The organism is Chitinophagales bacterium (assembly GCA_017303415.1).
Classification (GTDB): Bacteria; Bacteroidota; Bacteroidia; order Chitinophagales; family Chitinophagaceae; genus SpSt-398.
This window is the reverse complement of the sequence record JAFLBJ010000002.1, coordinates 230,687-317,500: the sequence shown is the minus strand read 5'-3', so window position 1 is coordinate 317,500 and position 86,814 is coordinate 230,687. Positions and strand designations below refer to the sequence as shown.

The following is an 86,814-nucleotide window of genomic DNA, read 5'->3' as shown; positions in this document are numbered from 1 at the left end:
TGATCGTAGGCTTGGTGGGCCGTTACCCCGCCAACTACCTAATCAGACGCACGCCCATCTTCAAGTGAAATTCTTTAACAATCAATTCATGCGAACCAATTGTCTTATGGGGTATTAATCCAAGTTTCCCTGGGCTATTCCCCGCTTGAAGGAAGGTTGCGTACGTGTTCCGCACCCGTTTGCCGGTCGCCGCCCATGTATTGCTACACTGCGCTGCCCCTCGACTTGCATGTATTAAGCCTGCCGCTAGCGTTCATCCTGAGCCAGGATCAAACTCTCCATTGTAAATGTTGTTTGATGCTGACTGCTAATTCAAAGTAGAATTAACGTGTCAAATCGAATATTTCGCTTGACTTACCTAAGTGCATAAATAGAGTCTATTTATGTGCTATTGTTTCCCAACTTTCAAAGATCTTTCAGCTTTTACGCCTACCCGTTTTTTGAACGGGAGTGCAAAGGTAAGAGCCATTTTATTCCTAGCCAAATTATTTTTCAAAAATTCGAAAAAAATCGGCGTGAAAATCAGATGATTATTTGAGTAGAACTAACCCGTTTTTTTGAAGCGGACGGCAAAGATACAGCAACCATCTTTCACCACAAAAAAAATCCTCTTCTTTTATTCACATCCCCCTTACTCCTGAATCACTTATGTCTTAGAACTACCCCGCTTTTCATTTGCGGGTCGCAAAGATAGGATGCCAGCGTTCTCCAACAAATCTTTTTTGAAAAAAATTGAAGAAAGTCTGGAGCGGGAGGGGCGGGAGACGGGAGGCGTGAGGCGTGAGTTTCGTGAGACGTGAGGCGTGAGGCGGGAGAGGTGAATGGTGAATGGTGAATAGTGAATAGTGAATGGCGAATAGTGAATTAAAAATATAATAATCAATAATTTACAATGATCCAGGTTCATTCTTTGGTATTGGCTGATCGGGGAAATAACCCTGGGGAAAGCCTACCTCTACTAAATACAACCCCAACCCGGGGGCCGCAAAACTCGCACGGGTGCAATCCCTGGCTTCAATGACCTGGCGAAACTCCGCTATGCTCATCTTCCCCCTGGCTACCAATAACATAGTAGCCACCAAAGCCCTCACCATCCCCCGTAGAAACCGATTGGCCCTGACCTGATATATAAGACAATCACCCTCCTCCACCCATCGACTGACTTCCAACCGACACAGGGCGGTCTTTGCCTGGGTATTACGCTTGGAAAACGAGGTGAAATCCTGATACTCCATTAATACTGAAGCCGCCTGGCCCAATAAACCCCGGTCAATCGTATAGGGATAATACCAGCTCCTGTCCTGTAAAAACGGGTCGCGCTCCCTGGCTAAATAATAGCGGTATTCCCGGTAAATGGCGTCAAACCGACTGTGCGCTTCCTCTCCTACCTGAAATACACGCTTGATCGCTATGTCCCGGGAAAGAATGGCATTGAGTTTATATACCAGGGTAGGTAACAGATCGCCTTCATAATCAAAATGGAAATAATTCTGCAAGGCATGCACACCGGCGTCTGTGCGGGAGGACCCCGTGAGACGTATTTCTTCTCTTTGTAAAATCTTTAAAGCCTGTTCAATCTCCCCTTGTACCGTATGGGCATTCTCCTGTACCTGGAAGCCTTTGTAATGTGTCCCCTTATACGACAACTCCATGAAGTACCGGCTCATCTTATTGGGGCGATTTTGTGGATTGTGCCTCCCACCAGACACGAAAACGATCCGCCACTACAGGATCCTTTAACTCCTCCTGTAGCTTGCCAAAACTTTCGGGATCAGAGACATGGGGAAATGCCATTTGATAAAAACCCAATTTCCCCGCATCACCCAGAAACAGGTTCCCGAGATTACGTATCTGGAGAGTGGTATAACATTTTTGAGAAAGGGGTTTTTTAGCCTTCTCTGCCATCGCAGCATCACTTACTTCTCCTGCCATTTCCCGTCTAACCTGGAAGAAATCTTCTTCTGTGGCCAAAACCGGGCAACGCTGTGGCTTTGCTTCCTGCTTTACACTATCGGGGAGTATTTCTAAAAACTTCAGCTCGGTCTTCTTTTCCTCCACCGGTTTATCCTGCACGATCGGAGCTGACTTGGCTGGAGGTATCAAAATCCGAACGGTATCGATCCTGCCATCGGGGAACTGATCAAGGAAAACAATACCAAATCCACCGGTGGTCGAACTCTCCGAGCGTCTTATCACTTTTGACAATTGATAGGCTGGCTCTTCCGGGGTCTGAGATATAACCCGTACAGGCTCCTCTTTGACCGGCACTGCTTCTTTGGGATCCTCCTTTGGTATTTCAGTTTGTTTAACCGGCTCAGCTACCTTGGGTTCCTCCTTAGGTACTTCCGCTTGTCTGACCGGTTCGTCTGCCTGTTTCCTGACTGTATCTACCGCAGGTTCGCTAGGCTTTACTGCCAAGGATATACCGGGGGTGTCGGTAACGGGTTTTGAAAAAACAATTGTGTCCTTCGTTACTATTTCCTTTTTCTCTTCCACCTTAACTACCGGAGAATCCAGGATTACTTTTTGAACGGTATCAACCGCAACGGTCGCTACAGGTTCCTCGAGGATGACCCTCTCCTTCAGGGTGGTGTCATTGGATGCTTTTACAAGGAGATCCGTAAATTCATTGGGTTCCTTTTTCTCTGTTCGGATCACTGATTCTCCGGGAGCGGAACCCATCCGGGAAGCCATTTGCACACCCAATGTTTGCAGGTCAAATAGCGCCCACCCCTTCTCGGGAAAATGTTTAAGGAGAAAGCCATGATCCTTATGGTTCATGGTATAATAAAAGTTCTCCTGCGCTTCCCGGCCGGGAAAACCAATAGAGAAAAAATGCGTCGTGTCCTTTAATTTCGGCAGGATCAGGTAACCACTGGCCGTGGAGCTATATAGCTTCTCCCCCATTTTCAAAAAAAAGGGTTGTTGGTTTTCAGTTTGAAAATAGAGAAAATAGTTACGCTGGGCCGAAGCCGCTAACACCGTCAGAATCAATATTGCGAGAAAAAAAGACCTTCTGATCATAAATCGCCGGTTACACGGTTTTGAACTTAAAATGATGATAACGAAGATACGTATTGTCCCGTCTCTCTGACCTGTTAAAATTATTACCGCCTGTCAAAAACCCCCAGCGCATTAGGCAATTGCGGCTATTTTTGTCACTTACAAAATCAAGATATGAAAAGATCACTGTTAAGCTCTCTGTTGCTTGCCATTACCCTCATCGGATTTGCGCAAAAAACCGAACCTACTGTCGAAGAAGCCTGGAAGAAAGAGTACCGGGAAACCGCCACCCGGATCAACGACCTGGTACATACCAAACTGGAGGTTAAACCGGATTTTAGCAAATCCTACCTCTACGGAAAGGCCTGGATCACCCTGACCCCGCATTTTTACGCGACGGATTCGCTGACCCTGGATGCAAAAGGTATGGAATTCAAATCCGTGTCACTGGTTAAAGGAACCCAGAAACTGCCGTTAAAATACACGTATAACGACTGGCAGCTGAAGATAGCCCTTGATAAAACCTATAAAGCCAATGAGAAATACACGGTCTATATTGATTATACCGCCAAACCAGATGAGTTTGAAGCGCGCTACGCAGAGCAGGCTATGCTGGGAATAAAAGGGATGTATTTTATCAACCCCAAAGGGGAAACAAAAAATAAACCCACACAGATCTGGACACAGGGAGAAACAGAATCCAGTTCAGCCTGGTTCCCCACCATTGATAAAACAAATCAGAAAACCACCCAGGAGCTGACCGTAACTGTGGACAATAAATATGTCACCCTTTCCAACGGTAAACTCATTTCACAAAAGAAGAATACCGATGGTACACGTACGGACTATTGGAAAATGGACCTGCCTCACGCTCCCTATCTCTTTTTCCTGGGGGTTGGTGATTATGCCGTAATAAAAGACAAGTACAAAGGCAAGGAAGTGAATTATTATGTGGAACCTGAATATGCCTCAGTCGCCCAGAAAATATTTGGCAACACCCCGGAGATGATGGGCTATTTTTCCAGGATCACCGGAGTAGAGTATCCCTGGATCAAATATTCGCAGATCACGGGTCGCGATTATGTGGCCGGTGCCATGGAAAATACCACAGCCACCATCCACCAGGATCAGGCACAACAGGATGCACGCGAACTGATCGATGGAAATATCTGGGAAAGCACCATTGCACACGAACTGTTTCACCAATGGTTTGGTGACTATGTAACCGCCGAAAGCTGGAGCAACCTGACCGTCAACGAATCCTTTGCCGACTATAGCCAAACCCTGTGGGATGAATACAAATATGGCAAAGACGCCGGCGACGCGGAGAATTTCTCCGGTTTGAATTCCTATCTCTCCGGCTCCAGCGAAAATGTAGCTATGCAAGGCGGAGACCCTGAATCTGCCAGCGATAAAAAAGACCTGGTCCGTTTCTATTATGAGAACCGCGAAGATATGTTCGACCTTGTAAGCTATCAGAAAGGCGGACGGATTCTCCACATGCTTCGCCATCTGGTAGGTGACAGCGCCTTCTTCAAATCACTTAACGTTTACCTGACCACGAATAAATTCAAATCGGCTGAAGCCCATCAATTGCGACTGGCCTTTGAAGAAGTGACCGGGCGCGACCTGAACTGGTTCTTCAATCAATGGTATTTTAATAATGGACACCCCAGTGTAACCATTGACTATAAATATGATGATGCCGCCGGAATAGTACAGGTCATCGTCAAGCAAACCCAGAAAAGCGGCAAGCTATTCCGCCTCCCCATTGCCGTGGATATTTATAATGGCAGTGCGAAAAAACGCTATTCGGTTTGGGCGGAAAATGCGGTAGATACCTTTAGTTTTTCCTATACCCAACACCCGGATCTGGTAAATGTGGATGCAGACAAAGTATTGCTGTGGCAGAAAAAAGATAACAAGACCCTGGATAATTTCATCCATCAATACAAATATGCGGGTAACTATGTGGACCGCCGCGAAGCCATCCTTTTTGCCGGGAAAAATCAGAAAAATGCGAAAGCGCTTGATCTGATAAAAACAGCTATGCAGGATCGCTATCATGGTCTTCGCCGCCTGGCGATCAGCCAACTGAACCTGAAAGATGAAAAAACCAAAGCGGAAGTCGAGCCTATTCTGCTCGGCCTGGCAAAAAATGATAAAAAATCCCTGGTCAGGGCGGATGCCATTGAGGCCCTGGGTGAATACGGGAAAAAAGACTACCAGTCTCTGTTTGAATCAGCCGTAAATGATTCTTCCTATACCGTATCAGGCAATGCCCTTCGTGCGCTCGATGAATTGGATCCGGAAAAGGCTTTATCCATTGCCAAAAAACTGTATGGCACAAAGATCAAAGGTTCATTGAAAGATGCCGTACAAACCTCCTTACTCAATTCAGGTGATGAAAACGTGGGTGCTTCGATACTGGATGAATTTATCGGCATGCCCCTGAGCAATGCTAAATTCGGCTTATTGAATGGACTCTCTGTATACCTGATGGCCTCCGATAATGTGGACCAGGTAAAGAAAGGAACGGATGCGATCGCTGAATTCCGGGATGCTATTCCTGAATCATTTAAAAATCAAACAGATCCTTTCCTGAACAGCACGCTGAAAAACATCATGGAAGCGAAATTGAAGAAGATCAAAGAAAAGGGAGAAGATGCCGGTTTACGCACCATGGTAGATTATATCAAGGCCAAATTACCGGAGAAAGGCTTCTAACCAGGATTTAAGGAAATTGCTTATTACAACGATTAAATATTTCTCGCAGCGCTTGCAAAGATATTTTGTGAGCGCTGCGAGAAACTTATAATCCAAAAATGCTGTGTATTCTGTGTAAATAGTATTACCAGCTGCTTCCGGCTCCACCACCACCAAAACTTCCTCCACCAAATCCGCCGAATCCACCGCCGCCACCGCCGCCGGACCAACCTCCGCCTCCGCCGCCCGACCAGCCACCGGTGCCGATCCATGGACCTACCCAGCCTCTGTAACCACGGCGTGACATCATACCACCTCCTTTGCCACCCCCTTTTATAAAGGCGATAAGCAACCAGAAACCAACGATGAGTGCAAAAATGAGAAGCGGATGTAAACCGTCTTTGTCTTTACGATTGGCATATCCTTTTGGTGCCACATACTCACCTGCGGCGGCTTTTATCAGGGCATCTACGGTATTATCAAGCCCGCGGTAATAACTACCCTTTCCTTCCTTTAGGTAGGGTACTAATTCATTATCAACGATTCGTTTTGCTGTGATATCGGGTATCGCCCCTTCGAGGCCATATCCGGTAGCGATATAGGCATCGCGGCGGGTATCATCTTCGCCGGTGGAGATCAACACCACGATCCCGTTATTAAAATCCTTGCTTCCCACTTTCCATTTTCTTCCAAGGGCTGTCGCGAATTCATTGGCCTCATAGCCTTTCAGATTTCCCATGATCACAATCGCGATCTGGTTGGAAGTGCTGTCATCGAAGGCCACCAATTTCTGCTCCAATTCCTCCGCCTGATGGGTCGTCAGAAAATCCCGGGTACTGGTAAAGTCATTGTACAACCGGGCGGGGTTGGGAGGATCTGGTATTGCTTTGTCCACCTGTGCGGTCAGGCAAAACGTAGTGAACAATAATATGGTAGTAAAAAGTAGGCGCATGTTCATTTACCAAAGACGATATCGTCCGGTAATTCATTTTTATCCGTATCGTTGTTATAGGGAAAATGTTGATGAAGTACCTGCCCGATATCGATCACACATTGGCGAAGGCCTTCAGCGTAGTTTTCTTTTATGAAACTTCCAGTCATTCGTTTCACCTCCTTGATCCAGAACTCCTGTCCCACCCGTTTGTGGATCCCTTCATCACCAAAAATGGCCAATTGATGGTCTTTTACGGCGATATACACCAACACACCATTCCGGTCATCGGTCTTATCCATTTTTAACTGAAAGAAAATTTCCCCGGCCCGGTCTACAGGATCCATAAACCGGCATTTGCTTTCCACAAATACACGCACTTCCCCACTCGTCATGCGCTCCGCGTCACGGATAGCCTGCACGATCGATAATCTCTCCTCTTCCGAAAAGAGAGCGGGTTTTTTGCGCCAGGGGAAGAAGGTCATTTTGTCTCCATCATGTTTTCAGGAATCTTCGGCGCATTCTGACTGCCTTCATCGGCTTTAAAGCCTTCTTTGGGATTAAAGCCAAACATACCGGCAAGAAGATTCATCGGGAATGACCTTACCTTGGTATTATACGTATTGATGGCTCCGTTAAAGTCATTTCTGGCCGTATTGATCCGGTTCTCCGTTCCTTCCAGTTGTGCCTGCAGGTTGCGGAACCCTTCGTTAGCCTTCAGGTTAGGATAGTTCTCTACCACTACCATCAGTCGTTGAAGGGCACTGCTTAACTCTCCTTGTGCCTGTTGGAATTTTTGAATATTCTCGGGAGTCAGCTGATTCGGATCGACCTTGATACCACCCAGGTTCTTATACCGGGCTTCAATGGTTTGAATTAACGTTTGCTGTTCGAAGGTAGCTTCACTGCGAACTGTATTGACCAGGTTCGGGATCAGGTCTGCCCGACGTTGGTAAGAGCTTTGTACGTTGCTCCACATGTTCTTTACGTTCTCATCCTGCTTTACAACACCGTTGTATCCGTTACAACCCCAAAAGAGGAAGATCACAAGAATACCAACAATAACAATCAATCCAATATTACGTGTTCCTTTCATGGTTGAAAAGTTTTTAGAATATAAAGGTAGGAGTTAGTTGAATTGAATATCAACATTGGCTATTAATTATTAGGAAAGGCGAAAAAACCCGAAGAGAGGATATTCCCACCTACTAATAATTAATAATCAGTAAATAATAAATTGATTGCCTCTATTTCACAGCAGCAATACCCGGCAGTTCCTTGCCTTCAAAGTACTCCAGCATGGCTCCGCCACCCGTGGAAACATAGCTTACTTTATCCGTATAACCGAACTGGTTTACCGCGGAAACACTGTCACCTCCACCTACCAGGGAAAACGCACCTGTTCCCGTGGCTTCCGCTACGGCTGTGGCGATGGCCTTTGTTCCTGCCTGGAATTTCTCCATTTCAAATACACCCATGGGTCCGTTCCAGAGGATGGTCCTGCTGCTTTTGATGACCCGGGCAAATTCCACCCTGGCGTCGGGACCAATATCCAACCCCATCCAGCCATCGGGGATCTGATTGCTCGGGGTAATGGAGGTTTCGGCATCTGCGGCAAACTTATCGGCAATCACGCTATCGGAGGGCAGGTGCAGGTTCACCCCTTTTGCTTTGGCTTTCACCAATAGTTCTTTGGCTGTGTCCAGCCTGTCCTCTTCACAAAGGGATTTACCGATTTGTCCACCCTGGGCTTTCATAAACGTATAAGCCATGCCACCTCCGATAATGATGTCGGTGGCTCTTTCCAGGAGGTTTTCGATGATGAGTATCTTATCAGACACTTTAGCGCCACCGATAATGGCGGTAAATGGTTTTTCGGATTGGTGTAATACTTTTTCAGCACTGGATACTTCGCCTTCCATTAAAAGCCCAAACATCCGCTTGTCTTTCGGGAAAAACTGCGCGATCACGGCTGTGGAGGCATGGGCCCGGTGGGCGGTACCAAAAGCGTCATTGACATATACATCTCCCAGTTGGGCGAGTTTTTTGGCAAATTCCTCATTTCCTTTTTCCTCTTCCTTATAAAAACGCAGGTTCTCCAGTAACAGCACTTCGCCCGGACGCATCATGGAAGCGGTAAGGCCAGCCTGTTCGCCAATACAGTCGTTGGCAAAAAGTACAGTGGTGCCTCCGAGCAGCTCGCTGAGGTGGCTGACCAGGTGTTTTAGAGAATACTTATCGGTGGGGCCGTCTTTGGGGCGACCCAGGTGACTCATCAGGATAACCGATCCACCATCGGCCAGTATTTTTTTGATAGTAGGTACGGCGGCCCGCATACGGGTATCATCGGTAATTTCAAATTTCTCATTCAGGGGCACATTGAAATCTACGCGGATCAAGGCCTTTTGATTCTTGAAGGAGTGGGTAGTAAAGGTTGACATGATTGTTCTTTTTAAACCGAAAGGGATAAATGAAAAATGCCCCGCCTGGGCGGGGCAATTCGTTGTGAAAATTTATTTGCTGATCAGTGTAGCAAAGTGGTGAACAGTGCGCACCAATTGGCTTACATAACTCATTTCATTATCATACCAGCTTACAACGCGCACCAGTTGGGTGTCACCGGCTACCTGAACACGGGTTTGGGTAGCATCGAAAAGTGATCCGTAGCTGCTGCCGATGATATCGCTGCTCACGATCTCATCTTCGGTATAACCAAAACTTTCGTTCGAACCGGCTTTCATGGCCGCGTTGATCTCTTCTTTGGTAGCTGTTTTTGCAATGATACAGGTCAACTCAGTAAGGGAACCGGTGAGGGTGGGCACCCGCTGGGCGGAACCATCCAGTTTTCCTTTCAGGCTGGGAAGTACCAGTCCGATGGCTTTGGCAGCCCCGGTGCTGTTGGGAACGATATTCTGAGCTGCTGCACGGGCCCGGCGAAGGTCGCCTTTGGCGTGCGGGGCATCCTGGGTATTCTGATCGTTCGTATAGGCATGAACGGTAGTCATTAAACCGTTGACAATGCCAAATTTTTCTTCAAGCACTTGCGCCATAGGAGCAAGACAGTTGGTGGTACAAGAGGCGCAACTGATCACAGTTTCGCTGCCATCCAGAATTTTGTGGTTCACATTGTAAACGATGGTCTTCAGGTCACCAGTAGCGGGAGCGGAGATCACTACGCGTTTGGCACCTGCGGTCAGGTGAGCAGCGGCTTTGTCTTTATCGGCAAAGAAACCGGTACATTCCAATACGACATCTACATCATGATCTTTCCAGGGAATTTCAGCCGGATTTTTCTGTGCATATACTCTTACGGTATCACCGTTCACCACGATCGCGTTTTCAGTGGCTTGAACATCTTCATTGAAACGACCCTGGGCGCTATCGTATTTCAGCAGGTGTGCCAAAACTTTAGGGCTGGTCAGGTCATTGATGGCTACCACATCGATTCCTTTCATGTTATATATCTGGCGATAAACAAGGCGTCCGATCCTTCCGAAACCGTTGATGGCAACTTTAACTGTGCTCATGGCGAATAATTAAAAAGATTAGGTAAATGAATTGAGAGGCAAATGTAGGGATGAATCGGGAATTTTTTACCAGAAACATGACTGATACTGGTCATCCATACACATGAGCGGGGACAAATCCAATTACCAAAAACAAACAACTGTTCAGTATTCGCCTACCTGCACATTTCCTGATAGTTCAGGGCTCTGCTGTTGGAAGGGTCGATCTCCAGTGCCTGTTGGAAAAAGGATCCGGCGGTTTCCCGGTTTCCTTCGGCTAAGTAAATCACACCCAGGTCAATCAGCACCTTGGTATTTGTTGGCTGAAGCGACAGTATATGATGCATTTGATCACGAGCATCTGCTAATTCATTCAAGGCGAGCAGCACGAGGGCCAGATGGTACCTTGTATTGGTATCCTCCGGGTCCAATGCCAGAGAGTTCAATAATGCGGTCCTGGCGATGCCATAGTTTTGCCTGATCCACTCCACAATCCCCAGTTGTTGCCAGGCAAAGGACTGTTTGGCATCCAAAGCGAGGCTTTTGTGAAAACAAGCCACCGCCTCTTCATATTTATTAAGGCCAGCTTTAGTGATACCCCATTGCAGCCAGTATTTGACGGTCTGCGGTTGCAGGAGGGTTGTTTTTTCCCAACAAGATTCTGCGGCATTAAAATCCTGTTGCATCATGGAAAGGGTAGCAAGGCTTTCCCAGGCCAGCACATTTCGGGTATCTTTTTCAATTGCTTTCACCAGCATTCTGGCCCCTTCCTCTCCATCTCCTTTCTGAATGAGAACATTTCCCAGGTTCAACCAGGCGGATGAACTGTCCGGGTTTATTTTAAGAGACTTGCGCAGGTATTTTTCGGCTTCTGCCCATTCCCCTTTTTGTTGCAATAAAAAAGCCAGGTTATTGCAGGCCGAGGAATGACGTGAATTTTCGCGAATGGCTTCACGGAATCCTGCTTCCGCAGCATCCAGGTCACCCTGAATTAGAAACTCTACACTTTGATTATTGATCTCGGAGGAGTGATTTGCACGTATCATGGTATTTCTTTTTTTTATTAACCTAATAATTTGTCACCGATGCCTTTGGCGATATCGCCTACACTGATATCGGGTTTTTCAAACTGAACATCATCGAGTGAAATATTGAATTCTTTTCCTTCTTCATAATGAACCGGGAACTTGACCCCGAACTTAAAGGCAGGTCCCCATTCAAATGAATAAAGGTTCCATTTCCACTCTTTAGATAATTCTGTCACCCAGAGGTCCAGGACCGCCTCGATGTAGGCATTTACATCAAACTTGAATTTGGGCTGTACAGAAAGAGAGGCCTGTGCATCCAGTTTGAATCCCTCGGTGGGGGTCCAATTCACAGTTACCCCTGCTTCGGCAGCACCTTCAATACCCAGCGCGCCACCAATTTCAATACCGCCTGCTACACGGGCAATACCTACACTTAAACCAATACCAGCCCTTATATAAAGTCGAAGTCCGGCCTCTGCAGGCACCCTGAATTTGGCCGTTCCGGTTACTTTGGTATTTTCTTCATGGGAAGGATTGTAGGTTACCTCCACCGCTGCTTCGGTTAATTGTCCAGGCCCTATGCTGGCATAGCCTTCCAATCCACCTCCGATGGTAGCCACCAATCCGATACTCCGGCTACCAATGGGAATCGCAAAAATGGGTATCTCGATCGTTGGGGCTTTGAAAATCTCTTTCTTGATCTCCTTTTTTTCGAAGATGTCGACGGTGGCTGGGATTCCAATTTTGCCCGTTACCTCCAGACTTCCATCGGGCAGGAGTTTTACACCGGCTGTTCCCTGCAACCAATCCGTGATCCTTAGCGTAAGTGAACCACCACCAAAAGGTGTGAGTGATTCGGAAGGACCACCAGCCGGTTTTCCATCTGCCCCTACGCTCCGGTTTGTTACCCCAACGGTAACAGACCCGGATAAGCGCCCTTTGGCATATCCCACCGTTCCCATCACCGTGATCACACCATCCACATATTCCACACTCAGATCCGTACTGATTCCAGGGATATTGGGTTGCACATTTCCCGACAAGGCCACTTTATATTCTTCACCTGTTTTATTTACGCTGGCCTTGATCTTACCACTTTTGATCAATTGATGCTTGAGATCCACTTCTCCATTGATCTGAAGCTGATCCTGCCCATACACCACATCCAGTTTACCCGACTTAATACCCGGAATATCAAATTCTGCTGTACCTGAAGCGGAAAGCGTGGTTCCATCGTACCCCACCGTGATCTCAGCCTTTTTTACACCTTTTATCTTTCCTTTGGGTATTTGAATATTTCCTTTTATTTCCCATTTATCACTTCCATCTGCCCCATGCACATAAGACACATCAACTGAAGCCTTATCAAATATTTTTTTATCAAATTCAAAGTTCCCTTTGATTGCAAAAACACCCGATGATTTGCCTTCTCCACTGATAGTGCCCTTTCCTACATTAACGATCTCAAAATTTACATCACCTCTAACTCCGATACCTGCTGTTCCGGCAAAAATGGTCAGACTGGCATCGTTGATCTTAAACGGTGGCGGCACCGTTATATCGCCTGCATAAAATGTTTTGGAGATCTCTACATCCTGTCCAATGATCGAGATATCAAGTCCATCCTTACCTAATATTCCTACCGTAGGTATGATCTTGCCTTTAGCGACAATACCCTTACCAGGAACCAATTCTGCCGATTCGATCTCAATCGGACTCATCCCTTTTAATTTCAGGTTGGATAAGACTGTCTCCAAGTCATCTCCCCGGGTCCTTCTTTTCATATGCCCCCCAAAGTCTACGCCCGGCATCTGAAAAAGATTGATCTTAATATTATCGAGCGGTTCAAATAACTTTTTATTCAGTTCGAATTTTCCCTGAATATAGCCTACACGATCTCCACTCTTATCCAACACAATGGATCCGGAGAATCCAGGCATACGATTCAGACTTTGATTATCCATTCGGGCACCACCGGCTGGAGAGGTGTAGGCCACGGGATTTTTATCCGTTCCCGAAAGCTGTTCAATTTCTTTCTCCGACATTTTGGTGAAATTCTCCAGATGCTCCCCACCTTCAATCTGATCCCTGGACCAGAAACCATCCTTACCTCCTCCTTTTGTGCTTTTCTCTGTCTTACCCGTAAATGAGATATTCTCAAAACTGATCTGATAATTGGTAAATGCATGATCCAGGCTGAAGGACTGATTGGTATCAGTAATGAATTCCTGCACCCCTTTTTCGATATTGCCTGCAATAAGTGAACCCGAACTTCGGTTACCTGAAAAGTTCACCAATTCCATATTATCAATCGTATTCTCTCCACCCACCAACTGAAGCTCCACAATATGGTCCACATCAAAAGCCGACACGGCACCTGAAGCATTCCATAGGGGTCGCTTGCTGTTTTCAATCAGTGTTTGTTCCGTTCCAAAAAGTTTTATTTCCTTCCACTTCAGGAAATACACATCCGGACTGTCATTCTTTTTTCCCGCTTTCTTCTTAAGGCTTTCCACCCCCTTCTTTACTCCCTCGCTGATCTTGGGGTCACTCGTCCAGATGGCTGTTTGCCCCTTGGATCCTTCAGCCGCTTTTCTGCTATATGGAAACTTTCGCTTAATACTGGACCCGTACTTCCCTTTGTTTCGTGCTTTGAATTGAGGCACTTCGAGTGAAGGCAGAATGATCTCCTTCCCTTCTATTCTGCCTTTGCTACCACTACCGCCCTTTTTCCCAGGAGGGTCCTTCCGCTGAACCTTGGCCCGCTGCACCTGATCTCTCTGTTGCACTACGTGGGTCAGTTCATGGGCGAGCAGTTCTTTTCCACTATCACTATCCGGATCATATTTTCCTTCATTGAAGAAAACATCATTCCCTATTGCAAAAGCCTGCGCATTGAGCGAGGCGCAGAGTTCTGCCGCCTCTTTATCAGCATGTATCTTAACCTCCGAAAAATCATACCCAAATGAATCATTCATCTGACTCATGAGATGGGGTTCCAACGGCCGGCCTGAGCCCCTTTTGGCATTGATCTTTTGTTCAATGGCATTTAACTTAGCCTCGTCCGCCATTTCATCGCCACCGGCCTCTGGCCCCTGCCCCTTGTCATTTTCTGCCCTTTGCGCATTGGAGAAATTTGGTTTTTGCTGGACCTGGCTGGGTTCCTTTTTCCCATCCTCTTTTTTGTTCAATGAACGGGGCTTGACACTGGTATCTTTCTCTTTATCTACCGGCTTTTTCTCCTTGTTATTCTCATCCTTTTTTGCTACCGCGTCTTTTTTATCTTCTCCACCGGCCCCTTTTTTGGCAACTTTAGGCTTCTCCTTTTCCTCTCCCTTTTTCTTTACTTCCTTTTCTTCCCCTTTCTTCTTCACTTCTTTCTCCTCTCCCTTTTTCTTCACTTCCTTTTCCTCACCCTGCCCTTTCTTTTTCACTTCTTTCTCCTCCCCTTTTTTCCTGACTTCTTTTTCCTCTCCTCCTTTCTTCTTTACTTCCTTCTCTTCACCCTTCTTCTTCATTTCTTTTTCTTCTCCCTTCTTCTTCATTTCTTTTTCTTCTCCCTTCTTCTTTACCTCCTTTTCTTCCCCCTTCTTCTTCATTTCCTTCTCATCGCCTTTTTTCTTTACATCTTCTTTTTTGTCTTCTGCTTTATTAACCTGATCTTTCTCATTATCCTTTTTGGTCTTCACTCCTTCCTTCTTTGGCTCTGTATTCGGTTCGGTCATTGGCTCAGGAGCCTTGGCCACTTCTTTTTTGTCATCTTTCTTTGCGGCAGACTTTTTATCCTTTTGATCGTCGACCACTTTTTTGGCAACGGTATCCGCTTCCTTCTCTGCGGGATCAGAAGCTTTACTAACACTCAACTTGGTTTGAACAGGCAGGCCGCCGCCCTGATTAAACGGGCTTGTCTTGGAAGCCGAGCCTGATTTGGATTGTCCTATAAACCCCATACACTCATTTTTAATTAGTTTGCCATCTCAGAAGCCATGGCTTGTTCCTTTGCCAGCTCCCTGCGAATACCATCCATGATATATCCTTGCGTAATGATATTCCCTCCATTCTTCAATGCCATGATCGATGCGTACCGAACGACATTCATGATATTTGCGCCATTGAGCGAAAAGTCACGGGCGATGTTTTCCAGTAACACAGATTTGTCTCTGATCGTTTGTGCTGAAAAGCTTTGCTTCCAAAGGCGCAACCGTTCTTCTGTGCCGGGGGCAAGGAAGGGTACAACGCTATTGAAGCGGCGCAGGAAGGCATTATCAATATTTCTTTTAAAATTGGTGGCGAGTATGGCCAGTCCATTGTATTCCTCCATGCGCATCAACAGGTAGGATACTTCCTGGTTGGCAAACCTGTCCTGTGCGGTTTGTGTTACCGATCGCTTGCCAAACAAGGCATCGGCTTCATCAAAAAACAGGATCCAGTTTTTATTTTGGGCCAGGTCGAAAATATGGGAGATGTTTTTCTCCGTCTCCCCAATGTATTTGGAAATTACCATGGAGAGATCGATCCGGTAAACCGGTAGTCCTTGTTCCTTGCCCAATAAGGCAGCCGCCAATGACTTACCTGTTCCTGGCGGGCCATAGAAAAGACATTTATGCCCTTCATTGATCTTGGTATCAAAATGCCATTTCTTCAATAAATGATCCTTATGTTTCAACCAAAGTCTGACCTCGTCAAGACCTTCAGCCGTTTCGCGATGGATCACCAATTGGCCCGGTTGATACGGCGTTGTGATCAGTCTGGCTGGGAAACTGCTGTTGAAGGGAGGATAATAGTGTGTGCCTGAGGTAAGATTTGTCATCACATCCCGGGACAGGTGAATCGCACCGCTCCATTCAGGTTCCAGGGGAGACACTTCATCCAGTTTCAATATTCCATGTACATGAAAAGCATGTTTGGGTGAGAACAGCAGGCTTACTTGTATCCTTCGCTCCAGGTTATTTCCGGCGAGCAGGAACAATGCGGTCTCTCCTGTAGGTATCAATCCTCCATGATGGGTTCCTCTCACTCCCCCCACCTCCGGGATCTGTGTGTTGGTTAATTGGAATTGTTGCAATGTCCTTTCAATCAGGAAAGGGTGTATAGCTGGCAGCAACCCCAGCAACAAAACAACCCTTTCGGCGGCATCCAGTTTATACCCGTTTACATACGCTGCATAAACAGACCTGGATCCACGTAAAGATGGGGGCGTGAGTTTCCAATCACCTTTCTTTTTTTCCAGGTGCCAGCGAAGACGTTTCTCCAGCAACTCTTCGAGCCACTGGAGTTCACGTCCAAGGTCTTCGGCATTACGTTTTAAATTCGGGTTTGCCATTGTGTAAAAAGGGGGTTTTTCATCCATGGAAGCTTGATGATGGAAAAGCTCCAGGGAATCTGTTCGATCAATATATCATACGCTTTCGCTGCCACATGTAATTGCCAACTACCGCCTTCCTTGGTGAGCCTGCCGGAACGCTGAACAAAACTTTCCCGCAGGGACTCCACCTTTGTACTTTTTAAAGCCGACCAATGAGAAAGGATCTCTTTCAGGAAAGTATTTGCCAATTGTTTTTCTCTTTTGGTCAAAAGACCCGGGCCATGTTCCAAAAGTTCAGCAGGATCAAGTCCGCACATTATTTTATTCAGTGCGAGGTGGTATTCTTCTCTTTTCTGTTCCCCAAAAACCAGGTACTCCATCCACCATATCGCTTTCTCTCTCGCCCTTTCATTGATAAATTCAGAATCCCTCACCCATCCGTTCTTCACCAAATACTTTTTGATCAAACCGGCATTTAACAGCACAATACCGGCATTGGAAATAAACAGGGTTTCTTTCCCCAACACCTCCTCTTGTGCTGTCAATACGTCCCGCTGACTTTTTTTAGCATCCGGCAAATCCTTAACAGAATGAGCGTGTTGCCCTGGAATCAAATTTTCGTTTGACCAACGCTCCAGAAACCTTTCCTGCCAGTCAAGTATAAAAGAAAAAGCAGGTGGAATCTTCGCTGAAAATTCACTATTGAGTCGTCCCGGTGAGGGTGGATTTTCCAATCGGTTGGAATAAGTTATTTCGGACACCCAGTCCAGAAGTTTGGTCCACCGTTCTTCTTTACTGAGAGGGTACATTAACAATGTCTTCCATACCTGTGTAAAGAAATCCAAACGGAAAGCCGATTGTCTCCATATTGGATTTACTAGAATGATCCATTGAAAAAACTGTCGGTACAGCGATCTTTCCAGTGGATCCTTCGTAAGTAATGATTCCTGTTTTTCGGGATCGGTCTGGCGGATCCAACTTAACAACCGGGCAAGCGCTTGCGGATTTTTGGCAACGACCTCCTGCAACCGAGCCAGGGTGTCCAACCTGTTCTCCTTCCATTCCTTCCACAGCCACTCCGTCAACGGAAGGCTGATATCACCTTGCCAGGGCAATACCCCTGTTATCAGACATTCCCGGATCAGGTCCCAATAAATCGCCCGGTCCAGTTTCTGATCCAACTTTCCATTTTCCCGGGCACTTTTAATAAGATCATCATGCCGTGAATAATTAGCCAGGGGTTGGCTGACCTGTTGCTGATTTAATTCTTCCTGAATGGATTCCTTTAATCGGTCTATCCAATCTGTCTGCTCAATATCGATCCATCCCAGGTCGATCTCCAATCTGTCGATCACCCAACGCTGCCCATTTTCCTGAAAGGGTTTAAGGGTCTTGTCCATAAACCTGTCTATATCCAAATTCCTGACAACACTTGTCCATTGCCCGGCCGTTTCCTCGTCTGGCACCTGTGCATCAAAAAGCACCGTTCTTATTTTATGTGCGTATTCATTCATGGGTTGAACACCTTAATCAATGCAGAGATATCCACTTTGCTGATCCATTCTTTTAATAAGGGCGCCGAATCCAGGAGGGAATTCTCGGCTGATTCGGTTTTCTCCTTCTCCAGTTGGATCTGTCCTTCCATCTTGCTATTGGCCTGTACGCGTTTGGTCTTGTACCCATCCATCTCTACTTCAATGGCTGTGCCTGCCTTTGCGCCCTTTATGGAGTAATTTCCCTTCTCGTCCGTATATACTTCTTTTTCACCCAGCCGTACGGTTGCTTCTGAAACCGGTTTACCTTTTTCATCGAGTATGGTTCCCTTGACCGTGGTATCTGCCGGAGCGTCATCTTTGTCATAGACATTCAATATCAATGTCCCGGGTATGGAATTCCCCTTGGCTGTCATGAGGTAGGGTATCTCGGTGAGTTCGGGTGTGCGGGCTCTATTGACATAGAACACCATCTGCTTTTTCTTATCCGTCAGTAATGCCACCTGATTGCCCAGTGGAGTTGTATACACCTGTGCCTGTTGACCCTGTACTGTTCTAATGGTATAATCCTCCGTGAAGGAAAGTTTCACTTCCTCGCCTTTATAGTCAGCTGTTGCATATGGGTAATATACTTTTGCCTTGGTACCAACAGCAATGTTGATATTATACGATCCGTTGGCGGATATTTTTCCTTTAATGACCAGGAGAAGGATGCCTTTTACAAAATTCGAAGCAAAATTTCCTTTGAGAAAATAATAGAACAGATAAACCCCTGGTTTGACATTTGGGTCTTTGGGATTCAAATCAACCTGAAAATAATGGCCTTCAGCAAGATTACTTACCCATGCCCCTTTTAAATAAGGCACTGGATTCTGTCCCTGGGAATCAAAACTTATTAAAAAATCCTGATCAATCATGGAATCTCCCTTATAGAATCCCATACTATCCAGTTCCATGCGAAAGACCGCCTTATTTTGTACCCAATACGCCAGGTCGCGACCTGAGGTATTGGTATTCGCCAGGTCGACAACCATGATGACTGGTTTTTCCAAAGGCGGAACCAGTGATCGGGTTTTATTGTCGCAGGGATTTGTCTTACAGCCACAGGAGCAATGGTCAAGATCAGGCAAGTTGAAATCGGCGATGATCTGTTTGTTTTGATTGGCATCGTACACCATCAGGAATGTTTCCCCTCTTCGAACCCCGGCCAGGTGCTCCCAACCTGTTACTTTCTTGGCTAATTCCTGTACTCCTTCCAACTCGGTTTCTGTCAGAATACCGGTGCGGTAGAGATAGGAATACCAGATGCGGTATATTGGGCAAAAGAAAATGATGTTCAGCAGGTTCTGGGTTTGATTAAAACCCTGATTGGCGTCACCCGGGTTATTCTGCCATTCGTTACCCAAGGCTTTAACCCATTCCATGTAGATCTGTGCATAAAGCAATTTGTATTTATCGTAGTCAAAATCCTTCAGGCATCTTACTTCCAATAATAAAGACATCATGTCCTTGATATGGGAAATAATGTTTTGAAATAAAGGAATGGCGAAGGGTTCCAGGATGATAAGGTATTCCCGCATGTATCCGAGTACACGGTCACGGTAATAATTAAAGTCTTCATCCAGATCAGGGAAGTGGCAACTGACCACTTTGGTATTCGATCCGGTCTGTACCGATGCGGAAGCAATATTGAAAGGAAGATTGAGCTGATTTCTCAGGTTATCCAGAAATAAGGTAGCCGCATCCACATTGGTATTCATGTGGCCTTCGATCCGGTAGAAATCAGTTGCCCGTCCATCCAGTGCCAGCAATTCATCCTGACCTGCCGCATTATCTGACACCAACTGATATCCTTTGTGTTGAAGTATCTTGTTACGGCGGGTGGAACCATAATTCCATACCGCCCGTACGCCTGCCGCATCTGCCTTTCGATAATAATAAGGCAGGGCCCTTACCTCGATCGGGTTTTCATAATCCTTACTGGGACTGACTTTGATAAATGTTTCCTGCGGGTTGACCGTAAACGTATCGATCATTCTGGTCAGGCGCAGTAAGAGTTGCTGTACCTCTTCATACAACATGAACTGGGTATCCATAACCGGTGAGGGAACAAAATAATGACGGTACCTGAATCCCTGCGGAGCCGGGTTCAGGTATTTATTTTCACTATACCATTTCTTGCTATCGTCATTGTTCTGCGCTTTTCCGAGCATGATATGAAATGGATGCTGATATTCATTTCCGCCACACTCGCCAATGAGATCGGTCGTTTTTTGATAAAGATCGTTATAGGCATCTGCCACATCTCGGGAATAATCGTAGAGGTATTGAATATAATTGTCAAAAGCCGCATTGTTCCGAAAGGCTTTGGCCAGCGTAGCAAACCGGTTGCCGATATTCGAGGCCGGAGGGGCGGTTAACCAGGGATGGTCAGTCGTCATACTCGCCATCTGGGTACTGAATACCCAGGGGAAGGCATTCACCAGCGCATCGATCGTTTGGCCTACACCGTCCAAATACGCATTGGTGATCTTGTTTGTCACCAGTTGTTTCATTTGCGCAGCCGTCGTAATGGTCTGCAGAAATCCGTTGCTAAACAGATTTGGTACCGTGAGCAGATTGGCAGGAGGGCCCTGCAATTTGCTATTGATTCCTTTCCAGCCCCTGCCCGCTTCTGTGTGAAATGTTTTTGTTGAATTGGCATCCAGGATACTATTGATTACACTGATCGGGACCAGCAAAGGTCTGGGTGTAAAAATGTAGGTCTTCCCTTTGTCGTCACAATTTTCATCCAGGCATTTTGCCGTATCCTTCGGATCGATCTCATACAATAATATCAGGACGCGGTTGACCCGATCGGCTTCGAGCAGCTGGCTTTTGGGAGCAACAGCTTCTGCATTGAACTGTCCCAATGTGATCAACTCATAGATGGTCTCATTGGTAAGTACTGAGGGGTCATTAAAAGGGATATACTGGTCAAGTCCGGTATAGTTTCGACGGTGTGTATAGGTGACAACGGCATTATTCTCTACGGGACGGGTATAAACCATTAAATACCCGGCGGAGGTGATGGCACAGCCTTCCTGAATAACGACCTCGGCATTTACCCCAAGTGTATTCCAGTCAAAACTGAGACCACACACGATACCGGTGCCTATTAGTTTATTCCGGGTATACCGCTCCTGCTGAAACAGGAAATCAGCCATATCATTCAGGTGTTGATAGGTCAATACCTGGTTGGGCTGGAAGAAAGGCATTGTCGTGTGTACGGGGTTCAGGAGTTTGAATGCCATATCATGTTATTTAAAATGTTCCTAAAATGGTTTGCCCCAGGATCACCGGGTTATCGGTACTTGGGTTATCACAATCATGTAAATGCCCTTGCGGGTACACATTGGTCATTGTATTCAGTGTCTTGATCAATTCCACCAACGCCGTATGGAGGTTATTCAACTCCAATACCGTTGGTTTATAAATTTTATTCAATAAAAACCAATTGTTATATGCTGTCTCCAGTCTGTGCAAATCATACATGCTTACCCAACAAAATTTGGGAAGGATATGCGCGGGTGTTTCCCGATGAATGGTATCCTCGGCAAATTGCCGGAAGTCCATGTTCCGGAAGCGTTGTGTCCAATAAGGTAAAATCACACTGATGCGGAATGAATAGTAATCCGGGTCCGGGCATTCACAATCAGGATTCAGGGAATTACAAAGCGGGAAAAATCCACTATCCAGATCAGCCGCCGGAATATTCTTCGCTACAGGAAGGGGACGAAGCAGGATATGTTCGATGATGTGCATGCCTTCCGCCAATAAGGAGGCTTTTAAAACCGGAAACGCGTTTTTAGCCGCCTGTACACTTGGGTAAACCGGGGCCGAAACCGCAAATACGGGTGAAGCAGTAGTTGGACGCACCGCAAATCGAAATCCACCGCCAAAGGGGAGTATCTGAAAATAAATCCAGTTTACCGGATCCATATCCTCTTTGGTAATAATCTCTACCAATGTCTCCATCGCCGCAAAAGCCTCCTGCTCGGTAGCATAAAGTACCGTTGAGCTAAGTGTATGACCCGGGTCGTACTGAAAGACGAATTTGAACTGTCCGGCCTGGGGTACCACCATAAATTTGTTTAGTACCATCCAGGAGTTATCGGTGATGCTCATTCCCAACATGAGCGAGGCCCGTTTGTGCAACCCAGTGGGATTGCCCGGCAACGGGATCGAATACTTGTCATACTCCAGAAAATCGTCGGGCACCGGATTGGCAGGAAACGGTATGGGTACATTGCAATTACCCGTAGGACAACATTTGACATACTGTCCTTTTCCCCGGTTATAACTTAGTACATGATAATTGGACAAGAAGGCCTGTTTATCATTGGCAATCTCTTCCGCCGTTTTTTTCTCGGCACTTTCGAATTGGTTGCCCGTGAATTTGTACATCATCACGGCATAGTCGGCAAAGGATTCCGAGAAGCGCCCCAGTAAATGATCCAGAAACCGGTTCCGGCGTTCAAAGGGTTCTTCCTCTGGTGGATGAATCAATTCATTCATCTTGTTTCGGTAACCATTGGCAAGATTGGCCACGAATGCTGTCCAGGCTACTTTGTATGATTCAGGGTCATCGATATCGGCATTGGGGGGCATGTTGAAATCAACCAGTATGGGGCCTGTATCCGGAAAGTTCAGGTCTTCGGGATCACTTCCTGGGGCATCGTAGACCGGTTGATAGAAATAGGTTTCGTTGGAAAGATTACCCACCGCAAACAGGTTCTTGCATTCACGGAGCTGAACCAGGTAATTCGCCAGCAACTGATCAAAGAAAAGCAGATAGGCCTTAAATTGTTTTATTCTAGAGCGATGTTCCTGATCTGCTTCTGCCGGAATCCCATCCTTGTTCACGCCATAAACGGCTGGAAAATCATTTTGAATCGAATAGTATTCATCCAGTTGGTAATATTGTCCTACGGGTGCGGCCAGGTCATTGGGAATCTTCAATCCCAGATCAATTCTTGGTTTACTCAGTGTCGATTTAAGGTCCTGGTAGATCCGTTCGGCTACCTGCTTATCGGCCGTGATCGGCATCTTCCCTTTAAAAAAAGTGATTTTGGAACGTAACCTGTCCAGGTTTAAATGAAAAGAACCATTGAGAACGATCTTCCAGTATTCTCCTTCGGTCAACGGAATCCCGTTCAGGTAATTGGTCACCTGGAGGTAACGGATGGCCTTTACGCCTTCGATCGACATGATCAGGTTGTACAGGTCAGATACATGCACTTCGGTAAACAATACCGATTTCAACAGGTCCTCCTCCCGAAGGAATCCATGACGGAGCAAGGGACCTTCAAATATCTTCTCAACACTATACCCTTTATCCAGCAATTCCCCCAACAGATAGAACCGCATCGGTGGGGTAAAAAAAGTATCGATCAAAAAGTAAACGCGGCCGAGAATATCTTCGAGGTCAGCGCCGGGTTCTGTCTCGATATCAGTACAGATTGCAATTTCCTGTGAAGCCACTACACCGATCTTAAACACATCTTCGCTCAGGTTGCGAATTCGCTGATACATGCAATAGACCTCGTTGATGATGCCATTGGCTTTTATGACCTTTTGCTGAAGCCGTGAAAATATACGGGCTATGATCTCTTGTTTAGTAGCGGGCAGCAAAGAGCTGATATACCCTTCCAGCGTAGTCTCCAGATCACTCATGGATTGGGTGGTGTGGTAAGGCCTGATCTGGTAGGCCACCTGCGGGATAACCACATTCCCGGTATTCAGATGCAGGGTGAGATCGAATACATTGTTCAACGCATCAAAAACAGGAACGGTAAAATCGTTGATATTGCCGTTGACCAGTTTATCAATGTCCGTATCTCCGGGTAATACCGGATAGGTCTTAACCAGATCAAGTGGGAATATGAACCGCACCAATGCAATTCTGACACCGGTAACCGGGTCACGCATTTCCCAGTCCACCGACAGGATATTCAGGTCACCCAGCACAGGGTCCTCTTCCAACAGTAACTGGAATTCATACAGGCCATCAATATTTCTGGCTTCAAAGCCATTGGCGATATCCGGCCGCAGGTCTATGCTCCTGGGATTGTTATTGCACCGGATAAAAAACGCCGGATGTGCCTTCGGGTCGGCGCAGGGAGGATCAGAATAGGGAGCAACCCAGGCATTCTCGACTCCTTTGATATCGATGATTTTTTTCCGGAGATCATCAAAGGTGACCGCATTGCAGGGTAATATTTCCCGGGCGGTGAAAAAATCTTTTGTTGTATCTCCGGTCACACGCGCCAAAAGGTCTTCCATCGGGAGTGCTGTGCGATAAGACAGATCGGTCAGGGCATAACAAAGGATCTCCTCGGCAGTGATTCCCGGGTCATGATAATTGTAGTCTGACCATACGGAATGTGAGAACTGCTCAATATACTGTACCCCCAATCTGCGCAGGGCCTCATAGTCCTGGGTCAGCGGCCGGGGTTTTCCTTTCAGTATGGTCACTTCATTACTCATGCATTGATCAATTGAATATCGTGTGTACCAAATGAGGTTAAGATCGAATGAGAAGTGGTGGTGATGGCTTCCCTTACTTCGGACCCTTCGTGGAATATTTTCAGGTCCTCGAGGTAATCAACATAGGGCAATTGCTCAATAAAATAAACCACCACTGAATCGTGCAGGCTTCCTCCAAACCGGATCTCCGTTTCTTCCCCTCCGATCCACGGTGATAGGAATGCGTTGAGATCCTCGATCAGAACGGACTTGTAATAATGGGCATCATAACAATCACGTATTTGCACCTTGCAGGAAACTTTGACGGTTTCATATAAAGGGTTTCTTACTTCGAGGTGACTTAGTTGAGGATGCAAGGCCGGCCAGGATCCCTGACACGGCCCGTTGCTGATCCAACCCGTCAAAAACCGAAGTATGTCCGTGAGCTTACTGGCACTAAAGGCGGGTTTATAAATATTCCCGGTCTTTAAATCAGATACATAAGGCACCGGGACCACCAATACATGCCCGGCATAATTCTCCCTGTAAACCTGAGGCTGGTTTCCACAGCCATGCGTAAAGCCGGTATGATTGAGGCATTTGGCCATATACACTTCGGGAAATTGGTTTAGCACCAAATGCTCATAATCCCAAATCGTGATCGCACGTTGCTTATGTCGCAATCTTTCGCTTACCCGCTGGTAATAAACAGATCCGGATTCGGTCACCTTACCTCCAAAGGAGGCATAGGGTTGAAGCACTTTTTTCACCTGGCCATCTGCTTCAAACAAGCGGGAAACAGCACCGGCGGGCAAGGCACTGGCAAGGTGCTGTGGATCATTTCCATTATCCTTAAAAAAAGCCTTTACGGCATGGAGATGAACATCCACCATTTTTGGCAACCCGGCAGAGCCGCTGCTTATCCCGGCCCGGATCCAGAAAATACCAGTGGGTAATTGTGTAATGGCATCGGGCAGGTCAACAGGCACTTGAATGGACAAAACACCTGAACGAATCAACCCATTTGTATCATCCCCTATTATAGATTTGTCAAGATGTTTCCACCCTGATTCAGATAAGTAATTCCAGCTGACAGGTGAATGATCCACAGAGATATCCTCCGAGCCTTCGTTGAGTTGTATCAAAAAGGAAATGGTCTGTCTGGCCAGTGCCCCGGATATCCCGATATACATGGCCGATTCAATATACTCCGTGGATACAGTGCCATTCGCGCCCAATACACTCATTTGAAAGTCGGGTAATAAAAGAGCGCCAGAACGAACATGATCCTGACCAAAGGGAAGCAAATGAAAAAATTGCCCGTCCCTCTCATTATAAAGCGAATCAAACCCGATTGTTTGGGTGGCGACATATTTCAGTTTCAGTCCCGACAGTGTAGGTGTATAAGGAGCTTCCGGTATGGAGTTGTTGGTACTGTTTGCATTAAAAAGTACTGTTTGCTCGGCAAAAAGTTTTGGCCATTTTGCATGACCAAATGCTTCATCAGGGCTATCCAATTTTAATCGCAAATAGCCATTCCTAACATCCGGCTCATACGACAGTTTCGATTTTTGATAGGTATCCGGCCGAACCTGAGCTTGTGGCAGGGAAGCGATGGCATAGTTCAACACTTTAGAGGCGGAATCGATAAAAGCCGCGTGTGGACTTGCCGAAACAGGAACCCAGGCTTTGTTGCGTAAAAATTCTATCTGGGCTTTGAAATTAGAATTGTTTGCCAACCCGGTAATGTAAGGGCTGGTTACACTGTTTTTCTTATAATCATAAACCGAAGCTTTCAGGTCGTTGATGTATTGCTGCCAGGTTAATGTTAATTCAAGATTTGTAATGCGTTTATGTTCCAGTTCTGTGTGGCCGATATAAAATACGGATCCCTTTTTGGGGGTTGATCCAAACAAGGGAATGGGTTTGGCCGGGTCAAGTATCCCTCCCTCATTTTGAATGGAAAGGTCAGTGACCTCTGAGACAGTGGTGGTGATCTGAATACTGTTGATTGCGATTCCTCTGAATTTTTGGTAAGCACCGGAAGCATCCTGATTCAAAACAAATTTCAGGGCCGGAAAATGAGTGGCAAGCCCATCCTGATGCACCGTTTCAACATATCCGCTCACCATAGGGAATTGCTCCTGAAGCGTAAGTTTCAACAGTTTTGAAACCGCATTATAGGTGATGGTACTATTATCCACCGTTAACTGCTCCCACCCTTTTTCACCTGTTGTATATATAGTGAACAGCCCGGTCCAATCTCCTGTGATCAATGCATCCAGGATCAGGTTACCTGCCGCGTCACTGGTCCAAACGATATCAATGACCCGGTTACCTTCGGTCAGATGTAATACAGGAGAAGCCACAAAAAAACCAATACTGGCTTTATTGATCACGGTGGAGTTTACCGGATCCAATCGCAGGTCACCAAAAGCTGTCCAGGAAAGATCATCCGTTGTAAATGGGGCGCCATGTCCGTCCTCGCTTTTTGCCACAGGCGAAGCATAGATATTCTCTGTTTTGGGAAGGCTGGCATGTGGCTCCAGGTACAAGGTTTTTATACCCGCGAGACTGGCCTGGGTAATGACCAATTCCTGGCTTGTTTCGTAAAGCAATGTCTTTCCCAATGCATCCTTCCCACCTAATAAAGCTGTCCCTTTTTCAATGAGATGTGACTCGGTAGTTTTTGCCGGAACAAAAACAGCATGGACCGCATCCGGCGTGGCTGGTGCAGGGGTTAACTGAAGAACACGCTGATAATAATATTCCAGGTGCTTGCGGGTAAATTTGTTCATCTCCTCCTGTACGAGTCCAAAAAGACGAAGAAAGGCAAGTAATAATCCGTGATGTGCATAGTGTGAACTGGAATTCTCCAGACTTGCTGTCAGCATATCCCCTGCCAGGGAAATGATCCGGGCATAAGACTCAAAGGCTCTGCGAAAAAGTTGTTTTAGGGAGATGGTAGAATAGTCAATCCGGTCAAACTCGGCAGGGATTGAATTGGTATGAAAGAATTGGTCAGACAGGGCAATTGACGTATTGAGAAAAGCCAGGTAGGCCGGCCAGGTCGTAACAGGCGACAGGTTTTTGTCGATCCATATCGGGTCAAACCCCGATTGCAGAATGGACTGGGCAAACCCAAATTTATACACGGCATCTGCCGACGATGTGGCTACAAACAGGTTGAAGGCCGGAGTGGGAAGTGCCGTATTTCCTGATCCATTAACTTTTTTGGCATTCAGGTAGGCTCCTGCCACCTGCCCCATATCCGGCGCCAGTTGATTGAGTATTTCCCGTGCGATCAGGTTTCGAAGAGGCATGTGTACGGGAACATTTTTATAAAATGTATTGATATCCCTGTACACTGATATCAGAATATCCCACCATACACGATAGGCCTCGAACCGAAGTTGTTGGGTACTTCCTGCTTCGTATTGGTCAACATATTCATAGAAGGTAATATTGGGTAAACCGGAACGAATGACGGAAATCCCGGAATAAGTAAATGCTTCATCGGATCGGATCAACGATTCCCAATTCCCATCAACTTTATAGGCCGACTGTCCCTCCTGGGCCACATAAAACTTCAATAGTTTGGCATACCGGGTGATAAAAACCATCCAATCATCGATCTCCCTTTCTTCCGGCAACACAAAAAGAGGGTCGAGCGCGACGGGTAATCGCTCCGACTGCCGGGTGCCCGGTATGACTAATTCATTCTTTTTGAAACAATCACTCATATATTGGTCCCCTCTTTGATATAATAGGGATATACATAATTCGCTCTTGAATTGGTGGCATCGATCATATAATCGATGGTGATCAGCAACAATCCTTCTGTATCACGAAATTCCACACCCAGCTTCTCGAGGGTGATACGTGGTTCGTAATAAATAATGGCATCCTCTACCAATTTGCGGATATAGGCTTCCATCGAAGTATTAAGTGGACTGAATACATAGTCACGGAGGTTACAACCATAATCGGGTCGCATGACCCGTTCACCAAGGGTGGTGGACAAAAGGATATGAAGGCTTCCACCAATATCTTCATAACCCGTGCTCATCACGGTACCACCTGTGGCCTGGTCAAAGGCGGGCGGAAAAGCCCATCCTGTCCCTATGAATTGTGATTTGTCACTCATGATTAAAATTTTATCCGATCATCACGGTAGGACAACCCACCACTGCTGCAGCACCGCATCCACAAGAATCACCCACACGTATTGCCGGTCGTCCGGCGATCATGACCTTACTGCTTCCGGATGGAAAGGGACTGGCTGTTGGCTGATGTCCGGTAGGTGGCAGGGAACAGACATGCATATCCCCTGCTACAGCCGCGGGCATCCCACCGATCATGACCGTGGTAGCTCCAGGGCCTGTCACTGTTCCACCATGCGTGGTGGTATCTGTTACTCGTACTGCTGCTGGCATATTTCGTTTTTTAATTGATCTGTACCATTGAACCCTTTATAGAGGTGGTCCCGCCGGATGACATTTCCGCTGACCCATTCCCCGATAGTTTTAATTTGGAATTGGCAGAGGATTCAATCTCATTGCCACTGGCCCCGATCTTACCTGAGGCGGCATCGAGCTTGATATCCTTAATGCTTTTTATAACGATTCCGTCCTTGCTCATGGTAATCTCATTTCCATGCTGGTCCTTCAGCGCGATCTTTTTATCTTTTTCATCCAAACGGATGCTGTTTCCCGCATCCGTGGAAATCTCAAGCGTTTTGTTCTCATCATCAAACCAGATCTTCATTTTCGCCCGGGTTACAAAACCTTTAAAGTGATTGGTATCCTTGGCCTGTGTAACGGCCGGAAGTTTGGAACTATTTAACATCCCCAGGATCACCGGGTGGCGGGGGTCATCATTCAGAAAACCGAGTATCACTTCATCCCCTATCTCAGGGCGAAAAAAACTACCCCGTTCTTTTCCGGCATCCAGCAGCGCCTGGCGCGCCCAAACCCCATCGGCATCTTTATCCGTCATCGGAATCTTAACCATTACCCTGTCTTCACCCAGCGGATCTTTTTCAAGTTGTGATACGATCCCAATCTGTAAGCCATTGACTCCGGGCAATAGACCGGAAGCCGGATTATCATTTACATCGTGTTCACGGATGAATGATTTTGGTGATAGCCCAAAGGCTACATCCGTATGCCAGTTACCCTGATTGATCTCATGACGCACCCCGGAGAGAAAGGCTTTTCCATTGAAACGGTCTCCCATTCCGGCCAGCGTCACCAGCTTACCAGGTTTTAAGGTGGATGCCCCTTTGCATTTGGCGCGTCCCCGTATCCGGGATAAGGCAAACTTCAATTGTTGTGCATCTGCCCAGACCCGTAATTCCGAATCATTGATCGCTCCGCCATGCGTGATAGTACACGCTTTATCGCCTGTTTTTCCGGCGAGATCGCCAGAAGAGGCATTACCCTGTCCCAGTGTATCTGAAAAACTACTTTCGGACTCCAGCGGTTCATGTGTTGATGGGTCCCAACCGTATGCCTTGACCGATTCAAACTGCCAACGGCCATCCAGATCAGAATCAAACTCAAGCAGGTTGACACCAAACTTGAGTTCCATCACGCCCTCGCCGGAGAGTGATGGTTTTTTGATCATTAGTTTTTCCCCTTCTCCCCACACAAGAAATCCGTTTGCTTCTGCCCGGCTTATCAGAAAATCCCAATCACTGCAATGAAACTGTACCATTTCGGGATATTCTACGGTAGTATCATCATTCTCCAAGGTCACCTGATGCGGACCGGCAAGGGTGCTGAAAATGTCACTGTCCTTTTGTTCCAGAAAGATCTTGCTCTTTCTGACCTTGGTCATCGTCACAGCCTTGTGGCGACATTCGACTATTAAAAAGCTCGACTTGTTGTTATTCAACTTCACACTCTGGCGAATAACGATCCCCTGAAAAACATCTTCATTCTCGCCATTATAGCCAGCTTCGATCTTTACTGTTGCGCCTGGTAAAAAATCCGGTTTATTACTTAATGGGAAATCATTCTTCGAAGCCTCCCCATCCAGGAAGATCAACCTTGCTGTTGAAAGCCGGTTCACCTCATGCAGGATCATCATCGAAACCAGGTTGTACTCCTGGGGAATGGCATTGCCATTGACGATGACCTTAAATGTCGGTGATGACTGGGAGGCGGTATTTTGTTCGCTTGCGGTCATTTTATTCATTCACCAGGGGCGGGAAATAAAGCGCTTGTCCGGTTTTGAGTTTACGAAAATTGACCAGTTTGTTACACCTGGCCACATCGAGATAATATTGATTACTGGAATAAATACCCTGCGACAGCAACGGGAGTTTCTCTTTTTCCTTTACTTCCCGGTAATGGGTGATATCCGGTGATTGGGCCTTATCCGACAATACTCTTTTCTGATCACTGACAAAACCGAGAAATTTGGCGTTTATCCTAGCCCGTAACGGACGCCCGTCACTCCGAAACAAAACAAAGGAGATATCGGCTTCTTTTAACACGGAATCAAAGACCAGGTATGACCAGGTAACGCGGAGGTAATTGTTCTTGTGCTTACTCCCTTCGTATTTATAGGCCACTTTTAAAAATTCATCCACTTTTTGGTCCACAAAAATGCCTTCGGCATTCTCCACACCGGTACAATCCAGAAAGAACTCCAATGACAACTCCTGTTGCTTCATGTTGGAGAACTTGGGTGCACTTGGAGAGGAGCCGGACGCACCCTTCTTATCGTATTCGATCTCGTACTTCAGGTTGTACTTATTGGGATTGAACATCGCTTCGAAACGATCGCTCCGTTTGTTCTGGAACTTTTCGTCATCAAAGGCCTCGATGTACATCTTGACCAGTTCACCTGATTTTGCGCCTTGTGACATCAGCGTTCAGATTTGTCTTTAACAATGTCCATGACCTGCTGTAAACATTCTTTTACGATCTCTTCTTTGGGAACAGCTTCCGTATCATTACCGGTGGCATTATTGCTACCGCCCTGGTTGGGATTGCCTACATTGGCACGTATGATCAGTTCCCGGATTTCAACAGGCATGGTCAGGGTTTTTTCTGGTTGTAGTAATTAAAACTTAACTCCAGTGTTTCGATGGCGATCGCATTCTCCTGGGCTTTCAGGTCATTGGTGGCCCATTTCACCGGCCAGCACTTCACAAATTCCCATACCACCAATGGATCATGATCCGGGTTGAGCAAGGTGACGGTCAGGTCTACCGGTTTGAAATCGAAGGAATCGATGGAGTTCTTTACCCACTCAATGATCTTTGAGTCAGGCCGCATCCCTCTTTTAAGGATCAGGTTGGAATACTTGGCTCCTTTAGGGAAGCGGTATATGAACCGGTTCTCTCCTCCTTCAATCAATTCCTCGGTGGTCATTTCTTTATTCAGGCCACTGACTTCCTGGAATTGGATCTCGGAGTTACCCCCTTGGAATTGGGTATCCTGAAACTTGAATTCCACCCGAAAATGAAAACCCACCGGCGGATAGTCAAACTTGCTTTCTTCCATGTTTAATTGGCTTCAATGGTGAAACCTTCATGGGCCAGTTCAACCGATTCGATCGCCACCTCATTGCCACTGGCTTTCATGCTGGGGCCTTCCAGTTTTACCGGAAATGCCTGTTTTACTTTCCAGCTCATCACCGGCTCGTGGTTCTCATTGAGCAGTTTGATCGTGATATCCCTTCTTTCAATGGTATTCATCTTCACCGTATTCACCCATTGAAAGAACTCATTGTCTTTTTGAAACACCCCGCGTTTCATCGTGATGTTATTGTATTTCTGGATGCCCGGCATCTTGGTCACATGAAATTCAGGATTAGAACCATCGCGGTATTCGATGGCCTGTATTTCGTAGGTTAACCCGGTGATCTCGGTGAACCCGACATTGGAGCCACCCCAATCGACCACAAAATGAAAAGCGGGCAGTGGATAATTAGCCATAAATTTTTATATTAATTGATGATTGAAATGGGTTGTATCAGGAGGTTTGTACCTTATGGGTGAACTCCAGGATGATGAATTCGGCTGGTCGAACGGCAGCCATTTCGATGCGGATGATCATCCTTCCTTCGAGAATATCCACAAAGGTCATGGTCTGGTTAAGGCCAACATATACGCGGAAGGCCTCCTCTGGTTTAGCCCCGGCCAAAGCACCCTGGCGCCATAAAAGCGTGAGGTAATTTTCGATCATACTCTTCACCTTCACCCAGGTATTGGCATCATTGGGTTCAAAGACAACCCAGGAGGTTGCTTTCTTAACAGACTCTTCAACCATGTTGAAAAAACGACGTACACTCACATAGCGCCACTCATTGTCATTCCCGGCCAGGGTACGTGCACCCCATACCATCACCCCTTTGCCACTGAATACCCGGATGGCGTTGACAGATTTTCCTGAATCCACATCCACATTCATTGATTCCTGTGTCAGATCAGTGATGTTTACCGTCAGGCCCTTGGTACGCAGCAGAGAGACATTGGCAGGTGCTTTCCAAACGCCGCGCTCATTATCCACTCTTGCATAAACACCCGCCATAGCACCTGAAGGTGGTAAGATGGTTAGGTTGTTGGAAACGCTTACCAGAATGTTTTTAAGCAAAGGCCACATTTTTATCACGCCGTCTTCAATCGCTCTTTCATAGGCATTTCCAAATTCCAGGATACTTTCCAGAATACCTCTGAAGTAAGTGAACAGGCCCCTTATTTTTGGCAGGGCGGCACGCATATTGGCGATCCTGTTTGTATTATCGACAACCGCATTTCCGGCTATGACATTAGTTGGAAATAAGGTAAGGTCAACAGCAGCAGCCAGTATCTGCGTATCGAATGTCAGGACCTCATAATTCAAGCCGGTATAAGGAGCATTAGCCCCAACTGCATTGGCAGAAGTGAATGTAAAGGAGGTGGCCAGTTGAACGCCACCTGCGTTGGATACAGTAGAGAGGTCATAATTTACTAACTCCACTGTTTTGAGGTTAAACTGGCTTCCTCCGATCGGCACATTATTGGCGGAATACTTGATCTGGTCAAAACCAAATGTTTGGAGAGCTGTCGATTTAATTCCCAACAGATTGTCGAGGAAACAAAAATCATCGATCATCGTAACGATCTGGTAAGACTGCCGAACTAGTTTTAAAAATTCGGTGGCCGCCGCACTCGTTTTTGTGGATTTGGTTCCGGCATTTGTATCTGCATCCGCCTCTGCCAGTTTGGCCAGTACAGATTCCTCTGTTGCGTCATAGCCCGATTCGATGGAAGAAAATGAACCAACCCAACCAGTTGGCCCCGCTACAGCAGGAAAAACATTCAGGTAATTTTCCACCGATCGCGGCGCGGTTTCATACATGAACTTGTTGTCGGCAACTATATTATCCAACTTGGTCAGCTCCGTCTGAATAGCTGCCTGGTCGGCCGGAGGCAAATTCACGAGATAGTTGCTCAAAACCGCCGGAATATTGGTGCCGGCCTTTACAAGCTTACCAACAATATCCTTGTAACGAACCTCTTTGCGAATATCGGTTTTAAGCCACGGAGCATATACAGCCCCATACTTCAGATTACTCATTCCTATCTGATTCCTAAACTCATCGACCTTGGCACTTAGTTGTGATTTGGTTTCTGTATATAACAGATCAAAAACACCTACCCGGTCCATCAACTTACCACACTGGCTCAATGCTGCTTGTTGAAAAGAATAGAGCCCCATGCCTGACAGAGAAACCGCATCCGGGGAAACGATCATCGTTGGTTCATCTACTTCCGTTAATGTTTCCAATCCGCCCAACAAACCGGTAGCCGGGGAAACAGTTCCCAATTGAACCGAACCACCGGTATAGTCCCCCACTGAAATGATATAACATTCCCCTCCGCCGTTGGCAAAGAACATTTGCAGCGAATCACTGAGGTAGAAGCTCTGTGTGCTTTCTACCTTCACTACCTGACCGGAGGCATCCAATTCGATCTTGGAAAAATCTACAGGAGGTGCCCCACCAAATAGTAGCTGGAATTCAACAAACGAACTGATTTTCTTTGGCTTCATATGGAGCGACTCGCCATTTTCATCAACGCGTCTTTCCGTATACCCGATAAACGCTGGTATGGCCGTTGGTACCTGGGCCACCGAAGGCGGGAATATCGAGATCTCGTTTACATAAACTCCCGGGGTTTTTAATGCGGTATAATTCATACTGGTAGTGTTTTGAAATGAGGAATGTTTTAAATATTCACGATAATGTTGGTAAACAAATTGATGGCATCCCATTGTACTTCATGCGGGCCTGGGAGAGGCAGTACATCTACATAGGTCTTTGTTCCGGCTCCATTGGTCAGTCTGAACTGAAAAGGCCTTTTCCAATGGTTCACCTGGGCGGCCGATTGAAAACGCACGTAATCATTGGTAGGCGGAATAGAGGCAGGAATGGCATTGAATACAACGGGTGGTTCTCCGGCTGGTAAATGCTGAATGGCCAGGTCATTGGCCAGTAATCCAAGGGTGGTATTGTCACGGATATGAATATCATAGAACCAATTTGATTGTCGGTGACCGATTCGGATCAGGTATTGTTGATCCGGATTGGCCCCGGTCCAGGCGCCGGTCTGATAATTCATTTGCAACACGGCCAGGTTATCGGAGCTATGATTGGGTGAGCAGAAAACATTTTCATTCGTAGTACCCCCGCTATTCACATACCGAACCTGGTACACACCTTCTTTGAACCCTGTGAGGTCAACCGGTACTTCCATACTGGTCCCTGCCGGTTCAGCCGGATCAAGGGGCCGGACGAGGTAAGTGCGAACTAATAGCCCTGCAGAATTTCTTACCTCCACCAGACCGGATACAGCTTGTAAAGTGACTTGATACCTGAAATTCATCGGAAAGGCGGCAATGGGGTTGATCAGCGGAGCAGCAGGTATCAATACCTGATTGGCAACTGAATTGAAGGAAGGATTGGTCAACAGGAAGACGCTATCCTTTTTCCATCCCCTTACATCGGCATACATCCAAAAGGAGGGATTGCTGACCCGGAGGAAAAAATTAAAGGTCTCTGCTACCGGAATCGGGTAAATAGGCACCACACTTCCCGGCCCGTCATTTTCATACAAAACAATCACCCCGTTGTCAACCAACTTGTGCAATAAGCGGTATTTATCCATTACGCGCCGGGTCTCATCGGTTGGAATGATATCCAGCTCCGCAAAAGGCTCCTGTCCAAAATAGTAACTGGCTTCGAGCTTAATATTGAATAATATGGTAAACCCCCGGCGGATCATATGGCAGAATCTTGTGCCACCACCTCCCGGATAAGAGGTTGTTCCGGCGTGATTCCGGTTTCGCGGAATGTTAATGTCCTGATCTTATATAAAACAGAGGGAAGGTATTTTGCCCCCAGGGTGGCCCATAAATGGTTGAGCTGTTCGAAAGTGAGACTGATCGGTTCAACAATGATCTTGTCCATACCGGCTGCTGCCAGCACCGGATAATGGCTTGCATTAAAAACGTTTCTGAATTGAAAGAAAAGAATGACCTGATCAAGCAATTTCAGTGCACGGGAATATGGGTTTTGCCCTCCTGTAGACAAATCAGAAAAAGCGGAAAACTGAACATACAGGTTCAGTTTGATGTCTGGGTTCTGTACATTCAGTTTATCATCCGCCGTCCTTAAATAGGGTAACTGGGATTTGCCCACCGTTTCTTCTTCAATATTGACCAGGTTCATGAAAACAAAATCGCCCCCGGTATGCAAGGGCTCATTTTTCTGGTTCACAATGGAGTCCAATACCACTGGCGAATTCAGGGCACCCGCAGAATTAAGCGGGTCTTTAAGAAAAATAAAATTGTTAAGCTGCGCGCTTAAAAAGCTCAATGTTGTTTCCGTCATGCCTTGGTATTACTTTTCAAGAGTTTAAGCATTTCGTTTACCTGATCCAGTAAGTGTGCATTTCGTTCCTGATTCGATCGCAATTCTTCTTTATGCCGGGAGACCTGTTCCAATAATTTTTTATTCTGAATGCGCAACCGGCGAATAACTTCTTTGTCGATCACAGATCGAATGGCATTCTCCTTATCCCTGGATATGGCTTCCACCACGGCTACCGGAACCTTGCCTTTTTGACCTTCCATTATTCCTTTTATCGATGGCATATTGCTGATTCCAAATGTATTCGACAAAACAGGGTAAAGACAATCCCCATTTATCATGAAATAATTGTAAACAATGGGTAGAATTACATACCCTGTAAGTAGTATTTTCCGGTATACATCTCCTCATTAATGAGGATTTTATCCACAGGAAGAAGGAGGGAAATATAAATTCCTCTAATTTAGAAGAAGCAAGTCTCACTCCTCACCACAGGCAGTTCATTCTATGAAATCCATTTAAGGCCCGGGATTAGAAATTTGATTAATCATTGAAACAAAACCTGGAGTATGATTCCTGGGAATACGGTCATTCTCGACCAAATTAAACTTGCCATTAAAGAGACCTGGGACAGGGACTTCCAGGATCTTCTTGGTCATCGTTCAGAAAGGGTGACCCTGCCATCCTCCATGTTGGATGAACCTCCTTTTAATGCGGGTGCCGCTCCTTCCATTTCGCTTACGCGTATCCGTCAGCGGGTAAATGAACTGGAAGAACAAAATGAGCAATTGTATAACTGCCTGTTTTACCTGATTGAAAAATTACCTGAATTGGTGATCCGGACCGTCCGGGATGAATCTGTCCCCCATCAAAAAAACGGGGCATCTAAACAAACCGAAACCGGCTATACAAATTGGAGTGAAAAAGATCCGGGAAATCCCACCCGCCGGGAAAAAGACGTACTCACCCTGCTCTCAAAGGGATACTGTGCCAAGGAGATCGCGGCCAAACTCTATATCAGCGAAACCACGGTGATCACACATAAAAAAAACCTGAAGCGGAAATTCAAGGCTAAAAACACGGCAGAACTTATTTCTAAAATGAGGGATGCCAGTTCCGGACCTGCCTGAAAAGCAAAAACCTCAGTTGCCTGAGGTTTTGTAGCCCGTACGGGATTCGAACCCGTATCACCACCGTGAAAGGGTGGTGTCCTAGCCCTTAGACGAACGGGCCGTTTTTGGGACGGCAAAGATAGGGGTTTGTTTCTGTTTTTTCAAAATGTTTTTGGGAATTTGTTGCCCCCTAATTTCCTGTAACAGAAGGAGTAAAGCAGGCAGGGGGTATCCAAAGGTTCAATCATAAAAATCCCCCCGCCTTGGCGGGGGGATGGTGGATCTTCCAAACCGTCCTATACAGTATATCTTGTTTTCCAGCTAAAAACATCCCGGGGGATGGGTAACACTATTTTTTAGCCAGGTCGAATTTTTTGAAAATACTCCGCACCGCGGCATTGATCTCCTTACTGGTCAGGTTCCGGCTGTTTACCTCATCGGTTGTCCATCCCTGCCAAACAACTTTATCGCTTTCCGCATCGATCATACTGATCGTCACGGTTCCTTCACGTATAGTCTGTTCGCGACGGTCATATCCCATGAACCGGGAAGGATAATACACTGCCACTACCCTTCTTGTATAGGGATTATAGAGATAACGTGTGGTTGGTGTGGAATAAAGGGGATCGCTGGACTCGCGGGTATTTCTCTCCACTACCACATCATAGTTGAGGTACACATCTGGCCGGCGTTCATTCTGTTTCCAGCCGGCTTTAATTAATTCTGCTGTAACCGCCTCTCTGATCCTTTTCTCCGTCAAACTGTTCTTTTTGTCCTTGGAGGACTCTAACCATCCAAATGAGCGGTATTCGTTGAAGTTGACGGTATCGTCTTTTTCAATATGAGCGGGTGCGGCGCATCCTGTCATCACCAATGCAGCGATCATCAACCCACCGGCCCAATTCCAATATATGTTTTTCATGATCTTCCGTTTTTGGTACACCTCTTAAACGGAAATTAACAGGCCGGGTTTACTAAGGAAATGTGAAAGCGCTGTTAGGGAAAGACTAAACCACAAATACACGGAGTTACAAGGAGTTAAAATAATTCTCTGTGCCTCTGTGGTTTAAGAGAATCAGCCAAGCCCAACCTCATAATGCAACTCCGGTATCTCCACATCGGCAAAGCCCTTCTTCGATAGCCTCTTTTTGAAATCCTGCTGTACATCAAACTCGCCATGCACCAGAAACAATCGCTTAACCAACCGTGGATCCTGACAGGCCAGCCACTGGCTTAGATCCTCATAATCGCCATGGGCACTCATGCTGCGGATGGCGCCCACATCGGCATGTACCTCATGAGTAACCCCAAATATCCGAACCTCCTTATTCCCGGATTGCAAACGGGCACCCAGTGAATGGGGTTCGCAATATCCGGTCATCAAAATGGAATTACGGCTGTTCTCAACATTATTACTAATATGATGTTTGACACGCCCGGCCTCGGCCATTCCACTCGCCGATATGATCACACAAGGCTCATTCCGAAAATTGAGCATCTTGCTTTGCTCTACGGACTTCACATATCTTAACCCTTTGAAATGAAAAGGATCCTGATCATTCTTTAAAACGTTTTGAATGGTCCGGTTAAAGTAATCCGGATATTTTTTTACGATCTCGGTTGCTTCAATACTTAGTGGACTGTCTACAAAATAGTCCAGGTCGGGCAGCCGGTTCTCCAATTCCAATTGATTAAGGGCATACAGGATCTCCTGGGTACGACCCACGCTAAAAGCGGGTATGATGAGTTTACCCTTCTTTTTTACACAGGTATTCTCCACCCATTGTAATAACTGATCCGGGGTGGTGATATGCATGTCATGCAGCTTATTGCCATAGGTGGATTCCAGAATGATATAGTCCGCCTGCGGAAATTCATCGGGTGATTTAAGAATGACATCTCTGTACCTGCCCACATCCCCACTAAAGGTCAGCGTGCGAATATTTCCATTTTCTTTTAACCTTAAATGGACACAGGCGCTCCCGATGATATGCCCCGCATCTGTAAATAATAACTCTACATCGGGGTCAATGGTTGTCCATTTATCATAGGCAATCGGAATAAGGTGGTCTGCCGCTTTTTTGGCATCCTCTACGGTATAAAGAGGCCGGATGTAAGGCAAACCCTCACTGGCCCTTTTCTTGTTCACATACCGCACATCGCCTTCCTGGATCTCGGCAGAATCTTCGAGCAGTACGGTAGCCAGGTCCTTGGTAGCAGGTGTACAATAAATTTTTCCTTTATATCCCTCTTTGACCAATTTGGGAATAAGCCCACTGTGATCAATATGCGCATGTGAAAGCACCATCACATCCACCTCGGAAGGTTCGAAACCGAAATGACTGTTTAAGCCAATGGTATCTTTTCCCATTCCCTGAAACATACCACAATCCAGGAGTATCTTCTTCCCATTCTTTAGGGTCACCAGGTGTTTGGATCCGGTAACACTTCTTGCCGCACCGTGAAATGCTATTTTCATATTTTTTGTTTTGCCTTAAAAGACCAGGTGATATAAAATTCTGCCACTAAATCCCCAAGATCATTCTTCCCAACCGTTTTTGCCTTCACCGAGCGGGCTTCGCCGGTCAAAATGGCTTCTTCGATGACCGCTTTTATTTTATCTCCATCTTCACAGGTAAAAGCTGTAAGCCCGGTGGCTTTTTTAAAAAAATCCCCTTCCAATTTAACTACCAGCATGGAAACCGACGGTTTTCGCTGGTAGGTATGTCCCATCGCCAATAACCCTGTGCTCATTTCAGCCGCCATACTCAGACAGGCAAAATAGGTGGACCGAAAGGGGTTTTGGGAAAGCCATTTATAAGGCACGGTCACCTCGGCTTTCGCCGGCTCCAAATGTTTTACACGCACACCCGCTAACCAGGCGGCAGGAAGTTTGGAGAATAGAAAGAACCCAAACTTCCATCGGTTCCGTACCAATTTGATGAATGCCTCCATGAATCTCTCTTTTACTGCTTGTCAAAGGCGACGATCGCAACAGCCACTTTATTATCATTGGCATCGGCGCGGAAATGGATCGAACCTTCGGGTGTGCTGTTGAACCTCACCGATCGGATCTGAAGGGATTGAAGGGCCTCGTTCACCTTTCCTGAAAAATCAGACCTCGTACTGGCGCTGATCGCCTGGTTGACATTATTATAATCAAGTTCCGTTGTACTCACTACAATCGCAATTTGGTCACGTGTACCGATCGAGTCCGCTTCAAAGGATTGTGCCCGGGGAAAAAGCCGATATCCCGTGATCCCGCAATAGGGGGAATGTTTGGAAAGTGTTTCGTTGGGTTTAATATAGGGAAAAAGCACAAAGCTGGTACCGTTCACTTCCTGGCCAAAAATATAGATGTAACATTCAGTCTGGTTCTCAATCTCCATTTTGAACCGGGTCCCAACGCGGATGGGACGAATGGTCTGAAAATAATTTGTCCCACTGTTTTGCAGCTCGATATGTTGTTTGTCATCATTCTTAACTAAACCGATAGTGCACTCCAGCGGAATATTGGAAACAGCCGTGCGTTTGGGCAAAGGGTCAATGCCATAGGCTTCGCGAACATAATTTTTGAAATCACCATAACGCACCCAGCCTACTCCGTTCTTTCCCCACTCAGAGCCCCAGGAGTTCATGATCTGGAAGGCACCACCATATTTACTGTCATCATATCCTATCACACACATGGCATGGCCGCCCATTCCGTTTTGCGAAGCATCCATACCCTGTGGCTGCCAAAGTTCCTGTCCAATCATGGGTTGCATAAAACTTTGACCTACCATCATGCCGATGACAACAGGTGCATCTTTGGCCAAATGTTCTTTGATGGCGCGCACACTGATCTGGTTGATATTATCCCCACTTGTCAATCGGGTAAATCCATGGATCTTATTCTCGCGCCCGGCTTGAATATCGGCCGTACCGGGCATGCGTTCGCAATCATTTTCATTATAGGGATACTGGCTAAGGGGTACCCCTCCATTGCGTGACATGGCTTCCATGGCCCTTTGCAAATAGGAACCCTGGCACCCATCCAACCGGATCTGATTGTACAGATAGGATGGGCTGAATCGAATGGAATTGGGATCTGTCCCTGTTGCAGCAGCGGTGAGAATGGTCTGGGCCGCATAGGCAGAACTCCAGGCCACGCAACTTCCCTGCTGCCCCTGGTTGAGACGTTGGGGAGCAAATTTCAACAGCGAAACCGCTTCGGGTAATGCGTTCTTAGGATTGGTTTCATCCAATTCCTCGTATACGGAGGCTTTGTTGAATTCGTCGGGATTGAAACTGTATCCGCTTTGGGAAAAAAGACTGGCGATCTGGGCGACATTACAGCCTCCGGATTTATTCATCAAAAAATAAGCACCGGCTGCGACCACCAGGAGAAGGATAATTCCTTTTCCTTTAAATAACCCTAACAAAAGAGGCAATAGATTAAAGAGTCCCCCACCTCCCCCACCGGGGAAATTGGAACGACCTCCACCACCACTATTATCGTTAAAATCGTTCTGGGGCTGGTTGGGGTCGTCTGTCATTCGGATAGGCATGGCAAATAGATTTTGTTCAAACTAAATGTACGCCTAAATCTTAATTTGTAAAGATTAAATGACCTTGATCTGCTTACGTATTAGGTCCTGAAAATGGTCGCCTTCGCGGATCAGGAAAAACTGTCCGTCTTTGACCAAAACCTCTGGCGGTCTGAACCGTGAATTGTAGTTGGAGGCCATTTCAAATCCATAAGCCCCGGCATTGTACATTACAAGCAGGTCGCCTTCCCGGATGGTAGGGAGGTCACGGTCCGTGGCAAAATTATCTGTCTCACAGATATAACCTGTCACCATATAGGTCTTCTTCTCCCCATCTGGATTGGAGATATTCTCAATGTGATGGTATGCATCATACATCATCGGGCGGATCAGATGGTTAAGCCCGCTGTTAACCGCAGCAAAAAGCTGGTCACCATTATCCTTGACCACATTGACCCGGGTTATAAAATATCCACATTCACTGACCAGGAACTTTCCGGGTTCAAACCATATTTCAAGGGCTTTTTCACCGGGTTTACGGTGTTCGTCAAACGAAGATTTGATTTTTTGCGCCAGCCTGTCCAGGTCCACCGACTTCTCCCCTGGCTTATACGGCACTTTGAATCCTCCGCCCAGATCGATCACTTCGAGTTCAGGGAAGGAGGGGATCAGGTCAAATAAAACTTCAAAACCTTTGACAAAGATTTCTGCATCGGCGATATCGCTTCCGGTATGCAGGTGAAGTGTCCGAATGAAGATATCCTGTTGTTTAACGGCATCAAGTATTTTATCAAGCTGGGAAACAGGAATGCCGAATTTACTCCGGTCATGCCCTGTTGAAATTTTAATATTTCCTCCCGCCATGATATTGGGTCGTACGCGAATACCCACCGGATAACCGATACCATTTTTGCGGCCATATTTCTTGCCAAATTTTTCCAGGTTGGACAGGCTGTCAATATTGATATGTACACCGGCGTCAACGGCTTCCTTGATCTCTGAAAAATCGATCCCGTTGGAAGTGTACAGGATATTGGCAGGTTTTACACCCGCATGCAGAGCAAGTTTTACCTCGTTGATACTGCTGCAATCAATAGAACAGCCAATGGAATCGAGATAGCGGATGATATTGATATTGGTGAGTGCCTTGCACGCAAAAAAGAAGCGGGCATTACAACCCTGAAAAGCGTGATCGAGTTTTTGAAATTGTTCCTTTATTTTTTCGGCATGATAAACATAGACCGGTGTGCCAAAACGTTGGGCGATGGCGTTCAGTTGGTCATGGTTCAGGCTATAAAGCATAGAGTGAATATACGGTAAATAAATGCCATCCCTTTGGAGGATGGCAGACAAATAATAGAATTAAAAAGATCAGGATTCCGTTTCGTCTCCTCCGGGTTCGGTGTTGTTATCTTCCGGACTGCTTAACAATTCGCCGGTTTCATTCACTATCATCGCCGGACTTACCTCTTCAAGGGGTTTTTCCATGATAGATTCCATTTCCTGCGCATCCGCATGACGGATCAGGGTTGGCTCCACCAGTTGTTCGGCAAGTACTTCCTTGATCTTTGGCAGGTCCTCGGCACTATTGATCCCGAAATAATCCATGAAATTTTTGGAAGTGGCGTACACAAGCGGATGACCGGGCATCTTCTCATTCCGGCCAGAGATGATGATCAGTTCTTTTTCCAATAACTTCTGAACTGTATAATCACTGTTCACTCCACGTATCGATTCGATCTCGCCTTTGGTAATAGGTTGCTTGTAGGCAATGATCGCCAGGGTTTCCATGGCGGCACCTGACAATTTTTTCAAAAACTTATCGCCATTCAGTTGGGCTACGGTTTTGTGGAACTCCCTTTTGGTCAGGAATTGCCATCCACCCCCGCTCATTCGCACTTCAAAGGGATAGAATTCGGCATTGTATTTTTCCACGATTCCATCGAGGGCTGATTCTACCTGGTCGAGTGTGACCTTTTCCTCCATAAAGCCAAAGGCGTTATTGAGGAGTTCCGTCAGGTCGAGGGTTGTCAGTGGTTTATCACTGGCGAAAATAAGGGCCTCTATATGGGGTATGAGATGGGTAATTTCCATATTATTCTAATGATTTCAGGTCGCTCACCGGGGTGATCGCCTTATTGTTGCAGGGCGGCAGCGCCACTAACGATCTCGGTAAGTTCGGTGGTGATCGCAGCCTGACGGGCCCGGTTATACGATATTTTCAGCGACCGCAACATTTCATTGGCGTTTTCGCTGGCTTTGTCCATGGCGGTCATACGGGCGCCATGCTCGGATGCATTGGAATCCAGTACGGCTTTGTACAGTTGGGTGTTGAGGATCTTGGGCATGAGTTCCGCGATCAACTGGTCCTTTTGAGGATCAAAGATGAAATCAGCTTTAGGGCCTCCTGCCTTTCCTTCTGTTTTTGGAATGGGGAGGAACTGCTCGGCCACAAAACGCTGGGATGCTGCATTTTTGAATTCGGAATAAACGATCTCGACGCGGTCAAATTCTTTTTCTTCAAAGGCTTTTACTGCCGCCTGTGCACATACCTGAACGGATTCAAAACTGAGGTGGTGAAAAATATCCTTGAACGTATCGTCGGCCTTGTATTTATTCTTTACAAAATGCTCATACCCTTTCTTCCCAATGGCCCAGATCGTAACCTGGCCTTTCTTATGTTGCTCACTGTATTTTTCAGCGATGGTGGATTTGGCCAATTTGATCAGGTTGGCATTGAAGGCACCACAAAGGCCACGGTCACTGGTAATGACGATCATGAGCACTTTTTCCACCGGACGTTCAACGGCCAGGTTTCCACCTGCAGCAGCATCCGACCCACTCACGATATTGCTCAACAGATCCTGCAATTTTCGGGCATAGGGACGCATTTGGATGATGGCATCCTGTGCGCGACGCAGCTTGGCGGCGCTTACCATCTTCATCGCTTTGGTGATCTGCTGGGTACTTTGTACCGATTTGATTCGGTTCCTTACCTCTTTAAGTTGTCCGGCCATGGTGTATCGTTATAATGGGGTTTACCCCTTTTAACTGCCTATTTTTCAGGCCGCAAAACTAAGGTGTTCCGGGCTAAATTCCATAACAAGGGCATGGGACTTATCCCCGAAAAAAAAGTCCCGCGCAATGCGGGACCTTATTCGTTAATTATGAGGCGTTTATTGTCGCATAATGGATACGGCCCGGCGTTCGGTATCGCTCAGCAGAAGCACGGTATAAAGCCCTTGGGGCAGTTCGGCCATTTCCAGGCTATTCAGCCCAATATTCAACCGGGTCTGTTTGAGCATCCTTCCACTGGCATCAAAGATCTGCACAGTTATTTTCTTCATTAACCCTGTGCCCGGGTCGGCCTGGAGGTACAGTTTATTGGTCACCGGGTTGGGATAAATATTGACCTTATATCCTGCAATGTTGAATTCATTGACCGCCGTGCTCAGGAAATTAAACCCGTCAGAGGTCTTCTGACAACCATTGGCCGCGGTTCCCCTCATTTTATAGGTTCCCGGCGCAACGATGGTATGGGTGGCCCCGGTTGCTCCGGGTATGGCCACATCATTCAGCAACCACTGATAATTTGAATAAGTTGTTTGTACACTTAAAATGGTTCCATTAGCCGAAATGACGGGTTGGGTAGCCGCCGGTTTGGTAAGAACCAAAATTTCAGGAGAGAATCCGGAATTACAGGTTCCTTCCTGCGCCCGAACCTTATAGTTACCCAACACTTTTGCATAATACTGGTTACCTGTAACCCCCGATACAGCGACATCATTGACAAACCATTGGTTGACCCCATTCCAAGAGGATTGAAGCAAGAGGCTATCGCCTTCACAGATCGTTTGCCCTGATGTTTGGTTAATGGTGGGTGTGGCAGGGTTTGGTATCGCCGTGAGTGTTACGGTATCACTGGGATCGGAGATACAACCTGTGGAGGCAAACGTATAACGCACATAATATTCGCCTGACTGTCCCGCTATGTACGTTTGCCCATTGGCCCCGGCAATGGAAACCCCGTTCCTGTACCATTGGTTGCCATTCACATTATTTGCTTCCAGCACATAGCCTGTTGCCTGGCAAAATGATGCTGTTTGAGGGCCAAAGATCACAGCAGGGGGCGGTGCCGGATTGGCGGTTACATTCAATGTATCGGAATAATTAAAACACCCGTTGGTTGGATGCGTCACCCGGAGATAATACTGACCCGATACCGTTGCAATATAGGAATCACCCGTAGCGCCTGAAATGGCGGTGGTGCCCCTGAACCATTGATTGGATGCGTTGGGCAGATTGGAAGCCAGGGTTACCGAACCACCCGGACAAAAGGTCGGACTTCCCGTTACCTGTAATGCGGGTTTAGCCGGCGCAGGTAACTGACTAATGACTATTGCATTGGTAGGTTCAGTATAACATCCGCTCACAAGTGTGCGAACCGTATAGGAACCCGACTCAGAAGCCAGATAAGAATCTGATGTAGCACCCTGGATCGGTACATCATCCTTGAACCACTGAATACCCGAGGTGTTGACACTTAAATTCAGTTGAACAGGTTGGTTGCCACAAATAGTGGTGCTACTCTGCGCCGAAATAGTGAAGGTATTCGGGTATGACGGACAGGTGGTAAATATATTGGTGTTACAGATACCCGGTTCTGTAAGGTTTTCCGGGGTAACTGACCAGGAATAAGAAGTAAAGGCTGCTGGTGTAAAAGTGTATGTAGTATCCGTGATAACTGTTTCTATCCCTCCCGGGTTTAACCGTAAGCGATAACTCGTGGCTCCAGCAGCTGATCTCCAGCGTAAAGTCAGCGGATACCCTTGCGGATTATTGATGCTATTGTGAGCGGGAGAAAGTAATACCGGACAGCTAACGATACCTGTATTGATGGGCAACTGGTTGAGGTAAATGGTCATGGAATAAGAGGGCGCTTGTGAACTTCCACAAACAATATCCAACAATCCATCTCTGTTCAGGTCGGCCATCAGGGCACTGGCTGCCCCGGTTCCTGCAGCATAAGAAACATAATCCTGAAAACTGATTACAGCACCTGTGCTGGTATTCCGCAGAACAGAAACAAAATTGCTGCTCGAGGATGTACCAACGGCCACATCAGGTTTGCCATCCGCATCCAGGTCGCCAATATCCAACAACCGAGGGCTAAAGTAGGTGGCAAAACTATTTCCACTGCCAAAGGACAAGTTGGTAGAGCTGGTGTTTTGAAAAACGGTAATGGTATTCGGCCCCAGGTTACTTACGATGATCTCCTTCAACCCATCATTGTTCATGTCTGCAATTTCCACACCCCATGGATAATCACCGGTGGCAAGACCTACCTGGTTACCAAGTGCAATGGTTCCTGGCGTACTGTTATTTCGATAGGCCAGTACATTATCCACATCTTTCCCTGCCACCGCTACATCCGGTTTTCCGTCATTGTTCAGGTCGCCAATGCTAACGCCCTCCGGAGAAGCGCCCGTGGCATAATCCACTTTGGCCTCAAAGCTAACAGTCCCTATTGTAGAGGTGTTCCGAAGCACAGAGATCGTGTTACTTCCCTCATTGGATGTAATAACATCCACCTTACCATCTCCATCGATGTCTCCTGAGGCTACTGCACGGGGCGTACTTCCCGAAACAAAAGTAACAGGAGCCGCAAAAGAAACTGAACCCGGCGTACTCGTATTCAGCATAACATGAAACACATTAAAGGTCGGACTGGTAATCACCAGATCCAGCTTGCTGTCTCCATCGATATCCGCACACTCAACGGCCATGGGGTTTTGGATGGTTCCCCCCACAGAAACAGACTGAAAGGAAAGCGCACCCACCGTGGTGTTGCGCATGACCGTAATATCGTTTAGAAAAAATATGGTATAGATCAGGTCGATCTTGCCATCTCCATCAATATCGCCATCTGTTACCGCCGAGTTCCCACCAAACGACTGCCCACTGCTAAAGGAAGTGGACGTGAAGGTTTGGCCTCCACCCGGATAGATAACATGAAAAGGTGTTTGAGATTCCGCAACATATCCTCCTTTTACCAGTGATATTTTTTCATACGTGGCGCCAAAGGGAACCTTAACGGTCAGGCTGCCAGCAGAAGCAGCAAGTACCGTACCCTTAACCGCCCCAAAATAAACCACATTGTCACCCGGGGTGGTGCTAAAGTTAGACCCACTGATGGTTACATTAGTGCCAATGGGACCGGAGGTTGGGGAAAAGGAAGAAATAACAGGTGCTTGAGAAAAGACCTGTTGAGACATGAACAGGCCAAGGACTGCAGTAAGAACGCGCTTCATGAAAGAGGTTTTTGGTTTGCCTACTTAAACCTCCGTCGTCTTGACATCTTCTAGTTTTGGGCACAGAAAGCAAGTACAAAAAAGGATAAGATCGGTCGTATTGCGGTCAAAAATAATATTACCTACCGAATTATCAATCTTTCAGCTCAATTTCCCGCCGCAGGCTATATGTTTTTCGAAGCAGACCGCCTTCCCGGGAAGTTTCATTCAATACTTTTTCCGATTCCCAGGTAAATAAAAGATGTACAGGTCCGGGTGCCAGATCGGATAATCGGGCACTTGAAAGCATGATCTTTCCCTGACGTATAGTGTCCACCTGGTTGATGTCATTACTGGAGTATAAGGTATCCGACATCCAGACCTGAACGGGCTGACCATCTTCCAACCCTTTAAAAGAAAAAACCAGGTCTGACCGGGAAATGGTGTCGGAAATATCGGGGTCAAGTGAAAAAGGCCTGAACTCAAATTCCTCTTTAAATTCTTTTCCGTTCAGGTCTATAAACCGAATGGTATGTTTTCCGGCAAACTGTGCCAGGGGCTGAACAAATTCGTAATAGGCGCCTTCAAATTTGGTACTGTCTACGGGAAGTTCCTTTCCATCCACGAATACCTTACTGGGTTCATTTAAAACCAGGGTGGTACCATCCGGTCCACCCATCCGGTATTGTAATTTAACAACAGCATCCTCCTTCCCTTCCTCCGACCATATTTTATAGTCAAAGAAAACGGCATCGGGGTTTACGTCCTTACTGTTGCCAATTTCGCTGCTGGTACAAGAGGCCCCTGCAAGAAGGAGGAGGGCCAGGAAAGGGATGATGGTAGCGCGCATAAGTTATTATTTCCTATGAATACCCGGAATGAGGGTAAAGTACGTTAAAAAAACATGAAAATTAATGGGTTGTGGAGTGTTTCCTGCCTCCCCGAAACCCTGACCAATTTCCTATCTTTGCTTTCCTCTGTCAAAATGGCCTGATTCAAAATATAGCACCCTTTTTGACCGGGTAAAATTCTTAAAAATCAAATTTTTAGCAAATACCCAATAACCCGTAATTATGATCGGTTTCATTTCAAAGCTATTTGGAGGGAGTAAATCGGAGAAGGACGTTAAGAGCCTATGGCCCCAGGTAACCCGGATCAACGAATATTTTAATTCCTACCAAAGCCTTAGCCACGATCAACTGCGTGCCAAAACAAACGAATTCCGTGAACGAATTGCCGCCCACCTGGCACCGATCGATGCAGAGATCGCAGAAAAGAATGCCAAAGCGGAAAGCCTGGCCTTCAATGACCTGATGGGAAAGGATGCGATCTATCAGGAAGTGGATAAACTGAAAAAGAAAAGAGATGAAGAGACAGAGGCCATCCTGGAAGCCATTCTTCCGGAAGCCTTTGCCGTTGTTAAAGAAACCGCTCGCCGGTTCAAGGAAAATACTACGCTAACCTCGACCGCCACCCAACTCGATCGTGACCTGAGTGTAAAAAGAGATTATGTAAAGATCGAAGGCGACAAAGCCATTCACAGCAATAGCTGGAGTGCGGCCGGAAGCCTGATCACCTGGAACATGGTACATTATGATGTGCAGTTGATCGGTGGTATGGTACTGCATCAGGGAAAGATCGCCGAAATGGCGACCGGGGAAGGTAAAACCCTGGTATCCACCCTGCCCGCTTACCTGAATGCCCTGGCAGGACAAGGGGTACATATTGTAACCGTGAACGACTACCTGGCCCGTCGTGACCAGGAATGGAACGGCCCCATCTTTGAATGGCTGGGAGTCACCGTAGATTGTATTGACAAACACCAACCAAATACCGAAGATCGCCGAAAAGCGTATCAGGCCGATATCACTTACGGGACCAATAACGAATTTGGCTTTGACTATCTCCGCGACAACATGGTACACAATGCCGATGAGATGGTACAACGCAAACACCATTATGCCATGGTGGATGAAACCGACTCTGTATTGATCGATGATGCCCGTACTCCCCTGATCATCTCTGGTCCGGTACCCCGTGGTGATGACCAGCAATACCATATCCTTAAGCCTCGTGTACAACAATTGGTAGAGGCACAGGAAAAGATTGCCCGGAATTGCCTGAATGAAGCCAAGAAGCGAATGGCCGAAGGAGATGATGACCCCAAAGGCGGAGGCATGCAGCTTTACCGCGCGCACAGAGGCTTACCTAAATACGGCCCCCTGATCAAGTTCCTGAGTGAACCCGGTATCAAGGTAAAAATGCAGAAGACCGAGAACTATTATCTCGCCGATCAGCAGAAGGAGATGAAACGGATCGACGAGGAACTGTTGTTTTATATCGATGAGAAAAATAATTCGGTGGACCTCACCGATAAGGGAATCCAGATGCTTACCCGTGCCGGGGAAGATCCTGATTTCTTTGTGATGCCCGATATCGGTATGCGCCTCGCAGAAATTGAAAAGACCGAGGCCACACCGGATGAAAAACTCCAGTTAAAAGAATCAGCCCTCAATGAATTCCGGCTCAAAGCCGATCGTATCCATACCGTGCAGCAATTGCTCAAGGCTTACACGCTCTTTGGAAAAGATGTGGAATACGTTGTGATCGAAGGACAGGTTAAGATCGTGGATGAACAAACCGGTCGTATCATGGAAGGCCGCCGCTACAGCGACGGACTTCACCAGGCCATTGAAGCCAAAGAGAACGTGAAGATCGAAGCCGCTACGCAGACCTATGCCACGGTTACCCTCCAGAATTATTTCCGGATGTACCATAAACTGGCCGGTATGACCGGTACAGCCGAAACAGAAGCCGGTGAATTCTGGACCATTTACAAACTCGATGTGGTAACCATCCCCACCAACCTGCCCATGGTACGTAAAGATGAGCAGGACATGGTATTTAAAACCAAACGGGAAAAATACAAAGCAGCCATTGATGAGATCGAGCGGCTCCGTAATGAAGGCCGCCCGGTGCTGGTGGGCACCACCTCCGTGGAGATCAGTGAACTGTTGAGCAAAATGCTCCATGTAAAAAAGATCCCACACAATGTACTCAACGCCAAACAACATAGTCGCGAAGCACAGGTTGTTGCCGAAGCCGGATTGGCCGGTGCCGTTACCATCGCCACTAACATGGCGGGTCGGGGTACCGATATCAAACTGGGGCCTGGTGTAAAAGAAGCAGGTGGATTGGCCATCATTGGTACCGAGCGCCATGAAAGCCGGCGGGTTGACCGCCAGTTGCGTGGTCGTGCCGGTCGTCAGGGTGATCCCGGGTCTTCCCTGTTCTATGTGGCCCTGGATGATGACCTGATGCGGATGTTTGGTAGTGAACGTATCGCTTCGATCATGGACCGGCTTGGGTACAAAGAAGGCGAAGTGATCCAACACAGCATGATCACCAAGAGCATTGAAAGAGCACAGAAAAAAGTGGAGGAAAATAACTTTGGTATCCGTAAACGCCTGCTCGAGTACGATGACGTCATGAACAAGCAGCGGAATGTGATCTATGGCAAAAGACAACACGCACTCTTTGGCGAACGTCTCGCGCTGGATATCGACAATGCCTTCTCGATCGTAGCAGAAGGGTTGGTCAATGCCTACAAAGAGCAGGAAGATTATGATGGGTTCAAACTGGATTGTATCGTCAATTTCGGTATTGATACCGCCATTGAAAAAGAAGAATTCCTGCGTGGAAATGCCGGTGAACTCACCGACAAATTGTACCTGGAAGCGACTTCTCATTATCAACGCAAGAAAGATGAACTCAAGACCCAGGCGATGCCGGTCTTTAAAAATATCCGGGTAACACAGGGTCGCCATATCGAAAATGTGGTCGTTCCTTTTACCGATGGCACCAAAGGCATCAACGCCCTTACCAACCTGCAGAAAATGCTCGACAGTCAGGGAGAAGAACTCTGCAACGCGCTGGAAAGAACCATCACACTGGCCACGATCGATGATTCATGGAAGGAACATCTCCGTGCCATGGATGACCTGAAACAAAGTGTACAAACCGCCTACCTGGAGCAAAAAGATCCTCTGGTGATCTACAAGGTGGAAGCGTTCAACCTGTTCAAGATCATGGATGCGGAAGTGAACCGTAATATCGTTTCCTTCCTCTGTCATGCCGGTCTGCCTGTACAGGAAGAAACAGCCCAGTTAAAAGAAGGCCGTCAGGAAAAAACGGACATGAGCCGGATGCGGGCCAATAAAGCCGAAGTGGAAGCAGCGGGTGAAGATTATGGCGCCAATGAAAAAGATTATTATGATCCATCTACCGGTGGGGCCGCTGTAAAACACGAACCCGTCAAGGTTGGTCCCAAGATCGGGCGAAATGATCCCTGCCCCTGTGGTAGCGGAAAGAAATACAAGCATTGTCATGGGAAAGAGGCTTAGGCTTTAATTTCCTACCCCCAATGAACTTCGTATAAACACAGAATAAAGTCGTGGAAAAAGTTTCTCTTTAGAGAAACTTTTTTTCTTTAATTTGGCGGTGAAAAAAGTTTGCTTTTTCGAAAAAGACAAGTTGATCATTGTCCTTCATGGATTTCAGAAAAAAACTCAAAAAACACCTTGGAAGGAAATAAAGAAAGCAATCAGATTAAAAAAACAATATGAAATCGAAAAGGATGCAAACCTTCACTCTTGAGGATCTGAAAAACAAGCATATTGGGAAAAAAGGTACCCCAAAACGAGATGCATATGAGACTGAATATGAGACTTTTCGTATGGGTGCTCTGCTACAAATGGCCAGAAAGAAGAAGGGCCTTACTCAGGAAGAATTGGCTGAAAAAGTAGGAACAACAAAATCTTATATCTCAAAAATTGAGAATAATATCAAAGAGGTAAGGATGTCAACATTACAGAAAATTGTAGAAATTGGACTCGAAGGGAGGATCAAATTGTCCATTTTGGTATAATTCGCCATTGAAGGATTGTTCGCGGCTCTTTCCGTAACTTCCCTAAAACAAAATACTATGCACCTCGGCGCCTTCTCCATCAGCCTCAGCGTGAAAGACATTCATGCTTCCAAGGCCTTTTATGAAAATCTCGGGTTTACCTTTAAGGGTGGGAATATCGAACAAAACTGGATCGTGTTAAAAAATGGCAATGCAGTTGTCGGACTGTTCCAGGGAATGTTTGAAGGAAACCTTATGACCTTTAATCCGGGTTGGGACCAGAACGCCCAAAAACTCGATGAGTTTGAAGATGTACGGGTCATCCAATCGCAGTTGAAAGCCTCCGGTATTGCCCTCGATGCCGAAGCCGATGCTACTACCACCGGCCCCGCTCATATTTTCCTGAAAGACCCGGATGGAAATGTGATCCTGATCGATCAACATGTATAAAAACGTGAGGCGTGAGAGATGAATCGTGAGACGTGAATCGTGAGACGTGAATCGTGAGTTTTACTCACGTCTCACGCCTCACGTCTCACGTCTCTCCCCTCACGCCTCACGCCTCACGTCTCACGTCTCACGTCTCTCCCCTCACTTCACCCCATACTTATACTTATATCGCTCAAACAATTGTTTCTGCTTGTCATCCAGGCTGACCTTACGACCCTGGATAAAAGCATCGGTAATGAGCTGGCTACGCATATCAAGGATATCGCCTTCGCATACCACAATGTTTGCATCCTTTCCTTTTTCAATTGACCCGGTGCGGTCATCGATACCAAGGATCTTCGCTACATTCAACGTAATGGCGGACAAGGCTTCTTCTTTGCTTAACCCGTAAGCAGCGGCCGTACCTGCATTAAAGGCCAGGTTGCGGCCACGAAACTGCCCATCCTCATCATTGATCGCAAAGAGTACCCCGGCTTTTTGCAACAACGCGGGTGTCTTATAAGGTTGGTCCACATCATCATCGATCAAAGTAGGCAGACTATGCATCTGGTTCAGGATGACAGGTACATTGTTGGCCTTTAACAGCTCAGCGATCTGCCAGCTATCACTCCCACCCACGATCACGATCTGGAACCCAAACTCCTTGGCAAAATCCAGGGCGATCAACATTTGTTTCACGATATCACAATGCACAAAGAGTTTTTGCTTCTTTTCAAACAACCCTTTTACAGCTTCATATTTCAGATTCACCTCGGCATGTTTTGATTCTGCCAGGTAAGCCTTGGCCTCCCGAAAGAAAGCTTTCACCGATTCAATTTGATCCAGGGCCCTTTGCACCGGGTCACCTGCCGGTTGTTGTCCAAATCCGCCAAAACCACCCCGGCCACCACGACGCGCCAACAAGGAAGGCATTTGAAAATGAATCCCATTATCCATTACATAGGCCGCATCTTCCCAGTTCCAGGCATCCAGTTGCACCACAGAGGATGACCCTGTGATCAGGCTGCCACCCGGTACAACGTTGGATAACAATATGCCGTTATTCCGAAGAGTATTGGTCACCTTCGAATCGGTATTATACGCTACGATGGAGCGGATATTCGGGTTCATTTCCCCAATTTCATTCACATCACTGGTGGCACGAATGCTGCTCACCTCGACTAAACCCAGCGAAGAACTGGCCTGGATCAGCCCGGGATAGACATGCTTCCCTTTTACATCATACACGGTTACATCACCGGACGGGACAGCGATATTCGTCCCTACTTCCTGAATCTTTCCATCCATAACCTTGATCGTACCATCATTGATCACCGTGCCATTACCTACATGGATGGTAGCATGGGTAATAAACAGCAGGCCCTTCTGCGCCGGCGCAGGATATACATTCTCCTGGGCCTGTATGCCACTCAGCAGGCCGATCGAAAGAAATATTAAGAGTAACTTTTTCATTGTTTCAATTTTATAATAATTACTTGTGCGAAAAGCTAACAGCTAAAGGCCCATAGCTTCTCATTATTCCTCTCCTTCTACCACCAACAAACCATGCTCGTGTGCATGCTCACTGCAGGTATGCATCACTTCGAAACGGGGACGCGCGCGTTGGAAATTTCCCGGATTGGCACCCGGTGCGCGTTTGGCGGCCGCCATCTTAGCGATGATACGGTTCTTTTCTTCCTGGTTTTTCTGGCGAAGTTCTTTGTCCATATCACGACTAAAATAGATCGTGCCATCAACAATGGTGTATTGCGCTACGGCATAAATGCTGAGCGGGTTATCACTCCACAACACCACATCGGCATCTTTCCCGATCTTGATACTGCCTACCTTGTCATCTACATGAAGCATCTTGGCGGGATTGAGGGTAACCATTTTCAAGGCATCTTCCTCACCCATTCCTCCATACTTCACACTCTTGGCCGCTTCCTGATTAAGCCGGCGGGCCATTTCAGCATCGTCGGAGTTGATCGCCACGTTCAATCCTACTTTCTGCATGATGGTGGCATTGTAAGGAATAGCGTCGATTACTTCCATTTTGTATTCCCACCAGTCACTAAAGGTTGAAGCATTGGCCCCGTGTGCTTTCATCTTGTCCGCTACTTTATATCCTTCCAGGATGTGGGTAAATGTATTTACCGGGAATCCATACCGCTCGGCTACACGCATCGTGGCTGTGATCTCACTCTGTACATAGGAGTGACATGTGATGAAACGTTTCTTATTCATGATCTCCACCAGCGCATCGAGTTCCAGGTCACGACGCACCACGATCGGTGTGGCGCCTTTCTTTTTATTATTTGCTTCGGCTTCCTTCCATTGATTTTGGTAATCAGTCGCGCGTTGGAAGGCATCGGTCAGTACCTGCTCCACACCCATCCGGGTATCGGGGAAACGGGTGTTGCCCTGTGTAGCGGAAGAGCGTTTTACATTTTCTCCAAGGGCAAATTTGATAAATCCATCGGCGCCTTTGAATTTCAGGCCTTCCGCATTGGCACCCCAACGCAATTTGATCAACTGGGTCTGGCCCCCAATGGTATTGGCCGAACCATGCAGGATATGCGAGGAAGTTACGCCTCCACTTAATTGGCGATAGATATTTATATCATCCGGGTTCAGGTTATCACCGATCCGTACTTCGGAAGTAACGGATTGGCCACCCTCATTGATCGAAGCGGCTGCAATATGCGAATGCTCATCAATGATGCCGGCAGAAAGGTGCTTACCCGTTCCATCAATCACTTTTGCCGCGGGGTCGCTCAGGTTCTTTCCGATGGCCGCGATCTTTCCACCTTTCAACAGCACATCGGTATTACTCAGCACCCCTTCTTTTTCATTGGTCCAAACAGTAGCATTTTTAATAAGTATGGTCTCCTGGCCTGGAAGTTGTTCTTGTCCATAAGCGAGGAAGGGATAGGTTACCTTACCCACTTCCACCGGACGTGGCCCACGCGCACTGTCGGATTTGGCGACCAGGGGTGCCGTCATACTGGCTGTCCAGGTAAATGGTTTACCATCCGCATCTGTTCCTGACCCTGTCCAGTTTTGTGGATCATTGGCCACCCCGCTCATGATGGTCTCTTTGGCACGTGGCCCACGACCTTCCGTATAGCTGAGTTTGACCAATTTTCCATTGTAGGTATATTTTCCCGTCAGTGTATCCTGCGCAATAAAAGAAGCCGCGCCGCCCTCTTTCAATTCCAATTGAAAATTTTTCTGAACACTGCCTTTGGTGATGAATTGGTAGGTTCCTTTTACATCATACCAGCTATCATTCTTCACATCATAACGATGCCCCTGCACCCAGTTTTGATGTACCACCGTTTTTTCATTAAAAACAGGACCATTGGTGATAACGAAATTGGCCCATTTGCCAGCATCCAGACTTCCTACCTGATCATAAATTCCAAGGAGGGTGGCTGGATTTTTGGTCAACGCTTCCAAGGCTGCTTTCTCTGTCAGGCCATATTCAATGGCCTTGCGCAAATTGGCGGCAAACTCAGTGGTATTCGTCAGGTCTGAGGTGGTCAGGCAGAAATTTATACCCGCCTTTTCAAAAGCAGCGGCATTACCCGGAGCCAGTTCCCAGTGCTTGAGGTCATCCAACCCCACAAAGCGTACATCATTGGGGTCATCCACATCCATAGCGGCCGGATAGTTCAGGGGTAAAATAAAGGAAGCATTGGTGGCTCTCATTTCAGCGATCCGCTGGTATTCATTGCCCCCGGCTTTGAAAATGAATTTCACACCCCATTCGGTGCCGATATTATCCGCCCGAAGTACATTCCATTTATCATTGGCCTCAAAGATCTGAGGCAGGCTGAGTCCTTCGTTAAAGTATTGCAGGGACAGGTTCACTCCTTCTGCGGCTGGTTTTGATTTATACCATTGCGCGTCATAAAAAGTTTGACGCAACAAGGCGATGGTACCCATCATCGAAGAGGGATAAGACTGGGTGGAGGTTCCCCTGCTCAGGGAATAATGAGCCGTGGCACGAGGCTTGACCATGGTCAAATTCTCCTTTTCATCGGCCAGGGTCACAACCGCTCCGGTTCCTCTCGCGATCCCATCCATTTGATGGGTCAGCACGGTACCGAAACCAAGATCACGTAATTGTTTGGCTTTTGTCGCATCGGCGGCAAAGAGACGCCCGGCATCCACATCGGTCCGGAGTGCCTGGTTCCATCCATAAGCTCCCTTTTGATTGGAAGTGAGTTGGGCCGCTCCAAAAAAGTTAAACCCTGCCTGCGCCCGTTGGGGAGCCGGAAGGCCATAATTGGTATAAATATCAATGAAAGAGGGATAGATAAACTTCCCTTTGCAATCTACAACGATCGCACCGGCCGGAACAGCAATGCCGGTTCCTACCGCAACGATCCGCCCCTGTTTGATCACCAGCGTGGCATTCTGCAACGTGGTGGAGGCATCTTTAACAATAATGGCGTTGGTAAATGCATAAGCCTTGTCAGTTGGTTCGGCTACCCCGTTGACCGGGAAGGTGGTCTGAGCCCCGAGGAACATGGGGAACAGCAATAACCCCCAGACCAGGGCCCTGGACGAGCGTTTTCTCATAAACGATGGTTTTGTTTTACTTTAGTGTGTGAATAGCCCATTTGATGATAAAATGGACTATTACCTCCGACAAGGTACTTATTTATTTAAAAAAAAAGCCCTTATGGGAATCGCGTCCCGGATCGACCATACCATCTTAAAACCAACCACCACCATTGCCGAGGTGGAACAACTCTGCACCGAAGCCGTTACCTATGGATTTGCGGCCGTTTGTGTACCTCCCCCTTTTGTCAAAAGGTGTAAAGAAATATTGTCTCCCACACCCGTACAGGTGGCCACGGTCATTGGATTCCCTTTTGGATATTCAGCGATTGAGGCCAAAGTAGCGGAGACCGTGCTGGCCATTGTGGATGGGGCCGATGAGATCGATATGGTGATCAACCTGATCGCCCTGAAAGGGAAGGATTGGGATTACCTGAAAAGGGAGGTACTGCTCCTGCTCGAAGTGGTTCGCTCCAAGTCGAAAGTCCTCAAGGTCATTATCGAAAGTGGTATTCTCAGCCAGGAAGAGATCATTCGCTGCTGCGAGATCTATGGCGAAGCCGGGATCGACTACCTGAAAACCTCCACCGGATATGCCGAAAAAGGCGCCAGTGTGGAAGCCGTGCAACTTATGCGTACCCACCTCCCGTCTGGTATCAGGATAAAAGCCTCCGGAGGTATCCGGACCTTTGATTTTGCTCAACAATTGGTGGCCGCCGGTGCCGACCGATTGGGGTGCAGCGCTTCGGTAGCCATCGTTCAAAATGACCCGGGGTTAGTCACCGGAAATTATTGATCATTCATGGAATGATTTTTGCACAATTGAAAAACAAATGAAACCATTATTTGCCATCATCCTGATCTTCTCGCTGACCCATGCGACCGCACAAAATTCCCTGGATAAACCCCTGGATTCTGGTACGGTCATCGTACACAAAGATCCCCGTCTCGATATACTTATAAAAAAACAGATCCAGATCAATGAAGAGACCACCCGCGAAGCCCGAAAGAACATCAAAGGGTACAGACTTCTTGTGATCAATACCAATAACCGTGAAGAAGCCCTGGCCGCCAAGACCAAGGTCTATACCTACTTCCCTGAATTAAGACCCTATCTCATCTGGCAATCCCCCTTCTTTAAATTGAAAGTGGGCAATTTCCGTGACCGGAAGGATGCCGATGAATACCGTAAAAAAATGGCCGCCTATTTCCCGAAAGGGGTCTTTATCATCAATGACATCATTGAGGTCAAACTGGAAGATCCAGAATCTGACAATTGATAAGCAGCTAAAAGCTAAAAAATCCTGGTTAACTTTGCCCAATGTCTCTCCAGTCAAAGATCAAATCACTCGCCCAACAATATTCCCCTGAATTCATTGAGGTTCGCCATCACCTGCATGCGCATCCGGAGTTGAGCTATAAAGAATTTGAGACCTCTAAATTCGTTCAGCAAAAACTCAAAAGCTGGGGTATTCCTTTTACCATCATGGCGGAAACAGGGGTCGCAGGTTTGATCAAAGGCCGCAACCCGGAGAAGAAGACCGTGGCCCTTCGGGCCGACATGGATGCCCTCCCCATTCAGGAAGAAAACGACGTTCCCTATAAATCGGTTCATCCGGGTATCATGCATGCCTGCGGACACGATGTACATACCACCTGTTTACTTGGTGCAGCAAAAATTTTGGCCGAAACAAAGGACGAGTGGGAAGGAACAGTAAAACTGATCTTTCAGCCCGGTGAAGAAAAAAATCCTGGTGGAGCCAGCCTCCTGATCAAAGAAGGTGTATTGGAAAACCCCAAACCCGAAGCCATCTATGCCCTCCATGTACATCCGGGTATGGAAGCCGGGACCCTGAGTTTCAGGGCGGGTAAAGTAATGGCCAGTGCAGATGAACTTTACATTACCATAAAAGGAAAAGGCGGGCATGCCGCTTCTCCACACCTCACCGTCGATACCATTCATGTAGCCTCCCAATTGGTGGTGGCTTTGCAACAAGTGGTGAGCCGGAAAGCCAATCCTTTTCACCCCTCGGTACTGACCATCACGTCGTTTCAGGGTGGATACACCACCAATGTTATTCCCAGTGAAGTTAAATTAATGGGCACCTTTCGGGCCATGGAAGAAGAATGGCGGTTTCAGGCACATGAATGGATCCGCAAGATTTGCCAGGAACTGGTCACAAGCCTTGGTGCCGAAGTGGACCTGCATATCGATGTGGGTTATCCCAATGTGTACAATAACGAAGACCTGCATAAAAAAGCCATGGAGGCCGCCCGCCAATTCCAGGGCGCTGAAAAAGTAAGCGAGACCGAACTACGCATGGGTGCTGAAGATTTTGGCTACTATTCTCAACTCATACCCGGTTGCTTTTTCCGTTTAGGTGTTGGTAATGCAGCCAAAGGCATTTCAGCCGGTGTACATACGCCCGTTTTTAATATCGATGAAAGGGCCATTGAAACAGGCATGGGTATCATGGCCTGGATGGCTGTACAACCCTGATCCTTCTTATCCCCGTTCCTTTCTCCGGCTCAGGTCCCAAAGTGCCAGTCCTGTAAGCACCACAAATAACCCCATCGAATAATATTCATGTCGCAGGAAGAAACTGCTCCCCTCCGGTTTACCTTTCATAAAGGTGAGCAACGGAAAGGCATAAGGCATTTTATCAATATGCTCCCATTGCATCAGGATCAGGGATGTGATCAATAATCCCAAGCCGATACCGATCGGGGCTATGAAGTTGCGCAAACGAAGGCTTAGCCAGTATTGGATCGCCAGGATAGCCAGAATGGAAACATAGGTTTTCAAACTCATTTTCAGGACGGCTGTAAGGGCAAAGGGACGACTCAGAAACAAAAATTTACTGTTCAGCAGGTTTGTCATCAGGGCCGAAGCAATCATAAATACATTAAAAAGCAGGATACAGAAAATGATCATCGTATGAATGGAGATCATTTTAGAAAAGAATACATTACTGAGGGTTTGTGGCGAAGCAAAAACCTGTTTCCAGGTATTGTTCTTATACTCGATCTGCATCATCAGGCTACAGGTCAAGATAACAAACATGGGCAATAAAAAACCTGAAAGCGATTGCCATCCACGGTTAAAATGGACAAACCAGGGGTTTTCACCGAGGTCTTTGATAAATGGCTCTGGCTTAAACGTGTACATCAAAAAGAAAATAATCGGGATAAAAATGGAACCGATCAGGCTCAGCCAAAAGGCTGAACTGCGTTTTGTTTTGATGATGTCGGATTGTATGGAATGGATCAGCGTGCTCATGCGTTGTTGGAGGTAATGTCAAGAAATAGTTGTTCAAGGTTGCTGTGTTGCGGGTGAAGGGAATACACTTCGATCCCCTGTGTCACCAACTGACGGTTGACGGCTGCAGCCTGTTGTTTGTCCTGAATGGGCAGCAATAAATGGCCATCCGCAATGGTCACGGTATAATTTGGCTTAAGCAACTCGGCAGCGCGTGTATTATCACTTGTATCCACTTCAATGCCGGTGTTTTTACTCTTCATTTGCTGCAATTCGCCCATCGTTCCCTGAAACAGTAATTTACCCTTGTGGATGATTCCCACATGGGTGGCCATCTTTTCCACTTCACTCAGGATATGACTTGAGACCAGGATCGTGGTACCAAATTCTTTGTTCAGGTTTTTAATTAGCTCACGCACTTCAATGATCCCATTGGGGTCAAGGCCGTTGGTGGGTTCATCCAGCACCAGTAACTCAGGCTGGTGTAATAAGGCAATAGCAATGGACAAGCGTTGTTTCATCCCCAGTGAAAACTGACGGGCTTTCTTTTTTCCTGTATTCTCCAGGCCAACGATCTTTAACACTTCCGGGATACGTGACTTCTCGCATTGATGGACCACCCGGTACACTTCCAGGTTTTCCCGGGCCGTTAGATGCCCGTAAAGCGAAGGCTGTTCGATCAGCGAACCCAGTTTCCGGAGTATCTCGATCCGGTGTTCGGTGAAATTTTGTCCAAACAATTCGATCGTCCCTTGCTGATTGCGAAGCAAGCCCAGCAAAAGACGGAGCGTGGTGGTCTTTCCGGCACCATTGGGGCCAAGAAATCCGTAAATACTCCCCTTGGGGACCGAAAGATGCACCTCATCAAGTGTTCTTACCCCCGTTTGAAAAGAGAAATTGAGTTTCTCTGTTTTTATTATCACTGACATGGGACGAAAATAAGGGTATGTATGAAACATCACAATAAAAAATGATGGGTGGTATTATTTTGTAAATTGCATTTCTCCAACGCGATCAACATGCAGAATGAACTAAGAAAACAACAGGCGCTTGAGTACCACTCGAAAGGAAGACCCGGTAAGATCGAAGTGATCCCCACAAAAGAAGCCAAGACCCAGCGTGATCTTTCCCTGGCCTATAGCCCCGGGGTAGCCGAACCTTGTAAAGAAATAGCCGCCAATCCCGATGATGTATATAAATATACCGCCAAAGGAAACCTGGTGGCCGTTATCAGCAATGGGACAGCCGTTTTGGGTTTGGGCGATATTGGACCCGAAGCCGGGAAACCGGTGATGGAAGGGAAAGGGGTACTCTTCAAAATATTTGCTGACATTGATGTGTTTGACATCGAGATCAATGAAAAAGATCCTGAAAAGTTTGTCCAGATCGTTAAAGCCCTGGAACCCACTTTTGGTGGAGTAAACCTGGAAGACATCAAGGCGCCGGAATGTTTTTACATAGAAACTGAACTGAAAAAACAGCTGAAGATCCCGATCATGCACGATGACCAGCATGGAACGGCCATCATCAGTGCCGCTGCCTTGCTGAATGCCCTCGAAATACAGAAGAAAAAAATAGAAAAAGTGAAGTTTGTGGTCAATGGGGCGGGTGCAGCCGCTGTTTCCTGTATGCGTCTCTACCAATCCCTCGGGGCAAGAATTGAGAATTTCCTGGTCTTTGATTCAAAGGGACTGATCCATGAAAGCCGTACTGACCTGGATGATCTCAAAAAAGGATTGGCCGCCAAAGGAAAGAATATGACCCTGGCTGAATCCTTTAAAGATTGTGATGTATTCATCGGCCTGAGTAAAGGAAATGTGGTAACCCGGGAAATGGTCAAGGTAATGGCAAAGAACCCGATCGTATTTGCCATGGCCAACCCTGATCCCGAGATCACCTGGGAAGATGCCACGGAAACGCGAAAAGACCTGATCATGGCCACGGGGCGGAGTGATTATCCCAACCAGGTAAATAATGTATTGGGGTTCCCTTATATCTTCCGCGGGGCCCTGGATGTACGCGCCACCGCTATTAATGAAGCCATGAAACTGGCTGCCGTAAAAGCGCTCGCCGATCTTACCAAAACGCCTGTGCCTGATATTGTGAACATGGCGTATAATGAACAGAATATCAGTTTTGGGCCTGCTTATATCATTCCAAAACCCCTTGATCCCCGTTTGCTCTCTACCGTGGCTCCCGCGGTAGCCAAAGCCGCCATTGAAAGCGGAGTGGCCAAACATGTCATTCAGGATTGGGAAGCATACAGCAACGAACTCAATAAACGCCTGGGGCTCGATAACCAGGTGCTTCGTGTACTCGGTAACAAGGCCCGGAAAGATCCCAAACGAATTGTATTTGCCGAGGCAGACAATGTCAAGATCCTCAAAGCCGCCCAGATCATCTTTGATGAAGGAATCGGTTACCCCATCCTGTTAGGCGATGAATCCAAAATTCGCACCATCGCCGAAGCCAACAGCGTTGACCTGGAAGGTTTACCCATTCTGGATCCCCGCAGCGAGGATACCGAAGAAAAAAGAACGGAATATGCGGACCTGTTTTTCAAAAAAAGAGGGAGAAAAGGCTTCAACGCCTATGAGGCCAGAAAGATCATGCGCGACCGTAACTACTTTGGTTGTATGATGGTGGAATGTGGCGATGCGGATGCCATGATCTCCGGACTGACCCGGAACTATCCCGATACGATCAAACCTGCCCTGCAAGCCATCGGCACCGAGGACAGTACCCAGAAGATAGCAGGTATGTACCTCATGCTGACCAATAAAGGCCCGCTTTTCTTTGCCGACACAACGGTGAATTTCAACCCAACGGCCGAGGAATTGGCCGAGATCACCCTGCTGGTGGCCCGCGAAATTCGCAATTTCAATATCACCCCGCGGATCGCGATGCTGAGCTATTCCAATTTTGGAAGCAGCAATTCACCCGAAGCGCGGCTGGTAGCCAAAGCCCGGGAGATCGTCAAACAAAAAATGCCCTCCCTTATCGTGGATGGAGAAATGCAGGCCAGCGTCGCCTTTAATAAAGAGCTCATAAAAGACAATTACCCATTCTCCGAATTGGTCGACAAAGATGTTAATACCCTGATCTTCCCCAATTTGGCCTCGGGCAACGTGGCCTATAACCTGCTTAAGGAACTGGGAACAGCAGATGCTATTGGTCCCATCCTCCTGGGACTTAAAAAGCCTGTACATATCCTTCAATTGGGTAGTTCAGTGCGAAGCATCGTCAATATGGCCATCATTGCTGCGGTAGATGCACAAACCAAGACCAAGACCCTCACCCGCGAGATCGTAAAGACCTCCAAGTGGTGGAAAAGGTCGAGGGTGGTGAAGGAGTATGAGGAGTAGGGCGGGCGGAGGACTGATGACGGATGACGGATGACGGATGACGGATGTTGGAGGTTGGATGACTGATGATTGATGACAGATGACAGATGACGGATGTTGGATGTTGGATGTCGGATGTTGGAGGTTGGATGACTGATGACGGATGACGGATGACCGACTTTAATCCGAAATGTCATTTCAAATTGGAACTCTTTTAATTGGCAACAGTCTTCCGCCCTCCAACATCCAACATCCGACATCCGTCATCCGTCATCTGTCATCCGTCATCTGTCATCTGTCCTCTGTCATCCAACCTCCAACATCCAACCTCCAACATCCTCCATCCCTCCCCCATTTCCCCTATCTTTGACTCACCAATATGACCATTTTCACCGACATAGGCCGTTACCTATTAATGATCAAAGGCATGTTCTCACGCCCGGAGAACGCCAAGATGTACTGGAAGGAATTTATGCACCAGTGCTCCGAGATCGGGATCGGCTCCCTGGGTATCGTGATCATCATCTCTTTCTTCATGGGTGCGGTATCTACGGTTCAAACCGCCTATCAGTTGATCAGTCCGATCATTCCCAAGTCAACCATCGCCCAGATCGTACGCGATACCGTGATACTTGAATTTGCCCCTACCCTGGTATGTATTGTACTGGCCGGTGTGGTAGGCAGTAAGATCGCGAGTGAATTGGGGAATATGCGGGTGAGTGAACAGATCGACGCCCTGGAAATCATGGGGGTCAACACAAAAACCTATCTCATTTTACCCAAAGTATTGGGCGCCCTCGTGGTGATTCCGATGCTTGTGGTGATCGCCGCGGTTCTGGGAATCTGGGGAGGCCGGTTGGCCGGCTCTGCGGCCAATATCCTTTCCAACAGCACCTTTGACAAGGGTCTGCTGGATGGCTTTATGCCCTTCAATGTCATCTTTGCTCTGGCCAAAGCCTACACTTTTGCCTTTATTCTTTCCAGCATACCCGCTTACTTTGGATATTATGTAAAAGGAGGAGCCCTGGAGATCGGCAGGTCAAGTACCCGCGCGGTGGTGATCAGTTGTATACTCATCCTTTTTGCTGACTATGTACTCGCCGCCCTACTCTTGTAACCATGATCGAATTAAAGAACATAAAGAAGAGTTTTAACGACAAGGTCGTAATCGAAGATGTCAGCTCCGTGATGAAGGCAGGACAATGCAACCTTATCATTGGCACAAGCGGAAGTGGTAAGACCGTTTTGATGAAATGCATGGTCGGGCTTTTTGTCCCCGAACAGGGGGAGATCCTTTATCATGGACATGATTTTATTCAAATGAGCCGGGCTGAAAAGACCGAGATCCGGAAAGAGATCGGTATGCTTTTTCAGGGCTCTGCTTTATTTGATAGTTTAACCGTAGAAGAGAATGTCATGTTCCCGCTGAACATGTTCACCCGGGATTCTTTTTCCAAAAAGCTGGAACGGGTGAATGAGGTGCTGGATCGCGTGAACCTGAAAGATACCAATAAGAAATTTCCGGCCGAACTCAGTGGCGGGATGAAAAAAAGGGTGGGCATCGCCCGGGCCATTGTCCTCAATCCCAAATACCTTTTTGTGGATGAACCCAATTCCGGGTTGGATCCCCAAACCGCCATGGTGATCGATAAACTGATCCAGGAGATCACCAAAGAATACAATATCACCACCGTGGTGAATACGCATGATATGAACAGCGTAATGGAAACCGGTGACTATATCCTCTATATGTACCAGGGGCGTAAGGAATGGGAAGGCAGTAAACGCGAGATCATATTTAGTAAAAATCAGCGACTCAACGACTTCATATTCGCTTCGGAATTCCTTAAAGATGCCAAAGAAATGCGGATGCTGGAAGAAAGAGGAAAGATTTCGAATGACCGGAATATGGATGATCTGCTGAAGTGAATTATTAATTTCAATTACCCCATAATCAATAATTAATAATTTATCACCCATGAGAAAAATAGGGAACTATTCACTCCTTTTGATTCTCCTGATATTGACCAGCGCGCACGAGTTTTGGCTCCAACCGGAAAAATTCATTTATAAAAGAGGCGAATCCGTTAATATCCGGTTCTATGTGGGTGAGAACTTTGAAGGGGAGAACTGGAAAGGCAACAAAGAAAAGATCAATTCCCTCCAACTCTATTATGGTGGCGTGCAAGCCAATATCTCCGACCATATCACCGGGGCCAGTGGCGACTCCCTCCAATTAAATATCTACGACGAAGGAAATGCCTTAATCGCCTTTAACAGCACCAACTCTTTTATTGAACTGGAGCCCGCGAAATTCACCGAATATTTAAAGGAAGACGGGCTGGAAAATACCATTCGCTATCGCGCTGAGTATGGGGAGACCGACAGCATAGGTCGCGAATATTATCAGCGTTGTTCAAAAACACTGCTCCAGATCGGTTCTATCCAAAACAATGTGTTTAAGACCGCGACCGCACTCCCACTTAAGGCCGGAAATTTAAAAAATCCATGTCCGAAATTTAAAAAGTGCCTATTTTGAATCTCCGGCATAACGTCAAAAATAGCCGAAATTCAATCCCGAAACCAATATTTTAACCTTGCGGCCTCCAACAAAAAAAGCCTCCCCCGTAGACACGGGGCAGGCACTAAAACCAACTGCTTATGAGAAACGATTACTAACCCAGAGTACCACCTTTGGGTTACTGCAAAATCGCAGCTACTTTATGCCTCGTTTGTGGATACGTGGCCCTGAGTGTTCAGGAATATTTTTCTGACATTCGCCGGTTGCGCTATTTTCCAAGTTGGCCTTCTAATTGCATGAAGTCGATTCCTCAGTATCCTGGTTATATTGACCTCATTCCCTTGATTGCCTCCTAAAACATGGTAGGCTGTCCTGTCCTCTCCAACATACAGACCCACATGCCCCCCGGACTTACGCCGGAAAACTAACACATCTCCCAGCATGGCATCTTTAACGGGACGGCCAAAGTGTTGCCAGTTTAAAGCCCATAGAGGGTTTTTGGGCACTTCCTTTTCTCCCCGTTTGGCCACAATTGCCACAAATAGTCCACACCAAGGAATCTCATCGTTTGAGTACAGATTTTCCAATTCAAGTTCATCTGCCCATTCAAGTATTTCCGGTGAGTGTTTTTTTCCGGTTATCTCCTTTGTGCCTAATAACTTCAATGCCTCGATCAGCATTTTCGGGCCCGGCTCACTCGCCAGGTATTCGTACTGTTTGGGTAGTACCATCATTTACGATTAAAGGGGTTACAGAAATATCAAGGTAGAAATACGAATTGTCTTTGGTTTTGGGTCGATTTGTTTTTTCATCACAGAATGCCCAAATTGCAAGCCCTCCATAAAACAATATCTACTACACATTTTCTATCTCCCGATTGCTTACTTATTTTTTCGCAAAGACTATCTGGCGTTTCATTATAAGTTTTCGCTACTCTTACCAAATGCCTGTCTGGTTTTACGCAATCATGCCCTAGGTTTTTAGCCAAATGGTAGCAGGTTATATTGCCTATAAATGGGATTGTTTTTAGGTAATCAATTTTATTTTCCGCTAACACATATTCTTCAAAAAGCCTAGATTGATTTTCCTCTACATACTTTATTGCCTTAACCTTCCCATTGTGTTTGAAAACCTCTGAAATATCAACGCCGTCCTCCCATGCTTTTTTGATTCTTTCCCATATCTTTCTGGCAATTTGTTCCTTCATCCCGCTATTTAAAATAACCCAACAGGTTTCAAAAAAAAACTCGTATTGATTCGTGCATTCAGTCACATTTTCTTGCCATTTGATATCATGCTCATAGCCGTGTTCGATGACTTGGTTTTTGATGTTATTGTAATTTTCTAAATCCATTTGGGTTCATTTCGGTAAAATCAATCAAATAACATTTATTGCGTAAAGCACAATCAACCCAACCGGAACCACCGTCATAAAAACGACATACACCCACTTGGGTAACCAGAGCCAAATTTCATCTAGCAGGCTCTTTTCCTTACTTGTGTTCTTAGCCAAATAAAACCACTTCAAATAATCTGGTCGGATATTGTAGTCTCTTTTTTTAAGTGACCGTCTGCGAATGACATTGTAAATACCATTGAAAAGAGACATAAACACAGAACCCATCATTGCCCAGCTTAATAGAAATTGTTGCCATATAGGTAAGTCTAACCTCGATGAAAACACAATAAGCGAAGGAATAGACCAACCAACAACTATCCACCATTGGCCGACATGATTAACTGGTTTAAACCTTACCCACCTGTTAAAATTGTCAGCAAGTTTCCAGATCAGGACAACCAATAGCCATATCGTTGCAAAAGCAATCAACACCCTTCCTTCCAGATTTTTTTATACAGACGGAAAAGAAGGCTCAACATAATTCCGCACCACACGCCAGCAAAAAATATTTCATAATCAGGATTTCCCATATAGGTAAGCTGTTACTTTTCGAGATTCTGCCAAATAATGATACCGATGGTTGCCAGAAACAGGATCACGGCAAAAACAAATTGGCCGGTTTTGTGCAATGGTACATTTTCATCACTGCTTACCAGCTTGTCCACGCCGTTCACTTTTTCGTACCGTTCAGACCCAGATCGGCTTGCCCGATATCCGAAATAAAGGAAGATCAGACCACCGATAAAGGTGAGCGTTGGGATAATCCAAAGTCCTTCTGACCATACAGATGTGCCATCCGAAAATTTGCCGCAACCGGTAAACATCATTGAAAGCGGCACGATCCAATACATACTTTTCGTGGTGTACTGCTTGTTGAGTAACCGATATGTCAGATAGGCTCCCGCTGCTACATACGCAATCCAGAACATAAAATGGTGCAGGTTCAGCTTGTCAGCAGCAAAAGCGGCAAGGAAGCCGACAACAGCCCCCAATAACAGGCTTGACCATACGTCTCTAAACTCGGTCTTACTGTTTCGATTTTTAAGCCAGAGAAATAATAATACGATTCCGAAAAGCCAGAATCCGTAAAGAGGTAAGAAATTCCATGAAATTTGCATAGTTGTATTTTTAAATTAAAAAAACTGCTTCCGTATCCAGAGGATTGACAATCCGGCCACGATCAACCATATCCACCAAGGTATGTACCACTCCTTCTCTATGTGGAGTGTCTTTTCCTTTTTGGATAGCTCTACTTTCTTCTCAAGGTCCATAATCGTGCTGTCTTTCACCTTGATCACCTTGCGCACGCTATCGTACCGGCTGGCCAGGGTTGAATAATTCAGGTTGAGCGCTTTCAATCGCTGTCGGGTTTGGAGTAAAATCGTTCCATCTGGTCGGGTCTCAATTTTGGTCGTTGGCATGTAATCCAACGGGTCCACCAATGGACCGGTGTGGTGATCATTTGAGCCAGTTCCTTTTACCGTGTCACAGGGAGGACACTCTTCCTGGAAGACAGCTCCGAATTCAAGCCAGCTATTTAATACCTCCTTATGTACTGAATCAAGGCGATTTAAACTGTCCTTAATCCGGACTGACTGATCGCGGAAGTAACTAGTACTATCCACAGTTGACTTGTGAAGGTCTTTTGAAACCCGGCAACCGGTACAGCTCGCCGCGGCCATAGCAATGGAGGCAAGTAATATGATGATATCTTTTTTCATGGTTAGTCTTTAATTGCGTTATCGATGGCTTTCTTACCAGTGGTGCGGAACTTGAAAGCCAGGTACTGAACAAATGCACCGATACCAAATGATGAAGTCTTAAAGTATAGCTGAAGGTTTTCCTTCCAGGACCTAGTTTCAAGACTACGAAGGTCATCCTTGGTTATAGACAAGTCTATCCAATCAGACAATAAGAACATGATGGAAAAAATGCCTACAAACCCAATAATGTAGTACCCGACCTCGGCATTGATATATGTACTCAGCGCCTTGCCATACGGTATCGCCTTTTCTTTTTGGTAGTTATAAACCACAATGGCAGTCATCAGAGCTTGAGCCAAAATGAAAGCGATAATCACTTGAAAATAATGTTGGTTCATGACCTTCGTTTTTTGTTTTTACGATTACGATAAAATTGGAATCCTATGGTGACCAATGCGGATATTATAGTTGCGATGCTAGCCCAATCTTGCAAAGTCGTTTTACTAAGCCAATAGAAAAATCCCGTAAATGCCAAACTGACCCAACCGCCTGTCGCTTGAATCTGTGCGTCGCTCATAGATATTATTGAGTTTTAATTTTAAATTTTCTCTTAATCCTTATGCCCGGTGATGGACCGGAAGGTTCACCTCCACCGCCTGATACAACGCCGGACGGGTTTAAGAGTGTAGGGTTATAATTTGTATTTTTTTGCCATACCGGCAAGCTGAATGAGGCCTCTATATTGCCTTGCTGAGTCGATCCGGGTGCGGCAGACAATAGTATATAGTCGGTAGGAAACACACCATCCTTATTGGGCAACCAAAATGTATTACTGTCCACCTTGGCAGGGTCGGCCAAACTATTGTAATCAGTCAATTCTACTGTCCTTGTATTGTAAGGATCAAGGAAATAATTCTTCCGGAAAAATGCGCGTTGCGATTTGTTAGCCTCATAGTCAATGCGGCTACCTGATAAATAAACCACCGATGGAAAAGGATCATCTACTCGGAGATAAGAACAATTCAGGTAATAATTCTCCTCGAAGATCAGTGTGTCGTGGCCGTTGGTGAAGTGTGCCTGCTGACCTGCGCTATCAATTATATTCTTCCAAATTCGGCCAGATGATCCTGTACCAACATTGATACCAGACCCTTGACCGTTCATGTTACCTCCCCCGGTAACCTTCACATAATTATGGAAGACTTGCAGATTATTGGCCCCGGAGAATTGCATCCCATCATTGCCAGTATTATGGAAATAATTGTTGTAGGCATACACCGAATCCATACGGGCAAATGGAGCGATGCCGGTCGGGTTGTTTGCTTTATTCCATGCCTCTGTTAGCGAAGGCCCCGCGTATATGCCTTCGTTGACGGTCGAATCAACCTCATTATCATGCAGGTAAATTCTATTTATATAGTGAGCGGGAAACCTTCGCAGGGCATTGGTATAGTCATATCCAGCCAGCACAAACCCGGATTGAAAGCCTCTGGTCACCTTGCAATACTTCCACTCCATGCCTTCCACGAAATACCCTACAAACTGACGCGACTCAATACTATCCACAATGACATTTTCCACCTTGTTATAGGTCGATCCTTCACCGTTGTTAGCAAGTGCCAGGCTTCGCAGCTTTGCACGGCCATTGATTGACCGGATCACCACGGGTTGCGTTCTGCATCCCCCGAAGTTGCCCCAACTGATCGCGTTGGTCTCGATGTCGTTGAAGAATGTAGCATCCAACTGTATTGTGTCGCCCGGCTGAATATTGAGGGTAGTTCCAGCCGTGAAAGGTCGGTATAGGTTCGTACTATTGCTGATCGTGATCTTCTTTGGCGAAGGATTGAAAGCGCAATTCTCAATTACCACCTGAACAGTATCCCGATCTGTGCCGCCTGCGCTGTCTACTATTCGAAGTTCAAACTGGTAGGTGCCTACGGTAAGGTTACGAACAAACCAAACGCTGTCTGCATTGGTCGGAGCGTCTGTATATTTTTCGTTTTGAAACCGACGAAATACTGGGGTATTCGGCCCAGAGATCAGACTCCAGTTCCACTGAACAATCGGACCGCCGTCCGCCGATCGCTGACTGAATGACGGCCAGCCGCCGTATAATGCCACATATCCTTTTGGAAATTTATGGGTTTGATCGGGTCCAGCGTTAGCTGTAGGAGGAGTGGTCGATGGTCCTGCTGGCACCCAAGTGGTTCCTGTGCTGTCGGTTTGATTTGTGTATGAAGCAAGAAACTCGTAAAAATTTTTATTCCCGATACCGCTATATCTTTGGGCTGTGTCGAATGTTTGTATGAAATTGTTATGGCCCCAAGCGGCCACCTCGTGCGTGAAGATTTTACCTGGTAAATAGTTGTCCAGGCTATCAGCAATCCTTTGGGAAAAAACCTTATAGGCCCCGTCTGCCGATTGCCCTCCCCATACAAACGCAATAGCAGGTCTCCACTTATCGTACCGTTTCGCCGAATCAAAACTCATTGATGCGTTATGGGGTGACCGCATGAATATAGCAGCAACGAATTTGTTGTAGTCGGTATATGTAGCCGCTGTTGAGTAACCTCCAATCATGCCTAACGCATTTCCACCGCCTGAAAGTCCGCTAAGATATATCCTTGTGCTATCAATTGGATAGTTTGTGAGCATCGACTTAATGATGTTTGGCAAATGGTTTGGTTCTGTCGATAAAGTGGTCGGCGGTGATTGTGGGAAAAGTACAAAGGCTTCAGTGCTATAACTCCCATACTTCAATATCGGTTTTTGCCCTTTGGCATTGATATTGTTTGGAAGACCAACGGTCAATAAAATAGTAAGGTTATTGCTAGCTTCCCCGGCACCGTGAAGGTCAATAATTAGAGGCCATCGCTTTCCAACGGTTGGGTAATCGGTAGGCTTATAAAGTAATGCATCGCCCGGAGCGTTTCCCCCATTATTTGGAGACTTGTTCACTGTGATCGAATCGAATACGCCATACTGCGCGCTCCCTACTAAGGGCAAAAGCAGAACACAAAGCGAATAGCAGATTATATTTAAAAGTCGTTTCATCACCATTTTCTTATTTTGGCCATACAAATCAGCGCGATTTCAGACGAGCCGTTTGCTCCAGAAGAGGCACTATTCATCCAAATAAAAATATCATTTGTCGTTGCATTAGGCTCAACGGTAAACACAACTTTGTGTGAAGCCGGAAGAGTTGTATTTGTTACACCAGGTGCCCCACCATCAAGTTGCAATGCTGCTGGCGATGTAGCCCCTACAACCCTATATTCCATATTTCTTGCGTCAAACCCAAACTGTCCTTGCGATCCAGTTAGTGTGATTTCGTAAGTCCCAGATGGAAGATTGTAGAGCCTGAATTGAGGTTTAGCAGCATCGTATCTTGCAGGCTGTGTTGTGCCATGCGTGAACATTATAGACTCATAAGATGCAGTGCTTGCTCCAACTATTACACTTCCATTAATAGTCCCGTCTACATTATTGTTTGCAGACCCGCAACATCCGCTAAAGTCTCTCCAGTTTGCAGTATCAATAGTTGTTAAATTCCAGTTAGTTGATACATTATTGGTGTCCTTTAGGTTTGTAAGAGTAACTACTGCCGCTCTTGGCTGACCTGCAAAAGTGTTCCAAGTACCTCCAGACAACCCAGAACTCGTACCACTTGCCCTGAAATCAATTTTAACTGTTACTGTATCGCTAGTAGTAGTAAACGTATTACTGGCCACGCTTGAATAGTAAAAGCTCTCTCCGTCATCACTGCATCGACTTACTACATCGGCCCTATATTGAGTCCCGGCAGTTAGGCCGGTCACAGCTTGAGAAGTTGCTGAAACACCAACGAATCCAGTGACCAGTGAATTATCACTGGTTTTAAATATGTCAACATTGTACCCATAACCTGGAGCCGGAGAAGCTGCGGTCCAATTGACCGTTGCTCCTGTACCCGATACCGAGCTGAATGTGACGTTGGATGGAGCAGCACAGGATACTACTTTCTTTTTAGTAAACGCGGTCGTTGATCCTGTTTGTGCGTGACAAAGAGAAGAAGTAAGAATAAGGGCTGACGCAATTAACTTTCTCATTTTTAGAACGATGTTGTTAACCAATACTGAGGGCTTCCCCCGTTGATACTAAAGTCAAGAGACATATTTGATTTTCCTGTCGGAATGGTAACCGAAGCCCCGGAAGCATAAACCCCGGAACTGTTCTTGACAAAACAATTTGATGGCAACGTAAGCGTAATTGTGCCTCCGCTTGTATTGTCAAAAAAGAATAGACACTGATAACCATCGCCAAATGTACCGAGACCGGAAAATGCCAATGTTCTCCCTCCAGTGCCTGTCAATGTCCAATATTCTTTAAATCCGTCCGTGTAATTGTGAGTGACTGTTCCAGTAGGGTTACCTCTTGCAGTAGTGTAAAAAAGATTCTTCCAATCCTGTGCAGTTATAGTACCGGATTGTCCTGGGCCAGATTGTTGCAATTGATTTGTCAACGAGGCCGCAGAGATCGGAACCGGAGGGGCAGATGATCCACTAAAATTAGCTAACACATTTCCAGTAGCAACGTTTGACAAACTGACATCATATCGATTAGAAGTATCAGTTCCGACATAAGTTACAGTCACTCCATTTGACCCGGTAATAGTGTCGCTTTTTATCGTTATATCTTGACCTGACGCAGATGCTCCTGGGCGATATTTTGTGTCTATAAAAACATTGCCAAACTCGCTATCGTTGCTGTATCCTTGCCACTGCGTTCCGTCCCAATGAAACAACTTTTGAAGGTCAGTGTCCCAAACCCACACTTTGGAGGTTGACCCTGGAGCCATTGCAAGCCTTTGCGCCGTTGTCATTTCAGTAAATGGTCTTGTTCCTTTAGTAGTGCTGTGAACTGAAAATGCGCTTTTTGTATCTGGTGTAAGTGAGCCTATCCGCACGTCATTCCCGTCATCATATAGTTGCGAGTTGGTCGCAACTGCGGCAGAACTACCTTTTAGTATATATCCGGGTGATAAAGTCCCAGAAAGTTTAGCTGCCAAATTTGCAACAAGGTTTGTAACCGCAGATTGAGGAATATTTGTAAAGGTGTTATTTGCTCCATCCATTGATTTGTTGGAAAGAGTTTCCGTAACCGTGTTGTAATCGCCAGCCTGTGGAGTAACTGCGCCTGTTCTGCCATTAAATGAAGTAACACCGCCTCCTCCGGGCGCACCTGAACCGTACCAATATGTGCTGCGCTCCATATTACCATTTGCGTCCATTACTATAGGCTTGTAAGAACCTGTATCTGTGATGCTGGTAAACGTGCGGAATCGGACCGCCCCTAGGAAATCATGCTTTCTTGTGGGAGTGATATGATTATTACCATACCCGATATTTATTGCGTTGTCAATATAATACTGCGGCACCGCATTGTACATTAAAGTAAGCGGGGCACCGTTGGTATTGAAGTATGTCAGGTATGGATTGAGTGGCGAGGATGCGTTGGCTATACCGATACCAGCCTGACTTAATCCTCCGCTCGTTTCGAAGGTTATGCCTGAATAGCCTGTCGAATTTGTGTTTCTGATAACCATCGTCTCTGTAAATCCAGCCAGACTTTTGTTCAATCGAAATGTCTTTACAGGATCATCTTTAAATGTGACTGGGTAGTGAATTTTCCCGCTGGTCATTATTGAATTATAAACCAGCAAATTGCCGTATGCGTTCAGATGTATCCCGTCCGCGTTATAGCAATTCGGACTATTTTCTGTGACCGAATAAGTTTCACTGATGTAGTTGTTTGGGTAGGTAACTTTAAAAAAGCTATCCAAATAAAACTGGTCTGCATCGTAGAGGGCAGCGGGGTTTTCCTTCATTAGAAAGAATTGGTATTTAATCCCGTACTTGTCCAGTGTGTCAGTGATTTTATCAATGTTCGCATAGGTGGTGGCTCTGGCAACGGAGTAACGAGAATCATTTGACCCAATACAAATTAAAACCTGTTCAGGTGCCGCGGCCACGATCTCGGAATTGACCACATTCACCAACTCAGCTGTTTTTTCACCTCCCTTACCAAACATTGCCACGTCATCCAGCCCAGCAGAAAATAAAGAGGCAAGGCTTTCAGCATTATTCATTCCGTAAAACGTGGTCTTGCTATCACCGACAATGGCGATCCTGTTCATGTATGGCTCTAGGACGCTGAAAGAAAAGTGGTAAATACTGTCAATCCCTCCAGTGGCCATAATACCAGGGCGGAAGCTGTTTGCCATGCTCTCATTACTGCCATATAAATATTGACTGTACACTTCCGAAGTGTTGGTAGTAACATTCAAGGCCCTGACAGAAAGAATATATCCGTTCCTGATAAGGGTAAGCTCTATGCTATCGCCGACACTGAACACAAGGCTCGATCCGGTTACCCTGGTATTCTCCAAACTGGCACCGTCTAGTATTCGTATCGTTCCATCAAGGGAGGTATTTTGCCCAATAAGTCCTGCGAGGTTAATCGGGAAGGTTGTGTTTTGACTAAAGCAACCAGCAGCCAGGTACCCGGAGGACCCGTTTTTCACCCCCGGCTTAAATCCTACTTTCATCTGCCATCGATCAGCCGCAGAGTATGTATTAGTTAAGTAAATGCCTGATGACGCTGAACCTGTCGAACTCGACAATACGATTTTCCCATTTGATACAGCGGCGGTGATACCACTCGCTGTGAAACTGGAAAGGTCGCCAGATATAAACCCGGTCTTATTGTACCTGTCTCCTAATGCTTTCCCACGGAATTGACTTGCCACATACCGATTTTTATTCGTGTAGTTGCTGTCAGTAAATGTTTTCTTGGCATATAGTTGAAAAGTATCCACCAATCCAACAATTGTGGATTGCGGTTGTATGCCAGTGTGCGTTCCCCTATCACGTGCGGCTGCTAGAATGCTATCCCTTAAGGCGATATTAAGCGCAAATACATTACCAGTTAAAACCAGCCCATACCCATTGATGTATGATGCTCCAGCACCTCCTGTATTAACATTCATCCATCTTGTCCGTACCCGGTAATAAACAGAGCTGTCTACTTTCGAGTAAACAATCATTCCGGGTTTCGGGTAAAGGATGACAGAAGTATCCTGCACTCGTGGGAGAATCATCGCTTTAGTCGTTGATGTATCTCCAACCTCAAACCATGCACTGGTTGCATTGCCTTTTTTGTCCGTGTTTCCTACAGATAAGTATTTTTCAAAGCTGTAGGCTGGAATTGGGTTGTGTACCGGCTTAATAGTATCCTCCTGGGCCATTGCAGCCAGGCATAAAAAAGAGGCTATAATCAGACTTAATAGACGTTTCATGCTATAATGGTTTGTATAAGAATGCAATTCGTTCCCCAGCTCCCAGGGGTTGTCCAAAATCAACTGACCCAGCAGCTCGATCATGTATTGCCGTCCTGTTGTCAGGATCGGGATCAAAGTCAGTATCCGGGAAGACCCTCCAGAAAAAGTCAGAACGGTCGCACCAAATAATGTTTACGTTGGTCAGAGTGGCATGTGTAATTACTCCACCTTCGAGACCGGTTGCCTGGTAATCAAATGGGTTCACTTCAGTACTGTTTATGTCAATATTTTGATCATTGATTGTGAGTGTTCCGCTTCCTTGCAGGGTGGTAAGAAATTTCCCGATGTTTCCCACCTCAAAATCCATCTCCGTTGGCGATGGAAAAACGTGACCGTAAATGAATGCAGTAACAGCATTATCATCCACCAATACCAATTTCATATCCAACCCAAACTGTCTCACCTGCTCCCGGATCAGGTCGAGGCTGGTCAATCGGTCGTCAACCTCATCCTGGAGAATAGTAACTCCTGACATTTCCACTGACCAGTCACTTACTCCACTTGGCCACTTGGTTTGGTAAAGGCCACTTGATGGGGTGCTGGTCGGATCAAGGGGCGTTTCTACAAAGAGCTTCACACGGTCCACACAGGCAACAAGTTTAAATTCGCCGCCATATTTGAGCCTCATTATTGCATTCTTTCCTTGTACTACTGCCAGTGCCACTCTTATAAATTTTGTTGTTCGTACTCATGTTTATAGTCGCCCTCAAAATCTGTATATGGATTATCCTGGTGTAATTCCCACATGGTCCCTGTCCATTTCCCGGTTTTCCAGTTTTGGCTCATGGCCGTAACTAAATACCACCTTCCAACTGTAAATTGATCCGCAGAGACGTTTTTAAAAATATGAGTGAGATCGTGGTGGTTTCCGTCGTCGGCGTCAAGCCCCTGAATGGTAAAAGCGAGCTTCGATTTTTCATCTTTATTCATGTGCCACATCGTCCAGGCCACCATTTCCGAATACTTTTTATTTGCCGGATAAGACCCTACTGGGAAAACGACATTGAAAGTCACCATGTCCACCCAAAGAGATGTCGGGAAATACTCAGGCAACGGGACACCAAATTCAGCGTTGACCAACAAACATCCGCGCAGACTGCGACAGGGCGCATCAAAGGAGAATAGATCATACTCTTCCTTCGCACTAAAGTTTAAGTCCTGGCTTATAGTGTGCTTTTCAGCCGAGAATAGGGTATTGCTTCCGTTAATTGCTGGCTTAACCTCCAGTATCTGATTAGCATATCGTATGTGACTACCGGCGACCGAGGAAAAAGCAAAGAGCATCACAAATACTTTCCCGCTCACGGGCAAAGGGTCTGTATTAACTCCTATGCTCTGAAATTCCCTCTCATCCTGATCAGCAACATACCAGCTCAGTTGAACCTGTTTAAAATTGATTGTCCAGCCTGCATCGCTAAGCGCCCATTTGCCATCCTCATCCACCGTCCAGTGCGACCCATCCAAGCCCTCCAGTCGAATGGCAATACCATGACTGGCCGGTTGCCCAACAGCTCCAGACAGGTTATTGCTGAGCTTAAAATCTATGCTGTAGTTAATGAGGCTACGCTGACAGGCAAATACAGGACGAACATTCTCGATATATTCAAAAGCTCCTCCAGATGTTGGTTCCAAAATCACTAAAGTTCTACCTTCCTCGTAGCCATTGACGTAACGGCGCTCAATAAAGGCATCCACAGTAGGGGCGGTAGCCGTTGCTCCAATTCCCTTTTTAAGAACCCACCCTTCTATTTCAAAGACCCGGCCATCAGGGAAGGTGCTTACAATATCTGTCCTTTCATCGCCTCGTGTGAAGTGGTAGTTATCGAGCAATTCATCCGGGTATTGATAAGGATTGCGAACGATAACACTTTTTCGGTTTCTTCTCCTGGTGACCACCGTTGAGTTTTCAACGAAATAAGTGACCGGGTTTGCGCTCTGGTGGCCCATCAGCTTTTTCATAGATGGTACCGGGGCACTATTGATTTTAGTGCCATCCCAATCAAAGCGGGTATATTTCCAACCGGGTAGCCTGTGTTCAAAGAGTCGTTGAATCCACCATTCCCCGTTGCGTTGACATAGTCGGGTGTACCTGGGCAAGAGCAGCTCCAGAATAGTATAGCAGTCCAAATAGGAATTACTGTCCTTCATCAGACTGTAGCTGTCCATGAAAATCTGATCGTAAGGGCTGTTATTGATGTTATCTACCCGGTTCTGGTTCCTGCTTTCAAAAAGATTATCCGCAACGCATATGGCTAGCTTAAGCCCCGTTTTAGCGAGGCAAAACGATATTAGCTCGATCAGGGAATAGACTCCGTTAAGTCGGTTTCCCTCCAGATCGGTGATCTCCACATCACGAAGTATTCCAAGGCCATCCGTCAGGGTAAGTTCTACCTCACTTCCCGGAGGTAAGAAAGGATCGACAATATCATCCTGGAGAAGGAAGCCCTCCAGGATATTCACATTTCCAGCCCCGCCATCATAATACATCTTCCCATAAAAGCGCCCATCCTCTCCACCAGAGAATGTTGCCCCATTGATGTCATAAGTACTTTTAAACCGAAACTTGAGGTGTTTACCCCAAATCTGTTTTCCGAAATCGTCTGCGTCTGCTACCGTGGAAATGGTGGCCACCTCAGCTCCGCCAATCAGTTCTTTTATGATTGTGATGGGAGAAGGGTCCCCCTCCTCATATTCTGCCTTATCGTATATATCAAAAGTGATGTCCTTACCGGATACTGTTCCCACAGAATCGGTTCGGCTCATCTTCCACTGGGTTCGATATATAGTGAGTGTACTCATCCTAATCTCCTGTTTCTGGCCGTCTGGCTATTGACGGCAGCCACCAGGCTGCCATTGCGTTCGGCTATTGCAACGTTTACGGAAATACCTGCAAACCCGGTCCCTGGTCCGGCGCTCTGCGTTCCACCAATACCTTTTAAGGCGCTTCCTAATATCGAGCCTACGGACTTCACTTTTCCACCTGTCAATAGGTTGAATATGGCGGCCTCTGCGGCGGCAGCAATTAACCGTCTGATCACAGCGTTTATGCTCTGGATAAGAGAATTGAAAAAGGCCTTGATCCGGTTTTCGTTTTTTGGAAACAGATCAAAGAATTCTGCGAAGGGTTCCGATAAGCTTCGGGCTATTCCTTTAGCAATATCAATTTGCTCCTGAGATAAAATATCCTGAGGCGGAGCCAGTTTAAGTGGGATAGGAGCCAGGTTAACTTTTACTTTGTATCCCTCCAGCCCTTCTTTTATCTGTTTGCGACTCTCCTCTAATTCGCGTTGGAGAAATTCCGGGCTTAACCTTAGCGCAATTTCATATACATCTCCTTCCAGAAGCGGTTTCACAGCCGCACGAAAATCAAGAGCGTATTGCTTTCCAACATTTGCAGCCGAGGTTCTCCCTTTATTTGTCACAACAAATTCAAGAGTATCGGCCATATTTTTTACAAATTCTTTCCCTAATTGATCCTTCTCTTTTTGTATTTGCTTAAGCTCATTTTCAATCTCGGTTGCTTCAACCCCTAATGATAATATTCCTAATCCACCCCCTCTTAATTGTTGCTCGATTGCTCCTCGAATAGTTGATACAGATTTTAAAGCCCTTTCCGCCAGTTTCGCCTTTTTTGCCTGTAGGTCAAGCTCCCGTATTGTTAGCTCAGTTATCTTGTTTGACAAAGCATCTGCCAAGGCCTTTTTGAATATCGAATTTGTAAGGTTGTCAATAGCCTTTGCAGTCTCCTCAGAGTTTATCTTCTCCAGGGAGAGATTTTTTAAATGTTCGGGGTATGCTTTCTGTAGGTTCTGAATTGCCTTTAATCGGGTTTCCCTGGCTTGGTTCTCATCCCTTGCGATTTCCACCAGGGCTTTTATTTTCACAAATTCTTTAGCAGAAGCCTCACCGGCCTTTTGAACAGCTTTTTCATAGCTAGTGAACTTATCCGCCAACGTTGTGGCCAGTAGGGTTAGACCCGCTAAAATAGCTGGCACAACCATCAACGAAGAACCAATACCACCTGCGGCAGCCGTCACCTTATTCAACTGCCCGCTGGCTTTTTCACTAAAGTCTGTAATATTCTTTAGCGCCCCTTCCTGGTTAAATACGATATCAAGTAGTACATTATCCATTAGAGTAAGCCGAGTTCTTTTACGCGGTTGTACATGTTTTGCATTTGGTCCATCGTCGCCTGTTTCTGCCTCATTTCCTCCCGTATTCGTTCCTCTGGTGAAGGGTCTCCGGGCAGAGGCATCACATCAAGAATATTTTCCTTCGATCCCACCATCGCTATCATAGTACCCACCAGAATTCTTGTATTTCGGTATGTTTCAATTTGCCGGGTTTGGTAACCAATAATCACCTCAACTACTTCATTGAGGGTAAATCCATAGAACTGATCCGGTGGTATCCCTGCATTTACTACCAAGCTTTGCAGCTTGTAGAAAGTCAGCGGGCTCTCCTTGGTTTTTTCACTGGCACCGTCACCTTCCCCGTCTTTTTTTTTGTGTCTTCAATCAACCCATCGTACAAAAACAGGCTATGATTCAGCATTTTTGCCATCATATCATATCTCGTTGACCCGGCCTCTTCCATGACTTCCAGAATATCATCACGAGTTACCTGACACTGAGATATATCATTTTTGTAGGTGAATAAAACGGCTGAGAATATATAATCGGCAAATGCCGAAATACCAATGGGCTTTTGAATAAAGAAAAGGAGATCATAGATGCTATCGCCTATTCCTTTGGTCCGGCAAAAGTGATCAAGCGACCACATACAAAAGCGGCCAGTTATTACCTGGCCACTATTTCTTCGTATCGAGAATGCCCCTTGAGGCAATAATTCAAAATTCATGGCAGTGGTTTATGTAATGAAGAAGAACTTTTATACGACTTCTACAGTCGTTGTACCCTGAACTTGCACAGTGGTGGCGAAGGTCATTGGAAGAGCATCTTCGATCGGTAGCTGTTCAGAATACTCGCTCAATACACAGCGGCCAGTACGGCGTTCAAACAGAACTGGGACAGCAATAGTGGGATCAACGAAAATCGCTCGACGGAAGTAAAGAAGCGTTCCGTTTTGTGCCCAGTTATAGAGTTTGCTCACGCTGGCTTCTCCTTTGTTGGCCACAATCGCGGCTGGCGTAATGTTAGCCATCCCGTTGACAGTGATCGTCTCTTCGGGGATACCATCTCCATAAAAGGTGCCGCATTGCGTCCTTACGACCGGATTATCTTTAGTCAGGTTCCAGTCCTGGTTGGTTAGACATACTGTCTTAAGCCAGTCCACGTTGTTTTCGCTGAACTCAAAAAAGACATATTTTCCTTGGACTTTTGTAACAGCCATTGTAGTTGATCTGAGGTTTTAAAATGGCCCTCCCGTGTTTCAGGGAGGGCGTTGATATACAGCTCTCGTGGGGGGTTATCGATTAGTTTTTGGTCACTTGACCTTTGCCACTGGTGTTAGCGGGCTTCCCTTCCTTAGGGTCCTCAGGCACTTTTATTGCCTGGGCACGCAAGCTGTCGCGCTCTTTGGTTACAGCTTCCAGTTGACCTTTCAATTCTTCCACCTGCCTTTGTTTCTCATCATATCCTTCCCTTCCACTGTACTTTTCCAGCTCAGCTTTCAGGGCATTGTTCTCTGCCTCGTGTCCGGAAATAACGGCCTTCGCGCTTTCCAGCTCCTTGGTCAAGGATTCAATCTGAGCATGGTCACCTTCAAGGATCAATCCCTCTTTGCTCACCTTATTAGGTTTCTCGCTTGATCCTTTGGCAAAATCATTGGCTTCCTCTATCGTGGCAAATGCCATCCCGGCCACTACGAAGGCGAAAAGAGCCTGTGGATGATCTTTAAAGAATTTTTTTACTTCCTGTGTCATGGTATAGAATTAAAGGCCCGATTTTCACCGGGCCTGTTATGAATAATAGTTTACCGGCATTAACACACCATTTAAGCCAGGCTTAAACGTTAGCTTCAACAGCGGCGATCACGCCATCGGTGCGGACGATACGACCACCTACGCGGAGGTTGGCGCTGTAAACGTCACCGTAATACAGCGGGTTTCCGGGGTCATCAAATACATCCACATCACCCATCGCGCGTTCTACGCAGCTATCATCCCAGAACAAGGAGGCGGCACGGTCAGCCGCGTTGGCAGCAAAGGCTGCATCCGTCTCATCAATGGGCACATAGGCACCATCAGCTCCGCGATAACGCAGGGCAGCGCTACGCATCATGATGTTGTAGTTCATATACTTTCCTACCACACCGGTTTTCAGGTCAGCCACGCGGCCCACATCTGCCTTCTCGGCATCGGACAAACTTTCGAAGAACTGATGGTAATGGGCGGCGGTAAGCAGGGCGTACCGGGTTCCTACCAGGTTCTTCTTGTCCATTGCTTTGGCAGCATTCTTAAATTCTGTTTTGGTAAACAGACGGCGCTGGCCAGTGGCGGTACCATCAATCAGGTCAGCTCCACTTAAAGCGCCTGTGGTCAGGATGGTTTGCGCGGCGGCAGGACCCCAACGGTAGAGCAGACCCTTGTTGACCACACTAACCAGGGTTTTGATCATCTCACCTGTAACGCTCATACGTTTGTCATACTCCAGCTCGTACTGATCAATATTCTTGATCAGCATGGGAAGGATGTAATACGTATCCAGCGCATAGGTGATATCAGTGTCATTCCGCTGCGCAGCTACTTGCGGAAAAACACCCAGGTTTTTGGTCACGGCGGTGCTTGCACCAGCCACTGGGATATGCACTACGGCACCCCCTTTTACGAAGTTGTCAGCATTGCGGGCGTGGCGAGCAAAGGAGTTGTCAGGGAACAGATTGTCCACAATGTCCTTCTGCCAGATTTCTTTAGTAATGGCCATATTGGGCGAGTTTAATATTTACTTGTTTAGGTGTAGATAAGATTTAATGGTGCTACGGTTAAGAATACAGGCTTAGGCCTTGTACTCGACACCGAAGCGAGCCTTGTACAGTTGCTTGAACCTTTCAAGGTCTTTGCTCTTCAGCTCAGGCAAGGAACCTTCCTTGTCCAGCTTTTCATACTCAGCCGACATTTCCTTATTGGACATGTTACCATGTTCAGTTTTGATGTGACTGGTGATCGAAGCAAAGGCCTTCATCCCGCCAAGCAACTCTTCCAGTTCCTCCGGCTTGCCCGCATATTGCTTCTCCAGAACACCTTTCATTTCCACACTGATCTTCTTCTCCTGGAGGGCTGCTTGCAACATGGACGCGACCTTTTCCTTGTTGGCACTCTCTTTCAGGCTATTCAGCTCGGTAGTCTTTGCATCAAGCTGAGCTTTGATGGTATCAAACTGCTTAGCCTTGTCCAGAGTTCTCTGAAATGCGGCCTCTATGGCGGCATTGTCTGCATCCTCACGCAGGTTGAGGGCCGCCAACATGGTGACGGACATTACAATTTTTGACATATTCGTAATAGGGGTTTTGTCATATTTGGCGGCAAACAACTCCCGGTAATGATCATATACCTGGCGTTCACCGGTCACATTCTTTGGCTCTACGATCTGCTCTTCCATGTCATAGATGGAATCGATCAAGCCATTTTTAAGAGCTTCCTCCGCTGTAAACCAATTATCCTTTCCGTTCAGAAAAATGGTTTTGCATTCTTCCGTTGTTTTGCCGGTCTTTTCAGCGTAAACGGCACAAACCGTTTTTTCCATAGCATCCAGTAGTTCCGCATTTTTTCTCAGCTCATCGCTGGTACCATATCCGCCGGTGCTTGGCTGGTGGGTCATGATCCTGGCCACCTTGCTCATATGCACCTTCTTACCGGCAAGAGCTATAACGCTGGCCATACTGGCGGCCACTCCATCAACGAAGGTTTCAATCTGGGAGGAAGAATTTTTAAGCGCGTTATAAATGGCAAATCCATCAAATACATTTCCGCCACCGCTGTTAATTCTTACATCGATCTGCTTATAGTTCTTTTCCAGCTCCCGCAAGTCACGAACAAATGAAGAGGCGCTAACATCATACGGATCGATGTAACCATAAAGCAATATTTCAGCTTTGGTTTTACTCACCGCATTGATCTTAAAAATTTGTGCCTCTCCGTTCATTTTATTTTGGTTCGTAACTTTGATGTCGTAAAATTGCAATCGGCTGAAACCCTCGCCAAATGCAGATTCCGCGATAATTCATCTACTACCACATCCCACGTTACCTATTGCCGCATCATGGATTTTGACCTGAAAAAACGAGGTCTTATACTTGAAATTTGTGGCTATGAAAGGAAGTTTAACCGCAACTCAAAAAAAGGATTGGGCTAAAACGCTCTACCTGCAAGGGGAGCTTTCTCAGAAGGATATAGCTGGCAAAGTAAAGGTTCATGAAACCACCCTGTCCGGATGGATCAATAAGGAGAAGTGGAATCAGTTAAGGAGGAGCTTACTCACCCGTCGCAGCGACATCCTGAATAATTTGTACATAGTACTGGAGAAGATCAACGAGAAGCTCAATGAGACTGATGGAATCGGTGATACCAAAATGGCAGATATGTTCGTAAAATACACCTCTGCTATTAAAAATTTGGAAATGGAAACCAGCCTGGCTCAGCATATGGATAGTGGCACTGCCTTTCATAAGTGGTTAAATGCGATTGATCCCCCCCTGGCTTTAACCTTCCTCAACCATTGGGATGGTTTTATCAAGGACCAGTTGAAAAAGTTTTAAATGCCTGAATTATCAGATAAGCAACGGTACCAGGTCTGGTCCGAGTATGTAGAAAATATTCGGAAGCAAACGGCTTTGCTCACCGGAGAAACCGAGGCAACGCAAAAGAAGAGGATCAAAATCCTTGAGGCCGACCCGGAATTGTGGTTTAAGTATTACTTCCCTCAGTATTGCTATGCCTCGCCAGCCCCTTTTCATATTTCGGCAACTAAAAGAATCATGGCCAATCCCGAATGGTACGAAGTAAGAAACTGGTCGCGGGAGCTGGCCAAGGATGTTCGCACCATGATGGAGATTCTTTTTCTCATGC

70 protein-coding genes, 1 tRNA gene and 1 rRNA gene (2 of these 72 only partly in view) are annotated in these 86,814 nt (G+C 46.5%); 15 read left to right on the top strand and 57 right to left on the bottom strand.

All coding sequences use genetic code 11. From position 1 onward, the window contains the following. The 3 genes from J0M30_15145 to J0M30_15135 all read right to left on the bottom strand — a co-directional run. Positions 1 to 285 (bottom strand): 16S ribosomal RNA (locus J0M30_15145); it reaches 1,243 nt to the left of the window's first position. A 602-nt stretch (positions 286 to 887) separates the two neighbouring features. Next, a complete protein-coding gene (gene truA, locus J0M30_15140; GenBank protein ID MBN8668831.1) occupies positions 888 to 1,667 on the bottom strand; it encodes a tRNA pseudouridine(38-40) synthase TruA in 780 nt (259 codons plus the stop codon). A gap of 1 nt (position 1,668) precedes the next feature. After that, on the bottom strand, positions 1,669 to 3,024 hold the full coding sequence (locus tag J0M30_15135) for a hypothetical protein (GenBank protein ID MBN8668830.1): 1,356 nt from the start codon (positions 3,022 to 3,024) through the stop codon (positions 1,669 to 1,671). A 153-nt stretch (positions 3,025 to 3,177) separates the two neighbouring features. Between J0M30_15135 and J0M30_15130 the strand changes: the two genes are divergently transcribed. After that, positions 3,178 to 5,730: a M1 family metallopeptidase gene (locus J0M30_15130; GenBank protein ID MBN8668829.1), complete on the top strand. Its 2,553-nt coding sequence runs from the start codon at positions 3,178 to 3,180 to the stop codon at positions 5,728 to 5,730. A 124-nt stretch (positions 5,731 to 5,854) separates the two neighbouring features. Here J0M30_15130 and J0M30_15125 read toward each other — a convergent pair whose 3' ends face one another. The 23 genes from J0M30_15125 to J0M30_15015 all read right to left on the bottom strand — a co-directional run bounded on the left by J0M30_15125 (position 5,855) and on the right by J0M30_15015 (position 36,610). Beyond that, positions 5,855 to 6,661, bottom strand: a complete 807-nt coding sequence (locus tag J0M30_15125; protein MBN8668828.1) for a TPM domain-containing protein — start codon at positions 6,659 to 6,661, stop codon at positions 5,855 to 5,857. Between the two features lie 2 nt (positions 6,662 to 6,663). Then, positions 6,664 to 7,125 (bottom strand): TPM domain-containing protein, encoded by a 462-nt coding sequence (locus J0M30_15120; protein MBN8668827.1) that lies wholly within the window; start codon positions 7,123 to 7,125, stop codon positions 6,664 to 6,666. Continuing rightward, a complete protein-coding gene (locus tag J0M30_15115; GenBank protein ID MBN8668826.1) occupies positions 7,122 to 7,736 on the bottom strand; it encodes a LemA family protein in 615 nt (204 codons plus the stop codon). The genes J0M30_15120 and J0M30_15115 overlap by 4 nt, the downstream gene beginning before the upstream one ends. A 151-nt stretch (positions 7,737 to 7,887) precedes the next feature. Continuing rightward, the gene (locus J0M30_15110) at positions 7,888 to 9,081 is read right to left on the bottom strand and encodes a phosphoglycerate kinase (protein ID MBN8668825.1); all 1,194 of its coding nucleotides are present in this window, start codon (positions 9,079 to 9,081) and stop codon (positions 7,888 to 7,890) included. 72 nt (positions 9,082 to 9,153) lie between these two features. Beyond that, positions 9,154 to 10,167, bottom strand: coding sequence for a type I glyceraldehyde-3-phosphate dehydrogenase (gene gap, locus J0M30_15105; protein MBN8668824.1), 1,014 nt, complete (start codon positions 10,165 to 10,167; stop codon positions 9,154 to 9,156). A 155-nt stretch (positions 10,168 to 10,322) separates the two neighbouring features. Then, positions 10,323 to 11,192, bottom strand: a complete 870-nt coding sequence (locus J0M30_15100; GenBank protein ID MBN8668823.1) for a tetratricopeptide repeat protein — start codon at positions 11,190 to 11,192, stop codon at positions 10,323 to 10,325. A gap of 17 nt (positions 11,193 to 11,209) precedes the next feature. Then, positions 11,210 to 15,124 carry a DUF4157 domain-containing protein gene (locus J0M30_15095; GenBank protein MBN8668822.1) on the bottom strand — a complete coding sequence of 1,305 codons (3,915 nt, stop codon included), beginning with the start codon at positions 15,122 to 15,124 and terminating at the stop codon, positions 11,210 to 11,212. 14 nt (positions 15,125 to 15,138) lie between these two features. Continuing rightward, the gene (locus J0M30_15090; GenBank protein MBN8668821.1) at positions 15,139 to 16,497 is read right to left on the bottom strand and encodes an ATP-binding protein; all 1,359 of its coding nucleotides are present in this window, start codon (positions 16,495 to 16,497) and stop codon (positions 15,139 to 15,141) included. After that, the gene (locus J0M30_15085) at positions 16,479 to 17,993 is read right to left on the bottom strand and encodes a hypothetical protein (GenBank protein MBN8668820.1); all 1,515 of its coding nucleotides are present in this window, start codon (positions 17,991 to 17,993) and stop codon (positions 16,479 to 16,481) included. The genes J0M30_15090 and J0M30_15085 overlap by 19 nt, the downstream gene beginning before the upstream one ends. Beyond that, positions 17,990 to 21,265 carry a carboxypeptidase regulatory-like domain-containing protein gene (locus J0M30_15080; protein ID MBN8668819.1) on the bottom strand — a complete coding sequence of 1,092 codons (3,276 nt, stop codon included), beginning with the start codon at positions 21,263 to 21,265 and terminating at the stop codon, positions 17,990 to 17,992. Before J0M30_15080 ends, J0M30_15085 begins: the two co-directional genes overlap by 4 nt. Before the next feature lie 10 nt (positions 21,266 to 21,275). Continuing rightward, positions 21,276 to 24,500 carry a hypothetical protein gene (locus tag J0M30_15075; GenBank protein MBN8668818.1) on the bottom strand — a complete coding sequence of 1,075 codons (3,225 nt, stop codon included), beginning with the start codon at positions 24,498 to 24,500 and terminating at the stop codon, positions 21,276 to 21,278. Then, the gene (locus tag J0M30_15070) at positions 24,497 to 28,222 is read right to left on the bottom strand and encodes a hypothetical protein (GenBank protein MBN8668817.1); all 3,726 of its coding nucleotides are present in this window, start codon (positions 28,220 to 28,222) and stop codon (positions 24,497 to 24,499) included. The genes J0M30_15075 and J0M30_15070 overlap by 4 nt, the downstream gene beginning before the upstream one ends. After that, positions 28,219 to 28,626 carry a GPW/gp25 family protein gene (locus tag J0M30_15065; protein ID MBN8668816.1) on the bottom strand — a complete coding sequence of 136 codons (408 nt, stop codon included), beginning with the start codon at positions 28,624 to 28,626 and terminating at the stop codon, positions 28,219 to 28,221. Before J0M30_15065 ends, J0M30_15070 begins: the two co-directional genes overlap by 4 nt. 10 nt (positions 28,627 to 28,636) lie before the next feature. Further along, the gene (locus J0M30_15060) at positions 28,637 to 28,915 is read right to left on the bottom strand and encodes a PAAR domain-containing protein (protein MBN8668815.1); all 279 of its coding nucleotides are present in this window, start codon (positions 28,913 to 28,915) and stop codon (positions 28,637 to 28,639) included. Between the two features lie 10 nt (positions 28,916 to 28,925). Next, the gene (vgrG, locus tag J0M30_15055; protein ID MBN8668814.1) at positions 28,926 to 30,671 is read right to left on the bottom strand and encodes a type VI secretion system tip protein VgrG; all 1,746 of its coding nucleotides are present in this window, start codon (positions 30,669 to 30,671) and stop codon (positions 28,926 to 28,928) included. 1 nt (position 30,672) lies between these two features. Next, a complete protein-coding gene (locus J0M30_15050) occupies positions 30,673 to 31,356 on the bottom strand; it encodes a hypothetical protein (GenBank protein ID MBN8668813.1) in 684 nt (227 codons plus the stop codon). After that, the gene (locus tag J0M30_15045; GenBank protein ID MBN8668812.1) at positions 31,356 to 31,526 is read right to left on the bottom strand and encodes a hypothetical protein; all 171 of its coding nucleotides are present in this window, start codon (positions 31,524 to 31,526) and stop codon (positions 31,356 to 31,358) included. The genes J0M30_15050 and J0M30_15045 overlap by 1 nt, the downstream gene beginning before the upstream one ends. 2 nt (positions 31,527 to 31,528) lie before the next feature. Continuing rightward, positions 31,529 to 31,996, bottom strand: coding sequence for a phage tail protein (locus J0M30_15040; protein ID MBN8668811.1), 468 nt, complete (start codon positions 31,994 to 31,996; stop codon positions 31,529 to 31,531). Positions 31,997 to 31,998: 2 nt separating this feature from the next. Then, positions 31,999 to 32,430 (bottom strand): phage tail protein, encoded by a 432-nt coding sequence (locus J0M30_15035; protein ID MBN8668810.1) that lies wholly within the window; start codon positions 32,428 to 32,430, stop codon positions 31,999 to 32,001. Positions 32,431 to 32,467: 37 nt separating this feature from the next. After that, entirely contained in the window at positions 32,468 to 33,835 is a 1,368-nt protein-coding gene (locus tag J0M30_15030; protein MBN8668809.1) for a phage tail sheath family protein, read from the bottom strand. Between the two features lie 869 nt (positions 33,836 to 34,704). Next, the gene (locus tag J0M30_15025; protein MBN8668808.1) at positions 34,705 to 35,760 is read right to left on the bottom strand and encodes a hypothetical protein; all 1,056 of its coding nucleotides are present in this window, start codon (positions 35,758 to 35,760) and stop codon (positions 34,705 to 34,707) included. Continuing rightward, positions 35,757 to 36,368 (bottom strand): DUF4255 domain-containing protein, encoded by a 612-nt coding sequence (locus tag J0M30_15020; GenBank protein MBN8668807.1) that lies wholly within the window; start codon positions 36,366 to 36,368, stop codon positions 35,757 to 35,759. The genes J0M30_15025 and J0M30_15020 overlap by 4 nt, the downstream gene beginning before the upstream one ends. After that, positions 36,365 to 36,610: a hypothetical protein gene (locus J0M30_15015; GenBank protein ID MBN8668806.1), complete on the bottom strand. Its 246-nt coding sequence runs from the start codon at positions 36,608 to 36,610 to the stop codon at positions 36,365 to 36,367. The genes J0M30_15020 and J0M30_15015 overlap by 4 nt, the downstream gene beginning before the upstream one ends. Positions 36,611 to 36,916: 306 nt before the next feature. Between J0M30_15015 and J0M30_15010 the strand changes: the two genes are divergently transcribed. After that, a complete protein-coding gene (locus tag J0M30_15010) occupies positions 36,917 to 37,477 on the top strand; it encodes a helix-turn-helix transcriptional regulator (protein MBN8668805.1) in 561 nt (186 codons plus the stop codon). Between the two features lie 31 nt (positions 37,478 to 37,508). Here the strand turns inward: J0M30_15010 and J0M30_15005 are convergent. From J0M30_15005 to J0M30_14960, 10 genes are all read right to left on the bottom strand, one after another. After that, positions 37,509 to 37,580 (bottom strand) — tRNA-Glu (locus tag J0M30_15005). Positions 37,581 to 37,808: 228 nt separating this feature from the next. Beyond that, positions 37,809 to 38,381 (bottom strand): DUF4136 domain-containing protein, encoded by a 573-nt coding sequence (locus J0M30_15000; protein MBN8668804.1) that lies wholly within the window; start codon positions 38,379 to 38,381, stop codon positions 37,809 to 37,811. Positions 38,382 to 38,534: 153 nt separating this feature from the next. Beyond that, complete coding sequence (locus tag J0M30_14995; protein MBN8668803.1) at positions 38,535 to 39,938, bottom strand: MBL fold metallo-hydrolase; 1,404 nt, start codon at positions 39,936 to 39,938, stop codon at positions 38,535 to 38,537. Next, positions 39,935 to 40,414: a DUF4442 domain-containing protein gene (locus J0M30_14990; protein MBN8668802.1), complete on the bottom strand. Its 480-nt coding sequence runs from the start codon at positions 40,412 to 40,414 to the stop codon at positions 39,935 to 39,937. The genes J0M30_14995 and J0M30_14990 overlap by 4 nt, the downstream gene beginning before the upstream one ends. Before the next feature lie 11 nt (positions 40,415 to 40,425). Then, positions 40,426 to 41,997: a peptidase C1A papain gene (locus J0M30_14985; GenBank protein MBN8668801.1), complete on the bottom strand. Its 1,572-nt coding sequence runs from the start codon at positions 41,995 to 41,997 to the stop codon at positions 40,426 to 40,428. A gap of 66 nt (positions 41,998 to 42,063) precedes the next feature. Next, positions 42,064 to 43,290 carry a diaminopimelate decarboxylase gene (gene lysA, locus J0M30_14980; protein MBN8668800.1) on the bottom strand — a complete coding sequence of 409 codons (1,227 nt, stop codon included), beginning with the start codon at positions 43,288 to 43,290 and terminating at the stop codon, positions 42,064 to 42,066. 69 nt (positions 43,291 to 43,359) lie between these two features. Beyond that, the gene (gene scpB, locus J0M30_14975) at positions 43,360 to 44,082 is read right to left on the bottom strand and encodes an SMC-Scp complex subunit ScpB (GenBank protein ID MBN8668799.1); all 723 of its coding nucleotides are present in this window, start codon (positions 44,080 to 44,082) and stop codon (positions 43,360 to 43,362) included. A 41-nt stretch (positions 44,083 to 44,123) separates the two neighbouring features. Beyond that, positions 44,124 to 45,005 carry an ATP synthase F1 subunit gamma gene (gene atpG / locus J0M30_14970; GenBank protein MBN8668798.1) on the bottom strand — a complete coding sequence of 294 codons (882 nt, stop codon included), beginning with the start codon at positions 45,003 to 45,005 and terminating at the stop codon, positions 44,124 to 44,126. Positions 45,006 to 45,164: 159 nt separating this feature from the next. Then, the gene (locus J0M30_14965; GenBank protein ID MBN8668797.1) at positions 45,165 to 48,299 is read right to left on the bottom strand and encodes a VCBS repeat-containing protein; all 3,135 of its coding nucleotides are present in this window, start codon (positions 48,297 to 48,299) and stop codon (positions 45,165 to 45,167) included. A 133-nt stretch (positions 48,300 to 48,432) separates the two neighbouring features. Further along, positions 48,433 to 49,128, bottom strand: coding sequence for a hypothetical protein (locus J0M30_14960; protein MBN8668796.1), 696 nt, complete (start codon positions 49,126 to 49,128; stop codon positions 48,433 to 48,435). Positions 49,129 to 49,351: 223 nt separating this feature from the next. Between J0M30_14960 and secA the strand changes: the two genes are divergently transcribed. From secA to J0M30_14940, 4 genes are all read left to right on the top strand, one after another. Continuing rightward, complete coding sequence (secA, locus tag J0M30_14955; protein ID MBN8668795.1) at positions 49,352 to 52,681, top strand: preprotein translocase subunit SecA; 3,330 nt, start codon at positions 49,352 to 49,354, stop codon at positions 52,679 to 52,681. Positions 52,682 to 52,772: 91 nt separating this feature from the next. Next, on the top strand, positions 52,773 to 52,934 hold the full coding sequence (locus J0M30_14950; GenBank protein ID MBN8668794.1) for a type II toxin-antitoxin system RelE/ParE family toxin: 162 nt from the start codon (positions 52,773 to 52,775) through the stop codon (positions 52,932 to 52,934). Then, positions 52,915 to 53,205, top strand: coding sequence for a helix-turn-helix transcriptional regulator (locus J0M30_14945; GenBank protein MBN8668793.1), 291 nt, complete (start codon positions 52,915 to 52,917; stop codon positions 53,203 to 53,205). The genes J0M30_14950 and J0M30_14945 overlap by 20 nt, the downstream gene beginning before the upstream one ends. A 57-nt stretch (positions 53,206 to 53,262) precedes the next feature. Then, positions 53,263 to 53,634: a hypothetical protein gene (locus J0M30_14940; protein MBN8668792.1), complete on the top strand. Its 372-nt coding sequence runs from the start codon at positions 53,263 to 53,265 to the stop codon at positions 53,632 to 53,634. Positions 53,635 to 53,775: 141 nt separating this feature from the next. Here the strand turns inward: J0M30_14940 and J0M30_14935 are convergent, their stop codons facing one another. Beyond that, the gene (locus tag J0M30_14935) at positions 53,776 to 55,086 is read right to left on the bottom strand and encodes an amidohydrolase family protein (GenBank protein ID MBN8668791.1); all 1,311 of its coding nucleotides are present in this window, start codon (positions 55,084 to 55,086) and stop codon (positions 53,776 to 53,778) included. A gap of 63 nt (positions 55,087 to 55,149) precedes the next feature. Then, positions 55,150 to 58,203: an amidohydrolase family protein gene (locus tag J0M30_14930; protein ID MBN8668790.1), complete on the bottom strand. Its 3,054-nt coding sequence runs from the start codon at positions 58,201 to 58,203 to the stop codon at positions 55,150 to 55,152. Between the two features lie 103 nt (positions 58,204 to 58,306). On the opposite strand from J0M30_14930, the gene deoC reads away from it, so the two are divergent. The 3 genes from deoC (at position 58,307) to J0M30_14915 (ending at position 60,685) form a co-directional block, all read left to right on the top strand. After that, on the top strand, positions 58,307 to 58,981 hold the full coding sequence (gene deoC, locus J0M30_14925) for a deoxyribose-phosphate aldolase (protein MBN8668789.1): 675 nt from the start codon (positions 58,307 to 58,309) through the stop codon (positions 58,979 to 58,981). Positions 58,982 to 59,042: 61 nt separating this feature from the next. Then, positions 59,043 to 59,465 carry an SPOR domain-containing protein gene (locus J0M30_14920; protein MBN8668788.1) on the top strand — a complete coding sequence of 141 codons (423 nt, stop codon included), beginning with the start codon at positions 59,043 to 59,045 and terminating at the stop codon, positions 59,463 to 59,465. 41 nt (positions 59,466 to 59,506) lie between these two features. After that, positions 59,507 to 60,685, top strand: coding sequence for an amidohydrolase (locus J0M30_14915; GenBank protein MBN8668787.1), 1,179 nt, complete (start codon positions 59,507 to 59,509; stop codon positions 60,683 to 60,685). A gap of 6 nt (positions 60,686 to 60,691) precedes the next feature. Here the strand turns inward: J0M30_14915 and J0M30_14910 are convergent, their stop codons facing one another. Together J0M30_14910 and J0M30_14905 are read right to left on the bottom strand one after the other, a co-directional pair. Then, a complete protein-coding gene (locus tag J0M30_14910) occupies positions 60,692 to 61,465 on the bottom strand; it encodes an ABC transporter permease (GenBank protein MBN8668786.1) in 774 nt (257 codons plus the stop codon). Next, positions 61,462 to 62,373 (bottom strand): ABC transporter ATP-binding protein, encoded by a 912-nt coding sequence (locus tag J0M30_14905; GenBank protein ID MBN8668785.1) that lies wholly within the window; start codon positions 62,371 to 62,373, stop codon positions 61,462 to 61,464. The genes J0M30_14910 and J0M30_14905 overlap by 4 nt, the downstream gene beginning before the upstream one ends. A 90-nt stretch (positions 62,374 to 62,463) precedes the next feature. Here J0M30_14905 and J0M30_14900 point away from each other — a divergent pair, with 90 nt between their 5' ends. The 4 genes from J0M30_14900 to J0M30_14885 all read left to right on the top strand — a co-directional run bounded on the left by J0M30_14900 (position 62,464) and on the right by J0M30_14885 (position 67,327). Continuing rightward, positions 62,464 to 64,809: an NADP-dependent malic enzyme gene (locus J0M30_14900; GenBank protein MBN8668784.1), complete on the top strand. Its 2,346-nt coding sequence runs from the start codon at positions 62,464 to 62,466 to the stop codon at positions 64,807 to 64,809. A gap of 358 nt (positions 64,810 to 65,167) precedes the next feature. Then, on the top strand, positions 65,168 to 65,905 hold the full coding sequence (locus J0M30_14895) for an ABC transporter permease (protein MBN8668783.1): 738 nt from the start codon (positions 65,168 to 65,170) through the stop codon (positions 65,903 to 65,905). A gap of 2 nt (positions 65,906 to 65,907) precedes the next feature. Beyond that, positions 65,908 to 66,717 (top strand): ATP-binding cassette domain-containing protein, encoded by an 810-nt coding sequence (locus tag J0M30_14890; protein MBN8668782.1) that lies wholly within the window; start codon positions 65,908 to 65,910, stop codon positions 66,715 to 66,717. Positions 66,718 to 66,766: 49 nt separating this feature from the next. Next, a complete protein-coding gene (locus J0M30_14885) occupies positions 66,767 to 67,327 on the top strand; it encodes a DUF4198 domain-containing protein (GenBank protein ID MBN8668781.1) in 561 nt (186 codons plus the stop codon). A gap of 182 nt (positions 67,328 to 67,509) precedes the next feature. Here J0M30_14885 and J0M30_14880 read toward each other — a convergent pair whose 3' ends face one another. From J0M30_14880 to J0M30_14800, 17 genes are all read right to left on the bottom strand, one after another. Then, entirely contained in the window at positions 67,510 to 68,043 is a 534-nt protein-coding gene (locus J0M30_14880; GenBank protein MBN8668780.1) for a TIGR02594 family protein, read from the bottom strand. 77 nt (positions 68,044 to 68,120) lie between these two features. Continuing rightward, a complete protein-coding gene (locus tag J0M30_14875; GenBank protein MBN8668779.1) occupies positions 68,121 to 68,663 on the bottom strand; it encodes a hypothetical protein in 543 nt (180 codons plus the stop codon). A 587-nt stretch (positions 68,664 to 69,250) separates the two neighbouring features. Further along, entirely contained in the window at positions 69,251 to 69,826 is a 576-nt protein-coding gene (locus tag J0M30_14870) for a hypothetical protein (GenBank protein ID MBN8668778.1), read from the bottom strand. 15 nt (positions 69,827 to 69,841) lie between these two features. Continuing rightward, entirely contained in the window at positions 69,842 to 70,429 is a 588-nt protein-coding gene (locus J0M30_14865; protein ID MBN8668777.1) for a hypothetical protein, read from the bottom strand. A 2-nt stretch (positions 70,430 to 70,431) separates the two neighbouring features. Then, positions 70,432 to 70,770, bottom strand: a complete 339-nt coding sequence (locus J0M30_14860; protein ID MBN8668776.1) for a hypothetical protein — start codon at positions 70,768 to 70,770, stop codon at positions 70,432 to 70,434. 223 nt (positions 70,771 to 70,993) lie between these two features. Continuing rightward, positions 70,994 to 73,465: a hypothetical protein gene (locus J0M30_14855; GenBank protein ID MBN8668775.1), complete on the bottom strand. Its 2,472-nt coding sequence runs from the start codon at positions 73,463 to 73,465 to the stop codon at positions 70,994 to 70,996. Next, positions 73,465 to 74,499, bottom strand: coding sequence for a fibronectin type III domain-containing protein (locus tag J0M30_14850; protein ID MBN8668774.1), 1,035 nt, complete (start codon positions 74,497 to 74,499; stop codon positions 73,465 to 73,467). Before J0M30_14850 ends, J0M30_14855 begins: the two co-directional genes overlap by 1 nt. Positions 74,500 to 74,501: 2 nt before the next feature. Then, the gene (locus J0M30_14845) at positions 74,502 to 77,747 is read right to left on the bottom strand and encodes a hypothetical protein (GenBank protein MBN8668773.1); all 3,246 of its coding nucleotides are present in this window, start codon (positions 77,745 to 77,747) and stop codon (positions 74,502 to 74,504) included. Between the two features lies 1 nt (position 77,748). Next, on the bottom strand, positions 77,749 to 78,453 hold the full coding sequence (locus tag J0M30_14840) for a hypothetical protein (protein MBN8668772.1): 705 nt from the start codon (positions 78,451 to 78,453) through the stop codon (positions 77,749 to 77,751). A gap of 2 nt (positions 78,454 to 78,455) precedes the next feature. Beyond that, positions 78,456 to 80,534 carry a hypothetical protein gene (locus tag J0M30_14835; GenBank protein MBN8668771.1) on the bottom strand — a complete coding sequence of 693 codons (2,079 nt, stop codon included), beginning with the start codon at positions 80,532 to 80,534 and terminating at the stop codon, positions 78,456 to 78,458. 50 nt (positions 80,535 to 80,584) lie between these two features. Then, positions 80,585 to 81,922, bottom strand: a complete 1,338-nt coding sequence (locus tag J0M30_14830) for a hypothetical protein (GenBank protein MBN8668770.1) — start codon at positions 81,920 to 81,922, stop codon at positions 80,585 to 80,587. Continuing rightward, positions 81,922 to 82,218 (bottom strand): hypothetical protein, encoded by a 297-nt coding sequence (locus J0M30_14825; protein ID MBN8668769.1) that lies wholly within the window; start codon positions 82,216 to 82,218, stop codon positions 81,922 to 81,924. The genes J0M30_14830 and J0M30_14825 overlap by 1 nt, the downstream gene beginning before the upstream one ends. A 20-nt stretch (positions 82,219 to 82,238) precedes the next feature. Then, a complete protein-coding gene (locus J0M30_14820) occupies positions 82,239 to 82,649 on the bottom strand; it encodes a hypothetical protein (protein ID MBN8668768.1) in 411 nt (136 codons plus the stop codon). Positions 82,650 to 82,679: 30 nt separating this feature from the next. Then, positions 82,680 to 83,141 (bottom strand): hypothetical protein, encoded by a 462-nt coding sequence (locus tag J0M30_14815; protein MBN8668767.1) that lies wholly within the window; start codon positions 83,139 to 83,141, stop codon positions 82,680 to 82,682. Positions 83,142 to 83,223: 82 nt separating this feature from the next. Continuing rightward, entirely contained in the window at positions 83,224 to 83,673 is a 450-nt protein-coding gene (locus J0M30_14810) for a hypothetical protein (protein ID MBN8668766.1), read from the bottom strand. 82 nt (positions 83,674 to 83,755) lie between these two features. Further along, complete coding sequence (locus J0M30_14805; GenBank protein MBN8668765.1) at positions 83,756 to 84,673, bottom strand: hypothetical protein; 918 nt, start codon at positions 84,671 to 84,673, stop codon at positions 83,756 to 83,758. Positions 84,674 to 84,745: 72 nt separating this feature from the next. Then, positions 84,746 to 85,891 (bottom strand): ATP-dependent Clp protease proteolytic subunit, encoded by a 1,146-nt coding sequence (locus J0M30_14800; GenBank protein ID MBN8668764.1) that lies wholly within the window; start codon positions 85,889 to 85,891, stop codon positions 84,746 to 84,748. Between the two features lie 166 nt (positions 85,892 to 86,057). Between J0M30_14800 and J0M30_14795 the strand changes: the two genes are divergently transcribed. After that, on the top strand, positions 86,058 to 86,504 hold the full coding sequence (locus J0M30_14795; protein MBN8668763.1) for a hypothetical protein: 447 nt from the start codon (positions 86,058 to 86,060) through the stop codon (positions 86,502 to 86,504). Then, positions 86,505 to 86,814, top strand: partial view of a hypothetical protein gene (locus J0M30_14790; GenBank protein ID MBN8668762.1) — the 5' portion only. The gene runs 1,235 nt beyond the window's last position; the window shows 310 of its 1,545 coding nt (coding positions 1–310); the start codon lies at positions 86,505 to 86,507; its stop codon lies beyond the right edge, outside the window.

What these genes read in the sequence shown, in the direction of transcription:
- truA (MBN8668831.1), bottom strand. Translation starts at nt 1,667, where the DNA reads ATGAGCCGGTACTTCATGGAGTTGTCGTATAAGGGGACACATTACAAA.
- J0M30_15135 (MBN8668830.1), bottom strand. Translation starts at nt 3,024, where the DNA reads ATGATCAGAAGGTCTTTTTTTCTCGCAATATTGATTCTGACGGTGTTA.
- J0M30_15130 (MBN8668829.1), top strand. Translation starts at nt 3,178, where the DNA reads ATGAAAAGATCACTGTTAAGCTCTCTGTTGCTTGCCATTACCCTCATC.
- J0M30_15125 (MBN8668828.1), bottom strand. Translation starts at nt 6,661, where the DNA reads ATGCGCCTACTTTTTACTACCATATTATTGTTCACTACGTTTTGCCTG.
- J0M30_15120 (MBN8668827.1), bottom strand. Translation starts at nt 7,125, where the DNA reads ATGACCTTCTTCCCCTGGCGCAAAAAACCCGCTCTCTTTTCGGAAGAG.
- J0M30_15115 (MBN8668826.1), bottom strand. Translation starts at nt 7,736, where the DNA reads ATGAAAGGAACACGTAATATTGGATTGATTGTTATTGTTGGTATTCTT.
- J0M30_15110 (MBN8668825.1), bottom strand. Translation starts at nt 9,081, where the DNA reads ATGTCAACCTTTACTACCCACTCCTTCAAGAATCAAAAGGCCTTGATC.
- gap (MBN8668824.1), bottom strand. Translation starts at nt 10,167, where the DNA reads ATGAGCACAGTTAAAGTTGCCATCAACGGTTTCGGAAGGATCGGACGC.
- J0M30_15100 (MBN8668823.1), bottom strand. Translation starts at nt 11,192, where the DNA reads ATGATACGTGCAAATCACTCCTCCGAGATCAATAATCAAAGTGTAGAG.
- J0M30_15095 (MBN8668822.1), bottom strand. Translation starts at nt 15,124, where the DNA reads ATGGGGTTTATAGGACAATCCAAATCAGGCTCGGCTTCCAAGACAAGC.
- J0M30_15090 (MBN8668821.1), bottom strand. Translation starts at nt 16,497, where the DNA reads ATGGCAAACCCGAATTTAAAACGTAATGCCGAAGACCTTGGACGTGAA.
- J0M30_15085 (MBN8668820.1), bottom strand. Translation starts at nt 17,993, where the DNA reads ATGAATGAATACGCACATAAAATAAGAACGGTGCTTTTTGATGCACAG.
- J0M30_15080 (MBN8668819.1), bottom strand. Translation starts at nt 21,265, where the DNA reads ATGGCATTCAAACTCCTGAACCCCGTACACACGACAATGCCTTTCTTC.
- J0M30_15075 (MBN8668818.1), bottom strand. Translation starts at nt 24,500, where the DNA reads ATGAGTAATGAAGTGACCATACTGAAAGGAAAACCCCGGCCGCTGACC.
- J0M30_15070 (MBN8668817.1), bottom strand. Translation starts at nt 28,222, where the DNA reads ATGAGTGATTGTTTCAAAAAGAATGAATTAGTCATACCGGGCACCCGG.
- J0M30_15065 (MBN8668816.1), bottom strand. Translation starts at nt 28,626, where the DNA reads ATGAGTGACAAATCACAATTCATAGGGACAGGATGGGCTTTTCCGCCC.
- J0M30_15060 (MBN8668815.1), bottom strand. Translation starts at nt 28,915, where the DNA reads ATGCCAGCAGCAGTACGAGTAACAGATACCACCACGCATGGTGGAACA.
- vgrG (MBN8668814.1), bottom strand. Translation starts at nt 30,671, where the DNA reads ATGACCGCAAGCGAACAAAATACCGCCTCCCAGTCATCACCGACATTT.
- J0M30_15050 (MBN8668813.1), bottom strand. Translation starts at nt 31,356, where the DNA reads ATGTCACAAGGCGCAAAATCAGGTGAACTGGTCAAGATGTACATCGAG.
- J0M30_15045 (MBN8668812.1), bottom strand. Translation starts at nt 31,526, where the DNA reads ATGCCTGTTGAAATCCGGGAACTGATCATACGTGCCAATGTAGGCAAT.
- J0M30_15040 (MBN8668811.1), bottom strand. Translation starts at nt 31,996, where the DNA reads ATGGAAGAAAGCAAGTTTGACTATCCGCCGGTGGGTTTTCATTTTCGG.
- J0M30_15035 (MBN8668810.1), bottom strand. Translation starts at nt 32,430, where the DNA reads ATGGCTAATTATCCACTGCCCGCTTTTCATTTTGTGGTCGATTGGGGT.
- J0M30_15030 (MBN8668809.1), bottom strand. Translation starts at nt 33,835, where the DNA reads ATGTATGAAACCGCGCCGCGATCGGTGGAAAATTACCTGAATGTTTTT.
- J0M30_15025 (MBN8668808.1), bottom strand. Translation starts at nt 35,760, where the DNA reads ATGATCCGCCGGGGGTTTACCATATTATTCAATATTAAGCTCGAAGCC.
- J0M30_15020 (MBN8668807.1), bottom strand. Translation starts at nt 36,368, where the DNA reads ATGACGGAAACAACATTGAGCTTTTTAAGCGCGCAGCTTAACAATTTT.
- J0M30_15015 (MBN8668806.1), bottom strand. Translation starts at nt 36,610, where the DNA reads ATGGAAGGTCAAAAAGGCAAGGTTCCGGTAGCCGTGGTGGAAGCCATA.
- J0M30_15010 (MBN8668805.1), top strand. Translation starts at nt 36,917, where the DNA reads ATGATTCCTGGGAATACGGTCATTCTCGACCAAATTAAACTTGCCATT.
- J0M30_15000 (MBN8668804.1), bottom strand. Translation starts at nt 38,381, where the DNA reads ATGAAAAACATATATTGGAATTGGGCCGGTGGGTTGATGATCGCTGCA.
- J0M30_14995 (MBN8668803.1), bottom strand. Translation starts at nt 39,938, where the DNA reads ATGAAAATAGCATTTCACGGTGCGGCAAGAAGTGTTACCGGATCCAAA.
- J0M30_14990 (MBN8668802.1), bottom strand. Translation starts at nt 40,414, where the DNA reads ATGGAGGCATTCATCAAATTGGTACGGAACCGATGGAAGTTTGGGTTC.
- J0M30_14985 (MBN8668801.1), bottom strand. Translation starts at nt 41,997, where the DNA reads ATGACAGACGACCCCAACCAGCCCCAGAACGATTTTAACGATAATAGT.
- lysA (MBN8668800.1), bottom strand. Translation starts at nt 43,290, where the DNA reads ATGCTTTATAGCCTGAACCATGACCAACTGAACGCCATCGCCCAACGT.
- scpB (MBN8668799.1), bottom strand. Translation starts at nt 44,082, where the DNA reads ATGGAAATTACCCATCTCATACCCCATATAGAGGCCCTTATTTTCGCC.
- atpG (MBN8668798.1), bottom strand. Translation starts at nt 45,005, where the DNA reads ATGGCCGGACAACTTAAAGAGGTAAGGAACCGAATCAAATCGGTACAA.
- J0M30_14965 (MBN8668797.1), bottom strand. Translation starts at nt 48,299, where the DNA reads ATGAAGCGCGTTCTTACTGCAGTCCTTGGCCTGTTCATGTCTCAACAG.
- J0M30_14960 (MBN8668796.1), bottom strand. Translation starts at nt 49,128, where the DNA reads ATGCGCGCTACCATCATCCCTTTCCTGGCCCTCCTCCTTCTTGCAGGG.
- secA (MBN8668795.1), top strand. Translation starts at nt 49,352, where the DNA reads ATGATCGGTTTCATTTCAAAGCTATTTGGAGGGAGTAAATCGGAGAAG.
- J0M30_14945 (MBN8668793.1), top strand. Translation starts at nt 52,915, where the DNA reads ATGCAAACCTTCACTCTTGAGGATCTGAAAAACAAGCATATTGGGAAA.
- J0M30_14940 (MBN8668792.1), top strand. Translation starts at nt 53,263, where the DNA reads ATGCACCTCGGCGCCTTCTCCATCAGCCTCAGCGTGAAAGACATTCAT.
- J0M30_14935 (MBN8668791.1), bottom strand. Translation starts at nt 55,086, where the DNA reads ATGAAAAAGTTACTCTTAATATTTCTTTCGATCGGCCTGCTGAGTGGC.
- J0M30_14930 (MBN8668790.1), bottom strand. Translation starts at nt 58,203, where the DNA reads ATGAGAAAACGCTCGTCCAGGGCCCTGGTCTGGGGGTTATTGCTGTTC.
- deoC (MBN8668789.1), top strand. Translation starts at nt 58,307, where the DNA reads ATGGGAATCGCGTCCCGGATCGACCATACCATCTTAAAACCAACCACC.
- J0M30_14915 (MBN8668787.1), top strand. Translation starts at nt 59,507, where the DNA reads ATGTCTCTCCAGTCAAAGATCAAATCACTCGCCCAACAATATTCCCCT.
- J0M30_14910 (MBN8668786.1), bottom strand. Translation starts at nt 61,465, where the DNA reads ATGAGCACGCTGATCCATTCCATACAATCCGACATCATCAAAACAAAA.
- J0M30_14905 (MBN8668785.1), bottom strand. Translation starts at nt 62,373, where the DNA reads ATGTCAGTGATAATAAAAACAGAGAAACTCAATTTCTCTTTTCAAACG.
- J0M30_14900 (MBN8668784.1), top strand. Translation starts at nt 62,464, where the DNA reads ATGCAGAATGAACTAAGAAAACAACAGGCGCTTGAGTACCACTCGAAA.
- J0M30_14895 (MBN8668783.1), top strand. Translation starts at nt 65,168, where the DNA reads ATGACCATTTTCACCGACATAGGCCGTTACCTATTAATGATCAAAGGC.
- J0M30_14890 (MBN8668782.1), top strand. Translation starts at nt 65,908, where the DNA reads ATGATCGAATTAAAGAACATAAAGAAGAGTTTTAACGACAAGGTCGTA.
- J0M30_14885 (MBN8668781.1), top strand. Translation starts at nt 66,767, where the DNA reads ATGAGAAAAATAGGGAACTATTCACTCCTTTTGATTCTCCTGATATTG.
- J0M30_14880 (MBN8668780.1), bottom strand. Translation starts at nt 68,043, where the DNA reads ATGATGGTACTACCCAAACAGTACGAATACCTGGCGAGTGAGCCGGGC.
- J0M30_14875 (MBN8668779.1), bottom strand. Translation starts at nt 68,663, where the DNA reads ATGGATTTAGAAAATTACAATAACATCAAAAACCAAGTCATCGAACAC.
- J0M30_14870 (MBN8668778.1), bottom strand. Translation starts at nt 69,826, where the DNA reads ATGCAAATTTCATGGAATTTCTTACCTCTTTACGGATTCTGGCTTTTC.
- J0M30_14865 (MBN8668777.1), bottom strand. Translation starts at nt 70,429, where the DNA reads ATGAAAAAAGATATCATCATATTACTTGCCTCCATTGCTATGGCCGCG.
- J0M30_14855 (MBN8668775.1), bottom strand. Translation starts at nt 73,465, where the DNA reads ATGAAACGACTTTTAAATATAATCTGCTATTCGCTTTGTGTTCTGCTT.
- J0M30_14850 (MBN8668774.1), bottom strand. Translation starts at nt 74,499, where the DNA reads ATGAGAAAGTTAATTGCGTCAGCCCTTATTCTTACTTCTTCTCTTTGT.
- J0M30_14845 (MBN8668773.1), bottom strand. Translation starts at nt 77,747, where the DNA reads ATGAAACGTCTATTAAGTCTGATTATAGCCTCTTTTTTATGCCTGGCT.
- J0M30_14830 (MBN8668770.1), bottom strand. Translation starts at nt 81,922, where the DNA reads ATGGATAATGTACTACTTGATATCGTATTTAACCAGGAAGGGGCGCTA.
- J0M30_14820 (MBN8668768.1), bottom strand. Translation starts at nt 82,649, where the DNA reads ATGAATTTTGAATTATTGCCTCAAGGGGCATTCTCGATACGAAGAAAT.
- J0M30_14815 (MBN8668767.1), bottom strand. Translation starts at nt 83,141, where the DNA reads ATGGCTGTTACAAAAGTCCAAGGAAAATATGTCTTTTTTGAGTTCAGC.
- J0M30_14810 (MBN8668766.1), bottom strand. Translation starts at nt 83,673, where the DNA reads ATGACACAGGAAGTAAAAAAATTCTTTAAAGATCATCCACAGGCTCTT.
- J0M30_14805 (MBN8668765.1), bottom strand. Translation starts at nt 84,673, where the DNA reads ATGGCCATTACTAAAGAAATCTGGCAGAAGGACATTGTGGACAATCTG.
- J0M30_14800 (MBN8668764.1), bottom strand. Translation starts at nt 85,891, where the DNA reads ATGAACGGAGAGGCACAAATTTTTAAGATCAATGCGGTGAGTAAAACC.
- J0M30_14795 (MBN8668763.1), top strand. Translation starts at nt 86,058, where the DNA reads ATGAAAGGAAGTTTAACCGCAACTCAAAAAAAGGATTGGGCTAAAACG.